A 112700-nucleotide genomic window follows, 5' to 3' on the forward strand; every position below is an offset into this window, starting at 1 on the left:
CGATCCGCCCGGGCATCCTCGACCTCGAGCCGTACCCCGTGGACGTCGAGTGCGGCTTCGGCCCCGCGCGCGGCGCGACACTGGTGGACCGGCGAAGGCTGCGAAGCACCGATCCGCAGGCCGTGCCTGGCCGCACCATCGACGTCGCGCTGACCACCGACGTCGGCGCCTTCCGCGAGTTCGTCCTCGGCCGGATCACCGGGGGCCGGTGATGGAACAGGAGACCTCGCGCCGCCGCAGACTTCCGGTGATCATCGCCGCCGTCGTCGTCGCGGGTGCCGCCCTGGTCGCGGCCATCACCTTCGCACCGAAGGACGCGCCGAAGACGGAGGCCGCCGCCGTCCAGTCCTCGGCCCCGCCCGCGCCGCCGCCGCCGTCGTCGTCCGCCCCGGCGGAAATGCCGAAGGAACAGCCGAAGGTCCCGCAGCAGATGGGGCAGGAGTTCGACGCCTGGGTGTCGAAGACCAGCGGCTGGCTCGACATCCCGCTGCGCGCGATGACCGGCTACGCGAAGACCACCGTCGCGCTGAGCAAGGAAACTCCGGGATGCCGTCTTTCCTGGGTGACGCTCGCCGCGATCGGGAAGATCGCCTCCGATCACGGCCGCGCCGCCGGTTCCGGCCTGAACGCCGACGGCGTGCTGACCAAGCCGCTCGGCGCGGTCGAGGTCCGCGACTTCTACAACAAGGTCGTCTCGTCCGCGAACGCCAGCGGCCCGCTGCAGCTGACGCCGTCGGTGTGGAACCAGTTCCAGGCCTCGGCCGGCGGCGGGAAACCGAACCCGCAGAACATCGACGACGCCACGCTCACCGCAGGGCGGGCGCTGTGCGCGGGCGGCCGCGACCTCGGCCAGGGCCAGACGTGGTGGAACGCGGTGAGCACGCTGCAGCCCGCGCCGCTGCTGATGCACCGCACGCTCGCGACGGTGAACGTCTACGGCACGGTCGGCCAGAGCCCGCAGCCGCCGAACGCGGCGGCCTTGAGCGCGGTCAACTTCGCGATCGACAAGATCGGGCTGCCCTACGTCTGGGGTGGCAACGGCACCGGTGGCGGCGACCCCGGTTTCGACTGCTCCGGCCTGACGACGGCCGCGTACGCGAGTGCCGGTGTCAAGCTCATGCGCACCGCCCACACGCAGTACCACAGCGTGGACAAGGTGACCGATCCCCAGCTGGGTGACTTGATCTTCTACGGCGAGCCGAACACGAAGATCCACCATGTCGGGCTGTACATCGGGAACCAGCAGATGATCGACGCCCCGCAGACCGGGCAGGCGGTGCAGGTGCACACCTACCGGAAACAGGGCGACGATTACGCCGGAGCGGGCCGCCCGGCGAAGTAGGAACGGTTTCCGCGTGCGGATGAGCGGTTCACCGCACGTGGTGTCTGGTGGCGTGGAGGCTGCTGAGCAGCGCGAGGGCGTGGGCGCTGGGTGTGGCGGGTTCGGCGTGGTAGATGATCAGCTGCTGGCCGGGAGCGCCGCGCACGTCGAATGCCTGGTAGGTAAGGGTGAGCGCGCCGACGTCGGGGTGCACGAGGTGTTTGGGTTCGCGGGTCTTGCCGCGCACCTGGTGGGTCTCCCACAAGGCGCGGAACCGCGCGCTGCCCTCGCTGAGCTCGGCCACCAGGCGCCCGAGACCGGGTGGGTCGAAGCCCGCGGCCACCCGCAGGTTCGCCACGGTGGCCTGTGCGGTCCAGTCCCAGCGTGCGTAGAACCGTCGCCCCGCGGGATCGAGAAAGGTCATGCGGGCGAGATTGTCCGCCACGCGGAATGGTGAGAACAGCGCGTCGGCGAGGGTGTTGGTGGCCAGGACGTCCAGAACGCGGTTGAGCACGAAGGCTGGCGTGTGCGGGTAGCCGTCCATGAGCTGCCGCAATTCGGGGCTCACGGCCTGGGGCGTCGGCGTGGGCGTGTTGCCCGGTGTGGTGTCCGCCAACCGGTAGAGGTGCTCACGGGCGTCGGGACCGAGGTCCAGCGCTCGGCAGAGGGCGTCGAGCACTTGCCGTGACGGGTGAGTCTCGCGGCCCTGTTCCAGACGGGTGTAGTAGTCGGCGTTCACCCCGGCGAGCACGGCGACTTCTTCGCGGCGCAGTCCGGGCACCTTGCGCCTGCCGGAGTAGAGCACGCCCGCGTCTTCCGGAGATCGTTGTGCGCGGCGCGCTCGCAGGAACGCTCCCAGCTCGCCACTGGCCATGACCTCAGGGTAGGCCGCCTGCCGCCTGGTTGGGTGGGTGCGGCACACCCAGCCACCGCACGTCCTGCCATCGCTTTCCCCGGTCGCCGACGCTGGTCGGTATGACGAGCGATATCGACGTGGCCGGCATGTGGGTCACCGCGGACGGACAAATCCGGCAGGAGCTGCTGGCCGACGGGCGCTACGACGAAGCGCGCGGCGAACGGCGCAGTGCCTACACCGGGCGCTACACGCTGACCGGGAACCACCTCGACTACGTGGACGACACCGGCTTCACCGCGACGGGCGACATCCGCGACGGCGTGCTCTACCACGAGCATCTCGTCCTGTACCGCGAGTCCGCCGCCGATCACCGAGGGCAGGCAGGGCGATGAGCGTGCCACCCACCGACGGCGCCTTGGAGGGCAAGGTCGCGCTGGTCACCGGTGCCGCCCGCGGGCTCGGCGCGGCCACGGTCGCCTGGCTGCACGACCGCGGCGCGCGAGTGCTGGCCACCGACCTCCGCCCCGAGGTGAACGATCTCGCCACCCGATTCGACCGCGTGTCCACCCTGATCGGCGACGTGTCCCGAGAGGACACCGCGTCGCGGTCGGTGGATGCGGCGATCGACCGGTTCGGCGGCGTGGACATCCTGGTCAGCAACGCCGGCCGCTCGGTGAACAAGCCGATCACCGAGACCACCGCGGCCGACTGGGACGAGCTGATGTCGATCAACGCCCGCGGCGCGTTCCTGCACGCCCGGGAGGCGTTCCGGGTGATGCGCGAACACGGCGGAGGAGCGATCGTCACCGTCGGGTCGTTCGCCTGCACCGTCGGGTTGGCCGAGGCCGCGGCCTACAGCGCGTCCAAGGGAGCGCTGGCGCAGCTGACCAAGGTGCTCGCGCTGGAGGGCGGACCGCACGGTATCCGTGCCAACGTCGTCGCTCCCGGGGTGATCGAGACCGACATGCTCGACAACTTCCGGTCCGACAGCCGGGAATACCTGCGCTCCTTCGGTGACGCCCACCCCCTGGGCCGCGTCGCGCGGCCCGAGGAGATCGCCGAGGTGATCGGGTTCCTGGCCTCGCCTCAATCCAGCTTCATCACCGGCGCGGTCGTCGCCGCCGACGGCGGCTACACCGCCGCCTGACTCCCCGCGAAGAGAAAGAGCACATCATGCCTGGACGTCTCACCGGCAAGGTCGCGTTGATCACGGGCGCGACCGGTGGCATCGGACAAGCCACCGCGGAACTGTTCGCCCGAGAAGGAGCCGGTCTGGTCGTCACCGACATCTCCCAGGACGCCACGGAGGAACTCGCCGCGCGCCTGCGAACCGAGGGCGCCGAGGCGCTGGCCATCCGGTTGGATGTCTCCTCGCAGGAGAACTGGAGCGAGGCGATCGAGCTGACCCGGCGGCGCTTCGGCCGGCTTGACGTCTTGGTCAACATCGCCGGTGTCGTGGACTGGCCGGGTATCGAGGAGACCACAAAGGACGGCTGGGACCGGGTGGTGGCGGTCAACCAGACCGGCACCTGGCTCGGGATGAAGACCGCCATGCCCCTGCTGCGCGCCTCCGGCAACGCCTCGGTCGTCAACACCTCCTCGGTGCTCGGCCTGGTCGGCAGCGGAGCCGCCGCCGCGTACCAGGCCTCCAAGGGAGCGGTGCGGCTGCTGACCAAGACCGCCGCCGTCGAATACGCGACCCGTGGAGTCCGGGTCAACTCGGTGCACCCCGGGGTCATCGCCACCCCGATGATCCAAGAGCTGCTCGACGAGCATGGCGACCGGCAACCCGATGTCGTGCGCACCCCGATGCGCCGCGCAGGCAGCCCCGCTGAAGTCGCTCCTACGATGCTGTTCTTGGCAGGCGACGAATCCTCGTTCGTCACCGGAGCCGAGTTCGTCGTCGACGGCGGGCTCACCGCGCACTGAAGCGTCGACATAGAGTGACCGCGTGTATTCACCGATCCCGCTCCTGAACGAACTCAAGGTCCTCGACGACTCGACTCGCGACTACCTCGCCGACGGTTTCGAGTTGCACGACTACGACGGCAAAAGCCAGTTCCCCCAGGAGCTGGACGACCCCGGGTTCCTCTCGCGGCTGATTCCCTTCGCCCAGGCGAGCGGGAGCGGCTCGACGTACGCGCTCTGGCGAGCAGATGACGAGACGGACCTCGCCCGGTCGCCTGTCGTGGTCCTCGGCGACGAGGGCGGCGAGCACGTCGTCGCCCGCGACTTCACGGATTTCCTGCGGCTGCTGGGTTTCGATGCCGAAATCATGGTCGACCACGACTCGGCGTACTTCTACCGCGAGGAAGACGACGACCACAGCGGCTCGCACGAACGGTTCGTCGAGTGGCTCCGGGAGCGCGGCCTGACGCCGGCCGAGGATCCGGACGGCGTCGTGGCCGCCGCTCAGGAGGTCCACGGGGAGCGGTTCAGGAAATGGATCACGCCGTTCTACGAAAAGATCGGCTGGGCCTGAAAAACCGCGCGGGCCGAGCGGGTGCCTGACTCAGCCTTCCGCTCCTCGAACAGGTTCAGCAGCCGCTCGGGAACGTCTTCCCCGAAGAGGCTTTCGAGCAGGAAGTCCTCTTCGATGGGCGTTTCACAGCGGACGAACATGGCCTGCTCGTACTCGGCAAGGGCGGTCTCGACGTCGTCGGGACGCGCCGCGAGGGCTTTGGCGAGTTCGGCGCCGTCGAGCATCGCCAGGTTGGCGCCTTCGCCGTTCGCCAACGCGAGATGGGCGGCGTCACCGAGCAGGGTCACTCCGGGGACGCGTTCCCAGCGCAGCCCGGACGGCAAGGCGAAGGCGGGGCGATGGATCGGCGTGACGTCGCTTTCGGTGATCAGTGCGGTGAGCTCCGGCGACCAGCCGCCGAACTCCGCCGCGACCCGCGCCTTCGCGGCATCGGGGTCGGAGAAATCGATGCCGTCGAACCACTCCAACGGCTTGCCGAGCTCCACATAGGCGTGCAGGGTGTCGCCGCTTTCGCGGTGGGCGTTGATGCCGATGCCCTCGGTGGCCCCGGTCCCGAACATCGATCCGCCACCGACCGTCTTCGCCACGGCGGCATGACGGGTTTCGGAGTCGTACAGATAGGTCTCGATGATCGACGTGCCGGAGTATTCGGGACCGGCGTCGGTGAGCAGCGGCCGGATCCGTGACCAGGCACCGTCCGCGCCGACCAGGAGCCCCGCGACGACGGTGCTGCCGTCGTCGAAGGTCACCTCGTGACGGCCGTCGTCGAGCGTCCGGGCGCCGACGGCCTTGCGCCCCCACCGGACGGTGCCTTCGGGGAGCGAGTCGAGCAGCATCCGCCGCAGATCCCCGCGTTGTGCCTCGGGGCGCCCGCCCGTGCCGTCGTCGCCCCGTTCGAACAGGACTGTCCCGTCCTGGTCGAGGACGCGCAGTGCCTGACGGCCCTCCAGGACGATGCCGTGGAACTCGTCCGTCAGCCCGGCCGCCTCGATGGCGAGCTGGCCGTTGTAGTCGTGGATGTCGAGCATCCCGCCCTGCAGGCGCGAAGTCGGGGACGCTTCCGCTTCGTGGACCTCGGACGGGATGCCGTGGACGTGCAGAACCCTCGCCAGAGTGAGCCCGCCGAGCCCGGCGCCGATGATCGTGACAGGTGTGTTCATGATGACCCCTAGAGTCGCTTCTGGAATGACATTCCAGAGCGTGCTCCGGGCCGCTGGCAGGCGGCGCACACGACGCTGGCACCGGTCTGGCAGGCGCTGTCAGCCGAAGAATCCGACGGTGTCCGCGGACCAGCCGAGGTCGCCGGTTCTCGCGAAGGCGACCCACGCGCCGTGCATCCTGGCCGCGAGACCTTCCGGGGCCGGGATCGGGTCCGACCATCGCGTGCGGCCCTGTGACGCCGAAAACCACGAACTGCGGCATCCGGTCGTCGGCGCGGTCACGGTGGCCCAGCAGACCCTGTCGATCGCCCGTTCACCGGATCAGTCGATGGTCGTGTGCACGACCCCCGCCGGCTCGTCCGACGCGCGGGCTCTCGCGCTGCTGCGACAGGCGGGCTCAGGCCTTGTCGTGCACGGTGATCGCGTAGCCGTCCGGGTCCGCGAAGGCGAACGTGCGGCCGAACGGCCCGTCGAACGGCTCCGTGAGGATGGTGACGCCGGCGTCGGCCAGCCGGTCGTGCAGGCCCTGCGCGTCGTCGGCGTGCAGCCACATCGCCACCCCTGATCCCGGCCGCGGGGTGATGGCGTCGAGATCCGTGCCCGGCACGGGTTCCCGCACCGCGAACGGGATCGTCTTCGTGCCGAACACCACCGCGTGCGGCGGTGCGACGGGCAGCCTGGTCAGCCCGAGGTGGGTTTCGTAGAACGCGGCGGCGCGGTCGAGGTCGCGCACCTGCAATGAGAAGAAATCGGGTCCGGTCACGGTCATGTCGTCCTCCATGTCAGTGTGTTGACATAGCCAACCTATGTCATGATGCTGACATGAGTCAAGGCGAACAGGTCGGGCCTCTGGACCAAGCGGTGGGGTACATGCTGAAACGAGCGGCGACGGCGCTCCGGACGGCGATGGAGACCGCGTTGCGACCCCTCGACCTGACCGTGCCGCAGTACTCCTGTCTCGAAGTGCTCTCGCAGCGGCCGGGACTGTCCAACGCGGAACTGGCCAGGGCCGTGTTCGTCACCCGGCAGTCGATGAACCTGGTCCTGCGCGGTCTGCAGGACCGCGGGCTCATCACCCGTCCGACCACGGCGCCCCAGGGCCGGGCCCTGCCCAGCACGCTCACCCCCGCCGGACGCGAACGGCTCCGCGCCGCCAGCGGCGTCGTACGCGCGGTCCAGGACCGGATGCTCACGCCGTTTTCGGCGGACCAGCGGGACCGGCTGCTGCACGACCTCGCCGCCTGCGCCGACGCGCTCGCCCCCGAGGAGTGACTCAGGACCTCTTGCTCACCAGCGTTTCCGGCTTGAACGCGTACACGTCGGCGCCCTGGACCAGCACATGCCATTCACCGCAGACCTTGTCGTTCCGGCTCTCCTGCCCCTGCGGCCACCATTGGGCGGCGAGCGTGGCCGGCTGCGTCGCGGCCGCCCCCGGCACACAGACGGCGGGCAGCGTCCCACCGGTGAATTTCAAGAGCCGCTCCGAACCCGTGGTCCGGATGACCTCCGTGACCGACTTCGCCCCGTCCGGCACCCACTCCGGCAGGCGCGCGTCCTCGTTCCGCTTGCCCTCCGCTCCGGTCGCGTAGCCGACCGTCTTGACGTGCCCGTTCGCCTTTTCGGTCAGCCCTTCCTTGAGACCGCATCCGGACAGGGCGACCGTGGCCGTCGCGGCGGCGAGAACCGCCGCGGTGATCTTCGTGTTCATACGATCGAGTCAACCTCGCGGAACCGTCCGCGGGATCGGACTTTCGGCCCGCCCTGGTCGCCATCCGGCCGATCTCGACGACGGATAACCGCCGGCGATCGGCGATGCCGCGCACCACAGTGATCGTCGTGACGACGACAACAGACGCCCTGTCCGTACTCAAGGGCATGTACGCGGCGGAAGCCGAATACCTCGCAGCGGGCGGCCCCGGTGAGGCGACCTTCGCGCCGCTCGCCCCGTTCTTCTCCCCCGCCGTGGTGCTGCACCAGGCGGATTCCCTGCCCTACGGCGGGATCTGGCGCGGCCACGAGGGCATGGAGCGGTTCTTCGCCGCGATGAGCGAAACCTGGGACGTCTTCGACATGGTGACGCAGAGCTTCCTGAGCGAGACCAGCCCGCTGGTCGTCCTGACCCACGTGCACGCCCGCGCCAGGGCCACCGGCCATGAGCTGGATTTCCCGATCCTGCAGACGATCACCGTCGAGGGCGGGCGCATCACCGAGGTGCGGCCGTTCTACTGGGACACCGCGGCGATAGCGGCCGCCTGCACGAACTACCATTCCGCTGATGACCGCCTACCAAGATCCCGAGCTGTTCGAGGAAGCCGCTTCCCTGCCGGAACGGCAACAGAAGATCCTGCTGACCATCCGCGAATGGGTGATGGAGTACGGATACTCGCCGAGCACGCGCGAGATCGGTGAAGCGGTCGGGCTCCGTTCGACGTCCTCGGTGTCGAAGCACCTCGCGGCCTTGGAGGAGAAGGGCTTCCTCCGCCGCAGCAGCTCGATCTCCCGCCCCATCGACGTCCGCGCCTTCCTGCACGGCACCACGTCGAAAGCGTCCACAGAGGACTCCGTACCGGTCCCCGTCGTCGGTGACATCGCCGCGGGAACGCCGATCTCGGCCGTCGAGCACGTCGACGACGTGATGACCCTGCCGCGTGAACTCACCGGCCGCGGCAACGTCTTCGGGCTGCGGGTGCGCGGTGACTCGATGATCGACGCGGCGATCTGCGACGGCGACATCGTCGTGGTCAAGCAGCAGCAGGAGGCGCACTCCGGCCAGATCGTCGCCGCGATGATCGACGAGGAGGCCACGGTCAAGGTGTACCGCCGCCGCGACGGCCACGTGTACCTCGAACCGCGCAACCCCAACTACGACGTCATCGACGGGGACCGCGCGAGCGTGCTCGGCGTCGTGGTGTCGGTCCTGCGCAGCGTCTGAGACTTTTCTGTCGGTGCCCCGGGGTAGCTTCCAGGCCATGTACGAAATCGACTTCATCGAGTTCCCGTCGAGTTCGGCGGCGGACTCGGGCAAATTCTTCGAAACGGCCTTCGGCTGGACGGCGGCGCCGTACGGGCCGACGTACACCGACGTCCAGAGCGGCGGCGTGGTCTCGTTCGGTTTCCAGCAGGACACCGGGCGGCGGACGGCCGCGCCGCTGGTGGCGATCCGCACCGACGACCTCGAACGGGCGAAGGATTCCGTCGAGGCCGCGGGCGGAGTCGTCACGGCCGAGCCGTTCTCGTTCCCCGGCGGGCGCCGGTTCCACTTCCGCGAGCCCGGCGGCGCCGAACTCGCGGTGTGGTCCCCGGATTCCTGACCTCAAGCGGCGAAGCCGAGCACCAAGGAGGCGGCGACAGGCGCCAGGTACATCAGCGGGAACGCGACGTGCGACGGCCAGTGCGCGCGGAGCACGGTGATCACGGCGCCGGTGAAATAGAGCACCAGGCCGGTCCCGGCCGCGACGCCGAGCACGGGCACCCACAGGCCGGCGAGCAGGCCGAGCGCGCCTGCCGCCTTGGCGACGCCGAGCGGCGTCCACCAGCCGCGGGGAACGCCGTAGTCGGCCAGCGGCTGTACGACCCACTTGGCGCGGAAGAAGATCGAGGCGGCCGAGAAGGCGGCCATGATGGCTCCGACGACGGTGACGATGACATAGGCGGTGGTCATTTCGGGTTTCTCCTCGGCGTTCTGGGGGTTCTCGGGGTTCTCGGTGGTTCGCCGGGTTGACCCCCGCCGCCCGCCGGATGTGACAACCTGACGGCGGAGGTTTCCGTGGCCTGCGTCACATTCCGCGACGGCACGCCGATCGCCTCTGAGCCACTGGCGGGCTTCTTCGACTGACCCGCGTTTTGGAGCAGGCGCTCTGTTATTCTCGCGTGATGGCCCGCCCCCGCGTGCACGACCTGGACCGGCTGCTCGACGCGGCCGAGCGCCTTGTCGTCGAGGTCGGCGCGCAGGGTGTCACCGTCCGGTCGCTCGCGACCGCCGCCGGGGTGCCCAACGGCACGATCTACCACGCCTTCGGCTCGCTCGGCGCCTTGCTGGCCCGCGTCTGGCTCCGCGCGGCGGGCGCGTTCCTCGACCTTCAGACCGAGCTGGCCGACCATGCGGCAGACCCCGCCGCGGCGGTCGTCTCCGCCGCGAGCGCACCGGCCGTGTTCGCCGACAGAAGGCCCGAGGCCGCCCGCCTGCTCATCACGGTCAAGAAGGAGCACCTGCTCGGTCCGCAGGTCCCCGACGACCTCGCCGGTGACCTCCTGGCCCTCGACAAACGCCTGATCGCGCTTCTGGTCCGGCTCGCCGTCCGGCTCTGGGACCGGCGGGACGCGCAGGCCGTCGAGGTGCTGACGACCTGCGTGGTCGATCTCCCGACGGCCCTGTTCCGTCGAGCTTTCACCGCGGGCGAACCGATCTCCGAAGCCTCCCGCATCCGGCTCGCCGCCGCGGTCCGCGCCATACTCCTGCTCCCACCCCCACGAAAGGACTGACATGCCCACGCTCCGTCAAGACGCGCCGGTGTTCCTGCTGGACCTCGGAGACGACGAGAACCGCTTCTCGCCTTCCTGGCTGGAAACCGTCCATTCCCAGCTGGACACCGTCGTCGCCTATCCGGATCCGGCCGTGCTGGTCACCGTCGGCTCCGGGAAGTTCTACTCGAACGGCCTCGACCTCGAATGGCTCACCAGCAACCCCGCCACGGCCGCGCAGTACGTCGCCGACGTCCACGAACTGCTGGCCCGGGTGCTCACCCTCGGCGTGCACACGGTCGCCGCGATCAACGGGCACGCGTTCGGTGCCGGGGCCATGCTGGCGATGGCGCACGACTTCCGGGTGATGCGCGCCGACCGCGGGTATTTCTGTTTCCCCGAAGCGGATATCAACATCCCGTTCACGCCGGGGATGGCGGCGCTGATCCAGGGCAAGCTCACCCCCGCCGCCGCGATCGCGTCGATGACCACGGGCCGCCGGTTCGGCGGGACGGACGCCCGGGACCTGGGACTCGTCGACGCCGTCGCCGAGAAGCCCGCGTTGCTGGAGTACGCGACCGACCTCGTCCGCCCGCTGGCGGGCAAGGACCGCGGCACGCTTTCCGCGATCAAGACGACGATGTTCTCCCCCGCCGTCACCGCGCTGCGCGCCAAGTAGCCGTCGTGCGCACCGACGAAGCGGCGTTCGATCGCCTGGTCGAGCCGCTGCGCCGCGAGCTGCACGCGTACTGCTACCGCCTGCTCGGCTCGGCCCACGACGCCGACGATGCCCTGCAGGATGCGCTCCTGCGGGCGTGGCGGGGGATGGACCGGTTCGAGGGCCGCAGCTCGATGCGCACCTGGCTCTACACCATCGTCACCCGCACCTGCCTGGACGTCGCGGCCGCTCGCGGTAAGCGGGCGTTGCCGATGGACCTGGGCCTGTCGAGCGAGCGAGTCGTGTTCGAAGACGCCCCGGCGACCGAGGTGGCGTGGCTCGGCCCGTACCCCGACGCGCCGGACGCCCGGTACGAGCGGCGCGAGGCCGTCGAGCTGGCCTTCGTCGCCGCACTGCAGCACCTGCCGGGCAACCAGCGGGCCGCGCTGGTGCTCTTCGACGTCCTCGGTTTCTCCGCCGCCGAAATCGCGTCCACAATGGACACTTCGGTCGCGGCGGTGAACAGCGCGCTGCAACGCGCTCGGGCGATCGTGGCCGAGAAAGTCCCGGCGCCCGAGGCTCAGGGGAAGCGCGAAGACACCCGGTCACGCGAGATCGCCGCGGACTTCGCCTCCGCGCTGGAGCGTGGCGACGCCGACGCGCTCGTGGCGTTGCTGACCAAGGACGTCACCTGGTCCATGCCCCCGCTCCTGCGCTGGTACAGCGGCATCGAGGCCGTGACCGGCTTCGCCGTCGCGGTCCCGCTAGCCCGGTGCCCGAGCTGGCGCACCGAGGTCCTCATCGCCAACGGGCAGCCCGCCGTCGCCTGCTACCTGGGCGAATCGGCCGACGCCGTCCATCAGGCCTGGTCCATCACCGTGCTTTCCCTGCGCGAAGACCGGATCCGCGAGATCACCTCGTTCCTCGACGCGGATCTGTTCGCGCGGTTCGGCCTTCCCCTGGCGAAGGTCTGAGTATGCGCAAGAAGGGGTTGATCGCGCTGGCGGTGGCCGTCACCATCGTCGGCGTGGTCTTCGGTGGCGCGTTCGCCTTCCAGCGCAAGCTGATCTACCTCCCCGAGGCAGGTCCGCTCGCCACTGCCGCCGACGTCCTGCCCGGGGGCAGGGACGTCACGCTCACCACCTCGGACGGGCTGAGCCTGGCGAGCTGGTACTTCCCGGTCGCCGGCGCGAAGGCGGCCGTGCTGGTCGCGGCGGGCAACGCCGGGAACCGGTCGTACCGCGTGCCGATCGCCCGCGCGCTGACCGCGCGCGGGCTCTCGGTGCTGCTCTTGGACTATCGCGGCTACGGGGGCAATCCCGGTGAGCCGTCCGAGGACGGGCTCGCGCTGGACGTCCGCGCCGCACAGGACTTCCTGGTCCGCGAGGCCGGAACGCCGCTGATCTACTTCGGCGAGAGCCTCGGCTCAGCGGTCGTCACCGAACTGGCCGTCGAGCGCCCGCCGTCCGCGCTCGTGTTGCGCTCGCCGTTCGTCGACCTCGCGTCGGTCGGACAGCGGCACTATCCGTTCCTGCCGGTCCGCTGGCTCCTGCGGGACGTGTTCCCGACGAGGGACAACGTCGCGCGGGTGAAGGCGCCGGTGACCGTCGTGTACGGCGCCTCGGACTCGATCGTCCCGGCCGAGCAGAGCCGCGCCGTGGCGCGGGCGGCCGGTGCCGAGGCGATCGAGGTCCCCGGCGCCGATCACAACGATCCGGCGTTGTCCGACGGACCGGAACTGATCGGCGCCATCGCGGGCGCGGTTCGCTGATGGGCTCAGACCCGGCTCGCGCTCCGGCGGAGTGACAGGGTGTGGCCGGGGTTGAGTTTGCGGCTGAGGCGATCGGCCTTGGGCCAGCGGACCTCGGTCGCCCAGCCCGCCTTCTCGAACAGCCAGATCAACCGCGCCGAAATATCGAGCTGGCCACGGCGGACACCATGCCGGGCACCGGTCGGATCAGCATGATGGGAGTTGTGCCAGGACTCACCCATCGAGGCGATGGCGAGCGGCCAGAAATTCGCGGACTTGTCCCGGGCGGCGAACGGGCGATCACCGATCATGTGACACAGCGAGTTCACCGACCACGTGACGTGATGCAACAACGCCACCCGCACCAAACTCGCCCAGAAAAACGCCGTCACCGCACCCCACCACGACATCGTGATCACACCACCAAGAACAGCAGGCGCGAGCAACGTCACCACCGTGAGCAGCGGGAACAGCCGATCGACCCGCGCGATATCACGATCGGCCAGCAGATCAGGGGCGAACCGCTGCGCGTTGGTCTTCTCACGATCGAACAACCAACCCATATGGGCATGCCAGAAACCCCGGGCCAGCGCGGCCGGGGTGGTGCCGAACCGCCACGGGGAGTGCGGGTCACCCTCACGGTCAGCGAACGCATGATGACGCCGGTGATCAGCCACCCAGCCGATCACCGGACCCTGCATCGCCATACTGCCCGCGACCGCCAAAGCGATCCGCAGACCACGATTGGCCTTGAAAGCACCATGGGTGAAATACCGGTGGAAACCAATGGTCACACCGAGACCCGTCAGGAAGTAGAACCCGACAGCCAGGCCGAGGTCCACCCAGCCCAGACCCCAACCCCACGCAAACGGAACCGACGCGGCCAGCGCCAGCAACGGCACCACCGCGAACAACTTGACCAGAAAATTCTCCGTGTCGCTCTGCTCCCCGGACAACAGGGGCTGAGGAGCCTGCCGCTCTACGCTGTCCGGGTTCTTTAGAACTGAAGTCATATCGTCGCTTCTTGTCGATGGCCAGGACTGGTACCGGCTAGGTCAGCCGATGTCACGGCGCGACGAACGGAACGCGACGCCCGCGACGAATTCTGCGCGAGCGTGCTTGGACAACACGACACCCAAAACGTTGGTCTACTCCGGTCAACGAACGGCGTCGGCCGAAGGTTCCGGTGTGGGATAAGAGGGTTCGCGAAAAAGATCCATGTATCGCTCACCTTGAGGGGTCGCGGGATCGTGCCGCTCGACCTGAGTGTCGAGCGGGTGGCTGAACAGCGCACTGTCGGTGCTATGAGTTTTGACTGTGAAACCTTTCGAAGGGACCACGGGTTCGCGGTCTTCGGCGAGGCCGGGGGCGAATTCCACCCGCCTCGTGCCGGATCGGCGTCGCGCCGTGAAGGCGCCGCCACCCCCTACGATACACGCCCCGGGGCCGAAACCCCAGGGCGTCCGCATCGATCAGCCCGGTGCCGTCACATTGAGTGCCGCCACGACCGTCCGCTCTTCGTGAGCGAAATGCGCTTCGAGCGTCCCCGCGAGCGCGTCGAACTCGTCGCGCAAGCGGACCGGGTCACTCTCTCCGTGGACGTACCCCTCGACGAGCTCCCGGATCCGCTTCTGCAGGCCCGCGACGACGACGTGGTCCTCCCCGAGCTTGGTCAACACCGGCGCGAGCGCCGGGAACCGTTGCGCCAGCATGGGAAAGGCGCCCATGTCCTCACCGGTATGATGTTTGGTCAACGCTTCACAGAACGAAACACAGTGTGCTCGCAAGGATTTCTCCATGAAGAGCGTGTCCGCGCGCCCGGCCACGATGTCGTCCACGCCGGCGCGCAGCGTCGTGAGCTCCTCCCGCAGCCAGTCGTGGACCTCCACCAGGAAATCCCCCAACCCCCGCACCCGGTCGTCGATCCGGTACAGGAGCACGACCGGCAGCTCGCGCGTGGTTTTCGCCTGATATTCGGCGAAACCCGGCTCCACGGCGACGATCTTCGCGAACAACGCGTCACGCTCCGCCGCGGGCGGAACGGCCGCGATGGCCTCGTAGGTCTCGGTCCCCGTCTCGATCGTGACCCGGTGGTCACGCCGGATGTTGTGGTACCAGCCCGGATGCGCCGGCGCCCCCATGTTCGAAGCGACGACGACGGTCTTGCCGTCGATTTCGAGATATCCCAACGGATTCGTCCGCCGCTCACCACTCTTGGCACCGATGGTGGTGAGCAGGATCAGCTGCCACCCCTCGAACATGCCGCCGAGCTTTCCCTTGCTCCGCCTGAATTCCTCGATCACCTGGTCGTTGAAGCCGGTCAATGCGATCCTTTCCCGTCGATGTGTCGACAGGAGGGCGCGGAACCGCCACCGGAAGAGCGCACACGAGCCTGGACGCACCCGATTTCGGGCGCATCGCATGGAGGCGTCATCCCACGACGCGGGGATGACTGAATACGAGAGACGGTGTGTGCCGATCTCTGGTGGGCGAGTAGCCGCTACCTCCATGCGTAGGCCCATACGGGGCTCGACGACGACGTTAGCACGGACCGGGCCGACGCGCACCCACCTTGCGTTTCGGTCTATCGAAGACACTTCGACAAGCTAACGCCCTTTGCGCTTAAAGGTGCTTCGCCGCCTTAAGACGCCTTCGCGTTTGCCATTCTTTGGCGATTTCCTTTGTTGGGCCGTTTGAGCTAGCGCAGGTGTTCGACTCGGGGTACTGTCGGTGTTGTGGCCAGCGACGATGCACCTCCAGGGACGTCCACCGAGTGGTGGCGCGTCGACACCGCGACGCTGCATGCCCGCAAACAAGAACTCGAAGTTGTGAAGCGTCGGGCGGATGCGGAGCAGAACGCGATCCTCGCGGAAATCAATTCCCGCGGTGTCCGTGGGTGTAGTGGTCATTCGACGCTGGCGGCACTGATTTTCGAGGACTTCCTCGTGACGGACAAGGAAGCCAGTGACCGCGCCGACCGGGTGTTGGCGCTGCACCCCGGCCCGGCGATCGGCGGAGACCCCGAACCACCGTTGGCACCGCTGGCCGCCCAGGCTGCCGCGGAGGGGGTGATCGGGGGGTCGCAGATCGACGCGATCATCCGCACCCTCGCCCGCATCCCCACCGCCGTCGCCGAGGAGGACGTGCGGGGCGGGGAGAAGATCCTGGTCGAGCTGGCTCGCCGGGCGGGGCCACGGCAGATCGCCCGCGCCGGACGCCGCCTGCTCGACAAGCTGGATCCGGACGGGAAAGAGCCCCGCAATGAGGATCCGAAGGAGACCCGGCCGGAGTTGCGGTTCGTCAAGCACCGTGACGGCACCCTCGGCGTGAAAGCCAGACTCGACCTCGAAACTTACGCCCGCCTGAAATCCGACCTCGACCCCCTGGCCAAGCCACACAAGGCCATCGACGGCGTGCGGGACTCCCGCACCCAGGACGAACGCTACGGGGACGCCTTCACCGACTACGTCCGATTGAAAACCACCAGCCGCAACCTCCCCGGCCAAGCCGGAGAAGCCACCCACATCCTCGTCACCATGTCCTACGAGGATCTCATCAACGACCTCGGTGAGGCACACCTGGATCTGGTGGGCCCGATCAGCGCCACCGACGCCCGCATCCTCGCCTGCGACGCACGGGTACGACCCGGCGTCCTCGGCACCGCAGGCGAACCCTTGGACATCGGCCGCTCCAAACGGACCGTGTCCCTCGCCCAGAAATACGCACTCACCCTCCGCGACGGCGGCTGCGCCTTCCCCGGCTGCGACATGCCCGTCCCCCGCTGCACCGCCCACCACATTGTTTTCTGGCGTCATCACGGCGAAACAAAGATCGACAATCTGGTGCTGCTGTGCACCAAGCACCACCGGTTGATCCACCACAGCGCATGGAAAGTCCGCATCGCCCAAGACGGCCTGCCGGAATTCACCCCGCCTGGCTACCTCGACCCCACCGGCACACCGAGACGGAACACCATGCACCTCAGGACATAAGCCGTTCCAATGATTGTCCACAAGAGACATTATGTTGAGACTTCACCTCACGCCCGAGGCAGAATCGTGCCCAGGGAAGCAAAAAATAGTGTCCATTGTGGACATAGAGGACACGGTCGATCCGTCACCAAGTTCAGAACCACGCCGCGAAGGCCTCTCAGCACTCGAGGACAGTGCGGAAGGGTGGTGGGCAGGGCTCGGCTCGGTCACACCTTGCCCTGCCTCGATCGCCCACCACCCGCGTCGAACGCCCCACCTCCGCCACGTTGCGAAAGCCACTTTCGCAACGTTGAAGGTTGCGAAAGTGGCTTTCGCAACACGCCCCCTCGCCTGCTGCACCGCGATGCGCCCCGCTCGCGCTGCTTCCAGCGCAACACAACCCGCTCGCCCACCTCCACAACACAACACGACCCACCCACCAGAAACCCGGCGTGAAAGACCCCTGCCCGCATCCGATGCGAGACAAGTCCCCTTCACCCAACCGAACGAGCCCGGAACCCGAAGCCCGGAACAACCCCTAGTCCAAAGCCAACTCCCCCACCACCTGGTCCCCGCTCATCTCCCCGGTCAAGCGAAACCCGAGCCTCAGGTAGAAGCGCTCGGGCCCGTCGTCGCCTGGGTGCCAGGAAGCGGTGAGGCGGTCACCGCCCCGGCGGCGGATCTCGGCGGCGACGGCGTCGACGGCGAACCGGCCGTAACCCCGGCCCTGCTCGCCTGCCGCGATGTTGAGCCGCCAGAGGCCCGAGCGGATGTCCGTACCCGTGCCGTCACCGGCGAAGTCGATGTCCAGGAAGGCCATGAGGAATCCGACCAGCCGGTCACCGTCGAAGATGAGGCGAGGCCAAGCGACGCCGGGGTGCACGTAGGCCTCGGCGAGGGACTTCACGACCGGCGCGACCAGATGGCTTTGATCCGGGTGGACCTTAAGCTCGATCGCGGCGTCGAAGTTGGCGGCGGTGACCTGGGCCAGCCGGAGCGTGCTCGTCATGCTCGAACCGTAAACCGGTGGATCAAGCGATTTACCGCGCCTCGTCCAGCGCTGCCCTTTGGTCAGTGGCAGCCGAACGACCGTGCCGCCGTACGGCCACCGTTCGATCGTCCGCCCCCCGAGGGAACTGTGCCGCGATCAGGCTCTCGTCGACCACGACGGACATCCCACCACCGCGCGGGCATCATCGAGCCATGCCGATCCTCACCGGCCCCGAGCCGCTCACTCCGGCGCTCACCGTCCGCCCGGCCCGCCCGGGCGAGGAGGACGCCGTGCTCGACCTCCTCGCCGAGGCCGCCGCCTGGCTCGCCGGGCGCGGAATCCACCAATGGCCGCACCGCTTTCCCCGGGAGCCGGTGCGACGGCAGATCGAGGCGGGCGAGGCGTTGCTGGTCATCGGGCCCGGCAAGCTCCTCGCGACCTGCGTCGTGACCGACGCGGATCCCGGACTCTGGGGCGAAAACACGGAACCGGCCTACTATCTGGGCCGTCTCGCGGTGGCGCGGGAAGCGGCCGGAGCCGGGCTCGGGAACAGGATCATCGACTGGGTCGGCGAGAAGGCCGCGGTTCACCACAAGGCGTTCGTGCGGGTGGCGACCACGAGGGACAACCCGGCCTTGCGCGGGCTCTACGAGCGCAGGGGGTTCGAGCACGTGGGCGACCCGCCCGAGGCGAAATGGCCCACCAGCCTTTACGAAAAGCGCTTGGCCGAGTCACGGCAAGCCGAGGATTTCCGGCCGTGAAGCGTATTTCCGCCAGTGCCGTCCCGGATCCGGGACGAGACGGCGGCTTTCGAGATCCAGCAGTCCGGAAAGGCTTTCCACCTCGGCCACGACGGCACTGTCCGGTGCCACGAATTCCTGGACGACCCGGGACACTTTGCCCGGCTCCCAGGTGAACCTGGTCAGGACGTCGATCCGCGCACGGGCACGCAGTTCGCGGCGGAACCGGATCGTCGTTTCCAGGTTGACCGGGCCGAGGTTCCCGGCCCTGAGGTCCAACGGGTCCACCCCGGCCGCCCACACGCATTCCCAGCGCGCATGGTCGGCGTACGCGAGATAGGCGGGGCCGCGTACGTGACCGTTGATGTCGAGATCGTCGGTGCGGATGTCGATGGTGACACGGAAAGGTTCGGGCACCTCCTGATCTTCGCCTCGGCGGACCGCCTCAGTCTGGAACGTTTCGGCCAGTCCAGGACCGCACGAGCGCGCCGGGCGAAGCACCCGCCAGCCGGCGGCACTCCCGGCCGAGATGGGACTGATCCGCGTAGCCCACATCGGCGGCGACGTCGGCGAGCGACGCCTGATCCCGAGCCACGGCCTCGACGCGCTCGAGGAAGCGGTGGAACCGCAGCATCCGCTGCAACTCCTTGGGGCCGACGCCGACGTCGTGCCGCACATGCCGCCGAAGGCCGCGCTCACTCACACCCAGTTCCGCGGCCACCCGGTCGGTACGCGCACCTGGCGCACGCAGCGCGCGAGCGGCCGCGAGAGACAGCCCATCCACCTCCACGTCCCGGAGCCTTTCGGCGACCAGCGTTTCCAGCACCGATCGCGCCTCGCCAGGCGCTCCGCAGCCGGCCAGCCTGGCTTCCGCGCGGCGAGCCCCATCGGGCCACAGATCGCGCAACGGAGTGGCGCCCGCTCTCAACTCCGTCATCGGCAAGCCCAGCACCGCGCCGCCGGCACCGCACCGCAGGCGCAACCCGACGGTCCAGTCCGCCGGCGGCAGCTCGTGCCGCAGCACCCCGCTCACCGTGGTGACCGCGGCGAGCACGGCCCCGTCCCAGACGAGGTCCACACAACCGTCCGGGAACACTCTCAAGGGACGACGGCAGCCCACCACACCCGTCCACGCGCTCTCGATCACGCCGGCCACGGCCGCGACCGGCGTGCTTTCGCGGTACACCGAACGACCCGAACGGCGACGCAGCGGAACACCCACGGCCGGCAGTATGCCCCCGCCCACCGACAAGATGCGCCTGACCTGATCTTGCTGAAGACTTGCCGCCGTGCTGCGACCCGTGCTCGACCCGTCTCCCGCCGAGTGGATCTCCCCCAGGCTCGGCGGGGCGTCGGGCGCGGCAGGCCGCACGGTTCCGCGTGGCTACGCCGCTTACGCGCGCCTCTGTCACCCTGCCGAGCGTGACCGCGGCGGCTGGGCGAGCTGGAGCGAAGCCGCCGCCGAAACGGGACGGCGAGCCCATGGCGCCATGCAGTGGCACGCGCTGGTCGGCTCCCCGGATCCAGTGAATCTCACCGGCTCGCTCTGGCGCGGCTCACCTCCGGGACGCGGCACGCTGCCGTCGCACAGTCTCACCGCGCTGCTGGCCGTTCTCGGCGATCACACGTCAGCGTCGGATGCGTGGTTCGGCCTTTGGGACGGCTACGGCTGGGCCGACGAGGCGACGTTGTCCCGCGAGCACCTCGACGCGCCGCGCCTGCGCCACCCCGGCCGGAACTACCTGCTCTTCCGAGGACCGCTGACGTCCGCGACGGAACTCGGCTGGCGTCCCCGGCGGAACTGGTTCGAGGCGCAGTCGCCCAATCTGTGCTGGCCGGACGACCGCGCGTGGTGCGTGGCGACCGAAGCCGACTTCGATTCGACCCTCGTCGCGGGCGAGGAAGCCCTCGTCGACGCCCTCGTCAAGGCACCGGGGCTGGAGGTGTGGCGGATCGAATCCGACACCTCGCTCGCGGCCGACGGGGACCGGATCAACCAGCTGCCGTGAAGGTCAGCGCTCTTCGATCGCGTCGACCTTCGCCGGGTAGAACGCCACGTGGTCCTTGATCTCGGCGACCGCGTCGTGCGGTGCCTCGTAGGTCCAGACGGCGTTCTCGGCGAGGCCGTCACCGGTGCGGATGCTGTAGTACGACGCGTCGCCCTTGAACGGGCAGTACGTCGAGTGGTCCGTCCGCTCCAGCAGGCCGAAGTCGACGTCGGCACGTGGGATGTAGTGCGCGGGCGGGTAGTTCGCTTCACGCAGGGTGAGCGTGTTCGCGCTGTCCGCCACGACCTTCCCGCCGACCGTGACGACCACGCGCGCCTTGTTCGGCTCCACCGTGATCGGGTGGGCCGCGCTGGGCTTCAACACCTTTTTGTCAGACATACCGGGCACAGCGACGCCGCCCGCGAGAATATTCCCGTCACGGCGGGTCGCCACCGGCCACATCGCCCTCACGTCAGCTGTGCGCGGCAGAGGAACGCCACTCCGGAACGACCGATTCTGGTCAGCACCAAAGTAGCTTCTTCACTACCGCGCGGTTTCAGCTTGCGCCGCAGGGCATCCGGATCTATGTCCAGACCGCGGACGAGGATCTCCACTCGGCCGATATCGTGTTTCTTCAGCGCTACACGAAGATTCTTCTCGCTGTACGGTCCGTGCTCGAATACCCGGAACGCCCGGATTCCCGGCGGCGGGGTGTCTCCCGTCAGATAAGCGATGCGCTCGTCGAGCTGCCACAAGCCGTGCCGCGCCGCGTAATGCCGCACGAGTCCGGCGCGGACGACGGCGCCGTCGGGGTCGACGATCCATTCACCCGGCTCACGCGCGGGGATGTCTTCGGGGTCGGCGTCGGTGACCGTCCACTGTGTACCGTCCGAACGCAACACCGTCGCCCGGCGTGACACCGTCGATCCCGCTCCGCGCCACAGGCAGGCCTCGCGGACCTGACCGTCCAAAGAGACCAGTTCGACTTCGTCCGCCCAGGGCGCGATGGAGAAATCGAGCCCCGGCGCGCATTTGACCGAGAGCTCGCGGCCCGGATAGGCGTCCACCAGGCCGTCCAGCGGCGGCAGGAAATCGGCGGGCTTCCACGCCCGGCGTCCGGCGGAGTCACGGCGGGCGGGATCGGCGACGACGACCGAGGATCGGCTGACCGGCCGCAACGCGTCCGCTCTGAGCAAGTCCGCCGAAACCCCGGCTTCGGCGGCGTTGTGCCGCGCCATCGCCAGCCGGACCTCGTCCAGATCCGACCCCAGCGCCCGGGAGGCGACGCGGGCGATCTCGATCAGGTCCGCGCCGACGGAACACGTCACGTCGTGGACGTCACGACCGGCGAGCCTCGAAGCGCGGTGCCGGGCGACCAGTGTGGCGCTGGCCTGCTGGAGGGCGTCGCCGGTGAACAACCACGAGCCCGCGGCGTCCAGTTTGAACGAAGACTTCCGCCGCAGCACCACCGTTTCCAGCACCGCGGCCGCGTGGTCCGGGGCGATCCGGCGCACGGCGGCGACGTCGGCGATCCGGGTCTTGTCGGTCAGCGGCAGGGACGAGCATTCGGCGAGCGCCGCGCTTCCCGCGCTGGAGCGCAGGAAGGCGACGTCGTCGAGGGTGAACCGGTACGGCAACCTACGATCGCTTGGTGCCGGTGATCATCACGTTGTAGAACAGCTCGCGCGGCAGCACCTTGGCGAGCAGCTTCTTGTCCAAAGTGGACAGCCGCAGCCAGAGCCGGTACGCGAACAGCCGCCAGCGCAGGGTCAGTTTCTCCTGCGGAACGGCGGCTTCGAACGTCCGGATCGGCCAGCCCGCGAGCGCCGCGGCGAACTCCTCGGTGACCGCGCGGACGTCCTGCGCGCCCGCGCCGCGGGCCATCGACTCGAGGTCGGACGGGTCGAAGGTGTGGATGTCGACCACGGCCTCCAGCGCGGCCGCGCGGGAGGACTCGTCGAGTTCCTCCTGCGGGCGGCGCCAGCCGTTCAGCACCGGGAGCTTGGTCACGTTCGTGGTGAGGTACCACGTGATCTGGCCGAGTTTGCGTGCGTAGAAGTCGCCGACCTTCGTCGGCTCGCCCGCGAAGACGAACCGCCCGCCCGGCTTCAGCACCCGCAGCACCTCGGCGAACGCCGCGCGGACGTCCGGGATGTGGTGCAGCACGGCGTGCCCGACGACGAGGTCGAAACTGTTGTCCTCGTACGGGATCCGCTCCGCGTCGGCGACCCGGCCGTCGACGTCGAGGCCGAGGTTCTCGGCGTTGCGCAGCGCGACCTGGACCATGCCGGGCGAGAGGTCGGTGACCGAACCCTTCTTGATCACCCCGCCCTGCATCAGGTTCAGCAGGAAGAAACCGGTGCCACTGCCCAGTTCCATCGCGGTCGGGTACGGCTGGCCGTCTTCACCGGCGACGGCGTTGAACACGTCCGTCGCGTAGGAGATGCAGCGCTCGTCGTAGGAGATGGACCATTTCTCGTCGTAGGTCCCGGCTTCCCAGTCGTGGTAGAGCACGTTGGCGAGCTTGGGGTCGGCGAAGGCGGCCTTGACCTCTTCGGCGGTGGCGTGCGGATTCGGCGCCGGATCGTTCACCTGCGTCATCGCGCTTACTTCCCCTCGAAGGCGGCCTTGCCAGGGCCGTTTTCGATGAACGACTTCATGCCGTTGCGCTGGTCCTCGGTCGCCCAGAGCGCGGCGAAGAGGTGGGATTCGAGTTTGAGACCGCTCGCGAGGTCGGTGTCGAGACCGCCGTCGATCGCGGCCTTCGCGGCGCGCAGCGCCACGGCCGGGCCGTTCGCGAACTGGGAAGCCCACTTGTGCGCGGCGGCGTAGACGTCGTCCGGCGCCACGACCTCGTCGAGGATTCCCAGCGCGAGGGCCTCTTCGGCCTTCACGAAACGGCCGGTGAACACGAGGTCCTTGGTCTTGCTCGGGCCGATGAGCCGCGCGAGGCGCTGCGTTCCACCTGCCCCGGGGATGACGCCGAGCTGGATCTCGGGCTGCCCGACCTTGACGTTGTCGCCGGCGATCCGGCGGTCGGCGGTCAGCGCGAGTTCGAGGCCGCCGCCCAGCGCGTAACCGGTGATGGCCGCGACGACCGGCTTCGGGATGTTCGCGATGGTGGCCAGCGACGCCGTCAGCGCCGCCCCGAACTTCGCGATCTCCGGGTAGGTGCGCTCGGCCATCTCCTTGATGTCCGCGCCACCGGCGAAAGTCTTCTCGCCGCCGTAGAGGATCACGGCGCGCACGTCGTCGCGCTCGGAGGCCTCACGGGCCGCTTCGGCCAGCTCGGCCTGCACCTGGTCGTTCAGCGCGTTGACCGGCGGGCGGTCCAGCCGGATCGTGCCGACCCCGCCTTCGACCTCGAGACTTACGAACTCTCCCACGCCGTCCTCCTTAACCGTCCAAGACAGAGTGCAGGCTACCGGTCAGTACGACCCGTCAGCGGCGACGGGCGAAGAAGCGATCACCGGATCGTTCGAGCAGGAGGTCCTGATCGAACGTCTTGGACAGGTTGTCGCTGGTCACGACGTCGTCCACGAGTCCGGACGCGACCGCGCGCCCGTCGCGCAGCAACAGCGCGTGGGTGAACCCGGGCGGGATTTCTTCCACGTGATGGGTGACGAGCACCATGGCGGGGGCCTCCGGGTCGAGGGCCAGCTCCGAAAGGCGGGCGACGAGGTCCTCGCGGCCGCCGAGGTCGAGACCGGCGGCGGGCTCGTCGAGCAGCAGCATCTCCGGGTCGGTCATCAGCGAACGCGCGATCAGCGTCCGCTTGCGCTCGCCCTCCGACAGCGTGCCGAAGGTGCGGTCGGCCAGGTGCGCGATGCCGAGTGCGCCCAGGAGTTCCGTGGCGCGGTCGGTGTCGAGGCTGTCGTATTCCTCACGCCAGCGGCCGACGACGGCGTAGCCGGCGCTCACCACGACGTCGACGACGCGCTCCTCGCCCGGCACGCGCTGGGCGATCGCGGCCGAGGTGAACCCGATCCGCGGGCGCAGCTCGAAGATGTTGACCTTGCCGATCCGGTCGCCGAGCAGGTCGACCGTTCCCGTCGTCGGGTGGAGTTCGGCCGCGGCCAGCCGGAGCAGGGTGGTCTTGCCCGCGCCGTTCGGGCCGAGCACCACCCAGCGCTCGTCCAGTTCCACGGTCCAATCGAGGTCGGCGAGGAGGTCGTTGCCTGTTCGGCGGACCCCGACACCGGTCATCCTCACCACGAGGTCGTCAAGTTCGCTGGGCTGGATCGGCTCGCTCACGCGCCCATTGTGTCCGCACTCGCGCGCGTGTGTGCACCGGGCCGCCGGTCGGGGGAAAGCGGCTGGTCCAGGAAGTGGGACGAAGCGACCCCGAGGTGGCGCCTGTGGCACCATCGGCGACGTGATCAGGTCCGTGTCCGCCGCCTTCCCCGCCATCGGGGGCTCTTTCTGGCGCCGCCGGACCATCGATCTGCTTCTCGTCGCCTCGTGCGGATGTACCACCGCGCGACACGGCTGAGTTCCCCTCTTCCGACGGCACCCCGTGTCGCGCCGCGCTCGGCCCTGCTTCCGCGCCCGCGAACCTTCACGAGGAGCCTCTCCGTGACCACGTCCATCACGCCCCGCCAGGACTTCGAGATCCACCCGCGGCTGATCGACCCGCTGCTACCCGAACTGCTCCACCCCGACCGCCTGCTCTGGACGCCCCGCGAACTCGCCGAGCTGACCTCCACGGTCACCACCGAGCTGACCTCGGGCCTGCGCGGCCTGCTGCGCTTCGACCCGGACCACCGCTGGTGGGCGCGGCTCGCGCTGACCGACGGCGTCGAATTGTGGCTGCTGTCGTGGCTGCCCGGCCAGCGGACCAAACCGCACGACCACGGCGGCGCGTCCGGTTCGTTCACCGTGCTGCAGGGCGAGATCGGCGAGGAGTACCGCTACCCCGGCGGCCCGGTCCGGCGCCGCACCCACGTCGCGGGCGAGGGCATCGGTTTCGGCGCGGGGCGCGCGCATCAGGTGACCGGCATCGGCACCGAGCCCGCCGCCAGCGTCCACGCCTATTCGCCGCCGTTGGTCGCGACCCGCGAATACACCACGCTCGCCGACGTTCCCGCCGAGATCCCCTCGCTGGCCCCGATACTGGGCCGATGAGTGCGATCGACAGCCTGCTGGCATCCGCCCGGTCCGGACTGGACCGGGCGGAACCCGAGCGGGCGCTGCGGCTGCAACGGGACGGCGCCCTGATCGTCGACATCCGCCCGCACGTCAACCGGGCCGAAGAGGGCGAGATCCCCGGCTCGGTGGTCGTCGAGCGGATCCACCTCGAGTGGCGGCTCGCGCCGGACAGCGAATGGCGGCTGCCGCAGGTGAAACCGGACTCGACGGTGATCGTCGTGTGCAACGAGGGGTACTCGTCGAGCCTCGCCGCCGCCGACCTGCAGCGGCTCGGCCTGCCGGGTGCCACGGATCTCGAAGGCGGGTTCCGGGCCTGGCGTTCGGCGGGCCTCCCGATCCGGGACGGCGGCACGCCCGCCGTTCCCTGATCCGCTACCGCCGGACCGCCAGCCGGGCGACCGACTCCGGGGAGAGCGGGAGCGCGGCGTGGATCCCGGCGCCTCGCGTCGGCCTGGGGTTGACCAGCACGCCCGTCGCCGCGGCGCGGCCGGCGGCCGCGAGCACGACCTCGCGGCCGGTCCGGTGCCGGATCCGGCCCCAGCCCGCGCCGGTGACCGCGCGGTACTCGGCCAGCAACCGCTCGTCGGTGAAGACGCAGAGCCAGTCGCCGTGCGCGCCGAGCCGGGCCGGGACCGGGGCGCCCGCCTCGTCCGCCGGGCCCCACACCGTGCCGTCGAGGAACATCCGCATGACCGAGGGGACGGGGTCGCGCGGACTTCGCTCCCGCTCGGGACGGACGTTCTCGGCGATCCACCGCGCAGCGACCCTGAAGTCTTCGCCGGTGAGGTCCTCCTGGAAACCGTCGAGGCTGTTCTTGACGCTCCCCAGGAAGTCGTAGAACCGGCGGGTGCAGGTGCGCTCGGAGACCGGCACCCGGCCTCGGCCGACCATGGTCCTGATCCGGCCGACCATGCCCACCCCGCCGTGCACCGGATCCACGCCGAGGTTGTAGGCGGTCCAGACGATCTCGGGCATGAGCGGGTCGGCGAACCGTTCGAGAACGCGGTTCAGCCGCAGAAGGACGATTTCACGCACCCGGCCGGGCTCGGCGTCCTCGGCGATCCCCCAGATGCCTCGCAGTTCCGGCCCCAGCGCGCGGCGAAGCCCCTCCTGCCGGATCCCGGCGCGGGCGTGGACATGGTGCAGCCGGTCCTTGGCTCTGCGCGACGTTTTCGTTTCTTTAGCCGAAGCCACCATTCCTCCGCCATTCGGAAGGGCCCGGCAAAGTGTATTTCACCCGGCCGTTCCGCATTGTCCGGCAGAAATCGAGAATCGGCGGTTTCTTTTGTTCGGTACCGGACTAAGCGTGGACGACCCGCGCCAGTTCCGCCGGCGTGGCCAGCAGACGGTGTTTCGGCAGCACGCGGACGGTGTACCCGATGGAGCCGGGATGCGGCAGTTTCAGCCGCGCCGCGAACGCGCCGATCCCGTCGCCCGACATCGGGACGGTGACGGGGTCGCTCAGTTCGTCCCCGTCACCCACCTTCCCGACGACGGCCTGGACGTCCACTTCGGACGGTTCGAGTCCGGCGAGGTCGATCCGCGCCCGGATGGTCACCTCGGTACCGGTGACCATCGGCGCGGAGTCCTCGACGAGCAGTTCGGTGTCGAAGATCCGCACCCTCGGCCAGGAGACGTCCAATTTGGTCCGGTAGTCGGCCAGCGACAGCGCGCCGCGGTATCCGTCACCCGTGGCTTCGGCGACCATGCGCGAGGCGGGCAGGTAACCCGATTCGACGTATTCCCGCACCATCCGCGCGGCCTGCACGCGCGGCCCGAGGGTCTCCAGCGTGTGCCACACCATCGACATCCAGCCGCCGGGCACGCCGCCCGCGTCGCGGTCGTAGAACAGCGGCGCGATCTGGTGACCCAGCAGGTCGTAGAGCGCCGCGGCCTCCAATTCGTCGCGGCGCAGCGGGTCGGTGACGCCGTCCGCGGTCGGGATCGCCCAGCCGTTGCTGCCGTCGTAGCACTCGTCCCACCAGCCGTCGCGGATGGACAGGTTGAGGCCGCCGTTGAGCGCGGACTTCATCCCCGAGGTGCCGCACGCCTCCAGCTGCCGGACCGGCGTGTTCAGCCAGACGTCGCAGCCGCGGTAGAGGTAGCGCGCCATGGACATGTCGTAGTCCGGCAGGAAGACGATGCGGCGCCGGACCTCGGGATCGTCGACGAACCGGACGATCTGCTGGATCAGCTGCTTGCCGCCCTCGTCGGCCGGATGCGATTTGCCCGCGACGACGAGCTGGATCGGACGCCGCTCGTCCAGCAGCAGCGCGCGCAGGCGCTCCGGGTCGCGCAGCATCAGCGTGAGCCGCTTGTAGGTCGGCACGCGGCGCGCGAAGCCGACGGTCAGCACGTCCGGGTCGAAGACCGTGTCAGTCCACCCGAGTTCGAGCGCGGACGCGCCGCGCTGCATCCACGCGGCCCGCACCCGGCGCCGGACTTCGGCGACCAGCTTCTCCCGCAGTTCACGCCGCAGCGCCCACAGTTGCTCGTCGCTGACGCCGTCCCGCAGCGGCTTGCCCTGCGCCCCGTCGAGACCCAGCTCCTCGTGGTTGCGCCCGAGCAGCGCGCTCAGCTCGCGAGCCACCCAGGTCGGCCCGTGGACGCCGTTGGTGACCGACGAGACGGGCACCTCGTCGAAGTCGAACCCTGGCCACAGCCGCGAGAACATCCGCCGTGACACGCGGCCGTGCAGCGCGGAGACGCCGTTCGCGCGCTGGGCGAGCCGCAGTCCCATATGCGCCATGTTGAACAGGCCGGGGTTGTCCTCCGCGCCGAGCGCGAGCACGCGGCGCGGGTCGACGTCCGGGACCAGCCTGCCGTCGGTGAAGTACCGCTGGACGAGGTCGACGGGGAACCGGTCGATCCCGGCGCTGACCGGGGTGTGCGTGGTGAACACGGTGCCGGCGCGGACGGCGGGCAGCGCCTCGTCGAACGCCAGCCCGTCGGCCTGGATGATCTCGCGGGCGCGTTCCAGCCCGAGGAATCCGGCGTGGCCTTCGTTGGTGTGGAACACCTTCGGCTGCGGATGCCCGGTCAGCTCGCAGTAGCGGCGCACCGCGCGGAAGCCGCCGATCCCGGACAGGATCTCCTGACGGATGCGATGGTCGGCGTCGCCGCCGTACAGCCGGTCGGTGACCGCGCGCAGGTCTTCGTCGTTGGCCTCGGTGTCGGTGTCCAGGAGCAGCAGCGGGATCCGGCCGACGCGGGCCTTCCAGATCTGCGCGTGCAGCGTGCGCCCGGCGGGCATCGCGACGTCGACCAGCACCGGCTTGCCGCCGTCGGTCACCAGTTCCAGTGGGAAGGCGTTCGGATCGATCACCGGGTAGTGCTCGACCTGCCAGCCGTCGAGGGACAGTGCCTGCCGGAAGTACCCGGCGCGGTAGAGCAGCCCGACACCGACCATCGGCACGCCGAGGTCCGACGCCGCCTTGAGGTGGTCACCGGCGAGCACGCCGAGACCACCGGAGTAGTTCGGCAGCGCCTCGGTGACCCCGAACTCCATCGAGAAGTACGCGACGGCGGGCGGGAGGTCGGCGTCGTCCTGCTTCTGATACCAGCGCGGCTCGGCGAGATAGCGCTCCAGATCGGCGACCGCCTCGCGCGCGCGGGCGAGGAAGGCGTCGTCGACGGCGAGTTCGTCGAGCCGGGCCGGGGGCAGGGCCGTGAGCATCCGCAGCGGGTCGCGGACGCGGTTGAACAGCTCCGCGTCCATCGACGCGAACAGGTCGCGCGTGGGCGGATGCCAGGTCCAGCGCAGATTCGTGGCGAGGGCACCGAGGCCGGCGAGCGACTCCGGCAGGCTCGCGCGGACGGTGAACCGGCGGACTGCTCTCATGAGGTGCGACCATATCGCCCACGGCCCCCGGCCCGCTCAAGACCCACTTCGGGGATTACCTGCACGCGGGCCATAAGCGCTGGGTAGGGTCCCTGCTTGCCGGAGTACGCGGCCCGGTCGGGGCCCTGACGACAAGCGAGTGAACATGATCCAAGGGGGAGGGCGACGGGTGGGGGCAAAAATGAGCTTTCGCCGCCCGGCTCTGATCGCGGTCGTGACGGTGCTGGCCCTCGGGCTGAGCGCTTGCGGCGACAAGGGAAGCTCGACCGGCCAGCAGGGCAGCCAGCCGGGCGCCGGTGACATCGCCGGCCTGCCGGTCACGCATTTCGAGAGCGGGCTGAAGCCGAACGCGCCCAAGCCGGACCTGCAGGTCCGCAACGAGGACGGCTCCGAAGACGACCGGCTCGCCATCGCCGCGATCGCCGACGCGCAGGCCTACTGGACCGAGGTCATGCCGCGCGACTTCGGGCAGCCGTACGAGCCGCTGAAGTCGCTGCTGTCCTACAGCGCGAAGACCGACGACGAAGAGACCGAATGCGGGAGCGTCAAGAAGCTCGTCAACGCGTTCTACTGCCCGCCGGGTGACCTGGTGGCGTGGGACCGCGGCGTGCTGCTGCCCATGCTGCGCGAACGGTTCGGGAAGATGGCGGGCGCCGTCGTGCTCGCGCACGAGCTCGGGCACGCCGTGCAGTACCGGCTCGGCGAGAAGGCCAGCATCAAGAAGAACACCCCGTCGATCGTCAAGGAACAGCAGGCCGACTGCTTCGCCGGCGGCTACTTCCGCTGGGTCGCCGAGGACAAGAGCAAGTTCTACCGCGTCTCCACCTCCGAGGGCCTCAACCAGGTCATGGCGTCGCTGTTCCTGATCCGCGACCAGGCGGGCACCAGCGCGACCAAACAGGGTGCGCACGGCACGGCGTTCGACCGCACGTACGCGTTCCAGGTCGGGTTTGAGAAGGGCCCGAAGGAATGCGCGGCGATGAACGAGGAGAACATCAAGGCGCGGATCACCGAGCGCCCGTTCGACAAGGGTGACAAGGGCAAGGGCGACGAGAAGCTCGACATGAAGATCATCGGGATCCTGAAGAAGAGCCTCGACGAGGCCTTCAAGGGCGCCGGCGTCCCGGGCCCGGAGATCACCGAGGACGGCAACGGCAGCTGCCCCGGCGGCCCCAGCACCCCGCCCGCGTCGTACTGCCCGTCGAACAACACCGTCAGCATCGACATGACCAAGCTGCGCGAACTCGCCCAGCCGGTCGACCAGCAGGCGGAATGGGAAAGCGGGCACAGCGAGGGCAAGGGCGACTTCGCGGCGTTCTCGGAAATCGCGTCCCGGTACGCGATGGGCATCCAGAAGGGTGTCGGCGCGTCGATCGACAACGCGAACGCGGGCCTGCGCACCGCCTGCCTCGTCGGCGCTTGGGCGAAGGCGAGCACCGTGCCCGGCGCGACGCTGCGGCTCTCCTCCGGTGACCTCGACGAGGCCATCTCGGATCTGCTGAGCCCGGAGAGCCTCGTCTCGGCCGACGTCAACGGCAAGCGCGTGGACAACGGTTTCGAGCGGCTTGAGGCACTGCGGAAGGGCTACCTGGAGACCTCGTCGGTCTGCTCGCAGCAGTACGGGTGAGCGGTCCGGTCACAGCCCCCTGAAGTGACATGAAAGGCCCCTTCATTGCAAATTTTGCAATGAAGGGGCCTTTCATGGCGTTCGGGGGTAGCGGACCCAGAAGGAACCTCAGTACAGCGCGCTCGCCAGATCCCGCCGCGCCTTCATGACGCGCTCGTCCGCCGAGTCGAACAGGTCGAACAGCGCCACCAGGTGCTCCCGCACCTTGTTGCGCTCGTCGCCCGCCGTACGCCGCACGACGGCGATCAGCCGCGCGAAGCCCGCCTCGGGCTGCTGCCCCGCGACCTCGAGGTCGGCGGCGGCGAGCTGGGCGTCGAGGTCGGCCGGGTCGGCGTCGGCCTTCGCGATCGCGTCCGGGCCGGCGGCCTCGGCGCGCGCGGTGAACTTGACCTGCGCGAGCGCGGTCTTGGCCTCCTCGTTCGCGGGCTCGACGTCGAGGATGCGCTCGTAGGCCGCCTGTGCCGCCGCGAAGTCCCCGCGTTCGAAGGCCTCTTCGGCCTCGGTGAACCGCGGGTCCTCCGGGACCTCGACACCGCCGCCGTTCTGCTCGGCGGCCTTGATGCCCGGCAGCCGGTCACGCAGCGCGTCGAGCAGCGAACCGAGCCACTTGCGGATCTCGGGTTCGGGCAGCGCGCCCGAGAACGCGTCGACCGGCTGGCCGCCGCCGATGGCGATGACCGTCGGGATCGACTGCGCGCCGAAGAGCTGCGCGATGCGCGGGTTGGCGTCGACATCCACCTTCGCGAGCACCCAGGCACCGCCGGACTCGGCGGCGAGGCGCTCCAGCACCGGGCTGAGCTGTTTGCACGGGCCGCACCATTCGGCCCACAGGTCGACGACCACCAGCTGTTGCAGGGAGCGCTCGACGACCTCGGCCTGGAACGTCGCCTCGGTGACGTCGATCACGGCGCCCGCCGTGGCGGGGCCGCCTGGCGCGGCGCCGTCCGCGGGCCGCGGAGGGGCAGGAGGCTGTTTCTGGGGCGCCTCGGCACGCGCCTTGAGCGCGGAAAGGTCGACCGCGCCGGAAAGCGCGGCGGAGAGAGCCGCCGTCTTCGATGCTGATCCGCGTGGGTGTGTCACGGTTCCATCCTGGCACGCATCCCCGAGCGTTTCACCGCATGCCCCCGGCTGCCCGCTTGGCAGGACGGTCGCGTTCGGGCAGGCTCGCCACGAGGGGGTGATCGACATTCCGACACGCAGGACGGCGACGGTGGCCGTCGCGATCGCCATCGCCGTCACGTGGGTGAGCGTCATCACGGTTCTGATCGCCCATCGACCCGACCCCGGCGTCGCCAGTCCCGGGCAACTCCGGGAGGGCCTCACCGCCGCGCTCAACGAACACGACGTCGAGGCCCTCTCCGAACTCATCGACTATCCGCCCGCGTCGGCGGGCGAATTCGCGAAGTCCTATATCGACACGCTGACCGAACGCGGCGCCCACGACGTCACGGTGAAGTTCGCCCCGGACGATCTCGCGCCGACGTCGGCGACCGTCAGCGGGAAACTGGGCGACGGCAGTTCCTTCGGCTATCCGGTGGCCATCGCGGTCAAGGACAAGCTGTGGCTGGTCTCGTTCACCCCGCCACTCCCCTGACTCAGTCGCTCAGGTGCTTCTCGACGCGCTCCACCTTCGCGGTCAGCTGTCCTTCGTAACCCGGCCGGATGTCGGCCTTGAGCACCAGTCCGACCCGCGACGAACCCTCGCCCGCCGCCTCGACGGCCCGCTTCACGACGTCCATCACTTCGTCCCAGCTGCCTTCCAGATTGGTGAACATGGCGTTGGTGGAGTTCGGCAGGCCGGACTCGCGGACCACTTTCACCGCACGGGCGACCGCCTCGCTGACGCCGCCGTCCTCCTCGGCCGCGGACGGGCTGACACTGAAGGCCACGATCATCTTCTGCTCCTCGTTCAGTTCTTACGCGTGCACCCGCTATCGCGGTGGCAGGGCGCCTTCGCCACGGACATTCAGACGCTTTTCCCACGCATAACACCCGGTGGTGCGGCGTGGCACGGGTACCCGCTGGTAACTTCGAGCGCCATGAGCCGTCCGTTGCCGTTCGACCCGATCGCCCGCGCGGCGCAGCTGTGGGAGGCCCGGATCGGGCCCTCCGAAACCATGGCCGCGGTGACCGGGATCATGCGCGTGCAACAGATCATCCAGTCCGCGGTGGACGGTGCGCTCAAACCGCACGGGCTGACCTTCGCCCGGTACGAGGCGCTGGTGCTGCTGACCTTCGCCCGCGCGTCCCGCCTGCCGATGCGTGTGATGGGCGAGCGGCTGCAACTGCATCCGACGAGCGTCACCAACATCGTCGACAGGCTGGAGAAGGACGGCCTGGTCAAGCGCGTGCCGCATCCGACCGACCGCCGGACCACGCTGGTCGAGATCACCGACGAAGGCCGCGTACGCCGCGAAGAGGCCACGAAGGCGGTCACCGAAATCGACTTCGGGCTGACCGGGCTCACCGGCAAGCAGACCGAGCAGCTGACCGACCTGCTCACCAAGGTCCGCAAGGCCACCGGCGACTTCACCGAATAGCGCGTGAAGGCCCCCTTCCCTCGGCTGAGCCGAGGGAAGGGGGCCTTCACGCGCTTTGAAAGAGAATCAGGCGGCGACGGGTTCCGAAGACTTGCCCGCGAACAGGCCGACCCCGCCGTGCGACAGCCGCTGCGGGCCGTCCAGCTTGCCGTTGCGCAGCGCCCAGGACTCGAACAGCCAGGTGAACAGCGGCGGGATGCTGGAGAGCAGCGCGAGGATCAGGGTCTTCGGGCGCCAGCCGAGCGGCTTCGCCACGGAGAGGGAGACCAGCACGTAGAGGACGAACACGACGCCGTGCACCATGCCGAGGACGGGAACGCCGCCCTCGCCGAGCTTGACGGCGTACTTGAGGAACATCCCGACCAGCAGCCCGGCCCACGAGAGGGCTTCGGCTACCGCGGCCACGCGGAATACTAGAGCGGCCTTGCTGGACACTTTCTCCTCCTGTGGGGTCTCACCACTATGGGTACACACATGACTACGTCCGACGAGCACTGTCCAAGGCGGACTCGCCAAGAACGTCAACAGCGCTGTCGGACGTGGTAATACCAGTGTGAGGCGTGACGACGCTCACCGGAACACCGGGGGCCGTGATGCTCCTCACGACCCTGGTATGGACCGGTTCAAAGGCCCGGCGCAGGGCGATTTCGGCGCTCCCTCGGAACCTGTGGCCCACGTCGCTTTGGCCGCGTTGTCGGTGAGCTTGAAGTCCAAAGTGGCCCCCCGCGTCAACTGTTCCAACCCGACGTAGGCCCGCTGCGAACCGTTTCCCAGTCCTTGGACGTACTGGAGTTTCGACCCGTCGGCGCCGTCGGCCTTGATCGTGAGGTCACGGCCGTTCTCCAGATGCACCACGGACTTCTCGAACCGCGGCGCGTTGAGCACGAACTGCCCGGTTCCGGGCACCGCCGGATACAGCCCGAGCGCGCTGAAGACGTACCACGCGGACATGGTCCCGAGGTCGTCGTTGCCGGTGACACCGTTCGGCGCGTTGGTGAACAACGTGTGCGCCGCGCGGACGACGGCGGAGGTCTTCCACGGCTGCCCGGTCAGCGTGTACATCCAGGGCGAGTGCAGATCCGGCTCGTTGTTCGGGTTGTAGCGGAACTGGTTGTAGTAGTTGTACGGGCCGACGACCCATTCCTCGCGTACGGTCTTCGCCGGGTCCTTGACCAGATCCCCGTAGGCGAAGAAGTCGTCGAGCCGCTTGCCGACGTTCTCCTTGCCGCCCATGCGCTCGACGAGACCGGGGACGTCCTGCTGGGTCAGCCACTGGTACTGCCATGACGTGCCCTCGTGGAACCCGTCCTGGCTCTGCGGGTTGAAGGGCTTACCCGCCGGGCTGAACCATTCGCCGCCTTCCAGTTTTGGCCGGTAGAACCCCGTGAAGCCGCGGTCTGTCACCGAGGAGTCCCACAGCGTGCGATAACTGCGTCCCTTGTCCGCCAACGCCTTCGCGTCGTCCTTCCTGCCGAGTCCGGCGGCCATGATGGACAGCGAGCAGTCCGCGAGCGCGTATTCCAGGGTGGCCGAAGCGCCGTGGTTCGGGTCGGTGTCCTGGCCCTTCTTCGGGAAGTCCTTGTCGTACTGGACGAACCCGTCCTTCTGGTAGCTCGCGTTCCCCGAGCGGCCCTGGAACGGCGAGGACGCGGGCGGGATCTCGCGCGAGTTCTGCAGAAGTGCCCGGTAGGCCTTGAACTCCTGGCCCGACAGCGCGCCGAACCGCCACAGGTCGACCAGGAACGGGGTGACCGGATCGCCGGTCATCGTGTTCGTCTCCTGGTTCGCGTACGCCCAGCGCGGCAGCCAGCCACCCTGGTCGTGGATGGCGAGCACGGACTTCGCGACGTCCTTCGCCCGCGCCGGCCGCAAAAGCGCGAGCAGCTGGTTCTGTGTGCGATAGGTGTCCCACAACGAGAAGAACTCGTAGTACGTCCAGCCCAGCGCGCGGTGGATCTTGTCGTCGAACCCGCGGTACCGTCCGTCGGCGTCGTTGCCGGTCAGCGGCTGCAGCAGCGCGTGGTAGAGCGAGGTGTAGAAGACCGTGCGGTCGTCCTTCGTCCCGCCCTTGATGTCCACTGAGGACAGTTCCTTGCGCCAGGCGCGCTGAGCGCCGTCGCGGACCGCGTCGAACGAGCGGCCCTTCTCGGCCGCCAGGTTCAGCCGGGCGCCGAAAGCGTCCACATGGGAGATCGCGGTCGTCGCGGTGACCTGCCCGCCGCCGAAGGTCAGCCAGGCGCCGCGCAGGCCCTCACCGCCGGCGGATTCCTTCGAGCCCGGAGCCCCACCCGTCGGCGACCAGGTGCCGAAGGATTCGAACGGCTTGTCGAACGTCGTGGTGAACCACGTCCTGTACGGTTTGCCGCCGCAGAACGCCTGTGACTCGACCATTCCTTCGACCGTCCGGTCGCCGACGACGCGGATCTGGCTCGCCGTCACCGGTTCCTTGTCGTTGGCCTGACCGACGTTGACGAAAACGTTTGCGTCGCCTGATTTCGCGAAGGTGTACCGCTCGACGCCGGTCCGCGTGGTCGCGGTGGTCTCCGCGTCGACGCCGCCGTAGCCGGTGAGCCGCACCTTGTAGTAGCCGGGTTTCCCGACCTCGCCCTCGTGCGTGTACGGCGACGCGTACTTCTTGTGGTCGAACGTCTCGGGTTTCGTGGTGTCGAACGCCGCGCCCGGCCCGACCGCGCCGGTGGTGGGCAGGGACGACACGAGGCCGCCCTGCTCCCAGCAGCCCGCGCCGGACAGGAAGAAATGCCCGAAGCCGCGGATCGCGGTGTCGTCGTAGCGATAGCCAGCGTAATGCGAGGATATCGGGCTGACCTGCGTCATCCCGAAAGGCGCCGAAGCGCCGGGGAAGGTGTTGCCGTCGTCCTTGGTGCCGATGAAGGTGTTGACCGCGTCCACGGGGTCGCCACCGGGTGCCGCCGCCGCGACGGGCGTGAGCAGCCCGGCGGGGACGACAAGCGCGGTGAGCAACCCGGCGACGCGGGTCGAAGTGCGTGCAGGCATGGGAAAGGCCGCCTCCTGACAACGTTGTCGCTGCCTGCTCACCTTCGACAAGAACAGACCACCTGGTCAAGAGGTCCGTCGAACCCTGTCCGATTCAGGACAGTGACCCGGAGGGCCGTAACGGTTCGAACTCGGAAAACGGCCTCCGGACGAGCCGGGCATTGACATCTCCACGCCGCTGGCGTTCAATTCCCGCCACTATGACAACGTTGTCTTCCAGCGGACCGGACAACGGCCACCGCACTACCGGCCGGCGGGCCACGATGAGTGACGTGGCCCGGCTCGCGGGCGTGAGCATCAAAACCGTCTCGCGAGTGGTGAACGACGAGCCCGCCGTCCATCCGGACACCGCGGAGCGCGTCATGGCGGCGATCGAGCAGCTCGGGTTCCGGCGCAACCTCGGCGCGCGGAACCTGCGGCGCGGCTCGACGACCGGGACGATCGGCCTGATCGTCGAGGACGTCGGAAACCCCTTCTACTCCGAGCTCAACCGGGCCGTCGAACGGATCGCGACCTCGTTCGGCCGCCAGGTGCTGACCGGTTCGTCGGAGGAGAACTCCGACCGCGAACGCGAACTGGTCCTGGAGTTCTGCTCCCGTCGCGTCGACGGCATCCTCGTCGTCCCGGCCGGGATGCAGCACGGCTACCTGGTCCCCGAGATGCGCGCGGGGACCCCCGTCGTCTTCCTCGACCGGCCCGCCGGCGACATCGTGGCCGACACGGTGCTGGTCGACAACATCGGCGGCACCGTCGAAGCGGTCGCCCACCTCGCGAAACACGGCCACCGGCGGATCGCGTTCCTCGCCGACAGCCCGGACATCTTCACCGCGGGCGAACGGCTGCGCGGCTTCCGCGAAGGCTGTGTCCGCAACGGGATCCCCTACGACGACCACCTCGTCGTGATGCGGACGCCGACCGCCGAGGGCGTCGGCGACGCCGTGCGACGGCTGCTCACCGGGCCGAACCCGGCCACCGCGGTGATCGCGGGCAACAACCGGGTCGCCGTCCACCTGCTGCGCGCGCTGGCGCACGCCGAACGGCGTCCCGCGATGATCAGCTTCGACGACTTCGAGCTGGCGGATCTGCTGGATCCGCCGGTCTCCGTGATCGCGCACGACGTGAGCGCACTGGGCCGGGCGGCGGCGGAACTGCTGTTCGCCCGGGTCCAGGGAGATCAATCCGCACCGAGAAAGGTAGTTCTGCCCGTGCATCTCGTAGCCCGCGGTTCCGGGGAGGTCGCCCCGTCATGAGCGGCCACCTCGAACCGATCCGCCTGCCGGCGAACCAGCCGCCGCAGTTCTACCGCGGCGGCGACGCCATCGCCGCGTTGCGGGGCGCTTCCTCCGAGTGCGCTGATGCGTCCTCGGCGGGAGGAAGTACCTCGGACGTGTACGGCCCGGAGGACTGGGTCGGCTCGGCCACCACGATGTTCGGCCAGGAGACCAACGGCCTGACCAAGCTGCCCAGCGGGGTCTGGCTGCGTGACGCCGTCCGCGAGAACCCGTCCGCCTGGCTCGGCGCCAAACACGTCGAAGCGCTCGGCGATTCGACCGGCCTGCTGGTGAAGCTGCTCGACGCGGGCCAGCGCCTGCCGGTGCACTTCCACCCGTCGGACTCGTTCGCCAAGCGGCACTTCGACTCGCACTTCGGCAAGACCGAGGCGTGGATCGTGGTCGGCACCTACGGCGACGACCCCCGCGTCTACCCGGGCTTCAAGGAGACCGTCGACAAGGCGACGGTCAACGAATGGGCCCGCACCCAGGACGCGCCCGCCATGCTCGGGGCGCTGAACAGTGTCGCGGTCGCCCCCGGCGACACCGTCTACATCCCGGCGGGCCTGCCGCACGCGATCGGCGAAGGCGTCTTCGTCGTCGAGCTCCAGCAGCCGACCGACTTCTCCTTGACCCTGGAATGGCGGGACTTCCTGGCGAACCCGGAGAAGGCGCACCTCGGGATCGGCTTCGAAACCGCCATCGAAACCCTGGACACCTCCGGCTGGGACGAAGAACGGCTCGGCTCGATCGTCAGGCGCACCGCGGGCGACGAAGCGTCCACTGTGGACCTTCTCGCCGACGGCAGCGACGCGTTCTTCCGCGCCGACCGGCTACGCCCCGGCCTTTCCGGTAGGTCGACAACGTTGTCACTCGACCCCTCGTTCGCGGTACTGGTCGTCATGGACGGCTCGGGCACGCTCCGCACCGAACACGGCGGCGAGTTCGCGCTGCGCAAGGGCGAGACGTACGTGGTCCCGCACGACGCCGGTCAGTCCACTATGGAGGGTGACGTCACCGTCATCCGCTGCCGTCCGCCCGCACCCGAGAAGAGGGAGCGATCGTGAGCGAACTCCTGCTCGACGCACAGAACCTGGTCAAACGCTACGGCTCGGTGGAGGCGCTGCGCGGCGCGTCGTTCCAGGCGCGGGCCGGTGAGGTCACCGCGCTGATCGGCGACAACGGCGCCGGGAAGTCCACTTTGGTCAAATGCCTCTCCGGCGCGGAACAGCCGACGTCGGGGAAGATCGTGCTCGACGGTTCCGAAGTGGTGCTGGACTCCCCCACCACGGCACGGCGGAGGGGAATCGAGACGGTGTACCAGGACCTCGCGGTCGCACCGGAACTCGACCCGGCCGCGAACCTGTTCCTGGGCAGGGAGATCCACCGCAAGGGGATCCTCGGCAAGCTCGGGATGCTGGACAAGGCGGAGATGAAGCGGCAGGCCGTGGAGGAGTTCCAGCGGCTCGGCGTGACCCTACAGAGCACCGACGTCCCGATCGGCTCGCTTTCGGGCGGGCAGCGGCAAAGCGTCGCCGTCGCGCGCTCGGTCGTCTGGGCGTCGAAGGTCGTGTTCATGGACGAGCCGACGGCCGCGCTCGGCGTCGTGCAGCGCGAACGCGTGCTCGACGTGATCAAGAAGGTGCGGGACAAGGGCATCGCCGTCGTGCTGATCAGCCACAACATGCCCGAGGTGCTGTCGGTGGCCGACCGTATCGAGGTGCTGCGGCTCGGCAAGCGCGTCGCCCGTTTCACCGGTGACGGCACGAAACTGGAAGACCTGGTCGCCGCGATGACCGGCGCCCTCGTACAAGAGGAGGCGGCGTGACCGTGTCCACTCCGACGAAGAACGGCCCCGAGATCCAGACCTCCGTGGACGGCGGGTTCGGCAAACGGTCGATCGGCCAGCGGCTGATCGGGGCGAACACGTTCTGGATCGCGCTGGTGCTGCTGGCACTGATCATCGTGTTCACCGCGATCGCGCCCGCCGAGTTCGCGACGCTGTTCACCTTCCAGACCTTGCTCATCGAGACCTCGGTGCTGCTGGTGCTCTCGGTCGGCATGACGTTCGTGATCATCACCTCCGGTATCGACCTCTCGGTCGGTTCGGTGCTGATCTTCGCGGGCATGGTGGCCGGCAAGACGATGGAGGCGCTCAGCCCGGACGGCGACGCTACGAAGGCCGGTTGGGGCGTCATCACCGCCGGGCTCGTGGCGGCCGTGGTCGCGGGCACGATCTGGGGGCTGATCAACGGTTTCCTCATCGCGGTGGCGAACATCCCACCGCTGATCGTCACGCTCGGCACGATGGGTGCCGCGCTCGGTGCCGCGTACCTGCTGAACAACGGGTCCGACGTGCGCAGTGTCCCGACCGAGCTCAACAAGACGCTCGGCTACGGGACGTCGTTCGGCGGGGTGCCGAATCTGGTGCTGGTGGCCGTGGTCATCACGCTGATCGGCGCCTGGCTGTTGCACACCACCAAATTCGGCCGTTACACCTACGCCGTCGGCTCCAACGCCGAAGGCGCGCGCCGGGCGGGCATCGGGGTGACCGCGCATCTGCTGAAGGTGTACACGCTCACCGGTTTCCTCGCCGGTGTGGCCGGTTTCCTCTCGCTGGCGTACTACGCGTCGACGACCATTTCGGCGCACACCACCGACAACCTCAACGCCATCGCCGCCACGGTGATGGGCGGCACGAGTCTCTTCGGCGGTGTCGGTTCGGTACTGGGCACGGTGATCGGCGTGTTCATCCCGGCCGTGCTGAAGAAGGGCTTCAACATCACGCAGGTCCAGGACTTCTGGCAGATGATCGCGGTCGGCGCGGTGCTGATCGCCGCGGTCTGGTTCGACCAGCGGCGCCGTCGTCGCCGCAACTCTCGTTGATTCCTACGCACAAAGAGGTGCCATCCCCATGAAGAAGACCCTGCTCGTCGCCGGTGCCGCCGTTTCCGCGGCCCTCCTGCTGACCGCCTGCGGCGGTGGCACCGTCGGTGAGACGCCGTCGGGCGACTCCGGTGCCAAGACCAACAACAAGAAGCTGTCGCTCATCCCGGGTGTGCAGGCCGAGCCGTTCTACATCTCGATGCAGTGCGGCGCCGAGGCCGAGGCGAAGAAGGCGGGCTACGAGCTCACCACGCAGGCCCCGCAGAAGTTCGACGCGGCCATGCAGACCCAGCTGGTCAACGCGCTGGGCTCCAACCCGCCCGCCGCGTTGCTCATCGCCCCCACTGACGCGCAGGCGATGCTCGCGCCGATCCAGCAGGTCAAGACCCGCGGCGCCAAGATCATCGAGGTCGACACCGCGCTGAAGGACACCAGCGTGGCCGAGTCGTCGATCTCCTCGGACAACGCCGAGGGCGGCAAGCTCGCCGCGAAGACCATGGCGGAACTGGCCGCGGGCAAGACCGGCTCGGTGCTGGTGCTCGACACCATCGCGGGCACCTCGACCACGAACACCCGCGCGAAGGGTTTCGAGGACGAGCTGAAGAACCACCCGAACCTGAAGTCGGCGGGTGTGCAGTTCACCCAGAACGAGCCCGACCAGGCCGCGTCCAAGGTGACCGCCGCGCTGGCGTCCACCCCGGACCTGATCGGTATCTTCGCGACCAACCTCAACACCGGTGAGGGCGCCGCGACCGGCCTGCGGAACGCGGGCAAGATCGGCGCGGTCAACCTGATCGGCTTCGACGCTTCGCCGTCGGAGATCGAGGGCCTGAAGAAGGGCGAGTACCAGGGCCTCATCGCGCAGGACCCGGCCGCCATCGGGCAGCAGGGCGTGCAGCAGGCCATCGCGGCGGTGGAGGGCAAGCCGGTGACGCGCAACCTGACCGCTTCGCTGCACTCGATCACCAAGGCGAACATGGACGCGAACGCGCAGTACTTCTACAAGCAGAGCTGCTGACGCGTTTCGGCAATGCCATGAAAGGTCCTTTCCTTGCAAATTTTGCAAGGAAAGGACCTTTCATGGCGTTCGGGACCGGCTCACTCCGCGAACTCGACCACCCCAGCGGGAGCGAAGCGCGTGAGCGCACCGTAGAGCGCAGCGCCACCACCGAGGTGACCCAGCGCGTACACGTACTCACCGTCCTCCAGAAGGTCCTCAGGCCCGGCACCGACCCACGACAGCCGGTAGTGCCACCAGTGCATCCACCGCCCCACGCGCCGCTTCTCCCGATACACGCGCAGCCGCCGCACCTCGGTCCACCGGACGGCGAACCGGCCCGCCACCTCGAAACCCGACGCCGAGATCGTCAGCGAGCCGGCCGACTTCCGGAGAGCGAGCAGGATCAGCCCCGCGAAGGCCACGCTGAGCAGGCTGAACACCACCCCGGAAACCGAGCCGGAGAACAACGACAGAACGAAGGCCACCAGGCCGCCTCCGCCGAACGCCACGAACCCCGCCCACGCGACCCGGCGCATCACGACGTCCAGCCGGAGCACCACCGCATCCCCAGTGACCATGCCCGGAGCGTAACCGGCGAAACCACTCAGCGACGTTAGGATCTAGGCCCCGACGTCGTGGAGGAGGCCGGATGACCACCCGTCTGCCCTGGCGTCCCGCCGCGAGCGCGGATCCGGTGCCGGTGCTCGCCGCGGCTCAGCGCGTCTCCGACGATCTCATGGACGGCCTGGCCGGACCCCGCGCCCGCCAGGCTGCGCACGGTCTCCGGCGGCTGTTCGGGGTTCCCGGTCTCGGTCTCGGCGACCTGTCCGGCTCGCTCGTCTGGTCCGGTCGCCCGGCGGCGGACGACGTCGTCGCCGCCGCGCTCGACGAGGTACTCCACTCCGAGACGCCGGTGTCCGAACCCGGGCTGCTGGCGCTGCCGCTGCATGTCCACGACGAACTCGCCGGCGTCCTCCTGATCGCCGACGGCAAGAACGCCATCAGCCGCCAGGCCGCCGAACTCGTCGTCCACGCGCTCGAACGCGGCAGGCTGGAGGCGTCCGCCGAACAGGCCGCCGAGGCCGAACTACGCGCGCTTCGGGCCGAGATCTCGCCGCATTTCGTCTACAACGCGCTCACCGTGATCTCCTCGCTGGTCCGCTCCGACCCGGATCGCGCCCGCGATCTGATGCTCGACTTCGCCGAGTACACCCGCTACAGCCTCGCCCGGCACGGCGAATACACGATGGTCGCCGAGGAGTTCCGCGCCATCGAGACGTATCTGGCGTTGCAGCGCGCGGTGCTCGGCGAGCGGCTGCGGGTGCAGGTGCGCGTCGCGCCGGAGGTGCTGGCCGTCGCGGTGCCGTACCTCGTGCTGGAACCGCTGGTGGAAAACGCGATCCGGCACGGGATCGAGCCGCGCGCCGAGGCGGGGTTCATCCAGGTCCAGGGAATGGCGGAAGGGAACGACTGCGTGATCAGCGTCGAGGACGACGGTGTCGGCATGGACCCCGCCCGCGCGGCGGCGATCCTGGCCGGGCGCGGCGACGACGGCGGCGTCGGACTGGCCAATGTGGACAGAAGGCTGCGCAGTGTCTACGGGCCGTGGTACGGCCTGACGGTCGAGACCGAGATCGGCGCGGGCACCAGGGTCGTGGTGCGCGTGCCCCGATTCCAGCCGGGGGTGCTGCCGTGACGAACGGGTTGCGGGTGCTGGCGGTCGACGACGTCCCGCCCGCCCTCGACGAGCTGTGCAGCCTGCTGCGCGAAGCTCCGGAAGTCGCCGAAGTGGTCGCCGCCGGTGACGCGCTGAGCGCGCTCAAACTGTTGCAGGGAAGCCATTTCGACGCCGTGTTCCTCGACATCTCCATGCCCGGTCTCGACGGGCTCGAACTCGCCTCGCTGCTGGCCCGGCTCAGCGAACCGCCGGTGATCGTGTTCGTCACCGCGCACGACGGGCACGCCGTGGCCGCGTACGGTATCGGCGCGGTCGACTACCTGCTCAAACCGGTCCGCGCGGAACGGCTGTCCGCCGCACTGTCCAAAGTGGTCCGGATGGCGGGCAACCAGTCCGACGAGCCGAAACCCGCGCCGGACGCGATGTCCGCGCTGCCGGTGGAGTCCGGCGGGCGCACCCGGTACGTCCGCCGCGACGACGTCCAGTTCGTCGAGGCGCACGGCGACTACGTCCGGCTGCACACGAAATCCGGCGTCCACGTCACGCGGATGCCCATCTCGCGGCTCGAAGAGTATTGGGAGGGAACGGGATTCACGCGCGTGCACCGGGGTTTCCTGCTCGCCGTGGACGCGGTGCTCGAACTGCGCAGCGACACCACCGGCGGTCTGCTCGCGCATACCGAGGCGGGTGACGTGCCGGTGAGCCGCCGCCACGCGCGCGACCTGCGTGACCGGCTGCTCGCCGCCGCGCAACGCGGCGAACTGGGCCGGGGAAGCCGACCGTGAGCCGCGTCAAACGGGTCGCCGTCACCAGCCCGCAGACCCGGCTCGCGCATTCGCGGCGCCGTTCGCGCGGCCGCTGGCGGGTGCCCCGGCTGGCCGCGGGCGACGCCGAACGCGCGGACGCGCTCTACCGGGCCCAGCGCCGTCGCGGGCTCCCCGCGCTGGCCGGGATGTTCGGGCTGGTGTTCGGGCTCCCGCTGGTCTTCGGGTTGTTCCCCGGGCTGGATTCGGTGCGGCTGCTGGATATCCCGCTGTCCTGGCTGATGATCGCGATCCTCCCGTATCCGGCGATGGCACTGCTGTCGTGGTGGCAGTTGCGCCGGGCGGAAAAGATCGAGGACGAGTAGTGGTCGCCGCGCTCTCGGTGGCCCCCGTCGTGCTGGTCACCCTGCTGATCGGGTTGCGCGGGGTCGCGGCCATGCGCACGACGTCGGACTTCCTCGTCGCCTCGCGCCGGATCTCGCCGCTGGTCAACTCCGCCGCGGTCTCCGGCGAATACCTGTCGGCGGCGTCGTTCCTCGGCGTCGCGGGGCTGGTGGTGAAGGACGGCATCGGCGCGCTCTGGTATCCGGTCGGGTTCACCGCCGGGTACATCGCGATGCTGGTGCTCGTCGCGGCGCCGATGCGGCGCTCCGGCGCACTCACCGTCCCGGACTTCGCGGAGGCGCGGCTCGCTTCCCCTGCCCTGCGCCGCCTCGCGGCCGTCGTCGTCCTCGTGATCGGAACCCTTTACCTGGTCCCGCAATTCCGCACCGCGGGGCTCGTACTGACCGCCGTCGGCGGCACGCCGTACTGGGTCGGCGTCGTCATCGCGGGCACCGCCGTCAGCGCGACACTGGCACTCGGCGGAATGCGCGCGGCGACCTACGTCCAGGCCTTCCAATTCGTGCTGAAACTGCTGCTGTTCATCATTCCCGCGATCTGGCTGGTCTCCCAGGTCTCCCCGGAGGAACGGTCGGCTTCGGTGCACCCGGTGGAATTCACCCACTTCGCCCGCGACACCCAGCTGTCCTTCGAGATCGACGTGACGCTGACCCTGCGCGAGCCGACCACCCTGCTCACCCCGGAAAAGCGCGTGGTGCCACCGGGAGAACTGGTGGCCAGAAGCGGGGAAACGCTGGAATTCGCCGAGGGCACCCCGGTTCCCGCCGTCCGGGGCGGCGCCCCGCTGGGCGGGCCGGACTGGCAGCGGCCGTTGCTCGACCTCGGCGATCAGGGCTATCCGCTGCTCGGCACGTGGGCGATCCTGATCGCCACCATGCTCGGCACCATGGGCCTGCCGCATGTCCTGATGCGCTTCCACACCAGCCCGGACGGCCGCGCCGCCCGCCGCACCGCGGCGATCACCGTCGCCCTGCTCGGCGTCTTCTACTTGTTCCCAGGGGTTTACGGCGTCTTCGGCCGCGTGCTGGTGCCCGAACTGTACGTCTCCGGCGCGACGGACACGGTCGTCGTCGCGCTGCCGGCGCAGATCGACGACGGCTGGGCGGGCTCGTTGTTCACCGGATTGCTGACGGCGGGCGCGTTCGCCGCGTTCCTGGCGACGTCGCTCGGCTTGCTACTGGTGATCTCCGGCGCGGTCGCGCACGACCTGGCGCCCGGCGGCCTGCGGAGACTGCGCTGGTCGGTGCTCGGTGCGGCGGCGGTGATGGTCCTGCTCGCGCTGCCGTCGGCGAGGTTGGACGCGGGCGTCCTGGTCACCTGGGGCTTCACCGTGGCCGCGTCCACGTTCTGCCCGTTGCTGGTGCTCGGCATCTGGTGGAACCGGCTCACCGCCGCGGGTGCGATCAGCGGCGTCCTCGCCGGGCTCGTCGCGTCTTCGGGCTCGATCCTCGTGGCCTTGTTCGTCCCGAGCCTGAGCGGGTTGCCCGCGATCCTCGTGTCGCAACCGGCGCCTTGGTCGGTTCCGCTGGCATTCGGAGTAATGATCGTGGTTTCCTGGCGGGGCAGGCCTCCCGCCTGGTCGACGGCCGCCATGCTGCGGCTGCACTTGGACGATCGCACAGCCGAAACCCCTTCGTCTTGGCCGGACCACCGTTCGTCGACCGTTCGTCGTCTCGGCAGGCGTTTGAACCGCTGAAGGTTCCGGTCTCCTTGACCTCTCCTTAACGTGTCGCGGAACACATTCGCGGTGCGAGGAGAGCACGATGAGTACCGAAACGAACGCTCCCAGTCCACCGGAAACGGACTGGGACAAAGCCCATGACAGCGCGGAGTTCAAGGAACTGCGGGCTCGGTTGCGCCGGTTCGTCTTCCCCGTCTCGGCGCTGTTCCTCCTCTGGTACCTGCTCTACGTGCTGCTCGCCGACTACGCGCACGGCTTCATGAGCACGAAGCTGGTCGGGAACATCAACGTCGGCCTCGTCTTCGGTCTGCTGCAGTTCGTTTCGACCTTCGTGATCACCGGGCTCTACGTCCGCTACGCGAACAGGAAACTCGACCCCCTCGCGGAAAAGATCCGCACGGACATCGAGAGTGAGGCCAAATGAACCTCGCCGCCGGAGTCGAGGGCAGCAGCCCCGTACTCAACATCACCATCTTCGGCCTGTTCGTGGTGGTCACGCTGTTCGTCGTGTTCCGGGCGAGCCGCAACACGAAGACGGCGTCGGACTACTACGCCGCGGGCCGCGCGTTCACCGGCCCGCAGAACGGCGTCGCCATCGCGGGCGACTACCTGTCCGCCGCGTCGTTCCTCGGGATCGCGGGCGCGATCGCCATCTACGGTTACGACGGTTTCCTTTACTCCATCGGGTTCCTGGTGGCGTGGCTGGTGGCGTTGCTGCTGGTCGCGGAACTGCTGCGCAACACCGGCAAGTTCACCATGGGCGACGTGCTGGCGTTCCGGATGAAGCAGCGCCCGGTGCGGGCCGCGGCGGCGACGTCCACGCTGGCCGTCTCGTTCTTCTACCTGCTGGCGCAGATGGCGGGGGCCGGTGGTCTCGTCGCGCTGCTGCTCGGGATCGAGAGCAAGGCCGGGCAGGCCGCGATCATCGTGATCGTCGGCATCATCATGATCGCCTACGTGCTCATCGGCGGGATGAAGGGCACCACCTGGGTCCAGATCATCAAGGCGGCGCTGCTCATCGCCGGCGCGCTGGCGATGACGCTGTGGGTGCTCGCCATGTACGGCTTCAACCTTTCCGCGCTGCTGCAGGGCGCCGTGGACAGGGCGGGCAGTGCCGGTGAAGCGCTGCTCGGGCCGGGCAACCAGTACGGCAAGACCGGCACGACGAAGCTCGACTTTCTGTCGCTGGGTATCGCGCTGGTGCTCGGAACCGCGGGCCTGCCGCACGTCCTGATGCGCTTCTACACGGTGCCGACGGCGAAGGAAGCCCGTCGTTCCGTGGTGTGGGCGATCGCGCTGATCGGCGTCTTCTACCTGTTCACCCTGGTGCTCGGCTACGGCGCCGGCGCGCTGGTCGGCGCGGACAAGATCAAGGCCGCCCCGGGCGGCGTGAACTCGGCGGCACCGCTGCTGGCACTGGAACTCGGCGGGCCGGTCCTGCTGGGCCTGATCGCGGCGATCGCCTTCGCGACGATCCTCGCGGTGGTCGCGGGCCTGACGATCACGGCATCGGCGTCGTTCGCGCACGACGTCTACGCCAACGTGATCAAGAAGGGCAAGGCGTCCCCGAATTCGGAGGTGAAGGTCGCCCGGATCACCGCGCTGGTGATCGGCGCGGTCGCGATCCTCGGCGGCATCCTCGCCAACGGGCAGAACATCGCGTTCCTGGTGGCGCTGGCCTTCGCGGTGGCGGCGTCGGCGAACCTGCCGACGATCCTGTACTCGCTGTTCTGGAAGCGGTTCAACACCCAGGGCGCGCTGTGGAGCATCTACGGCGGTCTCGCGGTCTGCATCGTGCTGATCGTCTTCTCGCCGGCGGTTTCGGGTAAGCCGGTGGACGCGAAGACCGGGAAGAGCGCCTCGATGATCCAGGGCGTCGACTTCCACTGGTTCCCGCTGGACAACCCGGGCATCGTCTCGATCCCCGTCGCGTTCTTCCTCGGCTGGCTCGGGACCGTGCTGTCCAAGGAGCACAACCAGAAGAAGTACGCCGAGATGGAGGTCCGATCCCTTACCGGGGCGGGCGCCGAAAAGGCCGTCGCCCACTAGGCGCTGTCCTGTGAGTCAGGTTCGATGGGCTTCGTGATCCAGGTGGTTCCTGGCGGTCCGGCCTCGTACCGGGTCTGCCCGTGCCGTCAGGGACCACCTGGGCGAAGACCGCGAAGATGACTCACAGGACTGCGCCCCAGTCGCCGGGACGGTGCGGCCGGCATCCGACGCCCCCGGCCGCACCGTCCCGGTTCCCATTCCTCTAGTAAGGCAGCTTCCCCGCCGTCAGTTCGGCCAGCTTCGCGCGGAGATCGGCCCGGGCCGACTTCCACAGCCCCGTGCCCAGCGAGATCCGCGCCACCCCCAGTGCGGCGAGCGCGGAGAGATCGGGGCCTCCGGGCATCGGAGCGGCGTTGACCGCTCCCGGCTTCACCGCCTTCACGAACTCGCCGAGCACCTCCGGCGACTTCACCATGATCGGGTAGACGCAGTCCGCCCCGGCCTCGAAGTACGCCTTGGCCCGCAAGATCGCGTCGTCCAGTACCGCTCGTTCGTCGGACGCGCCGAGGAAGCCGTCGACGCGGGCGTTGATCACCAGCGCGTCCCCGGCGGCCTCGCGCAACTCCGCGACCCGTTCCGCCTGCGCCTCGAGTGGACGCATCCCGCCTGAAGCGTGATCGGTGTCCTCGTAGTTGCAGCCGACGGCACCCGCCTCGGCCAGCCTCGCCGCGAGTTCCCCCGCTTCGAGCCCGTATCCGCCTTCCACGTCGACGGTCACCGGAACCGAGACCGCCCGCGCGATCCGCGCCGCCGCCGCGAACATCTCGGCGGCGGGCGCGTCTTCCCCGTCCTCGTAGCCGAGGACCTTGGCCACGGCGAAGGAACTCGTCGCCACGACCGGGAACCCGGCGGCTTCCACGAGCCGCGCGCTGTCGGCGTCCCACGCGTTCGGCAGGAGCAGCGGAGTCCCCGCGACGTGCAGCTCCCGCAGCCGAGCCGCCGTCATTCGGCGCGCTCGGGCAGCGGCGCGTGGCTGGTCACGCACATCCGGTTCCAGCTGTTGATCGCGATGGCCTCCCAGACGATCGCGCGGTACTGCTCCTCGGTGAAGACGCGGGTGGCCTCCTCGTAGACGTCGTCCGGGACGTCGTGCAGGGTCGCGACGTTCGTGATCGCCTCGGTGAGCGCGAGCGCGGCGCGCTCCTGCTCGGTGAACAGTTCGGTCTCGCGCCAGCCCTGCAGCACGAACAGCCGCCGCGGCGATTCGCCCATCTGCAGCGCGTCGTGGGAGTGCATGTCGAGGCAGAACGCGCAGTGGTTGATCTGCGACGAACGCATCTTCACCAGTTCGAGGATCTTCTGGTCGACACCGGCGTTGGCGGCGGCCTTCTCGACTTCGGCCTGCAGTTTCGCCATGGCCTGGTAGATCTCGGGCACTCGCTTGCCCACATGGATTCGCTCGGTCATGCCGTCGAATCTAGCGGCGACTGGCCCACGGGTATGGTCCAGTCCCATGGCAGAATCGTGGTCCAGTTCGGGAATAGACGTCCATCTGGACTGGCGTCCCGAAAGCGGCAGGAGCGGGCTCGCCGCGGCGATCCGCGCGGCCATTCGCGAGGGACGCTGGCAGGCAGGCGCCGCGGTGCCCTCGACCAGGGCGCTGGCGCAGGACCTCGGCGTGGCAAGGGGAACGGTCACCCGGGTCTACGCCGACCTCGCCGCCGAGGGATACCTGCGGACCGCGCAGGGCGCGCCGACCCGCGTCGCGACGGCCGGCGCGCTGCCCGCGTCACCGCCGAGGCCGGCCCCCCGCGACCCGGCGCCGCGCTGGGACCTGCGCCCCGGCAGGCCGAACCTGTCCGCGTTCCCCCGCTCCGCCTGGCTCACCGCGACACGGCGCGCCCTGCACCAGGCGCCGATGTCGGCGTTCGACTACACGGCCGAGTCCGGTGCCCCGGAGCTGCGGGAAACGCTCGCCGCGTATCTGGCCCGCAGCCGCGGCGTGATCGCCGACCCGGCCCGCATCCTGGTGTGTTCCGGGTTCTCGCACGCGATCGCGGTACTGGCACGGGTCCTGCACGCGCGCGGCGCGGACGAGATCGCGTTCGAGAACCCGTCGCTGCACATCTACCGGGACATCGCCGCCGCCAACGGTCCCCGCGTGGTCGGCGTCCCCGTCGACGACCACGGGATCGCGGTGTCCGCTTTGGACAGTCCGGCGGTCGTGGTCACCCCGGCGCACCAGTACCCGCTCGGTGTCACCCTCGCTCCGCGGCGACGGGCCGAACTCACCCGATGGGCGGAGGAGACCGGCGCCGTCGTCATCGAGGACGACTACGACGGCGAGTTCCGGTTCGACCATCAGCAGGTCGGCGCGTTGCAGGCACTGGCACCCGAACGGGTCGTGTACGTGGGCACGACGAGCAAGACCCTCGCGCCGTCGCTGCGCCTGGGCTGGATGGTGCTGCCGCGATTCCTGGTCGAACCGGTGCGCGCGGCGATGGCCGACAGCGGTGCGCGGCCCGCCTTGCTGGACCAGCTGGCGATGGCCGAACTGATCGAATCGGGCGCCTACGACCAGCACATCCGGCGCTGCCGTGTCGAATACCGCTCCCGGCGCGACAAACTGCTCGCGGCCCTGCCGGATTCCGTACTGCCGCAGGGGATCTCCGCCGGGCTGCACCTGGTGCTCCAGTTCCCCGGCGAGCTTCCCCGGGAGATGGAGGTGCTGGCCGCCTGCCGCCGTCGCGCGATCGGGCTCGAAGGGCTCAGCGGTCACTGGATCGGCGAACCGCAACGCGAAGGGCTCATCATCGGGTACGGCGCCGCCGCGAAGCACGCTTTCGGCGGCGCCACCCAGGCCTTGCGCGAGGCCATCTTCGAAGTCACCTGACAACCCCCGCATTTCGTCCTCTGAATGCGGTAGTACGCGCTGCCAACTACCGCATCCAGAGGACGAAACGCATGAGGGGAGGTCAGCAGAACCAGGGGCGTGCCCGGAGGATGTCGGTCTTCAGGACGGGGGCGCCGTCGACCGGGGCGGGGTTCTCCGGGGTCGGCTTGATGCCACCGGCGGCGACGTCGTCCAGCGTTTCGAGGCCTTCGTGGCCCACGGTGCCGAAGATCGTGTAGTTCGGGCGCAGCGCCGAGTCGCCGTACACGACGAAGAACTGGCTGCCGTTCGTCGCCGGACCCGCGTTGGCCATCGCGAGGACGCCACGCGCGTACACCTTGCGCTCGCCGGTCGGGTCGGTCGGCGCGGGAGGTAGGCCCACGGGCAGTTCGTCCTTGTACTTGTAGCCGGGGCCGCCCTCGCCGGTACCGCTCGGGTCACCGCACTGCAGCACCTTCAAGGTCGGGTACACGGTCAGCCGGTGACACGTCGTCCGGTCGTAGAACCGGTGCTTCGCCAGGTGCAGGAAGCTCTGCACCGTGCATGGCGCCTTCGCCCGATCGAGGGTCAGGTCGATCTTGCCCTGGTTGGTCTTCAGCTGCACCGGGACCTTGCCCCGGTCCGGCGTGTGCCGGGGGTCCGGCGGCAGCGGGACCGGCCGCGCGGCCGGCTCGTCCGGCGTCTGCGTGTACTGGCACGGCCCCTTCGTCACCTTCGGCGGCGCACCCTCCGCCGACGCCGTTCCGGTGCCGGCCGCGAGCATCAGCCCGGCTCCCAGCACTGCCACAAAGACCTTCGCGATCTTCTGCACGGTTCCTGCCTCCCAGCCGTGGACGAAGAAGAGAGCATAGGGTGAATCCCCGGCGCTCACACAGGTCCGGAAGTAGGTCCGCGGTTAGGGTCGAAGCCGTGGAGATCGCCGAACGACACCAATGGCAGCTGAACGCCTTGACCTTCCTCTACGCGTACACGCAGTACGTCCTCGTGCACGAGCGGGTCATGGCCGGGCTGCCGCCGGAGAAACCGGCCGAGCTCGACAAGCCGCGCGTGCTCAGGCTCGCCAAGGTCGTCGACGACATGATCCTCGATTTCCGCAAGGAGGACGGGCTGACCGATCTCGAACGGCGCCGGGTCATCCGCCTCGCCAGGGAGCTCAAGTCGCACGTCCGGGAGAAGTGGCCGCCTCGCGACGCGTCGCTCACCGAGTGGATCGCTTCCGCCGCGGCGCACTTCTACTGCGAGGAGCACATCAACAACGGCTACGTCCGGATGGGCCGCGTCTTCGATCCCGACATGGCCGACAGGTTCCTGGAGCGCGTGGAGTTCTGCCGGGGCCAGACCGTCACGATCACGAACTACGCCCACAAGGTGGCCGACGGCGAACAGCTCACCTACGGCGAGACGAATCAGCTCGAGGTCTGGAAAGAGGACGCGATCGCCCATCTGGACAATCTCGACAGCGATTTCGGTGACATCAAAATGTACGTCGAATTCTGACGGCTGCCCTCGAGATCAGAGTTGGTTGTCCTGACGCACCGGGAAATTGACAATCCCCACCGGCGATCGAGATGCTCGGAGCACACTCCTTTTCCACGACCGAAGGGAGAATTCCGTGAGCTCGGCCAAGAAGCGCGTCCTGGCCGTGGCGGCCGCCGCTGCCGCCACGTTCAGCCTGCTCGTCCCGACCGGCACCTCGTTCGCCATCGACCACATCCCCTGCCGCGACGGGGAGAACTACCTGAAGATCTGGTCCCACCTCGGCGGGAGCAACAGCGTCGACTGCTACGCCAACGGAGGGAGGATCAGCTTCGGTGGCTGGTGGATCGACCGGATCTACACCGGCAACAACGACCTGATGTACTACGACAGCAATGGCGCCGACGTGCGGATCAACCGGTGGACCGATATCAGTTTCCCGAATCGCCCGCCCAAGGTCCGCGTCATCGAAATCCTCTGAATCTCACGAGCCGCGAAGATCTCCGATGAGTTCTTCGGCCGCCGCGAACGGGTCGAGTTTCCGCGCGACCACGCGTTCGGCCAATTCGGTGAGCCGGTCCCCGGAGCGCAGGTCGACGATTTCCGCGCGCAGTCGCTGCACGGCGATCGCCTCGACCTCGTCCCGGGCCCGCGCCGCACGGCGGCGGGGCAGCTCGTCGCGCCGGACCAGCCAATCGTGGTGTTCGTCCAGCGCGCGGACGACGTCCTCGACACCCTCGCCGCGCGAGGCCACCGTTCGCACGATCGGCTGACGCCAGCTCGGACCGCGGATCTCCCGGCGCACCAAGGAGATCATCTGCTTGAGGTCGTGCACCGTCGCGTCCGCGCCCTCGCGGTCGGCCTTGTTGACCACGAACACGTCCGCGATCTCCAGCACGCCCGCCTTGGCCGCCTGGATCCCGTCGCCCATCCCCGGCGCGAGCAGGACCACCGTGGTGTCGGCCAGTTTCACGACGTCCACTTCGGACTGACCGACGCCGACGGTCTCGATCAGCACGACATCGAACCCGGCCGCGTCGAGCACCCGGACCGCCTGCGGCGTCGCCCACGACAGCCCGCCGAGATGACCGCGCGTGGCCATCGACCGGATGAAGACACCCGGATCGGTGGCGTGTTCGGTCATCCGGATCCGGTCGCCGAGCAGCGCGCCGCCGGAGAACGGCGACGACGGGTCGATCGCCAGCACCCCGACCCGCAGGCCCCGCGCCCGCAGCGCCGTGAGAAGCGCGGACGTCGATGTCGACTTACCGACACCGGGCGGACCGGTCAGGCCGACGACCCGCGCGTTGCCGGTATACGGCGTCAGCTTCGCCGCGACCTCGGGCAACCGTGGATGGGCGTCCTCGACCAGCGACAGCAACCGGGCGATCGCGCGGGGGACGCCGTCCCGCGCGCGACCGACCAGTTCGTCGATGTCCAGCTGTACCGGCAAGGGCTTTACGGAACGCGAAGCAGCAGCGCGTCGCCCTGGCCGCCACCACCGCAGAGGGCGGCCGCGCCGAGCCCGCCGCCGCGACGGCGGAGTTCGTGGATCAGGTGCACGGCGAGCCGCGCGCCGGACGCGCCGATCGGGTGACCGAGCGCGATGGCGCCACCGTCGACGTTCACCTTCTCCGGGTCGAGCCCGAGCTTGTCGGCCGAGACCAGGCCGACGGCGGCGAACGCTTCGTTGATCTCGACGAGGTCGAGCTCGTCCGCGGTCAGCTTCTCCTTGGCCAGCGCGGCCAGGATCGCGTTCGACGGCTGCTCGTGCAGGCTCGCGTCCGGACCGGCGACCACGCCGTGCGCGCCGATCTCGGCGAGCGCGGTCAGGCCCAGTTCCTCGGCCTTGGCCTTGCTCGCGACGATGACCGCGGCCGCGCCGTCGGAGATCTGCGACGCCGAACCGGCGGTGATGGTCCCGTCGGAGGCGAAGGCGGGACGCAGTTTCGCGAGACCTTCGGCGGTGGTGTCGGCGCGGACGCCCTCGTCCTTCGAGAAGACGACCGGGTCGCCCTTGCGCTGCGGGATCGACACCGGCGCGATCTCGGCGTCGAAGCGGCCCTCCGCGATGGCGGCGGCGGCGCGCTGGTGCGACCGCGCGGAGAACTCGTCCTGCTGCTCGCGGGTGATGCCGTAGCGGCTGTTGTACTTCTCCGTCGACGAGCCCATGGCGACCTGGTCGAAAGCACAGAACAGGCCGTCGTAGGCCATGTGGTCGACGAGCGTGGTGTCGCCGTACTTGAAGCCGGCGCGGGACTTCGGCAGCAGATGCGGCGACTGGGTCATCGACTCCTGGCCACCCGCCACGATCAGGTCGAACTCGCCCGCGCGGATGAGCTGGTCGGCCAGCGCGATGGCGTCGAGACCGGAGAGGCAGACCTTGTTGATGGTCAGCGCCGGGACGCTCATCGGGATACCGGCGGCGACCGCGGCCTGCCGGGCCGGGATCTGGCCCGCGCCCGCGGTGAGCACCTGGCCCATGATCGTGTACTGGACCGCGTCCGGCGAGACACCGGCCTGTTCCAGCGCCGCCTTGATGGCGAATCCACCGAGTTGCGCGCCCGAGAAATCCTTCAGGGAACCGAGCAATCGCCCGATCGGTGTACGGGCGGCACCCAGGATCACGGAACCGGACACGGCGTCCTCCAAGCATCGGCGCAAGGGCAAAGGGGGTCTTCGCGACCATACCCGGGTCACGGCTCTCTTGATGGAGCCAGTGTGAGGCGGCGCACGCCGGTCCGCCCGCCCGCGCACCTATCCTGCTCTGCATGAACCAGGCGCTGAAACCGTTCGTGACGGCCATCGACCACGTCGGCATCGCGGTACCCGACCTCGACGCCGCGATCGCCTTCCACACCGAGCATTTCGGCCTGGAGGTCGCGCACGAGGAGGTCAACGAGGAGCAGGGCGTCCGCGAGGCGATGCTGCGCGCGCCGGGCACCGCGGGGACCGAGACCGCGATCCAGCTCCTCGCGCCGCTGCGCGACGATTCCGCGATCGGCAAGTTCCTCGCGAAGAGCGGACCCGGGCTGCAGCAGCTGGCGTATCGAGTGTCCGATGTGGACGCGGCGGCCGCGGCGCTGCGCGCACAGGGGCTGCGGCTGCTCTATGACGAAGCGAAGCGCGGTACGTCCAACAGCCGGGTGAACTTCGTGCACCCCAAGGACGCCGGCGGCGTGCTCGTCGAGTTGGTCGAGCCCGCGAAGGACGGTCACTGATCCCGCGTCAACGCGGAGGCGATGAAGAGGACCTCGCGGTCGATCTCGGCGGGGTCCCCGTCCTCGGTGTGCCGTGCCGTCGCGTGACGGTGGCTGACCGCCCGCGCGAGTAGTCCCGACGCCGAATCGACGTCGGCGATCGCGACCTTGCCGCCCGTCGCGGCGACGATCACGGCCTTCACCTGCCGGACCAGTTGCTGGAAGCGTTCGGCCAGCGCGTCGCGGACCGCGCGGTGCGTGTCGGCCTCGCGCCACAGCAGGTGCGACAGCGCCAAGGACCGGTTGAACCGCCTGTCGAGTTCGACGACGAGGCCGCGAAGACTGCCCGCGAGGTCGCCGGGGACGACCACGACGGCCGGTTCGATCCGGGCGTCGGGCAGTTCGGCGACCAGTGCGGCCAGCAGATCCGACTTACGCCGGAAGTAGTAGTGCACCAGGCCTTTCGGCACGCCCGCCCGCTCCGCGATCCGCGAAGTGGGCGTGGCGTCGAAACCGGATTCGGCGAAGAGCGCCTCCGCGGCTCGCAGGATGCGCTGTTTCGCCGAATCCTCTTTCACGCCGTTTCCTCCTGGGTCAGTGCTGTCCCGCCGTCCGGTGCGTCGCCTGGGCGATCGGCATCGCCGCCGCCCCGGCCACCACGGTCAGGACGCCACCGATCCAAGCGGTCCAGGACGCGCCCATGAAGTCGGCGTATCCCATCACCCAAGGCGAAATGAACAGCAGCGCGCCCAGGACGATCTGAATGCCTTCCCCGTAGACCATGCCAGGCATCGCGAGCGACGCGAGACCGTCGAGGGCGACCAGCGCGCCGAGGATGACGAGCGTCCACATGGCGGTGTTGTCCGTGGTCATCCAGAGGGGTGAAAGCGCGACCACGGCACCGATGACCACCTCCGCCCAGTCATGGGGACGGGTCCAAGGGCGCGTCGTGGGTTCGTTCATGCGTGCTCACCTCCGAATATGGGCTGAACCTGCAGGTCGGAGAGATCTCCACCGCCCATGGTGCGCTTGGTTGGCCGGCCGGTCAAGACCGGTCGATAACGCTTCGGGATGTGTACGTGCTCCACGTCTCGTACAGTTGTGGACCTGGTTACTCATGAGTAATTTGTTGCGCCTACGCCGTCCCCCCAATCGCGGAGGTTTCGATGACGCAGCTCGGCGAGATCCAGCAGGCCATTCTCAACGATGACCTCGGCGCCGTGGCGTCGCTCGACGTGCCGGAGTCCTATCGCGGGGTGACCGTGCACAAGGACGAGGCCGGCATGTTCGAAGGCCTCGAAAGCCGGGACAAGGACCCGCGCAAGTCGCTGCACGTCGACGAGGTCCCGACGCCGGAACTCGGCCCCGGTGAGGCGCTGGTCGCGGTCATGGCGAGCGCGATCAACTACAACACCGTCTGGACCTCGATCTTCGAGCCGGTCTCGACGTTCAAGTTCCTGGAGCGCTACGGACGGCTTTCGCCGCTGTCGAAGCGCCACGACCTGCCCTATCACGTCGTCGGCTCGGACCTGTCCGGCGTCGTGCTGCGCACCGGGCCCGGCGTGCACAACTGGAAGCCGGGTGACGAGGTCGTCGCGCACTGCCTCAACGTCGAACTCGAGGGCCCGGACGGGCACAACGACACGATGCTCGACACCGAGCAGCGGATCTGGGGTTTCGAGACGAACTTCGGCGGACTCGCCGAGATCGCGCTCGTGAAGGCGAACCAGCTGATGCCGAAGCCGGGCCACCTCACCTGGGAGGAGGCCGCCTCCCCCGGTCTGGTGAACTCCACGGCCTACCGCCAGCTCGTCTCGCGCAACGGCGCCGACATGAAGCAAGGCGACGTCGTGCTGATCTGGGGCGCTTCGGGCGGCCTCGGCTCCTACGCGACGCAGTACGCGCTCAACGGCGGCGCGATCCCGGTGTGCGTGGTCTCCAGCCCCGAAAAGGCCGAGATCTGCCGGAAGCTGGGTGCGGAGCTGATCATCGACCGCAATGCGGAGGGCTACAAGTTCTGGAAGGACGAGCACAACCAGGACCCGAAGGAGTGGCAGCGGTTCGGCAAGAAGATCCGCGAGCTGACCGGTGGCGATGACCCGGACATCGTCTTCGAGCACCCGGGCCGCGAAACCTTCGGCGCGTCGGTTTACGCCGCGCGCAAGGGCGGCACGATCGTCACGTGCGCGTCGACTTCGGGCTACATGCACCAGTACGACAACCGCTACCTGTGGATGAACCTGAAGCGGATCATCGGCAGCCACTTCGCGAACTACCGCGAATCGTGGGAAGCGAACCGGCTGATCGCGAAAGGTCTGATCCACCCGACGCTGTCGAAGACCTACGCGCTCGAGGACACCGGGCAGGCCGCGCTGGACGTCCACCGCAACGCGCATCAAGGCAAGGTCGGCGTGCTCACCCTTGCCCCGGAAGAAGGTCTGGGTGTCCGGAACCACGAGCTGCGCGAAAAGCACCTCGACGGGATCAACGCTTTCCGGAACGTTTAGCGCGCCGGAACGTGCTTTCGCCGCGCGTTGCGTGGGTGCTCACCCTTCCGTGACTCCAGCTCGACTACGGTAGAAGGATGAGCCTTGGCGAGGAACGGGAGCTAGTGCCGCTGGGAGCCGGCTTCGACGTGGCGAAGCGCGGTTACAGCCGTGCGCAGGTCGACGAACATCTCGAACGGCTGGACGCCGATCTGAAGATGCTCACCGCCGATCGCGATGCCGCCATCGGGCAGGCGGGCGACCTGGCACGGCAGCTGGAGATCGCACGCGGCGAGATCGCGGACCTGCGCGGGCAGGTCGACAGGCTCGCCCAGCCGCCGACGAGTGTCGAAGGCCTTTCCGAGCGCCTGCAGCGCATGTTGCGGCTCGCGCAGGACGAGGCCGCCGACACCAAGGCGCGCGCGGAAGCCGAAGCCGGGCACATCCGTGCCAAGGCGGAGACCGACGCGAGCGCCATGCGGGCCCGCTACGAGCAGCTGCTCAACGAGCTCGACCTCCGTCGCAAGGAGATGGAGGCCGAGCACCGCGGCGTGCTCGAGAAGGCGCGCGCCGAGGCGAAGGACATCACCGACAAGGCGAAGGCCGAGCGCGACAAGCTCGACGCCGAGTCGCAGCAACGCCGCACGCAGGTCGAAGAGGACTTCGAGATCGCGATGGCGTCGCGGCGCACCGAAGCCATGCACGCGCTGGCCGAGCAGGAGGCCGCGAGCAAGGCCGAGGCCGCCCGCCGCGTCCGCGAAGCCACCGAGGACGCCGCCGCCATCCGCGCGAAGGTGCTCGAAGAGGAGACGTCGGCCAAGGCCGACATCGAGCGCCGTCAGCGCGAGTCCGTCGCCGACGCCAACAAGCGCAAGCAGGACTCGATCACCGAGGCCAACGCCCGGCTCGCGGAGGCGGCCGACGAGGCACGCCGCCGCGTCCGGCAGGCCACCGAAGAGTCCAACCGGCGGATCACGCAGGCCACCGAACGGGTCGAAGCGCTCCGCAAGGTGCGCTCCAGCCTGGCCGAGCAGGTCCGCACCGCGCGGAACGCGCTCGCCGAGGCGACGCACGTGCTCGGCGACGAACCGCATGTCCCGGCGGATCTGAAGGCGAAGCCGTCGCCCGACTCGGAAGCCACCGTGCAGCTCCGGACGGCCGATGTGCCGAAGGCCACATCCGGTGCGAGGCCTTCACCGCGACCTGCGGCAGCGCAGAAACCGACTGGCGAGTAACCTTTCCACCCGACCGCTCTCACGACGGCCTGCGAGCCACTCGCCGAGCGGTTATCGTCGCTGCTCGCACGCAGGTGCGGGCTGTCAGATCGGTGGAGGTTGCGGATGGCTGCATATCGGACCGTGGTCGTGGGCACGGACGGATCGGATTCCTCGTTCGCCGCGGTCGACCGGGCGGCGGGTGTCGCCGGGGACTCCGGAGCGACCCTGGTCGTCGTGTGCGCCTACTACCCCGCCCACAAAGGTGACGTGGAGAAAGCACAGGACGTCCTCGGTGACGAGGCGTACCAGGTCGTGGGCTCGGCACCGGCCGAGGACACCCTCCTGTCCGCCCGCGACCGGGCGGCGAAGGCCGGCGCGAAGACCATCGAGACCGCCGCGGTCGTGGGCGACCCGGTCGACGCGCTGCGCAAGGTCGTCGCCGAGCGCTCCGCGGACCTGCTGGTGGTCGGCAACCGCGGGCTGAACACGCTCGCGGGCCGCATCCTGGGCTCCGTACCGTCCGAGGTCGCGCGGAAGTCCGGGGTGGACGTGCTCATCGTCCACACCACCTGATGCCCGAACCCGGCGAGATCTCGCCCGACGCGCTGCAACAGCGCCTCGAACGGATCCTGCTCGGTGGAAGGCGCAAGTACACCCGGCTCGAAGTCGCCGAGAAGGCAGGCGTTCCCGAAGAACGCTCTCGGCGGCTTTGGCGTGCGCTGGGCTTCGCGACGGTCGACGACGACGAGGTCGTCTTCACCGACGCCGACATCGAAGCGATCCGCACGGCCGACCAGCTGATGAACTCCGGACTGATCGACCCGAGCATCGAGCTGGCCGTGACGCGCGCGCTGGGCCAGCACCTTTCGCGCCTCGCGGAATGGCAGGTCCACATGCTGTGGACGATGATCACCGAGAACAAGGAGATCGGCGCCAGCGAACGCCAGATCGGGCGGCTCGTCGAGCGGCTCCTGCCCGAGCTGGAGAAGGTGCAGGAATTCGTCTGGCGCCGCCACCTGGCCGCCTACGCGGGCCGGGCGCTGGCCATGCCGGAGGAAGACCTCGAAGCGAGGACCGAAGTCGTCGGTTTCGTCGACATGGTCGGCTACACCCGGCTGACCAGGCAGGTCGGCGAAGAAGAGCTGACCGGCATCCTCGACCGATTCGAATCCGTCGCCACCGAGGTGGTCGCGGATCACCACGGGCGGATCGTGAAGATGATCGGCGACGAGGTCCTGTTCGTCGCCGATTCCGCCGTCGACGGGGCCGAGATCGCCCTCGCCCTGTCCGAACGCGCCGACGCCGACGAGACCCTGCCCTCCGTGCGCGCCGGGCTGGCCTCAGGCCGGATCCTCAGCCGGTTCGGCGACGTCTACGGCTCGGTCGTGAACCTCGCGGCCCGCCTCACCTCGACCGCGCGGCCGGGCACCATCCTGGTCGACAAGGAACTCGCCGGCGAGCTTTCGGGCTTCCCGCAGTACGACGTCCGCTCGCGGCGGCCGGTTTCGGTGCGGGGCTACAACCGGCTGCGGCCTTCGTCCCTGCGCCGGGCACAGGACCGGCCTTCGGGCATGTTCGCCTCTTCGCAACAGCTCGCCGCGGAGATGCTGGGGCTGACGCCTGGGAGCGCTCCGGATCCGACGCCTGCTCCGGACGAGGTCGATGACGCCACCGCGGACTCGTTGCCGCTTCGGCCCCGGTCGAAGCGCCGGCGCCGCTGATCCCCTGCCGGGGAGAGCAAGGGACCTTTGCTACCGCCTCCGGCTGGGTCACGAGTGGCGATTCGGGTCAGAGCGGACCTGCGATCGGGCGATTTCGCGTGATTGGAGGGACGACGCGCGTGATCAGATGGACGACACGCGTGATCAGGCGGGGAGCACGGCGTACTGCCGCACGTAGAGATCGGTGTAGGTGACCGGACCGCGCGGTCCGGGGACCTTGTCCAGGTTGATGCCGGTCTCGGGGACGGCGAGGAGCTTGAAGCCGTCCAGCAGCCGGGTCGGGGCGTTCCAGAAGACGCCGGTGCCGGTGTACGCGTCGAAGAACGCGTCGGCCGCTTCGCTGCTTTCGGTCGCGATGCCGGCGGCCAGGCCGGAGGTCCGCTCGTTGGCGATCTCCGCCGCTTCGGGCAGGCCGGCGACCTTCGCGACGGTGACGGTCGCTTCGCGGTCCGAGTCGAGCGCCCATTCGTAGCCGATGGCGTGCTCGTGCGGGGCGAGCGAGGGCGTGACGCCGCGTTCGGCCAGCGCGCCGGAGATGCCGGGCCAGACACGGTCGTGCGCGTCCTCGTGGATCAGCAGCAGGTTCAGCCGGTTGCAGACGCCGAGCCGGTCGAGGCTGTTGAAAACCAGGTCGCGCACCTTGTCGGTGTCGGCCGCTTCGTCGACGTACAGCACGCCGCCACCGTCGGCGTGGGCCAGCGTCCGGACGCCGTGGACGGCCGCCTCGGTGGCCAGCGCACGGGTGCTGTCGCCGCTGCCGCGCAAGATGACCAGCGGCACGAGCGCGGGGAAACGGACCAGCGCCGAAGCCGCTTCACGCTCGGCGCGCGGTACCAGCTGGATGACGTCCGGGTCGATGCCCGCCTCGGCGAGCGCGGGGGCGATCACCTTCTCGCGCAGGCGCTGGGCCGAACCGAGCGCGGCGGAACCCGTGCGGAGCACGCCACCGTTGCGCGACTTCACCAGCTGTGAGGCGACGTCCACCGTGACGTTCGGGCGCGCCTCGTAGTTCGCGCCGATCACGCCGACCGGGCGGCGGCGTTCCACCAGCCGCAGTCCTCCGTCCAAAGTGGACACGTCGACGGACCGTTCCTGATGCGGCGCGCCTGCCAGAAGACGGAGTTGCTCGGCCATGCCGGTCAGCCGCTCGGGCGTGATGGTGAGCCTGTCGAGCAGGCCCGCGCTCATGCCATCCTCGCGTGCCTTGGCGATGTCGGCCTGGTTCGCCTCGAGGACGACGTCGGCGTGCTCGACCAGCTTGTCCGCCATGGCGTTCAGCGCGGCGTCGATCGCCTCCGCGGTGGCGGCGGCCAGCGACGGCGCGGCCCGTTTCGCCGATCGAGCGCATTCCTCGACGGCCTTGGCGACCTCATCCATCTGCTGACTCCTTCCGCGCGGAACGAGCCATCAGTCTGCCGTACCGCCCCGGTCAGGCGACGGTCGGCTCCAGCAGCCACAACCCGCCCGCGAAGAGACAGCTCACCGTCAGCACGGCCATCACCAGCACCCACAGCACCGCGGGCATCCCGGTGAGCCTGCCGAGCTGATCGGCGTCGGAATCCCGCGCCGCTCCCCGGCGCCGCTTGATCTGGAGTTCGACCACCGGCCGGACACCGCCGAACAGCAGGAACCAGGTCAGCAGGTAGACGAAGATCGCCTGGAACCACGAGGGCGCCACCAGCGCGACCAGGCCGAGCACCACCGAGCTGGCGACCACGGTGAACACGCCGTAGGTGTTGCGCACCATCACCAGCACGCCCAGCAGCATCAACGCCATCGTGATCAGCACGACGGTGATCAGGTCCGAGGAGAGCAGCCCCGCGAACACCAGCCCGAGCACCGCGGCCGCCGGGTACCCGGCCAGCGCGGTGAACGCCATCCCCGGCCCCTCCGGTTTGCCACGGGAGACCGTGACGCCGGAGGTGTCCGAGTGCAGTTTGATGCCCTGCAGCCGACGGCCGACCAGCACCGCCGCCAGCGCGTGGCCCGCCTCGTGGACGAGCGTGATCAGGTTGCGGGCGATCCGCCAAGGCCTGCCCGAGAGCACCACGAGCAGCGCGAGACCACCGGTGACCAGGGTGATCGTGCCGGGAGGGGTGGACTGGGCGATGTCGGAAACCGTTTCGGCGGGAGACGCGCTCACCTCATCAGCTCACCACACGCCGGATCTGTCCCGTGTCAGGCGGTCATCGAACCTCCGATCCCGCGCGTGCGAAACTCCCCGTCGTTGCGCAGGGCGAAAGCCACCCAGCTGCGGAACGGCCGCCATACCGCCGACAGCTCCTCCAGCTCCTCGGGTGGCGCCAGCGGCAGGTCGTACGCGGCTCGCATGGCCTCCTGCAGCCGGGGCTCGCCAGTAGGGAAGACGTCCGGATGCCCGGCGCCCCGGATCAGGATCAGCTGTGCCGAGAACGGGCCGATCCCCGGCAGGCGCTGCAACCAGCGCAACGCGTCCGGCACCGGCATCGCGCGCAGGTACGCGGCGTCGAGCAGGCCGTCCTTGGCGGCGTTGGCCACGGCGCGCAGCCGCTCGGCCTTCACCTCCGGCAGGGCACGCCCGGCGTCCGGCCCGGCCAGTACGTCCGGCGCCGGGAACGATCTGAGGACCTTCCCGCCGACGTCGACCGGCCTGCCGAACTCCTCGGCGAGCCGTCGTTTCACGGTGGCCGCCTGGGACATCCCCGCCCGGTGGCTCAGGATCGCCCAGCAGGCCGCTTCATAGGGCGAATGGAACAGCACCGGCCGCAGTCCGGGGTGCGACTGCTGGAGGCGGCGCACCACGGGATCCGCCGTGCCGATCTTGGCGAAGCCGACACCGTCGACGTCCACCGACAGGATCCGCCGGACCTGGGCGCCGACTTCGACGGCCAGCCCCTCTTCGGCGAAGACCTCCACTTCGATCGAACCGGGCGATCTCTGTCTGACGGCCGCACCGACATGTTCCCAGCCCGCTTCGGCGGGAAAGGCGAAGCGCAGGGTGCCGGGTTCGGCGCCCGCGTCCGCGCGGCACGCGGGCGGGAAATCGGTCAGGAAACGGATGGACTTGTCGAGGTCGAACGGGCCGCGCACGGGGATGCGGAGCGTGGTCGTGGCGGTGTGCTGCAGGATCGAGCCGGTCATTTCGGGCTCCTTCGGCTGGGGAACGGCGACTCCCTCCGACGTTAGAGACGGCCACCGACAGTTTCGGGTCGCGGCGGCGGGAATGTCGCGAACGGGCCGGTCATGGCAGATTCTCCGGTGAGGACCGTGAAGGGAGCAGCCATGCCGGACCATCGCGAACGTCTGAGGAGCCTGCTGCGGCCGGGCACCACGCCCGCCGCCACCGGGAAGGATTTCCTTGACCTGCTGGGAGAAAATCCGCAGGCGGGGCCGCCGACCGGACTCGCGCAGCGGCTGATGCGCACCTCCGCCGTGCCGATGATCTACGAGCGGTACTGGCGCCCGGCACTGGGCAGGGTCGCGAAAGGACTGAACGGCCCGAGCATGGCGGACGAGGTCCGGATCGCGATCGAAGCGCTGGGCCTGCGCCCCGGCCAGACCGCGCTGGACGTCGCCTGTGGCACCGGCAGGTTCACGCGTGCCTTCGGTGAAGCGGTCGGTCCGGACGGCCTGTCCATCGGGCTCGACGGTTCGGTCACCATGCTGGAGAAGGCGCTCGCCGCGCCCAATCCCCCGTCGGTGACCTACCTGCGCGCCGACGCCGTCGACCTGCCGCTCGACGATTCCACTGTGGACGCCGTCTGCTGCTTCGCCGCGCTGCACATGTTCGCCGATCCGGACGCGGCACTGGATTCGTTCGCCCGGGTGCTGAAACCCGGCGGCTCGCTGGTGGTGCTGACCAGTGCCCGGCACGGCGATCAGCCGATGCGGCTGGTGGACACCGTCCTCGGCAGGCTGAGCGGGCAGCGGATGTTCGACCGCGGCGAGATCTCGGCGAAGCTGTTCCGGCGCGGCTTCGACCACGTCGACGAGCGGTACTCCGGTGTCACGCAGATCGTCACGGGCGAGCTAGGAGTTAACATCCGGAAATGATCCGCTCTGAGCACGCTTCGCCGATTCCCCCCGACGACGGCTACCTCCGCTCGCTGGTCGACGCGACCGCGGACGCCGTCGCCGCGGCCGAACCCCTCGGTTCGTCCCATGACGGCGCGGACGCCGTCACGCGGGACGCCGTCAGCGCCGAGATCCGCGCACTGGAAGCGGAATTGGTGGGGCTGAGCCAAGACCTGCACGCTCATCCGGAAGAGGGTTTCGCCGAGCATCGCTCGGTCCGGGCGCTCGGGGACCTGCTCGAGCGGCACGGCCACGAGGTGACGATCGGCGCGGGCGGGCTGGACACCGCCTTGGTCGCGACCACCCCCGGCAGCGGCCCGCATATCGCGGTCCTCTCCGAATACGACGCGCTTCCCGGGCTCGGCCACGGCTGCGGCCACAACGTCATCTGCACCGCGGGCGCGGGCGGCTTCCTCGGCGCGGCGGCGGTCGCCGAACGGCTGGGCGGCCGGGTCTCGCTGATCGGCACGCCGGCGGAGGAAGGCGGTGGCGGCAAGGAGACGATGGCCCGCGCAGGCGTTTTCGACGACGTCGACGCCGTGGTCATGCTGCACCCGTTCAGTCACGACATCGCCATGCACCCGTTCCTCGGCAGGCGGCAGCTGGAAATGGTGTTCCACGGTGTCGGCGCGCACGCCTCGGCTCAGCCGTTCATGGGCCGCAACGCGCTCGACGCCGCCGTCACCGCGTACCAGGGAGTCGCGGCGCTGCGGCAGCATCTGCCGTCGAGCGACCGCGTCCACGGCGTCTTCACCGACGGCGGCGCGCGGCCGAACGTCGTCCCCGAACGCGCGGCCCTGCTGTTCTACCTCCGCTCCGCGCAGCCGGACACGCTGCGCGACCTCGCCGCGCGGGTTTCGGCGATCGCACGCGGCGCGGCGGAAATGACCGGCTGCGGAGTCGAACTGCGGTGGGACGCCCAGCCCGCGTATCTGCCGATCCGGTTCAACACCACCCTCGCCGGGCGCTGGTCGGTGCACCAGGTCGACGCCGGCCGCAAACCACTGCCGCCCGGAATCGTGCCCGAATTCCTCACCGGCTCGACGGATCTCGGCAACCTCTCCTACCGGATGCCGGCGATCCACCCGATGATCGCCATCGCCGGACCGACGACCGCCTTGCACACCAAAGAGTTCGCGGCCGCGGCCGGTTCGCCGGACGGCGATCGCGCGGTCGTCGACGGCGCCCTGGGGCTGGCGCTGACCGCCGTCGACTACCTGGCCGACGCGAAACTCCGCGCCGCGGTGCACGAGGAGTTCGAGGCGTCGGGCGGCGCCTTGGACGTCCCGGCGTTTTTCGACTGACCGCTTGAAGTGCTCTTTCCCGCTGAGAGCGCATGGGGCGGAGTCTCGGGTGATTCTTCTCAGGAAAGCACAGGGGTATTCCACAGGCGATTCACAAGTACGGGCGCGAATCTGGTGCCATGACCGAGAACGAGAGTCGGCCAGGCCCCGCCTCAACCGGTGGGCACCAGCCGCCGCACCAGCAGCAGTACCCCGGTTACACCCCTTGGCAGGCCGCGCCGAATCCACTCGTCACCCCGCCGCCGCGCAAGAAGGGCGGCCGGGTCGCCGTACTCGTCAGTGCGGCGGCGCTCGCCGCCGCACTCGTCGGCGGGGTCGGCGGAGCGGCGATCTCAGGGCTCGGCTCCGCGTCGTCGGCGTCGGGCACGGGTTCGTCCGCGGTCGCCAACGGGCAACTGGTCGGGAACACCACTTCGGGTGACGTCAGCGGGGTCGCCGCGAAGGTGACGCCGAGCGTCGTCCAGGTGAACGTGACCACCGCGCAAGGTGAGGCGGTCGGCTCCGGCGTCATCCTGACGGCGGACGGGCGCATCCTCACCAACGCCCACGTGGTCGCCGACACCGAGGGCGACGTGACCGTCACGTTGTCGGACGGCAAGCAGTACAAGGCCAGCGTGGTCGGCGCCGACACGAAGGCCGACATCGCCGTGCTCCAGGCGAAGGACGCGAGCGGCCTGACGCCTGCTTCGCTCGGCGACTCGAGCAAGCTCGCCGTCGGCCAGCAGGTCGTCGCGATCGGCTCGCCCGGCGGACTGCAGAACACCGTGACCACCGGGATCGTGAGCGCGCTGAACCGCAAGCTCGACGAGTTGAGCAGCGGCCAGGAACGTCGCTCGCCCTACAGCAGGACCACGAACGAAGCCGGGCCGAGCTACACCGCGATCCAGACCGACGCCCCGATCAACCAGGGCAACTCGGGCGGGGCGCTGGTGGACGCGCAAGGGAACGTCATCGGCATCAACTCGGCGCTGTACAACCCCACCTCGACCGGCAGCATCGGCATCGGTTTCGCGATCCCCATCAACGACGCGAAGAAGATCGTCGAGCAGATCGTCGGCTGACCCGGCCGTCTGGACCGCTGTCAGGGGGCGGCCCAGCAGGCACTGTCCGTGAAGGCCTCCTTCGCCAGAGGCCTTCACGGACTTTCAGCGTTCGTAGGTCAGCGTGAAGGTGTGGTTGCCCTCGTCGTCCTTGACGATCTCCGCCGTTCCGGTGATACCTGCCAGCTCACCGTGCCCGGAACCCGGCAAGACGATCAGGTGATGCCCGTTCTCCCCCGCCGAGTGATGCAGGACGAAACCGCCCTTGCGCCCGTCGACAGTGACGGCCAGCCGCTCGAAGGCGACGTACGCCGACGACGTCTCGTTTACCGCCGTCAGCATCTCCACGGCACTGGTCCCCTCGACGTCACCGGTGAAGGTTTTGGTCAGCAGTATCCGCGAGAACTCGGTGTCTTCGGGCTTCTCGGTGGTTTGAGGTTCCCAGCCGTCCACAGTGAACGACGCTGTCGCGGTGTTGGTCATGCCACCGATCTTGCCGGACATACCTGACAGCTCACGTCAGGTATTCGTCACCGCCTCCGGTTCCCGAACAGGCCGCGGGTGATCTCCCGTCCCAGCGCGCTCGCCGCCGAGCGGAGGAACGACTTCACCGCCGGGTTCTTCATCGCCTGCTCGACCATCCCCGGCTCTTGCTTCTCCGGCTTCGGAGCGGGGGCTTCGGGCGGCGGCGCCTCACCGGCAGGCGGCGCGGCCACCTTGGCGGCGAGCATCTCGTAGGCCGACTCACGATCGATCGTCTCGGAATACTTCACGTGCAGGTCCGAAGAAGTCGTCGCCGCGGAGATGGCTTCGGCGCCGATGGAGCCCATCTTCGAACGCGGCGCGCGGAGGCGGGTCCACGCGACCGGCGTCGGCGCGCCCCGCTCGGACAGCACGGTGACGATCGCTTCGCCGATACCGAGCGACGTCAGCGCCGAGTCCAGTTCGTAGTGCTTCGTCTTCGGATACGTCTTCACCGTCTTCGTCAGCGCGGCCTGGTCCTCGGGCGTGAACGCGCGCAACGCGTGCTGGACCCGCGCGCCCAGCTGGGACAGGACGTTGTTCGGGATGTCCGTCGGGAGCTGCGTGCAGAAGAACACGCCGACGCCCTTCGACCGGATCAGCTTCACGGTCTGCTCGATGCGCTCCAGGAACGCCTTCGACGCGTCGTTGAACAGCAGGTGCGCCTCGTCGAAGAAGAACACCAGCTTCGGCTTGTCGAGGTCACCCTCCTCGGGCAGCTCCTCGAACAACTCGGCCAGCAGCCACATGAGGAAGGTCGAGAACAGCGCGGGTTTCGACTGGAGGTTGTCCAGCTCCAGCAAGGTCACCATCGCCTTGCCGTCGACCTCGCGCATCAGGTCGTGGACGTCCAGCTCGGGCTCGCCGAAGAAGTCCTCGCCGCCCTGAGCCTCCAGATTGGACAGCGCCCGGAGGATCACCCCGGCCGTAGCGGCCGAGACGCCGCCGATGCCCTTGAGGTCCTCCTTGCCCTCGTCACTCGTGAGGTGCGTGATGACCGAGCGGAGGTCCTTCGTGTCCAGCAGCGCCAGCCCGCGCTGATCGGCCCAGTGGAAGATCAGGCCGAGCGTCGACTCCTGGGTTTCGTTGAGCCCCAGCACCTTCGACAGCAGGATCGGGCCGAAACTCGTGATCGTCGCCCGGATCGGCGACCCCTTGCCACCCGCACCCAGCGACAGGAACTGCACGGGGAACGCGGCGGGCGCCCAGGAGTCACCCAGTTCGTCCGCGCGTTTGGCGATCTTGTCGTTGCTCTCGCCCGGCGCGGCGAGCCCCGACAGGTCACCCTTCACGTCCGCCAGCACCACCGGCACTCCCGCGGCCGACAGCTGTTCGGCGATCAGCTGCAGGGTCTTCGTCTTGCCGGTACCGGTCGCGCCCGCGACCAGCCCGTGTCGGTTCAGCGTCGCCAGCGGCAGGCGGACCGCCGCGCCGGCGTCGGCCTTGCCGTCGATCACGACCGCGCCGAGCTCGACCGCCGCGCCCTCGCTCACGTACCCCTGCGCGATCTCCTGGGCTGGACCTTGTTCGACCACTGTCGCTCCCTGGTCTGTGACATGACTCACCTGAGAAGGCACACGCTGCCAGCAACGCGCCGAACCCGCACGTCGCGCGTCACGAATCCCCGGGTCGGGTTAGGGTTCCGGGGTGAACGACCGCCTAGTCTGGATCGACTGCGAGATGACGGGGCTCGACCTCGGCAAGGACGCGTTGATCGAAATCGCCGCGCTGGTGACCGACGCCGAGCTCAACGTCCTCGGCGAAGGGGTCGACATCGTCATCCACGCCGACGACGAAGCCCTCGACGGCATGCCGGAGGTCGTCCGCGAAATGCACGCCCACTCCGGCCTCACCGAAGAGGTCCGGCGCTCCACCGTGACCATGGAAGAAGCCGAGCAGCGCGTGCTCGAGTACATCCGCGCGCACGTGCCCGAGGCCAACGTCGCCCCGCTCGCCGGCAACTCCATCGCCACCGACCGCGGCTTCATCACCCGCGACATGCCCCTTCTCGACGCGCACCTGCACTACCGCATGGTCGATGTCTCGTCGGTCAAGGAACTCGTCCGGCGCTGGTACCCGCGGATCTACTACGCCAAGCCCGAGAAGGGCCTCGCGCACCGCGCGCTCGCCGACATCAAGGAATCCATCGGGGAGCTCGACTACTACCGCCGCGTCGCCTTCGTCGCGCAGCCCGGCCCGACCACCGAACAGGCCAAGGCCGCGGCCGCTGAAGTGCAGGAACGCCACGAACGGTAACCCGTTGCGAGCCCCCGAAACGGGCACGCTAATATAGTGCGGCCGAGGTGATGGGGAAGCTTCCCGAGCCCGGCGATGGTGGGCGTAGCTCAGCTGGTAGAGCACCTGGTTGTGGTCCAGGAGGTCGCGGGTTCGAAACCCGTCGCTCACCCCATCACCCCAGTTTGGTCGGGCCCTTGCGGGCCCCCACCAGGCTGGGGTTTCGCCTTTTCATGGGGTCCGAGCCCCCGGCGAACCAGATACCGGTGCCGGCGATGATGTCGACGCACAACCGTGACGGTGAGCCCGGCTACCCGAACTCCACGAAGGCCAGTCCCAGAAGTGCCGCTACAAGACCAGCGGCGAGGTGCACCGGAACGCCATGAGGGGTCCCCTTTGGACGTATTCCGTCCTAAGGGGACCCCTCATGACAACGGGTCAGTTCCGGTCGCCGCCGGTCTTCCAGTCGTCCCACGACATCTGCCACACCGACCAGCCGTCAGTGGGCTCCAGCACCTGCGGGCCCGAGTTGGTGACGGTGATGATGTCGCCCTTCTTCGAGGTGTCCATCAGCCACTTCGCGTTCTCGGTCGACAGGTTGATGCAGCCGTGGCTCACATTCCGCTTGCCCTGGGAACCGACCGACCACGGCGCCGAGTGGTAGAAGATGCCGCTGTTCGACATCCGCACCGCGTACTTCACGAAGGTCCGGTAGCCGGCCTTGCTGTCCGTCGGGACGCCGTACGTGCTGGAGTCCATCGTGTACCCGGTGTGCTCGCTCATCACCGTGTAGGTCCCGGCCGGGGTGCTGCTCGACGGCTTGCCCATCGAGATCGGCATCTGCTTGACCTCTTGGTCGTTCACCACGACCTTCATCTGGTGCGAGCCGCCGTCCGCGGTCGCGACCAGCTTGTCACCGACGACCACCTTGGCGGGCTTGTCCTCGCGGCCGAAGGTGTTGTTGCCGAGATTCTTGCCGTAGATCGCCGCGTTGACCGAGATCTTCGTGCCCGGCTTGAAGTACTCCTTGGGCCGCCACATCACGGTCTTCTCGCCGAACCAGTGGAACGCGCCCTCGGCCTGCGGCTCGGTGACGATCTTCAGCGCCTTCTCGGTCGCCGCCTTGTCCGGCACGTTGCTGGTGAAGGTGAAGATCAAGGGCAGGCCGACGCCGACCGTCTCCCCTTCGACCAGGTTGATCGAGACGCCGATCTGACGGCCGGGCTTGGCCGTGGAGAACGTCGAGGTCGAGGTGACCGGCTTGCCGTCGGTGCCGGTCGCGGCCGCGGTGACGGTGTAGGTCTTGCCGTAACCGAGCGGCTCCGCCGATTCCCAGCCCGAACCGTCTTCCTTCGGCTTGCCCACGACGACCTTGCCGTCGGTGCCGGTCAGCTTGACCTCGCCCACCTTGCCGTCGGCCACGGCCACCGTCACCGGCTCGCCGGGCGCCACGTTCGCCGCCCCCTGCGCCGGGGTCAGCGTCATCACGGCCGGCTTCGGCGCCGGCGCGGGCGCCGCGCTCTGCTGGGAACCCCCAGGAGCTCCACCCTGTGACGGTGATTCACCCGACGGTGTACTGCTGCACGCCGCCAGAGTGAACCCGGCCACCAAAGCCGTCACAGCCACCCGCGACCGCCCCGTCGCTCCCCAGACCCTCATGCACACCGCCCGTTTCGCGTGGTACCAACCCCAACGTCTGGCTATAGTCTGCCTGACCGGCCGCAACGCTCGCGGCCGGATGGCCGAATACGCCCCGGCCCGCCGCTAGGGGACCCCCCTGAAACGGGCCTCAGCAACCCTGTGTTAATGTTTTCCACGTCGCCGAGGGGAACACCAAAGCGGCGGACAAGCAGGCGCCATTAGCTCAATTGGCAGAGCAGCTGGCTCTTAACCAGCGGGTTCGGGGTTCGAGTCCCTGATGGCGCACACTCAAGCCTCACGTTTTCGGTTTCGATGACGTGGGGTTTTGTGTTATCTGGATGCATTTCTTCCACTTCCTTACTGTCCATTGTGGTCTGATCCGCGCCCGAGACGAGCCCGAGCTGTCGGGCGGGGTTCCTGGGGACGAGTTTGGCCGTGGCCTCCGCCGCTGCGAGTGCGATCTCGGGCAGGACGGTGGTGTAGGTGTCCATGGTCACGGTGATCGAGGAGTGCCGGAGCATGGCCTGAACGACCTTCATGTCGGCACCGGGACTTCTCGCGCCAGTTGCGACGATCCTTCAGCGTGCGGATCAGCTGGCCGTTGCCCTCGCGCGCGTTGATCGGATCAGCTTCTTTGAGCCTTGAGACCTGGTCTCAAAACTCGGCGTGTCGCTAGGTGAACCAACGGCCCGCCCCTGGCTCCGTACCGCCCGCCTGTGGGCCCGGTCCGACGGACCGGAGGTCTGTCAGGGAGACTGGGGGCCAGTACCCGCCCTCTCGACCTGGAGCCTTTTATGCTGCAAGGGACCGTCCGTTGGTTCGACGCCGAACGGGGTTTCGGCTTCCTCGCGCCCGAGGACGGCTCGCCGGATGTGTTCGTGCACGCCTCCGAGATCGTCGGGGACGACGGCGCGAGAGTGCTCCGCGAGGGTCAGGCCGTCGTGTTCGAGGTCGGCGAGAACGACCGCGGGCCCCAGGCGCTGCGCGTTCGCGTCACCGCCGATGCGGCCACCGGCAGCGCTGTGGGCCTGCTCGGCACCGTCAACTGGTACGAGCCGGGCAAAGGGTACGGCTTCGCGTCGCCGGACGGCGGCGGCGCCGACATCTTCGTGCACAGCTCCGCCATCGTGACCGGCGGCGTGGTCACCGAGGGGCAGCGGGTGGCCTTCCTGATCGTCGAAGGCGAGCGCGGCCCGCAGGCCGGGCACGTGATCCCGCTGGGAGCAGGAGCCGGCTCACCCGCTGCGGCTGGTATCACGGACGGCGCCGACGGCACGGTGGCCTGGTACGACGAGGACAAGGGCTTCGGGTTCATCAACCCCGACTCCGGCGCCGGGGACGTCTTCGTTCACGCCCGGGCCCTGGCCGAGGGGCTGACGTGGCTCGCGGAGGGCGACCGCGTCGCCTACGAGGTGACCAGTGGAGACAAGGGCCCGCAGGCCCGCGACGTGCACCTGGTCCGGGGCACCGAGCCCCAGACGGCGCCGCAGCAATCGGCACCTGCCGCGGCCGCAGGGCCGGCGGCGCGGGACGTGCCCGTACGAGGCGGCGAGGGCGTCGTCGCGCGCTACGACGACGACCGCGGCTTCGGCTTCATCACCCCGGACGCAGGCGGCGACGATCTCTTCGCCCACGTGTCCGTGATCATGGGGTCGGAGCCGCTGCAAAAGGGTGACCGAGTCCGGTACACGGTGCGTCAGAGCGACCGGGGCCCGCAGGCCGACCGCATCGAACGCCTCTGAAGAGGCGGAAGCCCGGGTATCCGGCTGACTCCGGACACCGCCGGAGGAGACTCGATGGCAGCTCGAGACTCGCGGAAAGCTGGTTCGCGCCGTCGAACAGCGAGAGCAGCACGACGTCAGCCTCGCGCAGCTGGCGGATCTTCGGATCGCCTACGCCAGTGCTCGATCCCGCCAGTCCACTAAGGACATACACTGAAGGTATCGAATCCGATTTCGGGCCCGGGCTGTCGTAGCACCGTGCCCTCATCTGTTGGGTGCAGGCTCTTTCCCTACTGGCCGCGTCCGGTTTCACTCTGAAGCCGGTCGATCAGCTCTGATGCTTCCGCTTTGCTCAAGTTGTCCGGGACCTTCTCACCAGCCTCCTGGGCAAGGGTACTCAGATACGAACGCTGGGGTCCGGTCATCGGTTCATCACCTGTCGCCCAGTCTTCACGGGGTTTCTCCGGACTGGGGGCATCACTTGGCTGCACGTTATCGCTCATTCGCCATCCTTCGGGAAGTCACACGGTCATGCGAGTACTACCCACCTGAGCAAGAAAACACACCTCCCCAGACGGGAAGCAGCTCGCCCCCTGATCGCCATCGGCGACGCAACAGGAGCGTCGGACTTCCACTGGCACGTGCGGGATCTCGCCGAAGACTGTCTGAACCAGGGCGGCATCTCAAACGTAGAGATCATTCACCCGCCAGCTCCAGCCAGGCGTATCGGCGAGCGCCCGACAGCTGTGGCCGGCCGCACGGCTCAGCGCAGGTCGACCTCGATCCGGTACGTCGTGAGCATGTCGAGGAGGCATTCGAGGGTGATCGCAGAGCCTGGCCGACGCCTAATTGAAACGGGGCCTACGTGCCGAAATCACCGTGGAGGCAGTCCTCCAGGGCGCCGAGGTTCCAACCAAAGTATCCGCCTGGACCGTCGATCGGCTCGCCGATCGCGCGGTAGAACCCCTCGATGTCGGTCACGAACCGTCCGTCGAGATCAAAAGTGTTGCCGGATGGCCCCGTCGGATGCACTGAACCTGTGCCCATGCGCCACCCCTGCCCACCGGTGCCGCAGCTCTCAGTCGTGGCAGGTCCACAGATTCCGCCGGCGCGGCCGTGCGGTGCGCCAATGCTCCAGGATTCCCGACGGCGTTCCGTGATGGACAGTGGCTCTGACGAGCCGGCCGGTCGGGCACCAAGACCTGACCATGGTCCACCGTGTTGGCGTGCCGGCTTCGTTCGGCAGGCCACACGTGCGTCACCCGGCGGCCCAGTCAGCGCGGGTGTGCCGCAAGTGGGCGTGCATCAGGTTCTCCAAGGCGTCCCAGTCCTGCGCCGCGATCGCGGCAAGGATCTCTCGATGTTCGTCGGCCGCTCCGGTGAGCCGGCCGCTTTCCGCCAGCTTCTCCAGGCCGTACAGCCGGGTCTGATCACGCAAGTTGGCGATACTGTCCAGCAGTCGGCGGTTGCCCGCGAGCGAGAGAAGGGCCAGGTGGAACCGCCTGTCCGCGTCAAGGAAGCCGGCGACGTCACCCGCGCGAGCGGCGCGCTCGATCTCTCCGGCCAGGTCGCCGAGGCGCTCAAGGTCCGCCGGCACCGCTTTCGCAGCCGCGGACAACGTTCCCGGCACCTCCAGGAGCTGACGCATCTCGTAGATCTCGTCGAGGTCTTGCTCTTCCATCGCTACGACCCGGTAGCCCCGGTTCCGCACAGGTTCCATCAGCCCCTGGTTCACCAGCGTCAACAACGCTTCCCGCACCGGACTACTGGACACGCCCAGTCGCGTCGCCAGCGCAGCCGCGGAATAGATGTCACCCGGCCGGATTTCACCGGACACCATCGCCTGTCGAACCACCTCGAGAACCTGGTCCCGCAGGTTCGTGTGCTGCAGGCGAACCGCTCCGTTTTCCGTCAAGACCCACCCCCTTCATTCCACAGAGCTTGACTTCCGCATCCTCCAGGCGCATCTTACTCGTTACCGGTGAACGGTAACCGGTAGCCGGTTACTTGGGAGTAACTTATGACGGATGCGTCTGAAGTGCGGGGTTACTGCACGTTGTGCCGCTCGCGGTGCGGAGCGGTCTACACGGTCGACAACGGCTTGCTCGTCAGTGCCCGGCCGGATCCCACGCACCCCACCGGGGCCGCCCTTTGCCCCAAAGGCAGGGCGGCCCCCGAACTCGTGTACTCCACCGAACGCTTGCGCAGTCCTCTGCGGCGGACCACCCCCAAATCCGATCCCGACCCACGCTGGCGAGAGATCGGTTGGGAGGAGGCCATGACCGAGGTAGCCGAAAGGCTGGGCACGATCCGGGCACGCGATGGAGCCGAGGCGGTCGCCTTCTCTGTGACCTCCCCCAGCGGAACACCGATGTCGGATTCGATCGACTGGGTGGAACGGTTCATCCGGCGCTTCGGCAGCCCGAACACGCTGTACTCGACTGAGATCTGCAACTGGCACAAGGACTTCGCGCATGCCTTCACGTTCGGCAGCGGACTGCCGGCCCCGGACTACGCGAGTACCGATCTCGCTGTCCTGTGGGGCCACAACCCGGCGAAGTCCTGGTTGGCTCAATCCGCAGCGCTGGCTGAAGCACGCGCCCGAGGGGCGATACTCGTCGTGATCGACCCTCGACGGTCCGCGAGCGCGCTCCAAGCCGATCATTGGCTGCGAGTTCGGCCCGGGACCGACGGCGCCCTCGCCCTCGGAGTCGCCGGGCAGTTGCTCTCCACGCGAGGTCACGACGAGGCGTTCGTGCGGGCGTGGACCAACGGACCGCTGCTGGTCCGGATCGACACCGGCGGGTTCCTCCAAGCAAAGGACGTCGATCCCGAGCTGTCCGGCTACGTGGTTTGGGACGAACTGGCGGGACGACCCGAACCGTTCGACACCACGCAGGCGGCCTCCCGACCGGAGCGGTTCGCTCTGACGGGACGTCGACGAGTGACCACCCGGACAGGGCCGGTGGACTGCGTGCCGGCGTTCGACCACTACGCCCAGGCGTGCCGTGCCTGGTCGCTGGACCGGACGGCGGCCGTGACCACGGTCGACCCGGCCGCCATCGAAGCCTTCGCCGCGGAACTGGCCGCTGCTCGGTCGGTTTCCTACGCCGTGTGGTCCGGCGTCGGCCAACACACGAACGCCACGCAAACCGAGCGGGCGATCGCCACGCTCTACGCGCTCACCGGCAGCTTCGATGTCCCGGGCGGTAACGTGATCCTGCCCAAGCTTCCCGTCAACCCGGTGACCTCGCCCGATCAGCTCGGCGAGCCGCAACGAGCCAAGGCTCTGGGGCTGGACCGGTTTCCGCTGGGCCCGCAGGCACAAGGTTGGATCAACGCACGCGACTTCTGTCACGCGGTCCTCGAACGTGAGCCCTACCCGGTACGCGCACTGGTTTCGTTCGGCGGAAATCTCCTGCTGTCGCAACCTGATCCACGGCGGACCGCGGAAGCGTTACGCAGCCTGGACTTCGGCGTTCACCTCGACCTTTTCGAGAACCCCACCTCGCGGTTCGCGGACCTTCTTCTCCCGGTACAGACGCCTTGGGAACACGAGGCGATCAAGGTGGGCTTCGAGATCACTCGCGCCGCCCAGGAACGAGTCCAGCTGCGACCACGGATGACCGCCCCTGTCGGCGAATCGCGTTCGGACACAGAAGTCGTCTTCGACCTGGCGGTACGGCTCGGATTCGAGAACGATTTCTTCGGCGGCCACGTCGAGGACGGCTGGGACCACCAGCTCGGCCCGCTCGGCGTCACCACCGAAGAACTCCGTCGCCGACCCGGCGGAATCGACCTGCCGCTGAGAACCCGCCACCGCAAGTACGCCGAGAAATCGGAGGATGGGTCGGTGGCAGGGTTCGCCACGCCCACGCGTCGGGTCGAACTGTACTCCGAGCGGCTCGCGGAGCACGGGCAGTCACCCGTTCCGGACGCGCACCCACCGGCACCCGATCCCCGGTATCCGCTCGTGCTCACCTGCGCCAAGAACGGCTACTTCTGCCATAGCCAGCACCACGGGATTTCTTCGCTACGGAAGCGATTTCCCGAACCGACCGTCGAGCTGAGCACCGAACTCGCCCATGACCGCGGGATCGTGGACGGGCAATGGATCAGCATCACGACCTCGCGAGCCACCATCCGGATGCGGGCACGGATCGACCCGGCGCTGCACCGCGACGTCGTCGTCGCCGAATACGGCTGGTGGCAACCCGCGCCCGACCTGGCATTGCCGGGCTCGAACCCACTCGACGACGGCGGCACCAACTACAACCTGCTGATCGGCGACGGGGAACGGGACCCGGTCAGTGGCTCCGTGGGCTTGCGCTCGACTTTCTGCGACATCCAAGCGGACGAGCTCGCGCCCTGGACGGCCCAGCGTGAATTCGTGGTCGAGAACACCGCCTTCGAAACGGACGAGATCATGTCCGTCGAACTGCGTCCCGTCGATGACGACCCGCTGCCGGCGTTCCGCGCAGGGCAGCACGTAACGGTGGCCTGGCGCGACGATCCCGGCCTTACCCGTAGTTATTCCCTCATCGGGGCCGCGACGGAAGCACACACCACGTACGCGCTCGCGGTACGACGGGTCGACGGCGGCCGCTTCTCCCCGACTGTCCACGAGCGGTTACGTCCCGGTGAAAGGGTGCTGGTAACGCCACCATCCGGTGGTTTCGCCATACCGCTCATCCATACGCGACCGATCGTGCTCCTGGCCGCCGGAATCGGCATCACTCCGTTCCTGAGCTACCTCGAAACCCTTGCCGAGCTGCCCACGACCGCACCCGAGATCGTCCTGCACTATGGCAACCGGGACGGTGCGAGGCACGCGTTTCGTGACCGGCTCGCCGCGCTCACCGCGGTACTACCCACAGTCCGCGTCATCGACCACTACAGTCGGCCGTCCCCCGGAGACCGATACGGCGCACGTGGACGGATATCGGCCGAAAGTGTCGATGCCGCACTGATCCGCGAGCGTGCGCGCTTCTACCTGTGCGGACCCGAGACCATGCTCGAAGACGCGACCGCCGGCCTCGTCGCACGGGGAGTCCCGCGGTTCGACATCTTCAGCGAGAAGTTCCACGCGCGACCCGCGCCGATACGGATTTCCGATGACGCCACCGCAATCGTGCGGTTCGCCCGTACCGGACGTGAGATCACCTGGACCAAGTCCGACGGCACGCTGCTGCAGCTGGCCGAGAAGAGCGGGATCCCGATGCCGAGCGGCTGTCGCGTCGGCCAGTGCGAGAGCTGTTCGGTCCCCGTGCTCGCCGGGACGGTCTCGCATCTCGTCACGCCATCCGAGGATCTCCCTGACGACCACTGCCTCACCTGTCAATCCGTGCCGACATCAGACCTTGTGCTCGACGCGTGAACGAGAAAGGACCGCCGTGTACACCGTCTCCGCCGAGGAAACCGCCGCCGCATTGCCCTTCGGCGCGCTGATTCCCGCCCTTCGCGAAGGTCTTGCTCGCGGGGCCACCACTCCCCCACGCCACCACCACCAGATCGACAAGGCGGCAGGCTCCACGTTGCTGCTGATGCCTTCCTGGCGCTCAGGTGACCTGCTCGGGGTCAAGCTGGTGAACGTCTTCCCCGAAAACAGTGCGAGTGGCCGCCCCGCGCTGTCCTCGGCCTACGTTCTCGCCAGTGCGAGCACCGGGGAACACCTCGGGGTCATCGACGGGAACGAACTGACCCGCCGGCGCACGGTCGCCACCGCGGCACTCGCCTCCTCTTACCTCGCTCGTCCGGACAGCCGCGTCCACCTCGTGGTCGGCGCCGGCCATATCGGATCCCTCGCCGCCGAGGCCCACGCGGCCGTACTCGGCATCCGCACCGTCTTCGTGCACGATCAGCGTCGCGAAGCCGCCGCCGCCCTGGTCACCAGGCTCCAGGAGTCCGGTGTGGACGCCCATGTCGCCGACGACCTCGACACGGCGATCCCCCGGGCCGACGTGATCTCGTGCGCCACACTCGCCACCAGCCCGATCATCCGCGGTGAGCTGTTGACCCCTGGCACACATCTCGACCTCGTCGGCAGCTTCCGCCGGGACATGCGTGAAGCCGACGACATCTGCCTGACCCGCGGATCGCTGTACATCGACAGCGAGATCGCACTCGACGAGTCCGGCGACCTCACCCAGCCCCTCGCCGACGGCATCATCACCCGCGATGCCGTAGCGGCCACCCTCCCGCAGCTCTGCCGCAGGGAAGCACTCGGCCGCAGGGATGACCGCCAGATCACCGTGTTCAAGGCAGTGGGAACAGCGCTGGCCGACTTGGCGGCCGCGGCCCTCGTCCATCGCAGCCGTGTCCAGCCGGTCGGCTGATCCACTGGGAGCCCCGCATGACATCGTCCGATTCACCCTTCATCACCGAGCCGCCCCGCGGCCGTCTGGCCCGCATCGCCACCCGCAGTGCGGCCTGGTCGGAAAAATGGTTCCCCAACACACTCGTCTTCGCGCTGCTCACCGTCGCGGTCGTCGCAGTCGCCGCGATGGGGATCGGTTCGTCACCCGCCAAGGTCGCGACCGTGTTCGGGGACGGGTTCTGGGATCTGATCCCCTTCACCATGCAAATGGCCATGGTCGCCATCGGCGGTTACGTCGTCGCCACCGCCGGGCCGGTCCGCAAAGCCATCACCCGGCTCGCCCGCGTCCCCGGCGACCCGCGCGCGGCCATCGCCATGGTCGCCGCGGTCAGCCTGTTGTCAGCGCTCCTGAACTGGGGGTTCAGCCTCATCTTCAGCGCGCTTCTGGTGCGGCGGCTCGCGGAACGGCACGACCTGCGCATGGACTACCGGGCCGCGTCCGCCGCCGCCTATCTCGGCCTCGGCGGGAGCTGGGCGCTCGGTCTCAGCTCCTCCGCCGCGCAACTCCAGGCCAACCCCGCCAGTATCCCCAAATCGCTGCTCCCGGTCACCGGCGTCATCCCCTTCCGGGAGACCATCTTCGCCTGGCAGTCCCTCCTGCTCGCCGCGGTCGTCGTGGTCGTGTGCGTGATCGTCGCGTTCCTGACGGCTCCTCGCGCATCGGTCGCGCGCACCGCGGCGGATCTGGGCATCGACCCGCGTGATCCCGTCGAGGACGACACTCCGCGGTCACGTCCCGGCGAATGGCTCGAGTACAGCCCGCTGCTGACGATCGTCGTCGTCGCACTGGTCGGAGGCTGGGCTGTTCAGGAGTTCGCCGACAACGACCCCATCGTCGCGATTTCCGGCCTCAACACCTACAACCTGCTGTTCCTCACGCTCGGCCTGTTGCTGCACTGGCGCCCGCGCCGATTCCTTTCGGCGGTCACCAAAGCAGTCCCCGCGACCGGCGGTGTCCTCATCCAGTTCCCGTTCTACGCCGGTATCGCCGCGATCATGACCAAGGCGACCGACGGTGCCGGTACGTCGATCTCCCACCACCTCGCCGCGATCTTCACCTCCGCGGGAAACGACACCACGTTTCCGCTGTTGATCGGCGTCTACTCGGTGGTGCTCGGCTTCGTGATCCCCTCAGGCGGTGGTAAATGGATCATCGAGGCACCGTACGTGATGCAGGCCGCGAACGACGCGCACGTGAACCTCGGCTGGACGGTGCAGATCTACAACGCCAGCGAGGCGCTGCCCAATCTGATCAATCCCTTCTGGATGTTGCCGCTGCTCGGGGTTCTTTCCCTCAAGGCGCGCGACATCGTCGGCTACACGTTCGTCTACCTCATCGCGTTGTTCCCGATCGTGCTCGGACTGCTGACGTTGCTGTCGGCGACCTTGCCCTACCACCCGCCCATCCTGCCCTGACGTGGAGGCACAGTCATGACCCTGGACAGCGTTTCGAGCACGCTGTACGAAGCGATCGTCCGGAAGAACCCGGCCGAAACCGAATTCCACCAGGCCGTCTTCGAAGTCCTCGACGCCATCCAGCCCGTGCTGCGCCGCAACCCCGACCTGCGCGACGCGGCGATTCTTGAACGGCTGTGCGAGCCGGAGCGGCAACTGATGTTCCGCGTCGTCTGGACCGACGACTCCAGGCGTGTCCAGGTCAACCGCGGCTTCCGGGTCGGCTTCAACTCAGCCCTGGGGCCGTACAAGGGCGGACTGCGATTCCATCGCGATGTCACCCTCGGCACGATCAAGTTCCTGGCCTTCGAACAGATCTTCAAAAACGCCCTCACCGGCCTCGGCATCGGTGCGGGTAAAGGTGGATCCGATTTCGACCCGACCGGCCGCACCGATACCGAGATCATGAGCTTCTGCCAGGCATTCATGACCGAACTCCACCGGCACATCGGTCCCGCCACCGACGTACCCGCCGGCGACATCGGCGTCGGCTCACGCGAGATCGGCTACCTGTTCGGTCAGTACAAGCGCCTGACCAATCGCTACGACTCCGGCACGCTGACGGGCAAGGACCCCTTGCTCGGTGGGATCCCCGCGCGCCCAGAAGCAACCGGGTACGGCACCGTGTACTTCCTTCAGGCGATGCTGGCAGCCAGAGGAGAGTCCCTCGACAGCTACACGGCCGTGGTGTCCGGATCCGGAAACGTCGCCTTTCACGCGATCGCCAAACTCCGCGAACTCGGTGCGACACCCGTCGTGTGCTCGGACTCGGGTGGCTATGTCCACGACCCGGCCGGGATCGACGTCAAGGTGCTCCGAGACCTCAAGGTCACCCGCCGCGAACGACTGTCCGCCTACCCGGAACACGTACCGTCCGCGCGCTTCTTCCCCGGCGCGTCACCTTGGGACGTGCCTTGTGACGTCGCTCTTCCCTGCGCCACCCAGAACGAAATCGACGAACAGGACGCGCTCGGACTGGTCAAGAACGACGTGCGAGCGGTCGCCGAAGGCGCCAACATGCCCTGCACTCCTGCCGCCGTGCGGATCTTCCGCGAAGCGGGCGTCGCGTTGGCGCCGGGCAAGGCAGCCAACGCAGGCGGTGTGGCCACCTCCGCCCTGGAGATGAGGCAGAACGCCGCACGCGACCGCTGGACCTTCGCCCATACGGATCGGACTCTCCGGAAGGTCATGGAAGACATCCATACCGAATGCCTCGGCACCGCCGAAGAACACGGGCTGCCCGGCGACTACGTCACCGGCGCCAACATCGCCGGATTCCGTACCGTCGTCGCCGCGATGGAGGCGAACGGTTACATCTGAGACCGCGACGTGGTGGCTCCCCACCGCCTCGCCCCTTTCGCCCGAAAAAAGCAGATTTGCGGCCGAATCCAGCCGCAAATGACAACGAAACGCGCGTTTCGACCAGACTGAGCGGGAATTTGTCATCAGATCACCCATGCCGTCCGGATTCGAGAGGAGCGAACGTGGAGCACCGGTCACGGCGGCACCACCGCGGGGCATTTGCACCGCACTCAGCGGGATGGTCCGGGAAAAGCGGAGAATACTCCACTGTCCGCCTCGACGCCGCTCACCCCGTCGACATTGTCCCGACCGCCAGGCCCCACTGGCCCGGCGGGCAGTTCTTCAGCGCTTGTATCGCGCGAGAACATCGATCGCCGCGATAATGCAACAGTGATACGAATCGGGTTCGTCACGCCTGGAAAACCAGGTCGCGGAGGATTCAGTTGACTCGAAACACCAAGGGTCGGCACTGCGGCGACGACCGACAAGGTTCCGCGCGCAGGCAGGAACGATTTCCCGAACATCACAGTGCATCCGATCAACGGCCCAAGTCATGAGGGGTGAGGTAAAGGTGGCGTCGATTGGAGGGCATGGGATCAGGGACGTCGATAGTCCCTGATTCCACACACCTTCCTGAACCGGCCGTGACAGGGACAGGGACGGTCTCGCCGGACTGCGTGGATTTCGGCCGTCCGGCACCGCACCCGAACACGACACCTTTGACACACCTCGCACTATGAGCAATGTTTCGCAAATGCCGGCGAGTACGCCGTCTGCACCAAGTCGGGCAACGGCGGCAGATGTGGCTGGAGAAGTTCTCAACCGGCAGACAAATGGGTTCTGTTCACTTCGCACAGTTCCCACAAGTAAACGGTACGGTAAAATTCACCGATGACTGGATCATCGAACCATTCAAGGAGCTCCCCCGCATGTCCGACACCACCATGTCCGAGGCCGCCACCGTGATCAGGCGGTTCTACGACACGCTGAGCACCGGCGACCTGACGCTCGTCGACGCCGTGCTCGCGCCCGGCTGGGAGGCCGTGCCCGCGCTGAGCATCGACGGCCCCGAGGGCTGGAAGGCCACCGTCACCTACCTGCGCACGGCGCTCAGCGACCTCGAACTCGTCATCGAGGACGTCGTCGTGGACGGTGACCGAGTCGCCGTGAGCAGCACGTGCCGCGGGGTCCACACCGGCGAACTGCTGGGCGTGGCCGGGACCGGGAGGCAGGTCGAGTTCCAGGCCATCGATGTCCACCGGCTGGAGCACGGCCGGATCGTGTGGAGCAGGCACCTGGAGGACCACTTCGGTCTCGCCCACCAACTCGGGCTCACCTTCACCCCGGCATCCTGAGCACGGCACTGGCGGAAGACCGCGCTGATCAGCGTCGAGGTGTTCGGGCGTCTCGGGGGGCTGGAGGGTGATTCGGTGACGGCCGCGGCGGTGGCGGGTGACTGGCCGATGGAACGTACCCGGCGGGCACTCGATGCACTTGCGATGGCCAGCCTGCTCGACCGGGGTCCACGAGGCACCTACCACATCACCCCCTTGTTGCATCTGTATGCCGCCGGTATGCGGCATACAGATGCCGTCCGGAGCGGCCATAGCCGGCCGGCCAGCCTAGGGCCGGCACGCGCAGATACGCGGCGGAGTTGAGGCCCTGCCCCGCGGGGTGCGGCAGACAGTGAGAGGCGAGACGAACGCGGCGTGTCGCGAAGCCACTTTCGGGACGCCTGATGGTGCTGTCGGGTCATCCGGGCGGATGAGTCGACTGCCGGCGGCCGCGGCCTGGGCGAGAACGGTGCGGATAGGCACGAATCGGATGATCAACGGGCGCCCGCCCGGTCCTGAGCCAGCAAGGGGGAAGGGCTCGAGGTGGCGTGATGCGCGCGAGGGACCGGCCTGCCGGGCCGATCGTGATTCATAGTCCGTAAGGGACACACCAAGTCCACGTTTGTGACCGGTTTGGGCGCTCTGCCCGGAGGGTCGCGAGTGGCGCTGATCGTTCTTTCGAGGGTTGAGGCAAACGTGTCCGGTGGTCGGCGGTCCGCGACCGCTGGCAGACCGCCCACCGCGTACGACATCTGCCTCGCCCTCGATGATTCGACAGGTCCAGGTTCACCACAGTGGCATCACCGGTCCGCCCGAGTGCAACCGGCACGAAGGCGAACCGGCGACACTGCCGACAGAAACCCGGATTCACCGACTCGGGTTCCGCCGCACCGGCGGGCAGCCTTTGAGCGGCTACGGCGATCCTAACCGTTCTTCACGTACTGGAAGTCCAGAAAGGACCCCTTGGTGCTTACGTCCGTGTAGTCCGAGTTGTTCGTGTAGTTTTGCCCTTCGATGTACCTGTCGTTGCTGTTTCGGGTCGAAATGACGTTCAGGAAATAGCGCTCGCCGCGGAACCGGTTGCCCTTCCAACAACTGTTGACGGTGACGATGGTGCTGGTGAAGCCGCCACTTTCCGGGAACACGGCCGTCACCGCATAGTCCCCATTTCCGTTGTTGCACAAGCTGAACAGCGTGGAACCGGCAGGCGCGGCAGCCGCCTGCCCACCCATCGCAAGAGCACCGAGGACGATCACGGTCGCACCTGCGGCGACTTTTCGTGTCAGCGAAGACATCGGCTGTACGTTCCTCTCCTTGAAAGCCGGACTGGCTTGTCCTTGTCTACGTCCTCATTCTTCCGAAAAACGACGCCACCACGCGATACATTCGCCGGGCACTGCCCGTTCAGTACAACGGCGACTGCCCGAAAGCGTTATTCAGGGCGCGGGTGGAGGACAACCGGGCCGGATTTCCTCCCAGGCGACGGGCAGGTGCGCCGGCGAGGTGTTGGGAGTGTCGGTCTTGAGCTCGATGTCCTCGATCGGCACCGCGAGGCGCAGAGACGGGATACGGCGCGTCAGGGCCTCGAAGACCACGGTGAGTTCCAGCTGAGCCAGCGGCTGTCCGACGCATCGGTGCGGGCCGAAGCCCCAGCCGAGGTGCCGTCGGTGGTCGCGGTGGATGTCGAGCCTGCCGGGATCGGGGAACTGGGCCGGATCGTGGTTGGCGCCCTGGATGGAGACCACGACGTAGTCTCCGGCAGCGATCGGTGTTCCGGCGACCTCGGTATCGGTCACGGCCACGCGCATTCGCCCGGGTCCCACGCCGAGCAGCCGCACCGTTTCCTCGACCGCTCCGGGTATCAGCGCGGGGTCTTCACGGAGCAGAGCGAACCGCGAGGGATCTGCCAGCAGCGCGAAAGCTCCGTGACTGATCATGCTCGCGACGGTGTCGTGGCCGGCGAGCAACACGCTGATGGCCGCGACGAGCAGTTCCAGGTCCGTGAAGTTCCCGGCGTGGCCGACGAGGACGCCGAGTACGTCTTCGGCCGGCGCGGTCCGGCGCCGGGTGATCAGCTCCTGCACGCAGGCGTAAAGCGGGGCCGTCGCCTGCTCCAGGTCGTCGGCGTCACCCCGGAACAGGGCCTCGGCCGAGTGGAGAAGCAGCTTACGCTCCGATGCGGGCACACCGAGCAACTCGGCCATCACGGCCGAGCTGACCGGCTTGGCGAATCGCTCGTGCAGGTCGACCGGTTGCGCAGAGGTAGCGAGGTCGTCGAGTGCGTCATCGACGATGCGTCGCACCACGGGTCGAATCGCGGCCATTCGCTTCGCGGTCACCATCGCAGGGGCGAGCGCGCGGCGGAATCTGACGTGGTCGGCACCGTCCATCCGGGAAAAGTCGCCGGGGGCGGCCGGGGCGTCCGGCGGGGTGTTCGCCAGGATGTGCCCGGCCATGCCGGCCCGGACGCTGAACCGGCCGGTGTCGCCGAGTACTTCGCGGACGTCCGCGTAGCGGGTCACCAGCCACGCGTCGATCCCAGTGGGGCACGAGACCCGGGGCAGCGATGGGCCGTCCCGGATGACACTGATCTCCGGAGCGGGTCCGAAGGGACACGCCGAATTCGGCAAAGGGAGCGTGGGCGATGGCACGGGCATGGTCCTCTCTGTGACGGAACTGCCTTGTCCAGAGGTAGCAGCGGATACCGAACTCTGCATCGGCAGCACGCCGGATTGCCCGAGGACCAGGTCGAACGAGTCCCTTCGGGCAAGAGCGCCGACCATGGGGGCGTCCAGCTCATCAGCGCACCCTTACGGCTCGCGATGGCCCACCGGGTCATCGGGTGCGGTTCGAGCCCCAACTGGTCACAAGTCTGTCCAGGCACCCGGGTCCGGCGCTATGGGATCCATCACGTGCACCCGGACAAACCCGATAGAACGCACATATGAGCGGCATATATGCCCACTTTTCGGCCGTATATATGGTGTTGTGGAGAATGATGGGAGCGCACGTGCGCACACTTGAGCACCTGCGGAGTGGTGTTCGTGGAGGTACTTGGTGGAGCAGTTGGTTCAAGTCACTGTCGAGCCGGCGCCGGTTGCGGGACTGGACCGAGGCCGGGGTGTGACCGCAGTTGGACGACGGGGTCGATTCCCTCGCCCTTGAAGACGGTCGTCGTGTGCTTGTCGGCGACGCCGTCGGATTCCGAGGCAGTAGTCGAGGGTTTTAGCCCGTACCGCGGGCGTAGCGCGGCACCGGGAGTGAGCCGGAGTTCAGCGACCCCGCTAACTCTTCATGAAGAGCGCCAGCAGACCCGGGGCCACAGCCGGGAACAGTCCGGAGCCTCGACGTGTTGTCGTTACTTCGCGGCGGGCGGCGTGGCTCTTCCGTTGACGGAGACGGCTGTGGCCGTCGATCAGAGAAGAGGAAATGGGCTCACGGTCGGGGCGAAGCACCTTAGCCGTGGTCGCCTCAGTTCATTTCACCCGGAGAAACGGAAATCCGGCGCCGATCAGTGCCGCAGCCCTCGTCGTGAACCGCACCCCGCACCTGCCGATGCTGACGCAGTCAAAGTGGCCGTGACCAGGCCACATTCGTGGACGACGGCCTCGTCAGTGCGGTCAAGAAGTCTCTCGCCGAGCACCCGATCCGCTGACTTCTGCGGGTTCGCTCCGCAGGACAGGAAGCCCCCAGTCCTGCCGTGGGTTCAGCCAGCCGGGTTTCAGGGCAGCCAGAAGGAACAGCCCCAGCGCAATCACGACGTACAGGGTGTGCGTCACCGCTTGGAGGAACGGTGGGTAGTCATCCGGAAGAACGACCAGGCCGACGATCGGGGCGTCGACGCGGTCGCTCACCAGCCAGCCGAACATCAGCAGGTATACCGCGACCAGCGCTTCCGCGGGCCACCACTTGCGGGACTGCCACACGGCGCAGGCCGCCATCACGAAGAACGGTACGAGCCATACCCAGTAGTGAGTCCAGGTCCACGGTGTCACCAGCACCATCGCCATGCCGACCACGCTGACCGCCAGCAGTTCCCGGCCCTGGCGGTGCGCGCGTACCGCGATCCAGAGCGCTGCGAGCGCGACCACCGCAGCGACGGGTACCCACACTAGGCTGGAAACGTCACCGAGGTCGAGGATCCGCGCCAGTACCCCGCGCACCGACTGGTTCTCCGGCACCATCGCGTTGTCCTTGCCGGTGATGCGCGACGGATCCGCCAGGTTCGCCGACCAGAACAAGCTCGAATCGTGCGGTAACCCCACGAAACCGAGGCCCACGGTAAGGACGAACGTTCCGGTGGCCACAGCTGCGGCGCGGAAACGGCGGGTCAACAGCAGGTAGATCACGAAGAAGCCCGGGGTCAGCTTGATCGCTGCGGCCAGCCCGACCCCGATCCCGCTCCACCGGCGATCACGACCGGTCAAATCTGCCAGCACGACCAGGACCAGCAGCAGGTTCACCTGCCCGACCGTGAAGTTCATCAACACCGGCTGCAGCGGCAGCGCTACCGCGGACAACGCCACCGTCGCCGCGAGCCGACCGTGATCGGCCGCGTAGCCGAGCCTGCCCAGCGAAATCCAGATGATCGCCAGCAACGCGAACAAGTTTCCCAGCAGCGCCACCATCGACAGCAATAATCCGGGAACCAGGCTCAGCACCGCGAAGACCCCGGCGGCGAAGGGGGTGTACTTGAACGTGCCGCCGATCATGGGCAGGTTGGAGACGCCCGGTTCATACAGCGGCTCGCCTGCCCGCGCGGCCAGGCCACTAGCCACGTAGGAGTCGAAATCCTGCAGGTAGACGTTGGTCGGCGTCCAGAAATTCGCCCACACGGTGAACCCTGCGAGTACCACGATGAGCAACACACCGGACAGCACGGACCACCACAGGGGAGCTGGCAACCGGCGCTCTGCCCGTATTTCTGAACCGACTTCCGTCACCGATGAACCCCCAACCGAACGTGTGACGAGTCTAGTTCATAGCCTCAAATCACCACCGGAGCGGGGGTCGAGGGCTCGGAGTAAACTTGCGGGTTCCGCCTGTCCAGCCGTCGGCGAGCAGGATTCACCCACCCGCCCTGTGACATCCAGCGGCGAGAGAAGCCGCCATCAGACGGAAGCCGGGCGTCCATATCTGATGAACGGGTCGACATTCGAGCACATTACCGGCTCACGCCCAACTGCCAACCTGTCAAGAAAGGTTTGCACGGGTATCAGCTGTCCACACTCACACATCGATCCGAAAGTCCGCAACCCAGCGTATGGGGTGGTGGAAAGACACGTGGAAGTGAGTAACGCCAGCGCGTGAAGGTGTCGCTGTGCTTCAGCCGAAGGGTTGTCCATCTTGGCAAGCCACTCGCGATCCTGCGGAGCCGCCCGCTCTTTTCCGCAATGCTGTCCATTGTCAACGTGAACACCCGCGATGGTCGCGAACATCGTGTTCGGCCTGCTCTCGGACAGGACTCGGTCCGCGATGGCCGATGCGACCCGTGGATCGTCTTTCTGGAGGTGGTTCCAGGCTGGTGCTGCTCAGATTTCACCGTGAACAGCTGACGGTTACGTGGAATGGCTCGGTGAGTGTGGCTTTCACCGCGGGTCCGCGGTGAAAGCCATACTCACCACATTCACTTGAGGCGTACCGGAAGACTCGTGTGCCCGTTCGAAATGAACGACGGCATCTTCTCCAGCTCGGAAACCTCCGCCGCCAGGGCCAAATCGGGGAACCGCTCGAACAGTGCCGGCAGTGCGAGTTCCGCCTCCAATCGCGCCAAGGGCGCGCCGAGACAGTAGTGCACCCCGTGCCCGAACGACAGATGATAACTCTTCGACTCCCGCGACAGCCGGAACTCGTCCGCGTCGGGACCGTGCACCTCGGGACAGCGGCCCGCCGCCGCGTACGAAGCTAGGATCGCTTCGCCCGCCTTGATGTGCACCCCGTCGATCTCGATGTCCTCCACCGCGTACCGCAGCGGAAGGTTCGCGATCGGCGCCTGCCACCGCATGGTCTCGTCGATCACCTCGGCCCAGGTGTGCTCCCCGGAGCGCACCTTCGCCAGCTCCTCCGGATGCGTCAGCAGCGCCAGGATCGCGTGGTGCAGCAGGTTCACCGTGGTCTCGTGCCCGGCCGAGATCATCAGGATCAGCGTGTCGATCAGCTCGGCCTCCTCAAGCACCGAACCGTCCTCGTCCCGCGCCGCGATCAGGCCGCTGGCGAGGTCCTCGCCGGGGTTCTCCCGCCCGTTCGCCACCAGCTGCCCGAGAATCCCGTACATCAGCACGCCGTTCGCCTGCGCCTCCTCGGCGCTGAGCGAGGTGTTGAACACCCCGTCCACCGCGCGCCGCAGATCCGGCCGGTGCTCCTCGGGCACGCCGAACAGCTGGCAGATCACCTCGATCGGCAGGGGGTAGGCGAAGTTCTCCCGCAGGTCCACCGAATCCGGCCCGGCGGCGAGCCGGTCCAGCAGGCCGGTGGTCAACTCCTCGATCCACGGCCGCAGTGCTTCCACTCGGCGCGGGGTGAACGCCTTCGACACCAGCGAACGGAGCCGCCGGTGGTCGCCGCCGTAGGCGGTGAACATGTTCTGCACCGAGACCCAGATCTGCAGCGGCCAGTCCTCGGGGATCTCACCGTCGCGGTAGGCCGCCCAATGCAGGTTCGGGTTCTTCGACACCCGCGGGTCGGACAGCAGTTTCCGCAGCAGCTCCGGCTGGGTTACTGACCACGCCACCACTTCGCCAGGGAGTTCCACCAGCGTCGCGGCTCCGCGGGCGCGGAGTTCGGCTCCTTCGGTGTGGATGTCACGGCCGTTGGGATCGAGGACGAACGGGCGGGCTGGCGCCATGGGTGCTCTCCTGTCGGGTCGGGAACGGGACTGGCCGGTGCGACGACGGGGGTGAACAGGACCGGGAGACCGGCCAGCGCGCGGTGGAACGGGCCCGGCCGCCAGCGCAGTTCGGCGTCCGGCACGGCCAGGCGCAGATCCGGCAGCGCGTCGAGCAGGGTCTCGATGGCGGTGGTGGCGATCAGCCGCGCCGGGCCCTGCGCCGGGCAGGAGTGCACGCCGGCGCTCCAGGCGATGTGCGCCCGGTTGCCGGCCCGCTGGGCGTCGCCCAGCTCGGGATCGGTGTTGGCGGCGGCGAAACTGATCACCACGGGCTCGTCGGCAGGCAGGCGCGCGCCCATCAGGTCGGCCGCCGGATAGGGGTAACCGGCGGAGTAGTTGGCCATGGGCGGGTCGCTCCAGAGGATCTCCTCCAGCGCGTCGTCCACGTGCAGGCTGCCGCCGGCCAGGTCCCCGGCGAAGCGCTCGTCCACCAGCAGCAGCCGAAGCCCGTTGGCGATCAAATTCTGCTGCGGTTCGGTGCCCGCGCCCATCAGCAGCACCAGCTGGTGCAGCATCTCCTCGTCGGTCAACCTCGAGGGATGCGCCATCATCCACGAGGGCACGTCCTGGCTCGGCTGCCGCCGCTTGAGCGCCAGCAGGTCCAGCATGGCCGCGGTCAGCTCGGCGTTGGCGCGCTCCGGATCCACCATGTCGAAGATCCCGCGCATCCCCGCGGTGAGCCGCTCGCCCAGTTCCGGCGGGCAGCCGAAGAGGTGGTTGAACACCTGCAGGGAAAGGGTTCCGGCGTATTCGGTGAGCAGGTCCGCCCGGCCGGTCCGGGAGAACTTCGCGATCAGCTCCCGCGCGGCCTTCTCCACGTAGTCCAGAAGGGCGTGCGGGTTCACCCGCGAGAGGCTGTCGGTGACCGCGCTGCGGTAGCGCGCGTGCACCGCGCCGTCGGTGAACAGGCAGTTCGGCCGGTAGCCCATCATCGGCATCACCGGATTGTCCGGCGGCTGAGTGGCCTGCCAGCGGCGCGGGTCCCGCGGATAGGTCTGCGGGGAGCGCAGCACGTCCAGCGCCGCCTCGTAGCTCAGCACCAGGCTCGCGTTCACCCCCGGCGCCAGCTCGACCGGCGCGACGTGGCCGTGTTCCTTGCGCATCCGCGCGTAGACCCCCGCCGGGTTCGCGGCGAACTCCTCGTCGTAGAGCGGGGTGCGCGTGGCGTGAGCGGGACAACCTACGGGCGGGATGGCGGGAACGGTCACGAATGCTCCTGGCGGACGGGAGTGAACAGGTAGTCGACCAGGCTGATCAGCGCCGAGGCGGCGGACGCGCGATCGCGGGCGTCACAGGTGACCAGCCGGGTCTCGGGTAGCAGATCGAGCGCCTCGCGTAGTTCGGTCTCGGGGAAACGCGGCGCACCGTCGAACTGGTTGACCGCCACCGCGTAGGGCAGGTCCAGTTCCTCCAGCAGGCCCATCACGTCGAAGGAGTCCTGCAGGCGGCTGGGATCGACCAGCACCAGCGCCCCGAGCGCACCGTGCGCCAGGTCCTTCCACATCTGCGTGAACCGCTGCTGGCCCGGGGCGCCGAAGAGGTAGAGCACCACCTCGTCGCTCAGTGTCAGGCGTCCGAAGTCCATGGCCACCGTGGTGGTGTCCTTGCCGCGCACGCCGGACAGGTCGTCGACCAGTGCGCCCGCCTGGGTCATCCGCTCCTCGGTGCGCAGCGGGCGGATCTCCGAGAGCGTGCCGACAAAGGTGGTCTTCCCCACCGCGAACGGGCCGACGATGAGGATCTTCACCGAGGTCCGGACCGTGGTGGGAACGTATCGGTCAGGTGAGAGCACGGAGGCCATCGAGTACCTTCTGCAGGAGTTGCTGGTCGGGGACTTCGGTCTCGCGCACCGCGGCCCGTGCTTCGATGTGCCCGCTGTCGAGCAGGTCCGACAACAGCACCTTGGTGACGCTGGTGGGCAGCTCGAGATGCGCAGCCACCTCCGCGACGGCCAGCGCGCCGCCCCGGCACAGCTCCATCACCCGCCGTTTTTCCGGGCTCAGCCCGGTCACCGGCGCCCAGGTGGCCAGCACCACGGTGGCCACGTCCAGGGTGTTGCGGGTCGGATGGGCCCGGCCCTCGGTGACCACGTGCGGCCGGACAAGCGCCCGTTCCCGCCGCTGCCCGCTCATGCCGGGTCGCCAGGTCCCTCGGCCGGAAAGCGCGGTGGCGCGGTGAGTTCCTGGCCGAGTCTTTGCACCAGCTCTTGCAATCGCGAGGAAACGCCCTCGATGTCCACCCGGCCGGTGGTGGACACCGCGACGTAGGCGCCCTGTCCTGCGGAGGTCAGGAAGACGAACCCGCCGTCGAATTCGATCAGCGTCTGCCGCCACTGCTCCGGCGGCTGACGGCAGAACTCGCCGGTGGCGCGGGCGAGCGACTGGAGCCCGGAGACCGCGGCGGCGGTGCGCTCGGCGTCCTCCACGGTGATTCCCTGCGAATGGGCCATCAGCAGGCCGTCGGCCGAGAGCAGCACCGCGGAGATGGTCTCCGGCATCTGCAGGGCCTGGTCGAGCATCCAGCCCAACCGGTTGTTGGTGGTGACGGAGCTGCTCACTGGAAGTCCCTTTCGTCATCGGTGGAAGAAGCGCGGCCCTGGCGGGTGCCGCGCTGCCAGGCCGTGGCCGTGGCGACCGGGCTGTGGTTCATCGGGGACTCGGTCACTTCCGGCGCGGCGGGCGGCGACACCGGAACCGACAACGTGGTGGTGGCGGCCGACCCGGCCACCGGGGCGCGTCGGCGACGGCGGGGCAGGCCGTGCGCGGTCGTGCCCAGGTCCTCGGCCGGTTCGGCCTGCTGTGGTTCCGGCGCGGAAACGCGCACGTGCGGGGTCGGGCTGGGGGTGATCGCGGCCGGGCTGGCCGGCGCGGCCAGCGACGGGACTTCCTGCGGTGCCGGCGCCGGGACCGCGGCGCGGGTGAGCAGCTCGCTCGGCAGGAACAGCACCGCGCGCACCCCGCCGAAGGGCGAGCGCATGTCCACCGAGACGCGGAAGCCGTAGCGGTGGGAAAGCACGCCGATGACGGCGAAACCGATCCGCGGCGGCACACCGAGCGCGGCGATGTCCTGACCGCCGTGGCCTTCCAGTAGCCAGCCCGCGCGCTGCACCGCTTCCACCGTCATGCCGACCCCGGCGTCGTCGATGACGATCGCCAGCCCGTTGTGTGCCTGCTGGAAGGTGACCTGCACGGGTGAGCCGGGCTGCGAGTGACGGGCGCCGTTGTCCAGCAGCTCGGCCACCGCGAGCACCACCGGTTCCACGGCCTGGCTGACCACCGCGGTGTCCGAAGGCGCCGGAATCTGCACGCGCGCGTAGTCGCGGATGCGGCCGGTGGCCCCGCGCACCACGTCGGTCAGGGTCGCGGCGGAGCGCTGCAGGCCCGGCCACGAACCGCAGAGCACGGCGGTCGCCTGGGCGCGGCGGCCCAGCTGCGAGTTCGCGTGGTCCAGGCCGAGCAGGCCATCGAGCACGTCGGGATTGTCGTGCTGCTCCTCCATCGCCGAGATCAGCACCTGCTGCTCCCCCGCGAGGTTCTGCACCGTGCGCATCATCGCGCGCAGGGTGGCGGCGGCGGATTCGGCGGCGTTGAGGCGGGTCTGGCCGGTCAGCTCGCTGATCACCACGAGCAGTTCGCGGTGGGGGTCCTCGCCGTTGAAGGTACGCAAGGGGCCGGGCACGGTCACGGCATGGTTGGTCTGCGCCTCGACGATTGCAGGCAACCGCCTGTGCAGCAGGTGCCGGTTCTCCTCCTCACGGGCGCGGAGTTCGGCCAGCAGCTGCTCACCACGACGGCCGGTGTTGACGGTGACCCGGCGTTGGCGCACCAACAGTAGCGCGAAGGCCGCGGCGAGCAGCGAGACACAGACCAGCACTGCCGTCAGCAGGGGGTACTCCATGGAATCCTCACGATCGACAGGGCAAGACGCCTGGGCCGAGCCGGGGATCATGCGGCAGCTCCACGGCAGCGGGGATCGAAGGACGTCATCAGCAGCGAGTACCGTAGCGCAAACACGCCGTGAGCGGCAGCCGCTTCCCGCGAGAAAAGTGGTTCTACGCAGGGTAAGCAGGCCGGGTGGGACGACGTAGCGGGCCCAGGAGTCGTACATTGGTCTCTACGAGCTCGTCGGCCCCGGACGTTGAGTGAGGCAGCATCTGCCGCTGAGTCGCTCAACTACGCTCCGCGGTACACCAGTGCGAACTGGACCACTCACTTCGGTGGCTTCACAGCCTGAACCACGACCGGCGTACAGCCGCCAGTGGCCAGGCTTCGCGTCCGCGGCCTTCACTAACAGACCGACTCCCACACCAATTTTCCTGGAGCGGGCCTGGAGCACGCCGTCGGTTACAGCTGCACGCAACGGCGTCGAACCGCACCGATCAGACAACAACTGCGCCAGTCGACCAGTGGGTTCTCGATTACCGCAGGTCAGCGCCTTGGTCGAACCTGACTGGCAGTGAGGGGTCAGGGGTTCGAGTCCCCTTCGCTCCACTTAAGGGTTCTAATCGCTGTTGACCTGCAATTTGACTCTTCGTAGCTCTAGCACTCTGGTCTGGCGTTCGACAGAACGTCAGACCAGAGTGCTATTTCAGGGGTTCCAACTCACCTCAGGTGCCATGTTGATCGACTCGTCCAGCGTGATCCGATCGGCCGGGTCGCCGCCAGGCCACGCGCTGACCAACTCCGTGTGGTCGGGGACCGGCTCAGGGATCCATTCGCCCACGTAGCGTTCCCGCCGGGCCCGCGCCGAGCTGAGCAGGTCCAGGCAGATGCGACTGGCGACGGTCGTCAGCCAGGCACCAGGGGACTTGATGGCCTCCTGCTGCTGCCGGGACATGCCGTACCAACGGGCGCAGGTCTCCTGCACGACGTCCTCGGCGTCGGCCAGGGAGCCGAGGAGCCGGTAGGCGAGATTGATCAGCTGACGCCGCTCACTCATGATCGCGGCCAAGCTTCAGTTCGACGAGACATAAGTGCGAAATGTGAGGTCGGCACGTCACCTCACATTTCGCAGGGGTACCTCGTCGAACTGCCGAAACGAACACCGTCCCCCTTGTAGGAGCGAACAAGCATGTCCACCATGACCGCGCTCAGCGAGCTGACCGGCGACTACGTCCTCGACACTGCCCACACGCGGATCGGCTTCATCGCCCGGCACACGATGGCCACCAGGGTGTGGGGCCAGTTCGAGGAGTTCGAGGGGAGCGCGCACCTGGATGGCGATGAGCCGTCGAAGTCCAGCGCTCAGCTTTCGATCCAGGCGAAGAGCATCCAGACCCGCAACGAGCAGCGCGACGTGCAACTGGGTAGCAGGTTCCTGAACGCGGACGACCATCCGGCCATCACCTTCACCTCGATCGGGATGGACCAGGTCGGCAAGACCACCTTCAAGGTCGCAGGTGACCTGACCATCCGCGGCGTGACCGAGACGGTTATCGTCGACTTCGAACTGACCGGCACCGAGAGGGACCGGCTGGGCTACCTCCGTGTCACCTTCCGGGGCAGTGCCACAATCAGCCGCAGGGACTGGGGCGTGAACTGGAACGCCGCGACCAGCGTCCTGGTCGGCAGGAAGGTGACACTGGAGCTCGACGTCGCCGCGATCCGGCAGTCCTGACAAAGGCGGAGCAAGCGTATGCATGTGCGGATCGTCACGATCAACCGTCCAGAACAATCAGGGTGCCCCCGGCGCCTGTCCCTGCTCAACCAGGAGTTGCGCCGCCGGGCCCCTGACCTGGTCGCGCTGCAGGAAGTCGTCGACGGCGATGGGCGTCGGCAAACTTACGAGTTGCTGGAGGGCGCCGAGTTGAACGGCACTCATCAGTCCGACGCGATGGGCTACCGGCCACCATTCGTCGATCGCCATGGCGGCAACGCGGTGGCCACACGCTGGCCCCACAAGGTCATGGAGCTCCTCGACCTGCGCCTGGCGGGCGCCGGTGATGTTCCCCGGTGCACTCCGGCGGTCAAGGTCGTGCTGCCAGGCTTGGGAGACCTGTTGTTCATTTCCGTCACCGCATCGTGGCGGCTGGATGCCGTAGCCGTCCGCGAGCAGCAGGCCATCGCGCTTACCGATCTCGACGCCCGGCACCGCACCGACCTGCCCATACCTGGAGCGTCGACAACGCCAGCGCCGCCGCCCTCCTCGACCAGGTCGTACGCCAGCCCGGGCACCGGCGCCGGCTCGACTACGTATTCACCGGTTCCTGGCACGCACATCCAAAGGCACGCTGCGAGATCCGTGCGGTCGGCCTTGCCTTCGATCAGCCCACCGATGGGGTCTGGCCGAGTGACCACTACGGCGTGGTCGTCGACGTCTACATCGACAGGAACGCTTCCGCTGGGAGCCGTTGACCTTCCACCTCACAGGTATCCCCCAGCTACCTGATGGTTGCCGAACCCCCTGTTGACCAGATCTTGCTCCAGACCGCCAAGACCCCACCCGGCCCGGTCACTGGCACCGCCGCCTGCTCGACCAGCTCTTCGCCGACAAGAACCTCACCCCGCGCGTCGTCTGCGAAGGTGACGAGCCGCCGCCACTCAAGAGCTCGTCAGCGCCGGCGCCGAACAGCGCGATGAAGTATCCACCGGACCGCCGGCCGGTACCTCGTTCGATGATGACCGGTGTCCAACCGATCTGCCGCAGTCGTAGCGCCGTCGCGATACCACTGATGCCCAGCCCGACCAACAGCGCCCGGCGGCCACCGTGCTCGTTGTATCCATGAGGTTGCTCCTAAAGGAATCAGGCATCTCCGGAGGTGAACCGGAGCGCCGATCGCGTCTCACGGGAGCCAGGCGTGCAGCGGACAGCGGCCAGCTCGATCCGGGCTTGAGCGCAATGATGAGTGAGCGGCGTCAGTTGAAGAACGTCGCGTACTGGGATTGGCTGAGGACGAGATACGTCCTCAGCCAACCCCGGCGGGAAATGGCTTACACAGATGAGCGAGCAGACGGGCTCACATCTCCGGCGGGAACCAGGCCTGAAGTGTTTCCATGTCGATCGGCAGTGAGATGTGTTCGTGCGTGATCAACCACGCGCCGTTCGACCGTCGGCAACTAACGGTCGAACGTACCCATATGGAGGTCTCGAGCCCGTTCGTGCGCTTCCCGGAATCCAGGTGAAGCATGTGCGCGACCGCGACGTCGCCACTCGCCTCAACGGCCAGCTGGTGTGTCTGCAGGCTGATGGGGCCGTCGTAGCCATCGAACCACCGCACGAAGTTGCGGCGGACTTCATCGGTTCCCGCGTACTGCATAGGGGGAACGACATCGAAATAGACAATGTCGGACGAATAATGGGACATGAGCCGGTCGATGTCCTTCACCTGGGCGGCATCGACGCGACTCTCCAAGAGGGTCCTAACCTCGGAATCGATCGAAGTCATCGCATTCTCCGTTTCGCCGTTCAAGAATTCTGACCGCGACCCCCAGTCCGGCTGGCGACGGTCCCGGTGGTTTCAGTAGTCCGACGACGCAACCCACGGAAATGTGAGGCGCCACGACGTTTCACCACAGGGACGTCATCGCCATCCGTTCAGCTCCGGAAGGCTCCGGCATGCTCGGCTGCCCAGGCTCCGTAGGTAAGCGCGGGGCGGCCCAGCACCTGATCCACCGTGTCCGTGGTCGGGCCTGACCGCTGGGCGTAATCGGCCAACGAGCCGAGCAGCCGCTCGGGAATCTCTTCGGGGAGCCCCTGAGCGAGCATCGCCTGCCGGACAAGCTCGGGCGGAAGCTCCTCGAAAGAGATGTCCTTGCCGATGGCAACGCCGATGAGGCGCGCCTTCTCGCGCTGGGACAGCGATTCTGGCCCGGTGAGCAGGTAAGCCTGTTCGGCGTGCCCGGGATTCACCAACGCCTGTACGGCTACTGCGGCGATGTCCCGCTCGTGGATGGGTGAGGTCGCGGCGTCGGCATACGCGCCACGGACCACGCCGGTCGAGCGGATCTGCGGGCCCAAGCGAGGCTGTTGGCGTTGAAATCTGCGCATCGAAGCAAAGACCACCGCAGGCCGGAGGCCATCACCGCCTCCTCGGCAGCCTTGAACTCGCCGGCGAACTTGGGTTTTCCCGCTGGATGCACCACCGTCGCCGCAGACAGCAGCACCACCCTGTCCACCTCGTGTTCGGCGGCGAGCGACAGGAGTTCCGGAATGCCGCGCCCGGCCGCGCGAGGGCTGAGGAGGAGTCCCCTTACCTCGCTCATCGTTTCCTTCAGGGAGGTCGGGTGGGACGGGTCGCCCTTCACCACGTGCGCGCCCGGCGGCAGTTCGACCCGTCCGGGGTCGCGCGTGACGGCGATCACCTCCTCGCCGGCAGCCGGTCGGCACCGCCGTGCGACCCATGGATTCGGGTCGGTGAGGCGAAGCCCTCGGGCGCGTTTTACGCAAGCCAGGCTTCCGTCCGGGCGGCTAGCGCCTTGACCGCGCTGGAGTCCGTACTTTGTGGACGGTGGTGGAAGGTCGTCTTCACGCGGCCTGCGGGGCGGTAGAAGAGCGGTTTCACGCAGAGAACGACAACAGGCTCTTCATAGCGGCCAGCCCGCGTCCGTGGCTCAGCTCAGCCAGCACCGGGCCGCGAGACGAGGGGCTCTGTTCAGCGAGGAGCAGTACCGTCCTGGCGTTCGGCTTCCAGGAGTGCGAGCAGGCCGGGAAACCTGCTCTCGACGTCCGTGCGTCGCAGGCGGATGCCCTTGCGGTTGCCGTAGTCGATCTCGTCGATGAGGCCTGCCTCGCGCAGGACCCGGAAATGATGGGTCTGGGTCTGCTTCGAGATCGGGAGAGCGAACGAGTTACAGCCTCGCTCGCTGTCGGTGCGGTCGGCGGCCAACTCCGTGATCACCGAACGACGGTGCTCGTCAGCGAGAGCGCGAAGCACCACGCCCAGCTCGAGCGCATCGACCTCTGGACCGACCAGGTTCGTTCCGGCCACGGACACCTCCTTCAGGTACGTCTTGCATCGTACCTGAAGGGATGCTCTACTCGAGTACGAAATCAATCGTACCTAGACGGCCGGAACATGGTCGTCGAACCTCCGAGAGGTCTTGTCATGAAGAAGCCCGAGGTGCTGATAGTCGGTGCCGGAATCGCCGGGCCCGCGCTCGCGTACTGGCTCGCCAGGAATGGATACCGGCCGACTGTCGTCGAGCATGCCCGGCAGCTCCGCTCCGGTGGCAGCGCGATCGTCGTGAAGGGGCCCGCGATACCGGTCGCTGAGCGCATGGGCATCCTTCCGCGGCTGCGCGAGCTCGCCACCCGCAATCGGTCGCTGACCCTGCTCGACCCGGCCGGCGAACGAGTCCTGCGACTTCCCACCTCCTCGGGAGGGTCGCCGGCGGTCGAGGTGACCCGGGCCGACCTGTCCGAGGTACTCCACCGGTCGGCGCGGGACGATGCCGAGTTCGTGTTCGACGACACGGTCACCGCACTCGAGCAGGACGAAGGCGGGGCCGACGTCACCTTTCGACGGTCCGCGCCACGACGTTTCGACTTGGTGGTCGGTACCGATGGGATGCACTCCACCATCCGGCGTCTGGTGTTCGGGCCCGAGCGGCAGTTCGTGAGCGACCTGGGTCTATACGGCGCGACCGTCCCGCTGGAACCCGGCGCCATCGACGACCCGAGCGAGCTGACGATGCTGACCGTGCCGAACCGGATGCTCGTCGTCCATCCCTCGCGCACCACGCCGCTCGCGATCTTCACCTTCCGGGCCGCACGACCTGCGTGCCACGACCGCAAGAACATCGCTCTCCACAAGCAAATCGTGGCCGACACGTACGCCGGCGTGCGGTGGCGGGCGCCGGAACTCGTGGCGGCGTACCTCGACCACCCGGCCCCGTTCTTCGACCCCCTGACGACCGTCCGGATGCCCTCGTGGTCCCGCGGGCGGGTCGTGCTGGTCGGGGACGCGGCGGCGGCCACAGCCCTGCTGGGCGACGGGTCCAGCATGGCGATGGCAGGAGCGTCTGCCCTCGCGGAAGAACTCGCCGCCCACCACGGCGACCACGCCCGCGCCTTCGCCACCTACGAGTCGCGGCTCCGCCGCGAAGTGCGACCGCGGCAGCGACGCGTCGGTCTGCTCTCCAGACTCATGGTGCCCAGCACTCGACCAGGCCTGGTGGTACGCAACACGGTGGGCCGCGCGATCGGTCGCACGAACCGGATCACCTCTCGCGAAACCGCGAACGGAAAGATCGCGTAGCAGAATTCACCGTGAGCGCCGGGCCAGAAGGGGCATCGTGATGTCGTCGACGATCCGGTCGATTGCCATGTCGGACACAGGTTTCAGAGTCACCAGAACTTCGTGACGAAAGAGGTCGAAGGGCAGCGAGATCAGGTGTGGTCTCAGAACGGAGGCGTCGACTTCGCCTCGATCGACGGCTCGTTCGAAGATGGTTTCGGCCGCCGAGCGACGCCCGGCCAGTACCCGCGCGCGGAGCTGTTCGAGGTTCGACCCTCGTTCGGCGAAGTATTCATCCAGAAGTACAGCGGTGACGACGAGAAGATCGATTCGGGAACGGTTCGCCGCCCGCATCATCGTGATCAGGTCACCGCGCAACGTTCCGGTGTCCGGAATATCGACGACACGCGTGGAGCTCTCGTACACCAGTGCCGCCTCGACCATCGACGCCTTGTTGGCCCACCGGCGGTAGATCACCGGTGTACTCGTACCGGCGCGTTTGGCGACCGCTTCCAGCGTGAAGGCCGCGTATCCGCGCTCGGTCAGCTCGGCCCAGGCGGCCCGGAGCAGAGCCTCTTCCAGGTCCTTGCCTCGTCTGCGGTGCATCCCTCGACCTCCCACAAGATGTGTTTGTGCATCTTATGTCGGCGGTGTACCGTCCGGAAATAAGAAGCGGAAGTACTTCTTATTGCGGTCGGTCCACTCCGGCCAACCGCCATGCACCGGCAGGAGAAAGCCATGAGCAACCAGGACACCGTGACCGTCCTCATCGAGATCCACGCGAACGCCGGCCACGAGCAGCAGGCCCGCGATTCGCTGCTGCACGCGATCCAGACCTCGGCGAAGCCCGGCCTGGTCAACTCCACGGAGTACGAGGATCTCGAAGACCCGGGCGCGTTCTACGCCGTCCAGGTATGGGAGAACGTGGACGCTTTCCACGCCCACATGAAAGACGCCGCCGAGAACGGGATGAACGAGGCGATCAAAGTGCTGCGTGAGCCTCCCAAGACCGCAGTGCTGCGCACCATCGGCTGAATCCGAACGGACCTGACCTACCCACCAGTGGCGACCAACAGTCCGACTCTCACACCGGTTTTCCTGGAGCAGATCTGGAGCACGACGTCGGTTACAGCTGCCCCCAACGACGACGAACCGCAGCGATCGGAGCTCAACCGCTCAAACCGACCAGCGGGTTCTCGATAACTCCAAGTCAGCGCCCTGCCGGAACCTGACTGGCAGTGAGGGGGCCAGGGTTCGAGTCCCCTTCTCCAGAGTGACGAAACACCGCCCACCTGGCAAGTTCGCCGAGTTAGAGCGGTTTTTTGGCCGTTACTTATTTTGAGAAACGATGCGGCGAACTTCAGTTATCGTTCAGCAGCTGGAGCAAATCCGGAGCACGACGTCTCACCCACCCAAGTGGGCTCACATCGTCTGCTCCACCGGCGTAACCCCCGGGTAGTTCTCCCCGGGGCACACCGCAACGTGTGGACCTACCCATGTCGATGAGCTGCAGATTCCCTCGGATTAAAAGTCCGGGCTCAGCCATGCCGCTAGTGACGTTCAGTGTCAAATACTGGCAGTTTGTGCAGGTCAACACCCCAGCCTTCGTCGAGGACGAGTACCATCCCGTGTCGACCCGTGTCGGGCTCTACGTCGGGAATGGAGCCCAATCTGAGACGGCGTGATCCCCCGACGCTCCACTCTTCCAACACTAAAGTCGACTACCGAGGAGCTTCACCAGCTCACCCGTTACGTGGAGAACCGAGGCATCATTCTTTTGGCCTGAACAACGTTGCCAGCAGCGCCCGGAAGCACTGCCGATCAAACATGGTCGACGCGACCTGCAGCAGCAAGATCACAGTCTTGTTACAAGTTGCGCTCAGGCTGCCCGACGACGCAAATAGAAGTTTGCCTATTCCTGCCCATGGTTAATCCCGCAACCAGGGACCAGCGAACGAGAACTCGGAAATCTAATCCGCAGTGCGATCATCGACGTCCACCCCACGAGGAACGGGCCCAGCGGCCGCGGGGTTAGGTTGTAGACCTGCTAATGATCATCGAAGCAGGCCGCCTTTATAAGCTGAACATCAGCCGACCAACCATCAGGGCGGGCCGACGGGTGCACCCATTGAAACCCTGACCTCGCCCACTTTTCCCTAGCGCGAGCTACTCCAACAGGAATTGCATCCTCGTATACAAATTCAGTTTCACAACAGTCGCAGATACCGTAGTGGGCGTCTTCCCATCTTCCCCCCACGGGGGATCACTCTGTATAAGGCCACAAACTCGACAGTGCATATAGCTTTCACTGAGCATTGAAATAATCCGAATTTGTCGGGGCTTCTTCGCTCCGTTCAGCTGCGCCTGCTGGTACTGCCGGCGCTTCTCGATAGCGCCCGGCTGACCGCGCTTGACGTTCATGTTCGTAAGCTGCTGGTCGCTGCAGTGATCATGGATACCGCTTCCGGCCACCGGATCGATCCCGTAGTCGCCACGCCAGCCGACGCAGTAGCCCGGCGAGTCCTCAGACACAAGGCCGACTTAAGAGCGATTTACGTCGAATTCCTCAAGCGCACCCCTAACTTCATCAAGGTCGTATCCGGTACGCAGAAACAACTCCCGACCACCCAACAACGAGACCACATATTGCATCATACGCAGCCAGCTGGAAATCAGATGACCTGACAGCTCCCCAACCGCTTCCTGACTACCCGGAAGGTCGGACGGCAATGGGCGCAGAGCGGATACAGAGACGGATCCGGCCTCGTACGCATCGTCGGAGATGATCCGAACCCTTACGGCCTGCCCGGCGAGGTTCTTGAGCGAATTTACGAATTCGACCAGAATTGATACAACTCCAGGGGACGCAACCTCACTTGCAAGAAGTCTCTCCTCATACTCGCGCAACTGATAGGTTACTTGTCGGATTACCTTAAACTGATTTTCGCTAAGAAGGAGGCAGGATTGAGAACTCTCAATCCTGCCTGCCCTTCCATTATTGGAATCACTCGAGTTCATTCTTGAACCAATCATATCCACCTCGCGGCGTATACACAGTTCCACCCACTCCATCCTCAATCACGACAGCCCCCTTACTTGAGTCCCAGTACCCGACTCGGCCGTGCCTGAGGTATCGGGTCTCGATGTTCGGAATCTGCTCGTTGATTACTCCATCGACATAGTGTCCTAGCGCTCGCTCGTCGACGCCACGCACGAAATGAGTCCCGTCACCGGCAAGCGCCCTCTCATTGGCATGATCGGCAATGTTCTTCGCGATCGGATCCAGAGAACAGTTGTGGACAAGGATCGGCGTGGTCTCACCCACCAGGACGTGGTAGGTATGCAGGGTGTCGACGGTGAGGTTGTAGACGCGCTGACGCTGGGACAGCCACCGGTCGACCTTGACCACGGTGACGACCGCTCCAGTATCCGTCCGGAGGTTATCACCAGCCTTGAGGTCGGTCGCGTCGGTCCAGGACGCGTGGCCTGGCGACCAGAACGGGTGCTTATCGGTAGCGATGACTACGCCGACCTTGTCACCGCTGGGACCGTCGACGTCAACGGTTAGCTCGACCAGATTCTTCTGGCCTTCTCCGACGATGGTCGCGATCACCGGGCGCGGCTCGGTGCGGCCGGTCTCAGGGTCTGTAGCGACGACCTCGTCACCGACCTCGACCTCTTCGATCGGCTTCGTCACCCCGCCGACAAGCAGCACCCGAGTACCCGCGACAAAACTATTCGACGTAGCACATTTAGCCACGGCAGGCCCGACGTCACCGGCTTCCTTTATTCCCTTTCCGGCCGCCTTGACCCCTGCAGCCGCCCAGCCGACGAAGGGAATGGCGGCGGCCGCGGAAAGCCCTGCGTTGAAGTCGTCGCCTTCACCGGCATATATTGCCGCGTTGACGATATCCGCGGCCTCGCCGACCAAGGGAATGTAGCCGACGATGTCAAGTCCGTTATGTGCGGCGTCGGAGAGGCTTTCCGACCTAAACAGGGTCCAGAGTGCGCCTGCACCGGTCCAGGGCACCGCTACGGCGTCTATCCACTCCAGAGGCGTCTGAGGACGACGCTTCGGCTTCTTCCCACCGTTCATTCGCGACTGCTCGAACTGCCGGCGTTTCTCGTTCGCGCCCGGCTGGCCGCGCTTGACGTTCATGTTCGTGAGCTGCTGGGGGCTGTAGTGACCGTGGATACCGCTTCCGGCCACCGGGTCGATCCCGCAGTCGCCACGCCAGCCGACGCAGTAACCGGGTGAGTCCTCGGGTGCGAGGCCGGTGGGGTCGCTCAGCGCGATCGGGTTGTTGTTGGCGTAGCTGTAGCCGTTGATCTGTTGCGGGCTGGACGGGTCGAGCAGCGGGTCCAGCGACACGAACCGGCCCAGATCGGCGTCGTAGTCACGAGCACCGAGATGCGTGAGCCCCGTCGAGGCATCGATCGTTCCACCGACGAAACCACGCTCACCCGGCATACCGGCGTCGGGACCCCGCTGGCTGCCGAAGGGGGTTTGGCGTCGCTGCTTGACCGTGAGGTCATTCGCGTTGATCGCAACCTGCGTGGTGCCTTGATGATCACCAGTCAGCCACGTCAGGGCAGTGTTGGTCCGCATCGCGACGGTCGCTCCGCCGTGGGTGTAGTACCTCGTCGTGGTCGCGTTCCCACTCGTCTTGTCGAGGCGAACCTCCTGCTGACCGAGGTAGAGTGTCGTGCCCGTCGGATCGCGCCGGATCAGCCGATCACCGTCGGCGTCGTAGAGGAATGACGTGTCCGAAGCTCCGTCGGTCACCTTTTCGAGCTTGTTCTCGACGTTCCACTCAAGGTTCTGCTGCCCAGAGGTGCCGGGGCGGGTCTTAGTGTTGCCGAGTTGGTCGTAGGTGTACTGAGTCGTCTTGGCGCCCGTTGGCCCTTCTGTTGTGACGGAGTTGAGCACATGCGGTTTGGCGGTGCCGGGGGCGGCGTAGCTGTATTTGCGGGTGATGTCGCCACCGGCTAGGTGCTGGGTGTCACCGGTCCGGTTGCCGGACTTGTCATAGCTGAAGGATTGCCAGTACGGGGCCGGGCCACCGAGGGCGTTGACCGCGGGGGGAGCGCCGCAGTCTGCGTTGACGGGTGTCCATGCCTCGGTGAGGCGTTTCAGATAGTCGTAGCCAAAGCACTGCTTGTCGACCGGCTGCCCGAGCGGGGCGTTACCTATTGAGGTGATATTGCCCGCGGGGTTGTAGGTGTAGCGGGTGTCGGTCTGCATCGGCTGCGGGACCTCTGCGTCGACGATGGTGCGATCGAGCCGACGGGTGTTGGTGTCGTAATAGTTCGACAGCCAAGCCCGTTTCCCGCCGGTGCTGGTGCTGCTCTCACCGCCGAGCTGCAACCGTTGTGGCTCGCCGTAACGGGTGTATTCAGTCCCCGACACGTAGTCCTGGTAGTCGGGGCCGTCCCAGCTGCCTTCGGTCGTGAGGGGGTTCCCGAGATCGTCGTAGACGTGGAGCAGGCTCTCGGCAGGTAGGTCACCGGCCTTGGGAACGCCGGCGCCGCCGACGCTTCCGTCCGGGTTGTACTGCAGGAACGATTGGTAGGTGCCGGCGAGTTTCGGCCCTTCGACCGGCGGGATGATGATCGATTGGACGGTCGGCTGATACAGCGGTCCGTAGACGTTGACCTTCTTGACGTAGGCGTTGCCGTCGACCCAGCGAGTTGACGACGCGACCTTCCCGATGCCTTTGAACGCGGTGTCGTAGACCCATTCGTTGAGCTTGGTTCCTGACAGGTTGTCTTTGAAGACGCCGGTCTTGCGGCCGAGTTGGTCGTAGCGGTAGGCGAGGGTGGTGTTGCGGGCGTCGGTGCTGCTGGTTTGCTGGTTCAGCTTGTTGTAGGTGTAGGTGGTGGCGCCGCGGTCGGGATCATCGGTGCGGATCAGCGAGCCGTGGATGTCGTAGGTGTAGGACCAGCGGTTGCCACTCGAGTCGGTGATGGCCGCGAGCTTGTCGGAAGGGGTGTAGTCGTATTTGGTTTCGTCGTAGTCGTCGCCTGTCGGCTGGGCGCCGTGGTACTGCCGAAGACTGCGGGTGCGGCCACGGGCGTCGGTGATTGTGGTGGTCGCGAGACCACCTTCCGGCGGCGTGACGCTGACCGAGTCTCCGCCGTAGGCCGTGCTGGTTCGCCACTTCTCCTGTCCACCGGCCCGGTAGATCGATGCGGTGGCCCGGCCGGCCCCGTCGAATTCGGTTACGGTCAGTCCGGGTACCTCGGTGTCGCTGGCAACCCAGAGCGAGGTATCGACGGGTTGGTCGTTGTAGAAGGGTTGGGTTGTCTTGTAGGCCCGGCCCTGTGAGTCGTATCGAGTGTCCACCAGCAGCCTGCCGCCACCAGGTGCGGGTGCCTGGGTTTGCCGCGTCCGGTAGAGACCGTCGAGGATCGCGGTCGAAGTGGTGTAGTTCCCGTTAGGGCCGATACGCGTCGTGGTGATCGAGCTGGGGGCGTCCTTCCGGACGTCATAGGCGAAGCGGGCGGTGCCTTGAGCGTTCTCTGCTCGGGGCCGGTTCGGTTGCCAGACTTCCGCCTTGCGCCCGAGCGCGTCGTAACTGATCTCCGTGACGCGGTTGTTGGGGTCGGTGACCTTCAGAGGTGATCCCCACGCGGGCTCGAACGCGGTGGTTGTCTTGTGCCCCAGTGCGTTGGAGGTGACGAGCTGTGTGACAGGGCCACCGATGGCCGGCGTATAGGTGGAAGTGACGGTGGTGCCCTCAGCATCGGTGATCTCGAGCGGGCGCCCGTAGACATCGAGTTTGGTCTTGGAAGTGGTCCGGTAGATCGGAGTGGAGCCGTTGTAGCTGTCGACTTCTTCAGCCAGCGTGACGTCTCCGACCGTGGGCGGAACACCATTAGCGAGGGTGTCGTAGGATAATCGGACGTCGGAGATGGTGTCTCGCGGATACACCGGCAGCAGACCACATCCTGCAGAGCGAGTCTCGACCCTCGACGGGAAGCTCAACAGCCAACGTGTGGTGTTCTGCGCGTAGGTCGTGGTCGTGCAATGTTCGTCCCCGGAGACGGCGATGTCACCGAAGTCGTTGACCTTGGTGGGCAAGCCGTTGAGATCGTATTCAGTCGTGGATTTCGCGACGCGCCAGCCACCCGAGGCCAGTGCCGCGAATCCGCGCTTGACACCGGTGTTGACCAGGTATGCCTTCAAGGAGCCTTGAGTGGCTGTCGGGCCTTGCCAGGTAGGTTCGGTGATCGTCTTGCCGACGATGGCACCGCCTTCGCTGTTCTTGACGATACTCTCGAGAGTGAAGCCTTGGAGCCAGCCCTCGTCGACGTAGGTGCCACCTTCACTGTCCTGCACACTCGCCGGACGCGAGCCGTTGTTGGGAAGCTTGTCCCCGTGCATGCCGCGGAAGTAGCGGGTTTCGGTGTACCCCATCGGCCCGCTGGGGTCGTCGGGTTTGCCGGTGCGGACGATGACCTTGCCGAACCCGCGGAATTCGTTCCAGGTCTTGTCTTTCTCGATCTCGAAATCAGCTGTGGAGTAGTGCCACGCCGCACCTTCGGGATAGGAGTAGCTGGTGACCTGTTCACTGCTCGTACTCATCCAGTCGGACTCCACGACCGACTCGACAACGTACTTGTTGAAGTAGTCGGTGCGCTCGGCGAAGTCGCGCTGCGTCCAGGTGGCCGGGAAACAACGTTTGGTGTTGGTTTCCGGTTTGTCCGGCAGCGATGCGGCAGTACAGTCGGCGGCGGCGTAGTTGATCGTCGTGACACCGCCGGCTTCGGAGACGATCGCGGAGAGCCGATACCGGTTCAGGGGGCCTGCCCCGTCGCCCTTGTCCACCCGGTTCGCGAGCTTCTTGCCCTCGAAGGTGACCTTGGGCAGCGCGATCGGTGTTCCGACATTACCGGTATGGATAATGCTCTTGAGCCAGAGAGCGGCTTTCCGGCCATCACCGGGATCCGGGAATTGGTGCTCCAGAGTCCAGCTGTCGACATCCGCGTAACCGTTGTCTTTGCGGATCTGGGCGGTGATCTTGGCGAGGCGTTTCGTCGACCAGAACGTGGGACTGTAGCGGTCCTTACATGACGGGCCTTCGCAGCGATCTGCCAAGGCGACGTCCGGGAAATTCTCCGGCTTGTCAAAAGTGCACAGGCTGCCGGGAACGCAGCGATCCTCGGTCGTGAAGGTCACCTTGCCGGTCGCGGGCGCTGAGTCACCGTCACGAAGTCCGTACTGGATTTCCTTGAGCGTTCCGCCGCGGACGTAGGACACAGGTGTGTCTTTGAGGTTCTGCCCGTAGTTGTTGGTCTCGACGTCGTAGGTGTAGCGGATCAGGTTGCCGTGCCGGTCCACGACCTTGTCGAGGTTCCAGCGGTAGGCCTGCACGCAGGCGGAGTTTTCGAACTTGTTGTCTGCCGCGTGACACGGTTCGCCAGCGTCGTCACCGTATACCGGTACTGTCCAAGTCGACTTCGACGCCGGCGCGGACCCGAAAAAATACTGGGTACCGTCGACCGTGGTGATCTTCCAGTACTCGCCGTCACGAGCACCGTTCGCGGCGCCGGTGAGATGCTCGATTCGGGAGCCGTTGTCGCTCTTCTGACGCCATGCCTTCTTGGTGGCGTCGTAAACCAGCCTGCCACCGGACCCATTGTAGGACGCGATCGCGTTATCGCTCTTCCAGCAGAGGTCACCGACCTTCGGCGGTGTCGTTCCGTTCTCTTTGTCGTCTTGACAAGCGCCGTAGGCCCGTTCGACGAAGCCCGGGTGGAGGTCCCATCCGTCCCCGACCCAGGATGCCTGGTTGTTCGTGGCGCTCGTGCGCCCGTCAACCGCCGACGAGGTGTAGGACAAGGCGAGGTTGGGCGTCAGGTTCCCTGCGGTGGGAGGCACACGCAGTGGATACGACCAGGAGAAATCTCCCGTTTGCGTGGATACGTTCCAGGTTGCCGTGGGCGAAAGCGACGTCGCTTTACTGGTTCCGCCGCCATCGGGGGTAGTGGAACCAGTGGGTTGATTTCCCGTGAGCGCGGCCAGGCTCGCTTCGTCGAGGTTGCGCCCCTGCATGGCCTGCTTCGTCACAGGAGTCGAGCCGACGTTCGGCAGATCAACGCTCGGACCCCCTGCCGCGTTCGCGACTTGGGAGGTGCTGACGCCGGTCACGACCAGCGAGCAGATCAACGCAACGGTCAGGGTTCTCGAAGTGCGGCGTGTGGACGACTTGTGTCGCATCAGTTCTCCAGGCTGGACGCGGTGAGGCCTTCCCCAGCGCGGGGCTACCTCGTGTGCGGTGGACGATTCGCGGTTTGGGCTGGAGATCTAGCCGCCACCGACTGCCGATGGCCGTGCTGCGCCGGGCGTCGGTTCCGCACTGCTCGCAGCTGCGAAGACGGGTTCGACGTGGGGGATGTCGGCGAGGACGTAGCCGAGGAATCGGTCCTTGGGCAGGCCTTCGCAGTTGTCGTCGTCGCTGGTCATCGACTCGGTCCCGCTGCTGCCACAACGGTAGAGGGGTTTCGCGGTGGAGTCGTCGGGTTTCTGTGTCCAGAGATGGCCGATCGATTCGATGACGGTTTTGCCCTCACAGGCGCTGTCGAGGGAGACGAAGTGGTCCGTGTAGTTCACACACGCGGCGAAGGGCTGCGTACCTTGCTGCGGAATCAGAGGAACGTAGCCATGGCGGAACTCTTTGTGGTAGCCGGGCCGCGCTCCGTGCGTCGTACCGAGATGATCGTAGGCATTGTCGTTGTAATACCGCACGAGTGGCGCGTAGGCGAGCGTGTAGCCAAGCATTCCCAGCTGAGTCACGCCTTCGCACTTCTCGTCGCTGCTGTCGAAATATTCTTCAGCCAGAGCACAACGATAGATCGCCATGGTAGGGAGGTTGCTCGGCTGGACTGTGTATACCGATCCGATGTCACCGAGCTTGACGTGGCCATCACAGGAACCGTCCACTGAGGTGAAGAACTCTTCACCGTTTCGACAAGAATAGAGAACACGGGTGTTGGGATGTGTCGCCGGGACCAGCATGCCGAGGCTCTTCTCAAAGTGACTTCCAGCAGGCGGTGCCTCGCCGGTGTTCGCACTCCTCTGCTCGCCCGTTCCGTCGCGGAAGCGGCCGAACTGGCCGGCATCCGTCGCCGGAAAGGCTCCGTGCGCCTGGATCGCCGCGTCCGAGGCGATTCCGTAGCGGGCATAGACCTCGTCGACCAAGCCCGGGAAGAACTCCTTGTGTTGCCCGTTGTACTTGGCACGACCGATCGCGAACGAACCGTCCGCTTGCCAGAGGACCACGTTCTGTTTCTTGCCGGCGAACTGCCCGTTGACGTAGAGGCGTAGCTCGTGCGCGGCGTGGTCGTAGACGCCTGTCAGGTGCGTCCACCGGTTCACGACCGCGGGGTCGAAGGAACTGGCGTAAACCAGCGGTGACGAATCGGCGTCCTGCGCGGTCGAGCCGAAGGTCCACCGGTTCACTTCAGGGCGGTACTGGATCGTGAAACCGCTCATTCTCGAACCGTCTTGGGACAGCACGGTCGCGACCTGGTCGGTCCGGGTCAGCTTGGCCCACGCCGACACCGTGAAACTGTCTTCTGCCGCCAGGCCACGCTCAGGTGCGGTCGCCTGGCCCCTCGTCCCGTCCAGCTGGAGTGCTGTACCACTGATCCCCGGCACGAACGACGTACCACTGGACGGGACGACGGCATTGTCCCGCCAGCTGTAGTCCTGTCCGGTACCGTCGTCGAACCGCCATGCGCCCCCGTCTCCCCGCGGGGTGTCGTCATGGACCTTCCGCACCTCCGCGTCGGTGAGTGCCTTCGAGAAGGCCCGGACGTCGTCGATCCTCTCTGAGAAGAAGCCTCCGTCCATGCCGTTCCAGCGAGCTCGGCCGATCGAGAAGGCCCCGTTCGAAGGAATGGTCGTGACACCGACCTGGATGCCGGACTGGACACCATCGACGTACAACTTCAGCTGCCGGAACTGGGCGTCGTACACCACGGCCAGATGAGTCCAGTTGTGGGGGATCGAAGGTTGGGTCTCCCAGACCTCAACCCCTGGCGGATCATCCCTGTCCTCGCCGGGAACCACGACACGCCACCTCTTCGTGCCGCCGTCATACTGGACGAGGAAGGCACTGACCCGGTTCCCTTCCTGCCCGAACACCGAGTAGTAGCCGCTGTCGGTCTTCGTCAACTGGACCCAGGCCGCTGCCGAGAAGCTCTTCGTCGTATCCAGCACCGGTCCGGCGGTCTGCGCGTAGCCGGTGGTCCCGTCCAACCGCAACCCCGGGCTGTACAGCCCGCCGCCCCACCCGGCACCGTCCTTCAACGCCACGGTCAATCCACGACCGCTCGCGTCCAGCGCCACCTTCCCGGCGTTCTCATCGAACCGCCACTGCCCCGCGTCCGCGACCGGCAACGTCGCGGCACCGCCATCGGCGGCGGGATAGGACTTG

110 protein-coding genes, 2 tRNA genes and 4 pseudogenes (2 of these 116 cut by a window edge) are annotated in these 112700 nt (G+C 67.7%); 60 read left to right on the forward strand and 56 right to left on the reverse strand.

Features of this window, described 5'->3' with window-relative positions; genetic code table 11:
• On the forward strand, positions 1-212 hold the final stretch of the coding sequence (locus ACLJQ7_RS33470) for a nucleoside hydrolase (protein ID WP_410652152.1). The gene continues 748 nt to the left of window position 1, outside the view; 212 of the gene's 960 nt are visible here — the last part of the coding sequence; the start codon falls outside the window, past its left edge; the stop codon is at positions 210-212.
• Entirely contained in the window at positions 212-1342 is a 1131-nt protein-coding gene (locus ACLJQ7_RS33475; protein WP_410652153.1) for an NlpC/P60 family protein, read from the forward strand. The genes ACLJQ7_RS33470 and ACLJQ7_RS33475 overlap by 1 nt, the downstream gene beginning before the upstream one ends.
• Before the next feature lie 28 nt (positions 1343-1370).
• Here ACLJQ7_RS33475 and ACLJQ7_RS33480 read toward each other — a convergent pair whose 3' ends face one another.
• Positions 1371-2195: a helix-turn-helix transcriptional regulator gene (locus tag ACLJQ7_RS33480; RefSeq protein ID WP_410652154.1), complete on the reverse strand. Its 825-nt coding sequence runs from the start codon at positions 2193-2195 to the stop codon at positions 1371-1373.
• Between the two features lie 101 nt (positions 2196-2296).
• Between ACLJQ7_RS33480 and ACLJQ7_RS33485 the strand changes: the two genes are divergently transcribed.
• Genes ACLJQ7_RS33485 through ACLJQ7_RS33500 form a run of 4 tightly spaced genes read left to right on the forward strand, consistent with a single transcriptional unit; the run spans position 2297 to position 4659 of the window.
• Positions 2297-2569, forward strand: a complete 273-nt coding sequence (locus tag ACLJQ7_RS33485; RefSeq protein WP_410652155.1) for an Atu4866 domain-containing protein — start codon at positions 2297-2299, stop codon at positions 2567-2569.
• On the forward strand, positions 2566-3324 hold the full coding sequence (locus ACLJQ7_RS33490) for an SDR family NAD(P)-dependent oxidoreductase (RefSeq protein WP_410652156.1): 759 nt from the start codon (positions 2566-2568) through the stop codon (positions 3322-3324). The genes ACLJQ7_RS33485 and ACLJQ7_RS33490 overlap by 4 nt, the downstream gene beginning before the upstream one ends.
• A 26-nt stretch (positions 3325-3350) precedes the next feature.
• Positions 3351-4106, forward strand: coding sequence for an SDR family NAD(P)-dependent oxidoreductase (locus ACLJQ7_RS33495; protein WP_410652157.1), 756 nt, complete (start codon positions 3351-3353; stop codon positions 4104-4106).
• A 22-nt stretch (positions 4107-4128) separates the two neighbouring features.
• A complete protein-coding gene (locus ACLJQ7_RS33500; RefSeq protein ID WP_410652158.1) occupies positions 4129-4659 on the forward strand; it encodes a hypothetical protein in 531 nt (176 codons plus the stop codon).
• On the opposite strand, the gene ACLJQ7_RS33505 is transcribed toward ACLJQ7_RS33500, so the two are convergent.
• The gene (locus ACLJQ7_RS33505) at positions 4635-5819 is read right to left on the reverse strand and encodes an FAD-dependent oxidoreductase (RefSeq protein WP_410652159.1); all 1185 of its coding nucleotides are present in this window, start codon (positions 5817-5819) and stop codon (positions 4635-4637) included. The genes ACLJQ7_RS33500 and ACLJQ7_RS33505 overlap by 25 nt on opposite strands.
• A gap of 25 nt (positions 5820-5844) precedes the next feature.
• On the opposite strand from ACLJQ7_RS33505, the pseudogene ACLJQ7_RS33510 reads away from it, so the two are divergent.
• A pseudogene (locus tag ACLJQ7_RS33510) lies at positions 5845-6144 on the forward strand (hypothetical protein); the annotation flags it as partial.
• A 72-nt stretch (positions 6145-6216) separates the two neighbouring features.
• Here ACLJQ7_RS33510 and ACLJQ7_RS33515 read toward each other — a convergent pair.
• Positions 6217-6588 (reverse strand): VOC family protein, encoded by a 372-nt coding sequence (locus ACLJQ7_RS33515; protein WP_410652160.1) that lies wholly within the window; start codon positions 6586-6588, stop codon positions 6217-6219.
• 53 nt (positions 6589-6641) lie between these two features.
• Here ACLJQ7_RS33515 and ACLJQ7_RS33520 point away from each other — a divergent pair, with 53 nt between their 5' ends.
• Positions 6642-7091: a MarR family winged helix-turn-helix transcriptional regulator gene (locus ACLJQ7_RS33520; protein WP_410652161.1), complete on the forward strand. Its 450-nt coding sequence runs from the start codon at positions 6642-6644 to the stop codon at positions 7089-7091.
• 1 nt (position 7092) lies between these two features.
• Here the strand turns inward: ACLJQ7_RS33520 and ACLJQ7_RS33525 are convergent, their stop codons facing one another.
• Positions 7093-7527 carry a hypothetical protein gene (locus tag ACLJQ7_RS33525; protein WP_410652162.1) on the reverse strand — a complete coding sequence of 145 codons (435 nt, stop codon included), beginning with the start codon at positions 7525-7527 and terminating at the stop codon, positions 7093-7095.
• Positions 7528-7655: 128 nt separating this feature from the next.
• Between ACLJQ7_RS33525 and ACLJQ7_RS33530 the strand changes: the two genes are divergently transcribed.
• The 3 genes from ACLJQ7_RS33530 to ACLJQ7_RS33540 are packed head-to-tail and all read left to right on the forward strand — an operon-like array spanning position 7656 to position 9130.
• Positions 7656-8228: a nuclear transport factor 2 family protein gene (locus ACLJQ7_RS33530; protein ID WP_410652163.1), complete on the forward strand. Its 573-nt coding sequence runs from the start codon at positions 7656-7658 to the stop codon at positions 8226-8228.
• Positions 8119-8751, forward strand: coding sequence for a transcriptional repressor LexA (gene lexA, locus ACLJQ7_RS33535; protein ID WP_410652307.1), 633 nt, complete (start codon positions 8119-8121; stop codon positions 8749-8751). The genes ACLJQ7_RS33530 and lexA overlap by 110 nt, the downstream gene beginning before the upstream one ends.
• A gap of 37 nt (positions 8752-8788) precedes the next feature.
• Positions 8789-9130 (forward strand): VOC family protein, encoded by a 342-nt coding sequence (locus tag ACLJQ7_RS33540; protein WP_410652164.1) that lies wholly within the window; start codon positions 8789-8791, stop codon positions 9128-9130.
• Between the two features lie 2 nt (positions 9131-9132).
• On the opposite strand, the gene ACLJQ7_RS33545 is transcribed toward ACLJQ7_RS33540, so the two are convergent.
• On the reverse strand, positions 9133-9480 hold the full coding sequence (locus ACLJQ7_RS33545) for a DoxX family protein (RefSeq protein WP_410652165.1): 348 nt from the start codon (positions 9478-9480) through the stop codon (positions 9133-9135).
• Between the two features lie 212 nt (positions 9481-9692).
• Between ACLJQ7_RS33545 and ACLJQ7_RS33550 the strand changes: the two genes are divergently transcribed.
• The 4 genes from ACLJQ7_RS33550 to ACLJQ7_RS33565 are packed head-to-tail and all read left to right on the forward strand — an operon-like array spanning position 9693 to position 12709.
• Complete coding sequence (locus ACLJQ7_RS33550; protein WP_410652166.1) at positions 9693-10301, forward strand: TetR/AcrR family transcriptional regulator; 609 nt, start codon at positions 9693-9695, stop codon at positions 10299-10301.
• A gap of 1 nt (position 10302) precedes the next feature.
• Entirely contained in the window at positions 10303-10959 is a 657-nt protein-coding gene (locus tag ACLJQ7_RS33555; protein ID WP_410652167.1) for an enoyl-CoA hydratase-related protein, read from the forward strand.
• Positions 10960-10964: 5 nt separating this feature from the next.
• On the forward strand, positions 10965-11912 hold the full coding sequence (locus tag ACLJQ7_RS33560) for a sigma-70 family RNA polymerase sigma factor (RefSeq protein WP_410652168.1): 948 nt from the start codon (positions 10965-10967) through the stop codon (positions 11910-11912).
• A gap of 2 nt (positions 11913-11914) precedes the next feature.
• Positions 11915-12709, forward strand: coding sequence for an alpha/beta hydrolase (locus ACLJQ7_RS33565; protein WP_410652169.1), 795 nt, complete (start codon positions 11915-11917; stop codon positions 12707-12709).
• 5 nt (positions 12710-12714) lie between these two features.
• Here the strand turns inward: ACLJQ7_RS33565 and ACLJQ7_RS33570 are convergent, their stop codons facing one another.
• Together ACLJQ7_RS33570 and ACLJQ7_RS33575 are read right to left on the reverse strand one after the other, a co-directional pair.
• The gene (locus ACLJQ7_RS33570) at positions 12715-13701 is read right to left on the reverse strand and encodes an acyl-CoA desaturase (RefSeq protein ID WP_410652170.1); all 987 of its coding nucleotides are present in this window, start codon (positions 13699-13701) and stop codon (positions 12715-12717) included.
• 459 nt (positions 13702-14160) lie between these two features.
• A complete protein-coding gene (locus tag ACLJQ7_RS33575; protein WP_410652171.1) occupies positions 14161-15012 on the reverse strand; it encodes a nitroreductase/quinone reductase family protein in 852 nt (283 codons plus the stop codon).
• 411 nt (positions 15013-15423) lie between these two features.
• Between ACLJQ7_RS33575 and ACLJQ7_RS33580 the strand changes: the two genes are divergently transcribed.
• On the forward strand, positions 15424-16680 hold the full coding sequence (locus tag ACLJQ7_RS33580) for a DUF222 domain-containing protein (protein WP_410652172.1): 1257 nt from the start codon (positions 15424-15426) through the stop codon (positions 16678-16680).
• A 517-nt stretch (positions 16681-17197) separates the two neighbouring features.
• Here ACLJQ7_RS33580 and ACLJQ7_RS33585 read toward each other — a convergent pair.
• Entirely contained in the window at positions 17198-17668 is a 471-nt protein-coding gene (locus ACLJQ7_RS33585) for a GNAT family N-acetyltransferase (protein ID WP_410652173.1), read from the reverse strand.
• 194 nt (positions 17669-17862) lie between these two features.
• Between ACLJQ7_RS33585 and ACLJQ7_RS33590 the strand changes: the two genes are divergently transcribed.
• On the forward strand, positions 17863-18411 hold the full coding sequence (locus ACLJQ7_RS33590; protein WP_410652174.1) for a GNAT family N-acetyltransferase: 549 nt from the start codon (positions 17863-17865) through the stop codon (positions 18409-18411).
• Here the strand turns inward: ACLJQ7_RS33590 and ACLJQ7_RS33595 are convergent.
• Both ACLJQ7_RS33595 and ACLJQ7_RS33600 read right to left on the reverse strand, forming a co-directional pair.
• Complete coding sequence (locus ACLJQ7_RS33595; protein WP_410652175.1) at positions 18382-18807, reverse strand: acyl-CoA thioesterase; 426 nt, start codon at positions 18805-18807, stop codon at positions 18382-18384. The two genes, ACLJQ7_RS33590 and ACLJQ7_RS33595, sit on opposite strands and share 30 nt — an antisense overlap.
• Before the next feature lie 28 nt (positions 18808-18835).
• Complete coding sequence (locus ACLJQ7_RS33600; protein WP_410652176.1) at positions 18836-19612, reverse strand: helix-turn-helix domain-containing protein; 777 nt, start codon at positions 19610-19612, stop codon at positions 18836-18838.
• A gap of 67 nt (positions 19613-19679) precedes the next feature.
• Here ACLJQ7_RS33600 and ACLJQ7_RS33605 point away from each other — a divergent pair, with 67 nt between their 5' ends.
• Positions 19680-20399 carry a hypothetical protein gene (locus ACLJQ7_RS33605; protein ID WP_410652177.1) on the forward strand — a complete coding sequence of 240 codons (720 nt, stop codon included), beginning with the start codon at positions 19680-19682 and terminating at the stop codon, positions 20397-20399.
• A 3-nt stretch (positions 20400-20402) separates the two neighbouring features.
• Here ACLJQ7_RS33605 and ACLJQ7_RS33610 read toward each other — a convergent pair whose 3' ends face one another.
• The 5 genes from ACLJQ7_RS33610 to ACLJQ7_RS33630 all read right to left on the reverse strand — a co-directional run bounded on the left by ACLJQ7_RS33610 (position 20403) and on the right by ACLJQ7_RS33630 (position 24632).
• A complete protein-coding gene (locus ACLJQ7_RS33610) occupies positions 20403-20777 on the reverse strand; it encodes a DUF427 domain-containing protein (protein ID WP_410652178.1) in 375 nt (124 codons plus the stop codon).
• Between the two features lie 68 nt (positions 20778-20845).
• On the reverse strand, positions 20846-22015 hold the full coding sequence (locus ACLJQ7_RS33615) for a THUMP-like domain-containing protein (protein ID WP_410652179.1): 1170 nt from the start codon (positions 22013-22015) through the stop codon (positions 20846-20848).
• Position 22016: 1 nt separating this feature from the next.
• A complete protein-coding gene (locus ACLJQ7_RS33620) occupies positions 22017-22979 on the reverse strand; it encodes a class I SAM-dependent methyltransferase (RefSeq protein WP_410652180.1) in 963 nt (320 codons plus the stop codon).
• Between the two features lie 5 nt (positions 22980-22984).
• On the reverse strand, positions 22985-23764 hold the full coding sequence (locus ACLJQ7_RS33625) for an enoyl-CoA hydratase/isomerase family protein (RefSeq protein ID WP_410652181.1): 780 nt from the start codon (positions 23762-23764) through the stop codon (positions 22985-22987).
• Positions 23765-23819: 55 nt separating this feature from the next.
• Complete coding sequence (locus tag ACLJQ7_RS33630) at positions 23820-24632, reverse strand: ABC transporter ATP-binding protein (RefSeq protein ID WP_410652182.1); 813 nt, start codon at positions 24630-24632, stop codon at positions 23820-23822.
• A gap of 321 nt (positions 24633-24953) precedes the next feature.
• Between ACLJQ7_RS33630 and ACLJQ7_RS33635 the strand changes: the two genes are divergently transcribed.
• Entirely contained in the window at positions 24954-25502 is a 549-nt protein-coding gene (locus tag ACLJQ7_RS33635; RefSeq protein WP_410652183.1) for a cysteine dioxygenase, read from the forward strand.
• Positions 25499-25894: a rhodanese-like domain-containing protein gene (locus tag ACLJQ7_RS33640; protein WP_410652184.1), complete on the forward strand. Its 396-nt coding sequence runs from the start codon at positions 25499-25501 to the stop codon at positions 25892-25894. The genes ACLJQ7_RS33635 and ACLJQ7_RS33640 overlap by 4 nt, the downstream gene beginning before the upstream one ends.
• 4 nt (positions 25895-25898) lie before the next feature.
• Here the strand turns inward: ACLJQ7_RS33640 and ACLJQ7_RS33645 are convergent, their stop codons facing one another.
• Both ACLJQ7_RS33645 and glgP read right to left on the reverse strand, forming a co-directional pair.
• Complete coding sequence (locus ACLJQ7_RS33645) at positions 25899-26723, reverse strand: hypothetical protein (RefSeq protein ID WP_410652185.1); 825 nt, start codon at positions 26721-26723, stop codon at positions 25899-25901.
• A 103-nt stretch (positions 26724-26826) separates the two neighbouring features.
• Complete coding sequence (glgP, locus tag ACLJQ7_RS33650; RefSeq protein ID WP_410652186.1) at positions 26827-29367, reverse strand: alpha-glucan family phosphorylase; 2541 nt, start codon at positions 29365-29367, stop codon at positions 26827-26829.
• Positions 29368-29548: 181 nt separating this feature from the next.
• On the opposite strand from glgP, the gene ACLJQ7_RS33655 reads away from it, so the two are divergent.
• Entirely contained in the window at positions 29549-30994 is a 1446-nt protein-coding gene (locus ACLJQ7_RS33655) for a neutral zinc metallopeptidase (protein ID WP_410652187.1), read from the forward strand.
• Between the two features lie 108 nt (positions 30995-31102).
• Here the strand turns inward: ACLJQ7_RS33655 and ACLJQ7_RS33660 are convergent, their stop codons facing one another.
• On the reverse strand, positions 31103-32074 hold the full coding sequence (locus ACLJQ7_RS33660; protein ID WP_378346383.1) for a tetratricopeptide repeat protein: 972 nt from the start codon (positions 32072-32074) through the stop codon (positions 31103-31105).
• Positions 32075-32204: 130 nt separating this feature from the next.
• On the opposite strand from ACLJQ7_RS33660, the gene ACLJQ7_RS33665 reads away from it, so the two are divergent.
• The gene (locus tag ACLJQ7_RS33665; protein WP_410652188.1) at positions 32205-32588 is read left to right on the forward strand and encodes a hypothetical protein; all 384 of its coding nucleotides are present in this window, start codon (positions 32205-32207) and stop codon (positions 32586-32588) included.
• Position 32589: 1 nt separating this feature from the next.
• Here the strand turns inward: ACLJQ7_RS33665 and ACLJQ7_RS33670 are convergent, their stop codons facing one another.
• Positions 32590-32889, reverse strand: coding sequence for an MTH1187 family thiamine-binding protein (locus tag ACLJQ7_RS33670; RefSeq protein ID WP_410652189.1), 300 nt, complete (start codon positions 32887-32889; stop codon positions 32590-32592).
• Positions 32890-33033: 144 nt separating this feature from the next.
• Between ACLJQ7_RS33670 and ACLJQ7_RS33675 the strand changes: the two genes are divergently transcribed.
• Positions 33034-33534 (forward strand): MarR family winged helix-turn-helix transcriptional regulator, encoded by a 501-nt coding sequence (locus ACLJQ7_RS33675; protein WP_410652190.1) that lies wholly within the window; start codon positions 33034-33036, stop codon positions 33532-33534.
• A gap of 66 nt (positions 33535-33600) precedes the next feature.
• Here ACLJQ7_RS33675 and ACLJQ7_RS33680 read toward each other — a convergent pair whose 3' ends face one another.
• Both ACLJQ7_RS33680 and ACLJQ7_RS33685 read right to left on the reverse strand, forming a co-directional pair.
• Positions 33601-33969, reverse strand: coding sequence for a DUF3817 domain-containing protein (locus tag ACLJQ7_RS33680; protein ID WP_410652191.1), 369 nt, complete (start codon positions 33967-33969; stop codon positions 33601-33603).
• Positions 33970-34134: 165 nt separating this feature from the next.
• Positions 34135-36549, reverse strand: a complete 2415-nt coding sequence (locus tag ACLJQ7_RS33685) for a GH92 family glycosyl hydrolase (RefSeq protein ID WP_410652192.1) — start codon at positions 36547-36549, stop codon at positions 34135-34137.
• Positions 36550-36812: 263 nt separating this feature from the next.
• Between ACLJQ7_RS33685 and ACLJQ7_RS33690 the strand changes: the two genes are divergently transcribed.
• The 5 genes from ACLJQ7_RS33690 to ACLJQ7_RS33710 are packed head-to-tail and all read left to right on the forward strand — an operon-like array spanning position 36813 to position 41724.
• Positions 36813-37799 carry a LacI family DNA-binding transcriptional regulator gene (locus ACLJQ7_RS33690; RefSeq protein ID WP_410652193.1) on the forward strand — a complete coding sequence of 329 codons (987 nt, stop codon included), beginning with the start codon at positions 36813-36815 and terminating at the stop codon, positions 37797-37799.
• Positions 37796-38887 carry a class I mannose-6-phosphate isomerase gene (locus tag ACLJQ7_RS33695; RefSeq protein ID WP_410652194.1) on the forward strand — a complete coding sequence of 364 codons (1092 nt, stop codon included), beginning with the start codon at positions 37796-37798 and terminating at the stop codon, positions 38885-38887. The genes ACLJQ7_RS33690 and ACLJQ7_RS33695 overlap by 4 nt, the downstream gene beginning before the upstream one ends.
• On the forward strand, positions 38884-39648 hold the full coding sequence (locus ACLJQ7_RS33700; RefSeq protein ID WP_410652195.1) for an ATP-binding cassette domain-containing protein: 765 nt from the start codon (positions 38884-38886) through the stop codon (positions 39646-39648). The genes ACLJQ7_RS33695 and ACLJQ7_RS33700 overlap by 4 nt, the downstream gene beginning before the upstream one ends.
• Positions 39645-40706 carry an ABC transporter permease gene (locus tag ACLJQ7_RS33705; protein ID WP_073848166.1) on the forward strand — a complete coding sequence of 354 codons (1062 nt, stop codon included), beginning with the start codon at positions 39645-39647 and terminating at the stop codon, positions 40704-40706. Before ACLJQ7_RS33700 ends, ACLJQ7_RS33705 begins: the two co-directional genes overlap by 4 nt.
• A gap of 28 nt (positions 40707-40734) precedes the next feature.
• Positions 40735-41724, forward strand: a complete 990-nt coding sequence (locus tag ACLJQ7_RS33710) for a substrate-binding domain-containing protein (RefSeq protein WP_410652196.1) — start codon at positions 40735-40737, stop codon at positions 41722-41724.
• 80 nt (positions 41725-41804) lie between these two features.
• Here the strand turns inward: ACLJQ7_RS33710 and ACLJQ7_RS33715 are convergent, their stop codons facing one another.
• A complete protein-coding gene (locus ACLJQ7_RS33715; RefSeq protein ID WP_410652197.1) occupies positions 41805-42284 on the reverse strand; it encodes a hypothetical protein in 480 nt (159 codons plus the stop codon).
• A gap of 71 nt (positions 42285-42355) precedes the next feature.
• Here ACLJQ7_RS33715 and ACLJQ7_RS33720 point away from each other — a divergent pair, with 71 nt between their 5' ends.
• The 6 genes from ACLJQ7_RS33720 (at position 42356) to ACLJQ7_RS33745 (ending at position 48280) form a co-directional block, all read left to right on the forward strand.
• Positions 42356-43402 (forward strand): sensor histidine kinase, encoded by a 1047-nt coding sequence (locus ACLJQ7_RS33720; protein ID WP_410652198.1) that lies wholly within the window; start codon positions 42356-42358, stop codon positions 43400-43402.
• A complete protein-coding gene (locus ACLJQ7_RS33725) occupies positions 43399-44169 on the forward strand; it encodes a LytR/AlgR family response regulator transcription factor (protein WP_410652199.1) in 771 nt (256 codons plus the stop codon). The genes ACLJQ7_RS33720 and ACLJQ7_RS33725 overlap by 4 nt, the downstream gene beginning before the upstream one ends.
• Positions 44166-44513, forward strand: coding sequence for a hypothetical protein (locus ACLJQ7_RS33730; protein ID WP_410652200.1), 348 nt, complete (start codon positions 44166-44168; stop codon positions 44511-44513). Before ACLJQ7_RS33725 ends, ACLJQ7_RS33730 begins: the two co-directional genes overlap by 4 nt.
• A complete protein-coding gene (locus ACLJQ7_RS33735; protein ID WP_410652201.1) occupies positions 44513-46246 on the forward strand; it encodes a cation acetate symporter in 1734 nt (577 codons plus the stop codon). The genes ACLJQ7_RS33730 and ACLJQ7_RS33735 overlap by 1 nt, the downstream gene beginning before the upstream one ends.
• A 67-nt stretch (positions 46247-46313) precedes the next feature.
• Positions 46314-46655, forward strand: a complete 342-nt coding sequence (locus tag ACLJQ7_RS33740; RefSeq protein WP_410652202.1) for a DUF485 domain-containing protein — start codon at positions 46314-46316, stop codon at positions 46653-46655.
• Positions 46652-48280: a cation acetate symporter gene (locus ACLJQ7_RS33745; RefSeq protein ID WP_410652203.1), complete on the forward strand. Its 1629-nt coding sequence runs from the start codon at positions 46652-46654 to the stop codon at positions 48278-48280. The genes ACLJQ7_RS33740 and ACLJQ7_RS33745 overlap by 4 nt, the downstream gene beginning before the upstream one ends.
• 202 nt (positions 48281-48482) lie before the next feature.
• Here ACLJQ7_RS33745 and ACLJQ7_RS33750 read toward each other — a convergent pair whose 3' ends face one another.
• Positions 48483-49226 carry an isocitrate lyase/phosphoenolpyruvate mutase family protein gene (locus tag ACLJQ7_RS33750; RefSeq protein ID WP_410652204.1) on the reverse strand — a complete coding sequence of 248 codons (744 nt, stop codon included), beginning with the start codon at positions 49224-49226 and terminating at the stop codon, positions 48483-48485.
• The gene (locus tag ACLJQ7_RS33755; protein WP_016336647.1) at positions 49223-49687 is read right to left on the reverse strand and encodes a carboxymuconolactone decarboxylase family protein; all 465 of its coding nucleotides are present in this window, start codon (positions 49685-49687) and stop codon (positions 49223-49225) included. The genes ACLJQ7_RS33750 and ACLJQ7_RS33755 overlap by 4 nt, the downstream gene beginning before the upstream one ends.
• Positions 49688-49733: 46 nt before the next feature.
• Between ACLJQ7_RS33755 and ACLJQ7_RS33760 the strand changes: the two genes are divergently transcribed.
• Complete coding sequence (locus tag ACLJQ7_RS33760; protein WP_410652205.1) at positions 49734-51113, forward strand: PLP-dependent aminotransferase family protein; 1380 nt, start codon at positions 49734-49736, stop codon at positions 51111-51113.
• An 82-nt stretch (positions 51114-51195) separates the two neighbouring features.
• Here ACLJQ7_RS33760 and ACLJQ7_RS33765 read toward each other — a convergent pair whose 3' ends face one another.
• A complete protein-coding gene (locus tag ACLJQ7_RS33765; protein WP_410652308.1) occupies positions 51196-51876 on the reverse strand; it encodes a peptidylprolyl isomerase in 681 nt (226 codons plus the stop codon).
• 146 nt (positions 51877-52022) lie between these two features.
• On the opposite strand from ACLJQ7_RS33765, the gene ACLJQ7_RS33770 reads away from it, so the two are divergent.
• Complete coding sequence (locus ACLJQ7_RS33770; RefSeq protein ID WP_410652206.1) at positions 52023-52610, forward strand: hypothetical protein; 588 nt, start codon at positions 52023-52025, stop codon at positions 52608-52610.
• 115 nt (positions 52611-52725) lie between these two features.
• A complete protein-coding gene (locus ACLJQ7_RS33775) occupies positions 52726-53070 on the forward strand; it encodes a beta/gamma crystallin domain-containing protein (RefSeq protein ID WP_410652207.1) in 345 nt (114 codons plus the stop codon).
• 3 nt (positions 53071-53073) lie between these two features.
• Here the strand turns inward: ACLJQ7_RS33775 and meaB are convergent, their stop codons facing one another.
• A complete protein-coding gene (gene meaB, locus ACLJQ7_RS33780; RefSeq protein ID WP_410652208.1) occupies positions 53074-54042 on the reverse strand; it encodes a methylmalonyl Co-A mutase-associated GTPase MeaB in 969 nt (322 codons plus the stop codon).
• Positions 54043-54047: 5 nt separating this feature from the next.
• Complete coding sequence (locus ACLJQ7_RS33785) at positions 54048-55229, reverse strand: acetyl-CoA C-acetyltransferase (RefSeq protein ID WP_410652209.1); 1182 nt, start codon at positions 55227-55229, stop codon at positions 54048-54050.
• A gap of 131 nt (positions 55230-55360) precedes the next feature.
• Between ACLJQ7_RS33785 and mce the strand changes: the two genes are divergently transcribed.
• Positions 55361-55810, forward strand: coding sequence for a methylmalonyl-CoA epimerase (mce, locus tag ACLJQ7_RS33790; RefSeq protein WP_410652210.1), 450 nt, complete (start codon positions 55361-55363; stop codon positions 55808-55810).
• Here the strand turns inward: mce and ACLJQ7_RS33795 are convergent.
• A complete protein-coding gene (locus ACLJQ7_RS33795) occupies positions 55804-56367 on the reverse strand; it encodes a TetR/AcrR family transcriptional regulator (protein WP_378442692.1) in 564 nt (187 codons plus the stop codon). The two genes, mce and ACLJQ7_RS33795, sit on opposite strands and share 7 nt — an antisense overlap.
• A 16-nt stretch (positions 56368-56383) precedes the next feature.
• Complete coding sequence (locus tag ACLJQ7_RS33800) at positions 56384-56752, reverse strand: SPW repeat protein (RefSeq protein ID WP_410652211.1); 369 nt, start codon at positions 56750-56752, stop codon at positions 56384-56386.
• A gap of 203 nt (positions 56753-56955) precedes the next feature.
• On the opposite strand from ACLJQ7_RS33800, the gene ccrA reads away from it, so the two are divergent.
• From ccrA to ACLJQ7_RS33820, 4 genes are all read left to right on the forward strand, one after another.
• Positions 56956-58296 (forward strand): crotonyl-CoA carboxylase/reductase, encoded by a 1341-nt coding sequence (gene ccrA / locus ACLJQ7_RS33805; RefSeq protein WP_410652212.1) that lies wholly within the window; start codon positions 56956-56958, stop codon positions 58294-58296.
• Between the two features lie 77 nt (positions 58297-58373).
• Positions 58374-59510, forward strand: coding sequence for a chromosome segregation protein (locus ACLJQ7_RS33810; RefSeq protein WP_410652213.1), 1137 nt, complete (start codon positions 58374-58376; stop codon positions 59508-59510).
• Between the two features lie 105 nt (positions 59511-59615).
• Positions 59616-60065 (forward strand): universal stress protein, encoded by a 450-nt coding sequence (locus ACLJQ7_RS33815; protein WP_410652214.1) that lies wholly within the window; start codon positions 59616-59618, stop codon positions 60063-60065.
• Entirely contained in the window at positions 60065-61213 is a 1149-nt protein-coding gene (locus ACLJQ7_RS33820; protein WP_410652215.1) for an adenylate cyclase regulatory domain-containing protein, read from the forward strand. The genes ACLJQ7_RS33815 and ACLJQ7_RS33820 overlap by 1 nt, the downstream gene beginning before the upstream one ends.
• A 144-nt stretch (positions 61214-61357) precedes the next feature.
• Here the strand turns inward: ACLJQ7_RS33820 and ACLJQ7_RS33825 are convergent, their stop codons facing one another.
• The 3 genes from ACLJQ7_RS33825 to ACLJQ7_RS33835 are packed head-to-tail and all read right to left on the reverse strand — an operon-like array spanning position 61358 to position 64333.
• A complete protein-coding gene (locus ACLJQ7_RS33825; RefSeq protein WP_410652216.1) occupies positions 61358-62590 on the reverse strand; it encodes an aldehyde dehydrogenase family protein in 1233 nt (410 codons plus the stop codon).
• A gap of 52 nt (positions 62591-62642) precedes the next feature.
• Positions 62643-63356, reverse strand: a complete 714-nt coding sequence (locus ACLJQ7_RS33830) for a M50 family metallopeptidase (RefSeq protein WP_410652217.1) — start codon at positions 63354-63356, stop codon at positions 62643-62645.
• Positions 63357-63391: 35 nt separating this feature from the next.
• Positions 63392-64333: a DNA-3-methyladenine glycosylase family protein gene (locus ACLJQ7_RS33835; RefSeq protein ID WP_410652218.1), complete on the reverse strand. Its 942-nt coding sequence runs from the start codon at positions 64331-64333 to the stop codon at positions 63392-63394.
• A gap of 141 nt (positions 64334-64474) precedes the next feature.
• Between ACLJQ7_RS33835 and ACLJQ7_RS33840 the strand changes: the two genes are divergently transcribed.
• The 3 genes from ACLJQ7_RS33840 (at position 64475) to ACLJQ7_RS33850 (ending at position 67631) form a co-directional block, all read left to right on the forward strand.
• Positions 64475-65245: a class I SAM-dependent methyltransferase gene (locus ACLJQ7_RS33840; RefSeq protein WP_410652219.1), complete on the forward strand. Its 771-nt coding sequence runs from the start codon at positions 64475-64477 to the stop codon at positions 65243-65245.
• Positions 65242-66570 carry a M20 family metallopeptidase gene (locus ACLJQ7_RS33845; protein ID WP_410652220.1) on the forward strand — a complete coding sequence of 443 codons (1329 nt, stop codon included), beginning with the start codon at positions 65242-65244 and terminating at the stop codon, positions 66568-66570. Before ACLJQ7_RS33840 ends, ACLJQ7_RS33845 begins: the two co-directional genes overlap by 4 nt.
• Positions 66571-66689: 119 nt before the next feature.
• Positions 66690-67631 carry a S1C family serine protease gene (locus tag ACLJQ7_RS33850; RefSeq protein ID WP_410652221.1) on the forward strand — a complete coding sequence of 314 codons (942 nt, stop codon included), beginning with the start codon at positions 66690-66692 and terminating at the stop codon, positions 67629-67631.
• Positions 67632-67715: 84 nt separating this feature from the next.
• Here the strand turns inward: ACLJQ7_RS33850 and ACLJQ7_RS33855 are convergent, their stop codons facing one another.
• Complete coding sequence (locus ACLJQ7_RS33855; RefSeq protein WP_410652309.1) at positions 67716-68093, reverse strand: DUF3224 domain-containing protein; 378 nt, start codon at positions 68091-68093, stop codon at positions 67716-67718.
• 47 nt (positions 68094-68140) lie between these two features.
• Complete coding sequence (locus ACLJQ7_RS33860) at positions 68141-69667, reverse strand: helicase HerA-like domain-containing protein (RefSeq protein WP_410652222.1); 1527 nt, start codon at positions 69665-69667, stop codon at positions 68141-68143.
• A gap of 112 nt (positions 69668-69779) precedes the next feature.
• Between ACLJQ7_RS33860 and orn the strand changes: the two genes are divergently transcribed.
• Both orn and ACLJQ7_RS33870 read left to right on the forward strand, forming a co-directional pair.
• On the forward strand, positions 69780-70388 hold the full coding sequence (gene orn, locus ACLJQ7_RS33865) for an oligoribonuclease (RefSeq protein WP_410652223.1): 609 nt from the start codon (positions 69780-69782) through the stop codon (positions 70386-70388).
• 78 nt (positions 70389-70466) lie between these two features.
• Positions 70467-70542: transfer RNA gene (locus ACLJQ7_RS33870), tRNA-His, on the forward strand.
• A 263-nt stretch (positions 70543-70805) separates the two neighbouring features.
• Here ACLJQ7_RS33870 and ACLJQ7_RS33875 read toward each other — a convergent pair.
• A complete protein-coding gene (locus tag ACLJQ7_RS33875) occupies positions 70806-72026 on the reverse strand; it encodes a L,D-transpeptidase (RefSeq protein ID WP_410652224.1) in 1221 nt (406 codons plus the stop codon).
• A gap of 194 nt (positions 72027-72220) precedes the next feature.
• Here ACLJQ7_RS33875 and ACLJQ7_RS33880 point away from each other — a divergent pair.
• The 3 genes and pseudogenes from ACLJQ7_RS33880 to ACLJQ7_RS33890 all read left to right on the forward strand — a co-directional run bounded on the left by ACLJQ7_RS33880 (position 72221) and on the right by ACLJQ7_RS33890 (position 73750).
• Positions 72221-72293 (forward strand) — tRNA-Lys (locus ACLJQ7_RS33880).
• A 509-nt stretch (positions 72294-72802) separates the two neighbouring features.
• Positions 72803-73000 (forward strand): annotated as a pseudogene (locus tag ACLJQ7_RS33885) (cold-shock protein); the annotation flags it as partial.
• Positions 73001-73030: 30 nt separating this feature from the next.
• Complete coding sequence (locus tag ACLJQ7_RS33890) at positions 73031-73750, forward strand: cold-shock protein (RefSeq protein WP_410652310.1); 720 nt, start codon at positions 73031-73033, stop codon at positions 73748-73750.
• Positions 73751-74019: 269 nt separating this feature from the next.
• On the opposite strand, the gene ACLJQ7_RS33895 is transcribed toward ACLJQ7_RS33890, so the two are convergent.
• The 3 genes from ACLJQ7_RS33895 to ACLJQ7_RS33905 form a co-directional block, all read right to left on the reverse strand.
• The gene (locus ACLJQ7_RS33895; RefSeq protein WP_410652225.1) at positions 74020-74232 is read right to left on the reverse strand and encodes a DUF3072 domain-containing protein; all 213 of its coding nucleotides are present in this window, start codon (positions 74230-74232) and stop codon (positions 74020-74022) included.
• Between the two features lie 358 nt (positions 74233-74590).
• Complete coding sequence (locus tag ACLJQ7_RS33900) at positions 74591-74710, reverse strand: barstar family protein (protein ID WP_410652226.1); 120 nt, start codon at positions 74708-74710, stop codon at positions 74591-74593.
• A gap of 277 nt (positions 74711-74987) precedes the next feature.
• On the reverse strand, positions 74988-75644 hold the full coding sequence (locus tag ACLJQ7_RS33905; protein WP_410652227.1) for a GntR family transcriptional regulator: 657 nt from the start codon (positions 75642-75644) through the stop codon (positions 74988-74990).
• A gap of 105 nt (positions 75645-75749) precedes the next feature.
• On the opposite strand from ACLJQ7_RS33905, the gene ACLJQ7_RS33910 reads away from it, so the two are divergent.
• The 5 genes from ACLJQ7_RS33910 to ACLJQ7_RS33930 all read left to right on the forward strand — a co-directional run bounded on the left by ACLJQ7_RS33910 (position 75750) and on the right by ACLJQ7_RS33930 (position 84217).
• Positions 75750-79106, forward strand: coding sequence for a molybdopterin-dependent oxidoreductase (locus ACLJQ7_RS33910; protein ID WP_410652228.1), 3357 nt, complete (start codon positions 75750-75752; stop codon positions 79104-79106).
• Between the two features lie 16 nt (positions 79107-79122).
• Positions 79123-80064: an ornithine cyclodeaminase family protein gene (locus ACLJQ7_RS33915; RefSeq protein ID WP_410652229.1), complete on the forward strand. Its 942-nt coding sequence runs from the start codon at positions 79123-79125 to the stop codon at positions 80062-80064.
• 17 nt (positions 80065-80081) lie between these two features.
• Positions 80082-81521 carry a short-chain fatty acid transporter gene (locus ACLJQ7_RS33920; protein ID WP_410652230.1) on the forward strand — a complete coding sequence of 480 codons (1440 nt, stop codon included), beginning with the start codon at positions 80082-80084 and terminating at the stop codon, positions 81519-81521.
• Between the two features lie 15 nt (positions 81522-81536).
• Positions 81537-82880: an NADP-specific glutamate dehydrogenase gene (gene gdhA / locus ACLJQ7_RS33925; RefSeq protein ID WP_410652231.1), complete on the forward strand. Its 1344-nt coding sequence runs from the start codon at positions 81537-81539 to the stop codon at positions 82878-82880.
• Between the two features lie 911 nt (positions 82881-83791).
• Complete coding sequence (locus ACLJQ7_RS33930) at positions 83792-84217, forward strand: ester cyclase (protein ID WP_410652232.1); 426 nt, start codon at positions 83792-83794, stop codon at positions 84215-84217.
• A gap of 902 nt (positions 84218-85119) precedes the next feature.
• Here the strand turns inward: ACLJQ7_RS33930 and ACLJQ7_RS33935 are convergent.
• From ACLJQ7_RS33935 to ACLJQ7_RS33980, 10 genes and pseudogenes are all read right to left on the reverse strand, one after another.
• Entirely contained in the window at positions 85120-85491 is a 372-nt protein-coding gene (locus ACLJQ7_RS33935) for a hypothetical protein (RefSeq protein ID WP_410652233.1), read from the reverse strand.
• A gap of 141 nt (positions 85492-85632) precedes the next feature.
• Positions 85633-86718 (reverse strand): cytochrome P450, encoded by a 1086-nt coding sequence (locus tag ACLJQ7_RS33940; protein ID WP_410652234.1) that lies wholly within the window; start codon positions 86716-86718, stop codon positions 85633-85635.
• A gap of 1098 nt (positions 86719-87816) precedes the next feature.
• The gene (locus tag ACLJQ7_RS33945) at positions 87817-89139 is read right to left on the reverse strand and encodes a glycosyltransferase 87 family protein (protein ID WP_410652235.1); all 1323 of its coding nucleotides are present in this window, start codon (positions 89137-89139) and stop codon (positions 87817-87819) included.
• 683 nt (positions 89140-89822) lie between these two features.
• Positions 89823-90929, reverse strand: a complete 1107-nt coding sequence (locus ACLJQ7_RS33950; protein WP_410652311.1) for a cytochrome P450 family protein — start codon at positions 90927-90929, stop codon at positions 89823-89825.
• Positions 90911-92290, reverse strand: a complete 1380-nt coding sequence (locus ACLJQ7_RS33955) for a cytochrome P450 (RefSeq protein ID WP_410652236.1) — start codon at positions 92288-92290, stop codon at positions 90911-90913. The genes ACLJQ7_RS33950 and ACLJQ7_RS33955 overlap by 19 nt, the downstream gene beginning before the upstream one ends.
• Positions 92287-92883 carry a GTP-binding protein gene (locus ACLJQ7_RS33960; RefSeq protein ID WP_410652237.1) on the reverse strand — a complete coding sequence of 199 codons (597 nt, stop codon included), beginning with the start codon at positions 92881-92883 and terminating at the stop codon, positions 92287-92289. Before ACLJQ7_RS33960 ends, ACLJQ7_RS33955 begins: the two co-directional genes overlap by 4 nt.
• Positions 92861-93214, reverse strand: coding sequence for a DUF742 domain-containing protein (locus ACLJQ7_RS33965; protein WP_410652238.1), 354 nt, complete (start codon positions 93212-93214; stop codon positions 92861-92863). Before ACLJQ7_RS33965 ends, ACLJQ7_RS33960 begins: the two co-directional genes overlap by 23 nt.
• On the reverse strand, positions 93211-93639 hold the full coding sequence (locus tag ACLJQ7_RS33970; RefSeq protein ID WP_410652239.1) for a roadblock/LC7 domain-containing protein: 429 nt from the start codon (positions 93637-93639) through the stop codon (positions 93211-93213). The genes ACLJQ7_RS33965 and ACLJQ7_RS33970 overlap by 4 nt, the downstream gene beginning before the upstream one ends.
• Positions 93636-94979: an ATP-binding protein gene (locus ACLJQ7_RS33975; RefSeq protein WP_410652240.1), complete on the reverse strand. Its 1344-nt coding sequence runs from the start codon at positions 94977-94979 to the stop codon at positions 93636-93638. Before ACLJQ7_RS33975 ends, ACLJQ7_RS33970 begins: the two co-directional genes overlap by 4 nt.
• 714 nt (positions 94980-95693) lie before the next feature.
• Positions 95694-96020: pseudogene (locus ACLJQ7_RS33980) on the reverse strand (sigma factor); the annotation flags it as partial.
• A 132-nt stretch (positions 96021-96152) separates the two neighbouring features.
• Here ACLJQ7_RS33980 and ACLJQ7_RS33985 point away from each other — a divergent pair.
• Both ACLJQ7_RS33985 and ACLJQ7_RS33990 read left to right on the forward strand, forming a co-directional pair.
• Complete coding sequence (locus tag ACLJQ7_RS33985; RefSeq protein WP_410652241.1) at positions 96153-96698, forward strand: YceI family protein; 546 nt, start codon at positions 96153-96155, stop codon at positions 96696-96698.
• 18 nt (positions 96699-96716) lie between these two features.
• Positions 96717-97469 carry an endonuclease/exonuclease/phosphatase family protein gene (locus tag ACLJQ7_RS33990; RefSeq protein WP_410652242.1) on the forward strand — a complete coding sequence of 251 codons (753 nt, stop codon included), beginning with the start codon at positions 96717-96719 and terminating at the stop codon, positions 97467-97469.
• A gap of 168 nt (positions 97470-97637) precedes the next feature.
• On the opposite strand, the pseudogene ACLJQ7_RS33995 reads toward ACLJQ7_RS33990, so the two are convergent.
• The 5 genes and pseudogenes from ACLJQ7_RS33995 to ACLJQ7_RS34015 all read right to left on the reverse strand — a co-directional run.
• A pseudogene (locus ACLJQ7_RS33995) lies at positions 97638-97772 on the reverse strand (FAD-dependent oxidoreductase); the annotation flags it as partial.
• Positions 97773-98037: 265 nt separating this feature from the next.
• Positions 98038-98466: a YybH family protein gene (locus ACLJQ7_RS34000; protein WP_410652243.1), complete on the reverse strand. Its 429-nt coding sequence runs from the start codon at positions 98464-98466 to the stop codon at positions 98038-98040.
• Between the two features lie 149 nt (positions 98467-98615).
• Complete coding sequence (locus ACLJQ7_RS34005; RefSeq protein WP_410652312.1) at positions 98616-99038, reverse strand: hypothetical protein; 423 nt, start codon at positions 99036-99038, stop codon at positions 98616-98618.
• Entirely contained in the window at positions 98945-99382 is a 438-nt protein-coding gene (locus ACLJQ7_RS34010) for an NAD(P)H-binding protein (RefSeq protein ID WP_410652244.1), read from the reverse strand. Before ACLJQ7_RS34010 ends, ACLJQ7_RS34005 begins: the two co-directional genes overlap by 94 nt.
• Positions 99383-99672: 290 nt before the next feature.
• A complete protein-coding gene (locus ACLJQ7_RS34015) occupies positions 99673-100008 on the reverse strand; it encodes an ArsR/SmtB family transcription factor (protein WP_410652245.1) in 336 nt (111 codons plus the stop codon).
• A 117-nt stretch (positions 100009-100125) separates the two neighbouring features.
• On the opposite strand from ACLJQ7_RS34015, the gene ACLJQ7_RS34020 reads away from it, so the two are divergent.
• Complete coding sequence (locus tag ACLJQ7_RS34020; protein ID WP_410652246.1) at positions 100126-101277, forward strand: FAD-dependent monooxygenase; 1152 nt, start codon at positions 100126-100128, stop codon at positions 101275-101277.
• A gap of 6 nt (positions 101278-101283) precedes the next feature.
• Here the strand turns inward: ACLJQ7_RS34020 and ACLJQ7_RS34025 are convergent, their stop codons facing one another.
• Positions 101284-101862 (reverse strand): TetR/AcrR family transcriptional regulator, encoded by a 579-nt coding sequence (locus ACLJQ7_RS34025; RefSeq protein ID WP_410652247.1) that lies wholly within the window; start codon positions 101860-101862, stop codon positions 101284-101286.
• 132 nt (positions 101863-101994) lie between these two features.
• On the opposite strand from ACLJQ7_RS34025, the gene ACLJQ7_RS34030 reads away from it, so the two are divergent.
• Entirely contained in the window at positions 101995-102291 is a 297-nt protein-coding gene (locus ACLJQ7_RS34030) for a putative quinol monooxygenase (RefSeq protein WP_410652248.1), read from the forward strand.
• Positions 102292-103587: 1296 nt separating this feature from the next.
• Positions 103588-103941: a hypothetical protein gene (locus ACLJQ7_RS34035; RefSeq protein WP_410652249.1), complete on the forward strand. Its 354-nt coding sequence runs from the start codon at positions 103588-103590 to the stop codon at positions 103939-103941.
• A gap of 319 nt (positions 103942-104260) precedes the next feature.
• Here the strand turns inward: ACLJQ7_RS34035 and ACLJQ7_RS34040 are convergent, their stop codons facing one another.
• Positions 104261-110479, reverse strand: a complete 6219-nt coding sequence (locus ACLJQ7_RS34040; RefSeq protein ID WP_410652250.1) for a polymorphic toxin-type HINT domain-containing protein — start codon at positions 110477-110479, stop codon at positions 104261-104263.
• Between the two features lie 87 nt (positions 110480-110566).
• Positions 110567-112700 carry the 3' portion of a LamG domain-containing protein gene (locus ACLJQ7_RS34045; RefSeq protein ID WP_410652251.1) on the reverse strand. 4550 nt of this gene lie beyond the right edge of the window, so only the last 2134 of its 6684 coding nucleotides appear in the window; its start codon lies off the right edge, out of view; it ends in the stop codon at positions 110567-110569.

Origin of the sequence: Amycolatopsis sp. cmx-4-54 (assembly GCF_046548895.1) — a bacterium.
Classification (GTDB): Bacteria; Actinomycetota; Actinomycetes; order Mycobacteriales; family Pseudonocardiaceae; genus Amycolatopsis.

What these genes read in the sequence shown, in the direction of transcription:
- mce (WP_410652210.1), top strand. Translation starts at nt 55,361, where the DNA reads ATGAACCAGGCGCTGAAACCGTTCGTGACGGCCATCGACCACGTCGGC.
- ccrA (WP_410652212.1), top strand. Translation starts at nt 56,956, where the DNA reads ATGACGCAGCTCGGCGAGATCCAGCAGGCCATTCTCAACGATGACCTC.
- ACLJQ7_RS33765 (WP_410652308.1), bottom strand. Translation starts at nt 51,876, where the DNA reads ATGCTCGCGGCCGGCACCGGAACGGCGTCGGCGGAGGGTGCGCCGCCG.
- ACLJQ7_RS33475 (WP_410652153.1), top strand. Translation starts at nt 212, where the DNA reads ATGGAACAGGAGACCTCGCGCCGCCGCAGACTTCCGGTGATCATCGCC.
- ACLJQ7_RS33975 (WP_410652240.1), bottom strand. Translation starts at nt 94,979, where the DNA reads ATGGAGTACCCCCTGCTGACGGCAGTGCTGGTCTGTGTCTCGCTGCTC.
- ACLJQ7_RS33490 (WP_410652156.1), top strand. Translation starts at nt 2,566, where the DNA reads ATGAGCGTGCCACCCACCGACGGCGCCTTGGAGGGCAAGGTCGCGCTG.
- ACLJQ7_RS33990 (WP_410652242.1), top strand. Translation starts at nt 96,717, where the DNA reads ATGCATGTGCGGATCGTCACGATCAACCGTCCAGAACAATCAGGGTGC.
- ACLJQ7_RS33695 (WP_410652194.1), top strand. Translation starts at nt 37,796, where the DNA reads ATGAGCGGCCACCTCGAACCGATCCGCCTGCCGGCGAACCAGCCGCCG.
- glgP (WP_410652186.1), bottom strand. Translation starts at nt 29,367, where the DNA reads ATGAGAGCAGTCCGCCGGTTCACCGTCCGCGCGAGCCTGCCGGAGTCG.
- ACLJQ7_RS33740 (WP_410652202.1), top strand. Translation starts at nt 46,314, where the DNA reads ATGAGTACCGAAACGAACGCTCCCAGTCCACCGGAAACGGACTGGGAC.
- ACLJQ7_RS33755 (WP_016336647.1), bottom strand. Translation starts at nt 49,687, where the DNA reads ATGACCGAGCGAATCCATGTGGGCAAGCGAGTGCCCGAGATCTACCAG.
- ACLJQ7_RS34040 (WP_410652250.1), bottom strand. Translation starts at nt 110,479, where the DNA reads ATGCGACACAAGTCGTCCACACGCCGCACTTCGAGAACCCTGACCGTT.
- ACLJQ7_RS33850 (WP_410652221.1), top strand. Translation starts at nt 66,690, where the DNA reads ATGACCGAGAACGAGAGTCGGCCAGGCCCCGCCTCAACCGGTGGGCAC.
- ACLJQ7_RS34000 (WP_410652243.1), bottom strand. Translation starts at nt 98,466, where the DNA reads ATGACTTCGATCGATTCCGAGGTTAGGACCCTCTTGGAGAGTCGCGTC.
- ACLJQ7_RS33540 (WP_410652164.1), top strand. Translation starts at nt 8,789, where the DNA reads ATGTACGAAATCGACTTCATCGAGTTCCCGTCGAGTTCGGCGGCGGAC.
- ACLJQ7_RS33800 (WP_410652211.1), bottom strand. Translation starts at nt 56,752, where the DNA reads ATGAACGAACCCACGACGCGCCCTTGGACCCGTCCCCATGACTGGGCG.
- ACLJQ7_RS33620 (WP_410652180.1), bottom strand. Translation starts at nt 22,979, where the DNA reads ATGACGCAGGTGAACGATCCGGCGCCGAATCCGCACGCCACCGCCGAA.
- ACLJQ7_RS33820 (WP_410652215.1), top strand. Translation starts at nt 60,065, where the DNA reads ATGCCCGAACCCGGCGAGATCTCGCCCGACGCGCTGCAACAGCGCCTC.
- ACLJQ7_RS33675 (WP_410652190.1), top strand. Translation starts at nt 33,034, where the DNA reads ATGAGCCGTCCGTTGCCGTTCGACCCGATCGCCCGCGCGGCGCAGCTG.
- ACLJQ7_RS33845 (WP_410652220.1), top strand. Translation starts at nt 65,242, where the DNA reads ATGATCCGCTCTGAGCACGCTTCGCCGATTCCCCCCGACGACGGCTAC.
- ACLJQ7_RS33585 (WP_410652173.1), bottom strand. Translation starts at nt 17,668, where the DNA reads ATGACGAGCACGCTCCGGCTGGCCCAGGTCACCGCCGCCAACTTCGAC.
- ACLJQ7_RS33645 (WP_410652185.1), bottom strand. Translation starts at nt 26,723, where the DNA reads ATGGTGGCTTCGGCTAAAGAAACGAAAACGTCGCGCAGAGCCAAGGAC.
- ACLJQ7_RS33685 (WP_410652192.1), bottom strand. Translation starts at nt 36,549, where the DNA reads ATGCCTGCACGCACTTCGACCCGCGTCGCCGGGTTGCTCACCGCGCTT.
- gdhA (WP_410652231.1), top strand. Translation starts at nt 81,537, where the DNA reads ATGACCCTGGACAGCGTTTCGAGCACGCTGTACGAAGCGATCGTCCGG.
- ACLJQ7_RS33710 (WP_410652196.1), top strand. Translation starts at nt 40,735, where the DNA reads ATGAAGAAGACCCTGCTCGTCGCCGGTGCCGCCGTTTCCGCGGCCCTC.
- ACLJQ7_RS33570 (WP_410652170.1), bottom strand. Translation starts at nt 13,701, where the DNA reads ATGACTTCAGTTCTAAAGAACCCGGACAGCGTAGAGCGGCAGGCTCCT.
- ACLJQ7_RS33495 (WP_410652157.1), top strand. Translation starts at nt 3,351, where the DNA reads ATGCCTGGACGTCTCACCGGCAAGGTCGCGTTGATCACGGGCGCGACC.
- ACLJQ7_RS33920 (WP_410652230.1), top strand. Translation starts at nt 80,082, where the DNA reads ATGACATCGTCCGATTCACCCTTCATCACCGAGCCGCCCCGCGGCCGT.
- ACLJQ7_RS33565 (WP_410652169.1), top strand. Translation starts at nt 11,915, where the DNA reads ATGCGCAAGAAGGGGTTGATCGCGCTGGCGGTGGCCGTCACCATCGTC.
- ACLJQ7_RS33545 (WP_410652165.1), bottom strand. Translation starts at nt 9,480, where the DNA reads ATGACCACCGCCTATGTCATCGTCACCGTCGTCGGAGCCATCATGGCC.
- ACLJQ7_RS33935 (WP_410652233.1), bottom strand. Translation starts at nt 85,491, where the DNA reads ATGTCTTCGCTGACACGAAAAGTCGCCGCAGGTGCGACCGTGATCGTC.
- ACLJQ7_RS33745 (WP_410652203.1), top strand. Translation starts at nt 46,652, where the DNA reads ATGAACCTCGCCGCCGGAGTCGAGGGCAGCAGCCCCGTACTCAACATC.
- ACLJQ7_RS33525 (WP_410652162.1), bottom strand. Translation starts at nt 7,527, where the DNA reads ATGAACACGAAGATCACCGCGGCGGTTCTCGCCGCCGCGACGGCCACG.
- ACLJQ7_RS33590 (WP_410652174.1), top strand. Translation starts at nt 17,863, where the DNA reads ATGCCGATCCTCACCGGCCCCGAGCCGCTCACTCCGGCGCTCACCGTC.
- ACLJQ7_RS33655 (WP_410652187.1), top strand. Translation starts at nt 29,549, where the DNA reads ATGAGCTTTCGCCGCCCGGCTCTGATCGCGGTCGTGACGGTGCTGGCC.
- ACLJQ7_RS33715 (WP_410652197.1), bottom strand. Translation starts at nt 42,284, where the DNA reads ATGGTCACTGGGGATGCGGTGGTGCTCCGGCTGGACGTCGTGATGCGC.
- ACLJQ7_RS33550 (WP_410652166.1), top strand. Translation starts at nt 9,693, where the DNA reads ATGGCCCGCCCCCGCGTGCACGACCTGGACCGGCTGCTCGACGCGGCC.
- ACLJQ7_RS33515 (WP_410652160.1), bottom strand. Translation starts at nt 6,588, where the DNA reads ATGACCGTGACCGGACCCGATTTCTTCTCATTGCAGGTGCGCGACCTC.
- ACLJQ7_RS33505 (WP_410652159.1), bottom strand. Translation starts at nt 5,819, where the DNA reads ATGAACACACCTGTCACGATCATCGGCGCCGGGCTCGGCGGGCTCACT.
- ACLJQ7_RS33750 (WP_410652204.1), bottom strand. Translation starts at nt 49,226, where the DNA reads ATGACGGCGGCTCGGCTGCGGGAGCTGCACGTCGCGGGGACTCCGCTG.
- ACLJQ7_RS33825 (WP_410652216.1), bottom strand. Translation starts at nt 62,590, where the DNA reads ATGGATGAGGTCGCCAAGGCCGTCGAGGAATGCGCTCGATCGGCGAAA.
- ACLJQ7_RS34020 (WP_410652246.1), top strand. Translation starts at nt 100,126, where the DNA reads ATGAAGAAGCCCGAGGTGCTGATAGTCGGTGCCGGAATCGCCGGGCCC.
- ACLJQ7_RS33480 (WP_410652154.1), bottom strand. Translation starts at nt 2,195, where the DNA reads ATGGCCAGTGGCGAGCTGGGAGCGTTCCTGCGAGCGCGCCGCGCACAA.
- ACLJQ7_RS33810 (WP_410652213.1), top strand. Translation starts at nt 58,374, where the DNA reads ATGAGCCTTGGCGAGGAACGGGAGCTAGTGCCGCTGGGAGCCGGCTTC.
- ACLJQ7_RS33960 (WP_410652237.1), bottom strand. Translation starts at nt 92,883, where the DNA reads ATGGCCTCCGTGCTCTCACCTGACCGATACGTTCCCACCACGGTCCGG.
- ACLJQ7_RS33840 (WP_410652219.1), top strand. Translation starts at nt 64,475, where the DNA reads ATGCCGGACCATCGCGAACGTCTGAGGAGCCTGCTGCGGCCGGGCACC.
- ACLJQ7_RS33815 (WP_410652214.1), top strand. Translation starts at nt 59,616, where the DNA reads ATGGCTGCATATCGGACCGTGGTCGTGGGCACGGACGGATCGGATTCC.
- ACLJQ7_RS33910 (WP_410652228.1), top strand. Translation starts at nt 75,750, where the DNA reads ATGACGGATGCGTCTGAAGTGCGGGGTTACTGCACGTTGTGCCGCTCG.
- ACLJQ7_RS33760 (WP_410652205.1), top strand. Translation starts at nt 49,734, where the DNA reads ATGGCAGAATCGTGGTCCAGTTCGGGAATAGACGTCCATCTGGACTGG.
- ACLJQ7_RS34030 (WP_410652248.1), top strand. Translation starts at nt 101,995, where the DNA reads ATGAGCAACCAGGACACCGTGACCGTCCTCATCGAGATCCACGCGAAC.
- ACLJQ7_RS33520 (WP_410652161.1), top strand. Translation starts at nt 6,642, where the DNA reads ATGAGTCAAGGCGAACAGGTCGGGCCTCTGGACCAAGCGGTGGGGTAC.
- ACLJQ7_RS34025 (WP_410652247.1), bottom strand. Translation starts at nt 101,862, where the DNA reads ATGCACCGCAGACGAGGCAAGGACCTGGAAGAGGCTCTGCTCCGGGCC.
- ACLJQ7_RS33670 (WP_410652189.1), bottom strand. Translation starts at nt 32,889, where the DNA reads ATGATCGTGGCCTTCAGTGTCAGCCCGTCCGCGGCCGAGGAGGACGGC.
- ACLJQ7_RS33555 (WP_410652167.1), top strand. Translation starts at nt 10,303, where the DNA reads ATGCCCACGCTCCGTCAAGACGCGCCGGTGTTCCTGCTGGACCTCGGA.
- ACLJQ7_RS33640 (WP_410652184.1), top strand. Translation starts at nt 25,499, where the DNA reads ATGAGTGCGATCGACAGCCTGCTGGCATCCGCCCGGTCCGGACTGGAC.
- ACLJQ7_RS33485 (WP_410652155.1), top strand. Translation starts at nt 2,297, where the DNA reads ATGACGAGCGATATCGACGTGGCCGGCATGTGGGTCACCGCGGACGGA.
- ACLJQ7_RS33875 (WP_410652224.1), bottom strand. Translation starts at nt 72,026, where the DNA reads ATGAGGGTCTGGGGAGCGACGGGGCGGTCGCGGGTGGCTGTGACGGCT.
- ACLJQ7_RS33895 (WP_410652225.1), bottom strand. Translation starts at nt 74,232, where the DNA reads ATGAGCGATAACGTGCAGCCAAGTGATGCCCCCAGTCCGGAGAAACCC.
- ACLJQ7_RS33690 (WP_410652193.1), top strand. Translation starts at nt 36,813, where the DNA reads ATGAGTGACGTGGCCCGGCTCGCGGGCGTGAGCATCAAAACCGTCTCG.
- ACLJQ7_RS33610 (WP_410652178.1), bottom strand. Translation starts at nt 20,777, where the DNA reads ATGTCTGACAAAAAGGTGTTGAAGCCCAGCGCGGCCCACCCGATCACG.
- ACLJQ7_RS33835 (WP_410652218.1), bottom strand. Translation starts at nt 64,333, where the DNA reads ATGACCGGCTCGATCCTGCAGCACACCGCCACGACCACGCTCCGCATC.
- ACLJQ7_RS33930 (WP_410652232.1), top strand. Translation starts at nt 83,792, where the DNA reads ATGTCCGACACCACCATGTCCGAGGCCGCCACCGTGATCAGGCGGTTC.
- ACLJQ7_RS33965 (WP_410652238.1), bottom strand. Translation starts at nt 93,214, where the DNA reads ATGAGCGGGCAGCGGCGGGAACGGGCGCTTGTCCGGCCGCACGTGGTC.
- ACLJQ7_RS33855 (WP_410652309.1), bottom strand. Translation starts at nt 68,093, where the DNA reads ATGACCAACACCGCGACAGCGTCGTTCACTGTGGACGGCTGGGAACCT.
- ACLJQ7_RS33985 (WP_410652241.1), top strand. Translation starts at nt 96,153, where the DNA reads ATGTCCACCATGACCGCGCTCAGCGAGCTGACCGGCGACTACGTCCTC.
- ACLJQ7_RS33720 (WP_410652198.1), top strand. Translation starts at nt 42,356, where the DNA reads ATGACCACCCGTCTGCCCTGGCGTCCCGCCGCGAGCGCGGATCCGGTG.